The following is a 100,960-nucleotide window of genomic DNA, read 5'->3' on the forward strand; positions in this document are numbered from 1 at the left end:
GCGTGGTGACATCCTGGTCACCGGAGCCAACGGCGGCGTCGGCTCCATCGCGATTGCGCTCCTGTCGGATCTCGGGTATCGCGTCATTGCATCCACCGGACGTCTCGACGAGGGTGACTATCTCCGCAGGCTCGGCGCGGCGGAGATCATTGACCGCCGGACGCTCTCGGAGCCGGGCGCACCGATCGCGGCAGAAAGATGGGCTGGTGCGGTCGACTCCGTAGGCAGTGTCACGCTCGCGAACGTATTGGCGCAGACAAAGTATCGAGGCGTAGTCACGGCTTGCGGCCGGGCTCAAGGCGTTGACCTTCCCGCAACGGTCATGCCTTTTATTTTGCGCAACGTGACCCTGGCCGGCATCGATTCCGTCAATGCGCCGCAGGACGCACGCGTCGAAGCCTGGTCACGCCTGGCGCGTGACCTGGACTTGGACAAGCTTGCTCGCACGACGCAAGTGGTGGGCCTGGCAGATGTGCCTGGTGTCGTTGACCTGATTCTCGAAGGCAAGGTTCAGGGCCGCACCGTCGTCGATGTCAACGCCTGACCGCGTTGCGAGCCCTGCACCGGCCAGTGCAGGGCTGTTCCCTTTATTTGGCTTGTGCCGCTAACTTTGCCATCAAGGCTTTGGCGAAAGCGTCGTCCGAGAAGGGCTGCTGGCCGGTGATCAGTTCCCGGTCGACCACGACGTTGGGCTGCCAATCTGCGCCGTTCTGAATTGTCGCTCCGGCTGCGGCCAAGGCTACGTCTGGATAGAAGAGGACCTCACCGCCGAGCTGCGCGGCACCTTCCACCTGCTTCTCTTCGGATGCCGCGAAAACGCTTACCTTGTAGCCAGCATAAGTCCAGCCCTGAGATAGACTCTTGGTCGAGGCGGCGTCACCTGCGATGAGGGCAGACTGAAACTTGGCGGCCTGTGGTAACGTGGCCAGAAGTGCGATGGGTCCGTGGCAGATGATCGCTGTAGGCTTCGCGGCCGCGTGGAAGTTCTTCAGGATAGTGCCGAGAGACTGGTCCTTCAGCAGGTCTTGCATCGGCGCATGGCCGCCCGGAATGAACACAGCTGCATAGCCGCTGGCGCCTTCGGACGCGACGGATGCCAGCGTCTTCGGCTTCTTCAATGAGTCAAACTTCGCAACGAAGGAGAGAGCGTCTTCGCGCTTCGCATCATTGCCTCCGAAGTAATTCTTGTTGTTTGAGTTCGCATCCATCTGAGGCATGTCGCCTTTTGGATTGGCGAACACCGGTGTGTACCCCGCTTCAACGAGCATCCGCAGCGGAACGGCAAGCTCGTTGAGAAAGTAGCCAGTCCTGTACTGCTTGCCGTCCCGGAGTTCGAGTTCATGGGCGCTCGACATCACTACAAGGATCTTGCCCTTGGAAGCGGTGGAGGCACCAGCCGGCATGATGCTGGCCGTTGCCGCAAGCGCAATGGACATGAGCCCGGCTTTGAGAGTTTTCATGGTGAAAGTATTCATGTTGGTCTTTTGAAGCCGCACGACAGCGGCTTCAGTTCTTGAGGTCGATTGCGTATAGGAGGATGACCGGTGCTTAGCCGGCGAGCGTCGGATAGTCTGTGTAGCCCTTGGCACCGGGCGTGTAGAACGTGTCCGGTGTCGGAGCATTCAAAGGCGCATCCTGGCGCATGCGGTCTACCAGGTCAGGGTTGGCGAGGAACGCCTTGCCCATGGCAACCAGGTCCGCTCGCCCTTCGCGCAACGCTTGTTGTGCGCTTGCCTTATTTAGACCGCCGGCAAGGATGAATGGGCCGTCAAACGCAGCTTTGAGATCGATCTTCAGCTTCGCCGGGACAACCGGGGCGCCCATTGCCGAGTGGTCCAGCACGTGAACGTACATGAGGCCGAGCTTCGAGAGTTCCTTCACCAGCAACACGTACTGTTCGTCCACGCCTTCGAACGCGCCGGCGGCGTTGAACACGCCATGGGGCGACAGGCGGATGCCGACGCGTTCGGCGCCGATCTCCTTCACCGCAGCACGGGCGACCTCGAGTATCAGCCGGTTGCGCCCTTGGGCCGTGCCGCCGTAGCCATCGGAGCGACGGTTGATATTCCCATTCAGGAATTGCTCGAGCAAGTAGCCGTTGGCCGCATGCAGTTCGATGCCATCGAAGCCGGCTTCGATAGCAAGACGCGCGGCCGTTGCGTACTCCCCGATAACGACCTGGATGTCGGCCTCGGCCATGGTGCGCGGCGGTGTGTGCGGCTGGCTGCCTTGCGTATCGGTCCACATCTCGCCAGGGCATGTGTCGGGCGAAGGGCCGAGCACCTCGCCGCCGGCCGGCAGGTTGGCCTGGTGGGAGACGCGGCCGGTATGCATCAGCTGCACGACGATCTTGCCGCCCTTGGCATGCACTGCGTCCGTCACGAGCTTCCAGCCTTGCACATGGGCGTCATTGAACAGCCCTGGGATTCGGGCATAGCCCAAGCCGTTGGGAGACGGAGACGTTCCTTCGGTGATGATGAGGCCGGCGCTCGCACGCTGGCTGTAATAGGTGGCCATGAGGCTGTTGGGCGTGTTGTTGTCAACCGCACGGCTGCGTGTGAGGGGTGACATCACGGCGCGGTTCCTGAGCGGAATAGCGCGCAAGGAGAAGGAGTCGAAAAGCATGGGCTGTCCTTGGGGCGAATGGAGTACGAGGAAACGAAATAGCAGTGGGTCAACTGGCTGACTTAACCGATCGCGTAGCGGGGGGCCGGCGTTCCAGCCTGGGTGTTTGCAAAAAGTTCGGTGCGAGCTACCTCGTACTTTTCCCAAAGACCTGCATCGGCAACTGACGGCCAGGTGATCGTTTCGCCTTGGTCGAAGCCTGCGAGAGCCGCATCGACCATGTTCTCGGTCGTCATCACCGACGCCTTGTTGAGAGCGGACAGCGGCACGCCCGAAGCGTCCCAGATTTCCGTTGCTGTCGATGCCGGAAGGACCAGCTGAACCTTAACCCCGGTTTCGGCGAGTTCTTGCTGCAGACCTCTGGTGTATTGCAAGACGAATGCCTTGGTGCCACTGTAGGTAGCACTGATCGGCAGCGACTGGATGGCCAGGGCGGACGAGATGTTGATGATCAATCCCTGCTTCCTTGCGACGAACGCGGGTACCACGGCTTGCGTCAGGCGCGTCAGCGCTGTGATGTTGAGGGCAATCTGGGAGGCCACGTCGTCTGCAGGCATCTGGGCGGCTGGCGCCAAGCGCGCAAGGCCGGCATTGTTCACCAGGAGGCGCACGTCCTTGTTTGTGGACAGAATGGTTTCGATCCGCGCCAGGTCCTGGTCTTTGGTCAGGTCGGCCACGATCGGTTCGGTTCTGACGCCGTGTGTTTTTGAGATCTGGGCACAAAGGGCTTCCAGGCGATCAGCGCGCCGGGCGACGAGAATGAGGTCGTATCCGCGCGCGGCGAGGCGATCCGCATACACGGCTCCGATGCCGGATGAAGCCCCCGTGACAAGGGCGACTTTCTTGGGGCTGGCGTTTTTCATTGGCAGGCTTTCGATAAAATTGAGTGCTCAACCAAAAGGTTGAGGGCTCAAATGTACGACTGATGGCCGGGGGGTTGTTGAGGGGCGCACTACTCGACCATATGGGGCGTATGGGATTACCGACAATCTTGCCAATGCGGCTCCAGTCTGGTCCGGCCCTATTCGCAGGGCACGTTGTCGACCGGGTCTGCACGAACACAGCAGTGCGCCTCCCGACCCGCAGCTTCCGACGCGTTCTTAGCTGCCTATACGTCGGAGATGGACTACTTGCCTAGAAGTTGACTTTGTTCGCACCCTTCAGGCGCAGCATTTCCCGCGCTTCCTGGGGAGTTGCGATGGCCAGACCCAATTCCTGCAAGATGGCAACGATCTTCGTCACCTGCTCCGCGTTGCTACGGGCCAGTTGCCCCTTGCCGATGTAGATGCTGTCCTCGAGCCCGACACGCACGTTGCCGCCGTTGATTGCTGATAGGGTCACGAGCGGCATCTGCTGTCGCCCGGCCGCCAAGACCGACCATCTGTAGTCGGCTCCGAAAAGCTTGTCAGCGATGCGCTTGGAATGGAGGACGTTTTCGGGGTCCGCGCCAATCCCACCCAGGATTCCGAACACACTCTGAACGAAGAATGGCGGCTTGACGATGCCGCGGTCGGCGAAGTGGGCAAGCGTATAGAGGTGGCCAATGTCGTAACACTCAAACTCGAACTTGGTTCCACCAGCGCCAAGCTGGCTGAGGATGCGTTCGATATCTGCAAAAGTGTTTCGGAAGAATCCCGAGCGGGTTCCCTCCAGAAACTTCGGCTCCCACTCGTGCTTGAATGACTTCGTCTTCTCGATCATGGGGAAGAGCGCGAAGTTTATTGTCCCGAGGTTGAGCGATGCCATCTCGGGTGACAGTTCCAGGGGCGCCTTGAGGCGGTCCTCCACAGTCATGTCCTGGGAACCGCCGGTAGTAATGTTGATAACCGCTTCGCAACGGCCCTTGATTTGTTCGAGGCACTCGAAATACAGCGCCGGATCCGCCGACGGCCGGCCGTCCTTCGGGTCACGCACGTGCAGGTGAAGAATCGCCGCGCCGGCGGCCGCAGCCTCGACAGCACTCGTAGCGATCTGAGTTGGCGTAATGGGCAGGTGCGGAGTCATCGATGGCGTGTGAACGCTGCCGGTGACCGCACATGTGACGATGATCTTGGATTGGGGGGCGGACATGGAGCCTACTTGTCGTTGTTGGAAGCTTCAGGCGTAAGGTGCCTCAGGCATAGGCTTCCCGCCGCGAACAACGAATTTCCCCTGAAACTCCTGCACTGCCACTTCGATCTCGTCTTCGCTCTGTTGTGTTATGTCATGCCAGATATCGCTTATCGCTTTGGATAGCTTTTGGATCGCCCCATCAGAACGCCCGACTCGAATATTGCAGATGATGAGGGTGTCATTGCCGGCCTTGCCTGCCACGTAGCTGCTCTCCGAAGCCAGGTCATCGAAGATGACGCTGATGTGATAGAAATCGGATTTGATTGTCTCGTGGACCTTGTCCGTGATGGCAGCGGCCAGCTTGGCCTTGGTGCCCACGTCGAGTCCGGCGCGGGTGTAGCACATGATGAGAGGCATTCGAACTCCTTTTTGGAAGTCCGTAGCGTAGGTTTGAATGTGCAGGGAGTCTTCCGAAGAAGAGTCAAACGTTCGCGGAAGTGACGGCAGCTGCGGTGGCGTCAGCGCCCGTCAGGCGTGCAGGCTCTGGCGGTACTCCGTAGGAGTCACGCCGGTGATACGCCGGAATGTCGTCGAGAAGTGCTGTGCATGTGTGAAGCCGCTTTCGAGTGCGACTTCTGTGATGGAAATCGACTGCCGGGCGAGCTTTTGCTTCGCCGACTCGATTCGGCGCGAGAGCACGTAGCGATGCGGCGTCGTTCCCAAGCTCTCCGAAAATGCCCGTAGGAAATGACGCTTGCTCAGCCCCGCAAGCTTGGACAACTCGTCCAAACTGATGTCGCTTCCGATGTTTTCCAGGACGTAGTTTTCGACGCGCCGGATGGTCCGTGTGGGCAGACCGCCCTTTGGCGTCCAGGACGCGAGATTGGTGCGGGCGATTCGCGTTACCGCTGCCAGCGCTTGGAGCGCCCAGCCTTCCGCATAGAGTTGAAAGAGATCGTCGCGATGCTCGGCTTCGCGGCAAATCTCGACCAAACTACGGCGAATAGCCTCATTATTGAAGCCGACCTTATTGCCGGGCGGCTCAACGCCATGATTGTTCCTGAGAAGGTCCGCATCAAAAAAAACGGCAACGTAGTCGCAGTGCTCGCTCGAATCGAACTCGGTCCGGATGTCGGCTTCTGGAGCGAAGATCGAGAGTGTCGAGCCGCCTGCAAAATCGCAATCGACGTGGGCACCATCGACACGGCCATGCATGCGCCGAAAGCCTTCACGATGCCAAAAGAGCGTCATTTCCGGCTGGCAAAATTCCCACTGCACGTGATCGTCCGATTGCTTTCGCCTGAAGATCTCGATGCGCGCAATGGACGTCTGGGTGGTCGTCGAAGACACCACCTCACTACTGACCTGACGAATGTAATTGGCTGCTGAGCCTGAGCCCAAGAGAGTCTCCTGTGCAAGGGTCAGCCAGGAAGGCGAACCTTGGCAAAGGGTATGGTGAGACTGACCTGTCGTCATCAACGTTAGTACCTACGCAGATGAGTAAAAGAACGTCAGACCGCAAGGTACATCCGCCTGACCTGCTCATTCGCCTTCAATTCTTCCACTGTGCCGGCGAACTGGACCCGCCCCTGGCTCAGCACGTACGTGTAGTCGGCCAGCCGGGTTGCCAGGGCATAGTTCTGCTCGACGAGGAGAATCGGAATCTGCTCCCGCTTGACTTGATGGAGCACGGCTTCGAGGCGCTCGACAATCACCGGCGCCAATCCTTCACTCGGCTCATCAAGGATTAGCAGGTCAGGACCTGTCACCAGCGCGCGAGCAACGGCGAGCATCTGCTGTTCCCCACCAGACAGCTGCCCTCCGGCGCTGGAGCGCCGTTCCGCCAAGCGCGGGAACAATTCGAACGCATAGTCAACAGGCCGTCGTTTGTTGCGGCCACGTGCTGCTGCATACGCCATATGGAGATGCTCGAGCACGGTAACCGAAGCAAAAATTCCTCGATTCTCCGGAACATAGGCAATGCCGCGCTTGATGATGGCGTGCGTCGGCAGTGCGCCGACATCCTGCCCGTTCAGAACGATTCGCCCTCGGCGGCAGGGGGTGAGCCCAACGATGGACCGCAACGTAGTGGATTTTCCCGCTCCATTTCGCCCCAGAACGGCCACGCATTGCGACTCCTTCACCTGCAGGTCTATGCCCTGCAGGATATGGCTGTCTCCGTAGTAGGTATGAAGCTGTTGCAGCTCAAGCATGACCATGCCCCAGGTAAGCCTCGACCACAAGTGGATCCTTTTTGATTTCATCCGGTGTGCCGGTAGCCAGGACCTTTCCGTAGCTAAGCACGGTCACGATGTCGCACACTGCAAAAACCACGTCCATGTCGTGATCCACCAGAACCATGGTCAGCTCGCGCGGCAGGCTTTGAAGCAGCGAGATCAGCTGCGCCCGCTCGGTCGGCGAGGTCCCGGCTGCCGGTTCATCCATCAACAAGATTCGGGGCTTGCTGCACAGTGCGATCGCGACTTCCAGTTGGCGCTTCTGGCCATAGGAGAGTTCCTTCACCTTGCGGTGGAACACATCGTCCAGCCGCATCATGCGGCCGGCCTCCGCGGCACGCGCCAGCACGTCCTTGTGGCTCGCGGTGCTCGAAAACATCGCCGTCCGGGAGGGGTGAAGCGCCTGGGCAGCAACTCGCAGATTTTCCAGAACGGTGACGTTCTCGAAGAGTGCATTTTTTTGGAATGAACGCGCGACCCCGTGCCGCGCAAGTTCGTCGGGCCGGGCGTGTTTCGGCGCGCCCTCGACCACGATGTCTCCCGAGGTGGGTTTGTCCCATCCAGTGATCAAGTTGAACAGCGTCGTTTTGCCTGCCCCATTGGGACCGATGAGCGCATGGCGGCCACCTCGCTTCACGGTGAGGCTCAGGTCTTTGAGGACCTCGAAGGAGCCGAAGCACTTACGCAAATTCTTGACTTCGAGTGCGTTCATTTCGCCCGCCCCTTCAGAAGGTTCTCAAAGGCTCCGACGACACCGCCGCGGAAAAAGCCAACGACGATCATGAAGAAGATCCCGAAGAAGAGAAGATATTCCTCCGTGATCATGCTCAACGCCTGTTTGACGAGCACAAACACACCGGCACCGACCAGTGGCCCGAGGATCGTCCCTACTCCGCCAATGATCACGAGCAGGACGCCTTCCCCACTCATTTGCCAGGTCATCGAATCCGGGCTGATGAAGTACGTGTATTGCGCCTGGAGAATTCCTGCGACCGAGGCGAGCAAGGCCGACATGATGAACGCACCCACCTTGTACCAGCCGACCGCATAGCCCATGGAGACGGTACGGCGCTCGTTCTCGCGAATGCCTACAAGCACAGTCCCGACTGGTGACGTCACGATCCGCCAGAACAGCAGCAGGCAGAGCCCGAACACGACCATCGTGTAGCAATAGAAGCCCACGGGAGATGCGCTGTCCACGCCGAACCACCCGAGGTCCGGGCGAGGAATGCCGGACATGCCGTCGGAGCGGTTTGTCCACGGCAGTTTGATCGCGGCACCGTACATCATCTGCGAGAACGCCAGCGTGATCAGCAGAAACTGAACACCCTTCGTGCGAGTGCAGATCGCCCCAATGATCGCAGAGACCAATGCCACCGCGACCAAAGTGACGATCACGGAAACCCAGAGCGGCGCTTTCAGCAAGGTGCATCCGATGCCGATTCCATACCCCCCCAAGCCAAAGAACATGGCGTGTCCAAGCGACACCATGCCGGTATAGCCAATCAGCAGGTTGAGCCCCAGCGCAAACACCGCGGCGATGACGATCTCCGTGGCCAGGGTGATGTAATAACCACCAGCAGCGAGTGGCGCCGCTGCCAGGCAGATCCCAAAAGCGGCGAGTCCGTACCAAATCGCTTGGCTCTTCTTGCCCACCGAGGTGTTCCCGCTGCCATTGACTGCAGTGTTCAAAGTAGCTTCTGCCATCATGCGACCCTCAGCTTTCCAGCAAACAGCCCGTTGGGGCGAACGATCATCACGAGGATCAGCAGAACGTAGATGGCGAACAGCTCAGCCTCTGGGAAGTAGGCCTGCGCCAGGGTGTCCGTAGTGCCGACAATCAATGAGGCATAGAAAGATCCCTTGAGATTTCCAAGGCCCCCTACCACCACCACCACGAACGATTGCACGGCGATCGACAGACCCATTTGGGAGTAGATGCTCATGGTGGGTGCTGCGATGATGCCGGCCAGGCCAGCCAGCGCCGAGCCCAATCCGAACACCAGAGCAAACAGCACATTGATGTTGATGCCGAGAGAAACAACCATCTCGCGGTTATCCACACCCGCGCGCAACGTAGCGCCGAGGAGCGTCTTGTCCACCACAAGTATGAGTACTGCGGCGACGAGAAGGCCCGCCCCGATGATGAAGAAGCGGTACACCGGGTAGTCCACTCCAAACATCGAAACTCGCCCCGTCAGCGCCGAGGGGAGCTGGATCGTGAAAAAATTCGAGCCAAAAAAGTACTCGACGGCGCCCGCGGTCGCGAACAGAAATCCGAACGTCAGGAGCGCGAGGTCAAGGTGCGTTGAGCGTCCGCGAGAGGCAAGCGGTTGCAGTACGAAGGCCTGCAGAAGCGCGCCAAGCACAAAGGGGATCAACGGGCCAAACAGCGCGGCCATCCAGAACGAGCCTGTCGCCTTTGCAATTACGTAGCCTGCGTAAGCCCCGAGTGTGAAGAAGGCCCCGTGCGCCAAGTTGAGCGTGTCCATCAGACCGAAGATGAGCGTCAAGCCGACGGCCAGAAGGAATACCAGCATGCTCAACTGCAAGCTGTTGAGAAGTTGCAAAACCAGCATCACAGCACCCCGCTGATCAGAACGACTTCTCGCACTGCGGCAAGTCCGCCTCACCGGCGAAGGTGTCGAGGAGCTTGCGCCGGGGCTGGCCATTGGACTGTTTCACCAGTTCCAGGACATAGACTTTCTCGAGTTGGGCGCTGTTGTGCTTGTTGAACCGAATCTTTCCGCGCGGACTGTCGAAGTCCAACGAGCGCAGGTTGGAGATGAACTGAGCGCCGTCTGCCGGCATCACGCCCGCGGTCTTGCCGAGGGCGAGCATGATGGCCTTGCCGTTGTCATAGCCAAGTGCTGCGTTGATCTCCGGGACCTTGCCGTACTTTTTCTGGTATGCGGCGACGAATTTCTTGTTCTCCGAATTTTCGAGCTCCGGGAAGTAGGACGCGATGAACTTGGCTCCATAGACCAAGTCACCAAGAGCAGGCCACAGGCCCTCGTCATACACCCATTGATCGCCGATCAGGGGCAGCTTTTCGCGAAGCCCGAACTCGGCGTGCTGCTTGACTACCTGTGCCGCTTCATTGCCGGCGTAGATCGAATAGATCATCTGGGCGCCCGACGTGCTCGCCTGGGTCAGCGCCGGGCCCCAGTCCTTGGTCTTCTGGAACGGAGTCCAGGCCTCTTGTACAACTTTGCCACCGGCCGCTTGAAACCCGCGACGAAACGCTCCAAGCCAAGCATGGCCTGCGGCGTAGTCAGGGCCGAGGATGAAGGCCGTCTTGATACCCTTGGATGCCCAGTACTTGCCGGCATTGAATTGGAAGCCGTTGGCGCTGAACGAGGTTCGCGCGACATAGGGGCTGCAGTACTTGCCAGTCACTTCATCGGCGAAGGAACCCGAGAACACAATCGGCTTCTTCGCGCGATCAGCAAGTTCAGACAGCGCGATGGCCACGTTGGATCCAATCACGCCTGCGATAAGGTCCACCTGGTCGGAGCTCACCAACTTGTTGAAGCGCTGCACCGCCACACTCGGCGTGAGTTCGTCGTCCGCACGGATGATTTCGATCGGACGTCCTAGCGCTGGCCCGTACTCGTCGATGGCGAGTTGGAAGCCGCGCTCCATGGGTTCAGAGAGTTGGGCCCATACCCCACGGTAAGGAAGCACGAGGCCGATCTTGATCGGCTTGGGCTGAGCTATGGACGCCGTTGCGGCAGCAAGCAGCGCAGCGACAACGATGGCTCGACGAGAAATGATGCGACGCATGGTTATGTCTCCTGAGAAGAATGTTGTCGGCCAGGGGTGGTCCCGCGCTCCCAAATGTGCTCTCTCCCCATTTAGAAGGCGTGCCGCCAAGCGCCACGAGTTTGGAAAAGCGCCATCACGTGTCTCGGCGGGTGTCGTTTTTCGAGAAGACGTGGCTAACATTCGTCAATCCCCTTGAATCAGAGTGTGTCGTTTAACCCTGAACCATGGCCAGGGACTGTTTCCTTCACCCTGACGCCGGCGAACCAATGACGGAGTTGAAAGGTCACGAATGAACCAACGCGCAATCATCATCGGCGTAGGCGCCGAAGAGGGACTGGGGGCGGCAGTAGGTCGCCGGTTCGCTCGAGCCGGGTTCGAGGTATTTCTCTGTGGACGGACTGAAACGAAGGTGACTCGCGTAGCCGAGGCCATCAGAAAAGACGGTGGGCTCGCGCATGCCGTTTCAATGGACGCGACGATCCCCGCCGATGTAGTCGAAGCATTTCGGAGAGCCACTGAAAACGGCACTATCCCTCTGGATGTCACCGTTTTCAATGCAGGCAACAACGCCAACATCCCGTTTCTGGACGTGACGCCTCAGCAGTTCCGCGAATTCTGGGAGATCGGCTGCTATGCAGGCTTTCTGGTCGGCCAGGAAGCTGTCAGGCGAATGCTGCCCAATAGTCGCGGCACGATAGTTTTTACTGGCGCTTCTGGAAGCATGCGTGGCCGGGCGGGATACGGCCACTTTGCAGCCGCAAAGTCTGGTTTGCGAATGGTGGGGCAAGCGATGGCACGTGAATTCGGCCCTCAAGGCCTACACATAGCACATATCGTCGTGGACGGCGGGATCAACGGGAACAGGCTTCGCACCATCCGTCCCCATGTGGTGGCTGAACGCGGAGAAGACGGCCTCCTCTCGATTGATGGCATCGCTGAGATGTACCTGCAGTTGCATCTGCAGCCGCCGACCGCATGGACGCATGAGCTCGACGTGCGTCCATACAAAGAGCCTTTCTGAAGCTGCAGCAGGCTCACTCAAGGGGGATGCTGAATGACCTGCCGCACGGCGTGAAGCCATGCAGATGAAGTTGACTCCGCCCCGGGTCGCCGCTTGAGCTGTTGGCCACAGGACAAGAGCAAGGCCAAAGCGTTCCGCTCATGAACGACGATGTTGTCTAGTTGGTACGTGCAGCTTGCGGGCCAACGATCCAGCAAAACCTGAAAGGTGAATTCAATGAAGTTGGCAACTTATAGAAGTGAGAGTCGAGATGGCCGCTTGATTGTGGTCTCGCGCAACCTGCAGCGGGCCGTGGACGCATCCGACATCGCGCCGGATCTGCTGTCGGCGCTGGAGCACTGGGAGGTCGCGGCGCCGTTGCTCCAACAACGGTACGAGGCGCTCAATGCGGACCCACCGGGCGCCGGTTTTTCCTTCGAAGTTGATTCGTGTGCTGCGCCCTTGCCGCGGCCAAGCCAATGGATTGACGGTTCGGACTTTCCCAATCATGGGCATTGGGTGTGCAAGGCACTGGGAATTCCTGCCCTCGCGTCCGCGGCTCCGCTGATGTACCAGGGCGGAACGGACGACATGCGAGGCGCCACCCAAGATCTGATTCTTCCGGACGAATCGCTCGATATCGACCTGGAAGGCGAGGTTGTCGCGGTGCTCGGCGATGTTCCGATGGGCGTGTCCGAAGAGGATGCAACGAAGCACATCAAGCTCTTGATGCTCGCCAACGACTGCAGCTTGAGAGCACTCCAGGCGCAAGAGATGCAAAGTGGCTTCGGCATGATCCGGGCGAAGCCATCGACCAGCTTTTCGCCCGTGGCCGTATCGCTGGACGAAGTGAAGCCCTGGTGGATCCAGAATCGCCTGCACCGGAAAATGCAGGTCCATCGCAACGGGGAATGGATCGGAAACCCCGACGCGTCGCTCATGAAGCGAGGCTTCGGTCCCTTGATTGCTCACGCGGCCTATACGCGCAGGCTGCGCGCAGGAACCTTGCTGGGGTCGGGTACCGTGTCGGGCCCGGATGACTTTGCCGGTTCTGCCGCGATCGCGGAAATCAGGGGCATGGAAATCGAAAAACACGGGGAGGCCAGGACGCCATATCTGCGATTCGGCGAACGCGTTCGCATCGAGATGCTCGACGACGAGGGGCAGTCGATCTTCGGCGCCATCGATCAGAGGATTGCGCGGCAATTTCCGGGAGGTGTGGTGTAGGCCGCGACTCCTGCGTCTCAGAAGGCGCCGCCGTCCGTCACGTGCCGTGAAAGGCCGGCACGCTGCTGCCTTCAGGCCGCTCCATCTCGAACATTGTTTCCGGAGTGACCTCCCAATAGTCGCCGCCTCGTCCCGCCCGCAGGATCGGGTGTGCTTGCGCAGTCTGGTAGACGCCATCCTTGATCAGCTCGCGGTCGATGTAGACGGCGACCACTTCGCCCAGAACGAGCCAGCTCGAAACCGGCTGGCCTTTCTGGTCCTTGAACTGGACGACGTCGATGACCTTGCATTCCATCGCGGCGCGTGCTTCGCCGACGCGCGGCACCTTGACCAGGCGGCTCAGCGCCGGCGTGAGGCCCGCGAACCCGTATTCGCTGGCACCCGGGGGCAAAGGCGCCGAGGTCTGGTTCATTTGCGGTCCGAGCTCTCGGGTCACGAGGTTCCAGACAAACTCCCCCGTGTCCGAAGCGTTCCGAACGCTGTCCTTCCATCCGATGGACGAGAAGCCCAGGATCGGCGGGTCATAGTTGAAGGCATTGAAGAAGCTGTAGGGCGCCAGGTTGAGGCGGCCTTCGTGGTCCTGGGTGGATATCCACCCGATGGGGCGAGGCGCGATCAGCGCATTGAAGGGGTTGTGAAGCAACCCGTGTCCATTCGCCGGCTCGTAGTAGTGGAATCGTTCGGAATTCATGGGGTGGACTCTGCTGGCAAGAGGTCGAGGGAGAAGGCCCGGTGGTTTGAAGCCGGACCTCGACCGTCATCGCTCGATCAGGCGTTCGGCCGCTTCATCTGGCACGTGGTGGGCGTGCTGGAGACATAAGGCGCGTAGTGCTTCACGGGGGCCAGTGTGTAGCCGGTGTTTTCCGCGTCGTAGGGGTACTTGGCGCTCTTCTTTTCCCAGCGGGTGACGTACAGGCTCTGTTGCAGCTGGTGGTCGGACTTGCGCATCTCGATTTCGCCGTTGAAGCTCTTCAGCTTCATGCCCTCCAGCGCGGCAGCCACCTTGACGGGGTCCGTCGACTTCGCTTGCGCGAACGCGGCATCGAGCAGGGAAAAGACATGGTGGATCGAGGGCTGATAGAGGTCTTCGTTCAACTTCTTCTTGAACGCCTCCATGCTCTTTTGCATGTCGCCGCCCATGTTGGCGTGCGCATAGGCGACGTTGAAGACCTTGCCTTCCGACGCACTGCCCATGGCCGTGGGGGTCCCGGTGCCGTAAGCGTAGTAAGTCAGGAACTTCACGTTGTTCAGGCCGGCGTCGTTGGCCGCCTTGAGCAGCAGTGACAGATCGGATCCCCAGTTGCCCGTGATGACGGAATCAGCGCCGGATTGCTTGATCTTCGAGATGTATGGGGAGAAGTCACGAACCTGGGCCAAGGGATGCAGATCGTCGCCGACGATTTGAACGTCCGGACGCTTCAGCTTCAGGCCCTCCTTGGCGTACTTGCTCACCTGCACGCCATGCGCGTAGTTCTGACCCAAGATGTAGACCTTCTTGATGTCGGGCTGCTCTTTCATCCATGTGGTGAACGCTTCCATCTTCATCGACGTGTCAGCTTCCACCCTGAAGTGCCAGTAGCTGCACTTGCTGTTGGTCAGGTCGGGATCCACGGCCGCGTAGTTCATAAAAAGCATTTCCTTGCCGGGGTTGCGCGCATTGTTTTTCTCGATGGAATCGATGATCGCCAGCGCCGGCCCGGACCCATTACCCTGCATGACATACCGCGCGCCCTGGTCCTGCGCCGAACGCAGGGCGCTCAAGGTCTCCTGTGGGCTGAGCTTGTTGTCCAGGCCGAGGATTTCGAACTTCACCCCCGACAGGCTCTTCCTGTTGAACTCCTCGGCCAGGAATTGCGTGGTCTTGAACTGGTTGGTTCCCACCGCGGCCATCAGGCCGGACAGCGGATCGATCCAGGCAATCTTGACCGTCTCGCCCCGCTGGGCCATGGACGTGGTGGCGGCCGCAAGCATCGCGCAGATCAATGTGGTTCTGATGGCAAGTTTCATTTTTGTCTTATATGGACGCCTCCCGTGTGGCAAGCGAGTTTTTGAAGTTCTGACTGGGGCGGTAATGACTGCGGTCTTATATCCGGCCTGTTTGTGCAGATCGGACCCAAGCCCGCCCGCTGGCCTTGATGGTCATGCGCGGGGTCGGTGCTCATCTCCGTGGCGGGCTTGGCACGAGGCTTGCCCAGACAAACATTCAGCTTTACCCGACCCGCGGTCCGACCGCTCCACCATCACTTCATCGACTCGACTCACGCACTCTTTGCGGCTTCCACTCCTATAGGTTGTTGTCTCAGGTTGTTGATCTAAGCTGTCTGCGCTTGCGCGCCCCAGCCGCTTGGCGGAGTGCTCTTCCACTCCGATCGGTACGCCCGCCCGTGCGCCACCAGCGCCCAGACCGTGCGAGCCATCTTGTTGGCCAACGCCACCACCGCTACGTTCAGTGGCCGGCGTCGCAGCAATTCTTCGAGCCATGCGGGTTTTACCTTCGCCTGGGCGATGACCGCGCGTGCACCGTGAATGAGCAGGGTGCGCAGGTAGGGGTCACCGCGCTTGCTCAGGTGACCCACGTGCGTCTTGCCGCCTGTTCCGCTGTGCGATGGAACCAGCCCAAGGCTGGCTGCAAACTCCCGTCCCGAGCGCCAGCCGCTCGCGTCACCCAGCGTGGCGGCCAGCGCTGTCGCGCCGAGCACGCCAATGCCCGGCACTTCTCGCAGCGTGCGTGCCGCGGCAAGCTGGCGTTGTTGCTCGGCGATCTCAGCGTCCAGGCGATCGATGCTGAGATCGACCCCCTTGAGCGTCTCGAGCTGCAGGTCGACCAGCCGACGCATCGGCTGCGGCAGTTGGACGTCGATCTCCGCGCGCTTGGCGCTGATCGTCTTCAAACCTGCCTTCTTGCCGCCTGGCAGCACGACTCCGAACTCATACAGCAAGCTGCGCAGCATGTTGATCGTGGCCGTGCGCACGCTCACCCAGTGCGAACGTGCCCGGTGCAGCGACATCACCGCCTGCTGCTCCAGGGTCTTGACCGGTGCACGACGGATGTCCGTGTGCTGCGCCGCCAGCCAGATGGCGCGTGCATCGGCTGCGTCATCTTTGTTGCTGCGCACAAACGCACGCACCTGTCGCGCCGGAAGCAACTCCACCTGGTGGCCCAGGCCGCCCAGCACGCGCGCCCAATGGTGCGCACTGCCGCACGCCTCCATTGCCACGCGCGCCGGTTGCCGCTGCGCGAAGAATTCGCTCAGCTTGGCTCGAGCGAGCTTCTTGCGCTCGATCTCGCCCGTCTCGCCATCAACCCAGTGAAGTTGCATCACGTTCTTTGCAATGTCCAAGCCATACGTCGTACGATTCATTTCGGGGCCTCCGTCTGAGAGTGGTTACTACGTCGAACTTCCACTCTGGCACTTGATGCCGTCGACTGCGAGGCCCCCAAATTCATCACTTGTTTCTCCACCACGCGCAGTCGATCAGCGAGGGGGGAGGCGTCCATACCATCTCCATTATTGTTTTCAGGTCAGCCGGCGAGCGCTGGATAGCTGTGTCTCCCTTGGCACCGGGCGTATAGAACATGTCCGCTGTCGGAGCGTTCAAAGGCGCGTCTTGGCGCGTACGGTCGGGCCGATTCCGGAAGAAGCCCTGATGTCAAGGGCGGCTTTCCTGGAGTTGGGTGTGTCATTGATGGCTTTTCAATAAAATTGAGGGCTCAACAAAAAGTTGAGGGTTTGAATGTAGAAGCGATTCACCGCCGGCCGTGACTGGTGCAGTACTCAACCATTTTGAAAGCATGGGAATAAACATCAAAGTTGTCGACGCGAAGAACCGCCTGGACCAGCCGCCCGCGGATGAGCTGGGGGTCTTGGGCGGGCGTGTCTGCACGAACACGGCACTGCGCCTTGCAGCCCGCCGGCTTGGCCAGCTGTATGACGAAGCGCTGGCGCCGTTGGACCTCAAGGCCACGCAGCTCGCGCTCATCGCGGAAATAGACAAGCTCATGGTTGCCAATCCACAGGGACCCACGCTGCAGGAACTGGCGGCCCGGCTCGCTATCCAGCTGTCGGCTCTCACACATGCGCTCAGGCCCCTGGTGCGCGACGGCTTCGTCGAATTGCACGCGGACGCCAAGGACCGTCGGACCAAGCACGGCGTGCTCACTCGGCTTGGCAGAACTCGGCTTTCAGAAGCGGCGGTGCGATGGGCCGCGGCAAACGACCGTGTGGAGGTTATCCTGAGCCCAGCCTCGGCTGCGACCCTCCGGGCCCTGGCCGATCAGGTGTCTTCCGACGCGTTTCTGAAGGCATACAAATTGGAGGATTGATCGCTCGATCTGCAGATCCACCAGCGTTCTGCCGCGGACGCCGCCCTGAGGACCCGCCTGGCGCGCTCGATCGGCACCGGCGACTGTCTTGTGGACTTGCAGCGGGAGCCCGGCCCGACGTGACGCAGGCCGCTTCGGCTCATCCGATCGGTCAACTGTTGAGCTTGCACAGTCCTGTCGATGAGGCTGTGGTCGGTTCGGTAGTCAGCATTGATCCTTGCCTTGCAGCCTTGCAAAACCCGTTGCCTCGCTCAGATCACTTTCATGACTCGTCTTCGCGCTTATCGCGCCTTCGGGTTCGACTGGGCTGCGGCACTGTAGAGAGTTGCTTCCCGTTGCGGCCATCGTCTGCGTTGGGATGCTTCGTTTTCTTCTCAGCCTCGACTGGGATCTGATCCCCTGAGCTTCCGGTTATGAACCGGCGCCGTTAACGACGAGCGACGCAGGCGGCGACACCCTGGCCACACCGATGGTCTTGATGCGCAGCCGATCCGCATCGCGCACCCGGAACTCGAAAATCCCGATGCAGGAGCACCTCGTCGCGAGGCGGGATACGCCCGAGGCTGTTGAGCAGAAAGCCGGCCGCAGACGTGAAGCTGTCATCGTCGCTGACCAGACCATCCGATTCGAGGGCTTGCTCCAGTTGGTGCAAGTCGGCGTGCCAGCGGCTGACCACTGGTCGTTGCTCAGTTTCTGGATCGCCAGTGTTTCGTCCTCGCCGGGAAACTCTCCCGCAATGCCTTCGAGCACGTCGAGGGGCGTGACCACTCCCTGCATGATTCCCGACAAGCGTACCGCGCAGCTCTGGCGCGTCACTATCGCCATTCCACCGACCCGGACCAGCGTGGACGCCGTACCGGGCGTCGTGCCGGGCGGTGACCTGACCAGCGACTGCGCAGCAGCGGGCGCGGCCAATCCTTGACTCCGGCCATGGCCAGGCTGGCGAACTCGCGATGCGCGAGCCGCTGTTCGTGGGATTCTTCTTGCGGTGACGAACCGATGGGCATCGTTTTCTCCTTGGTGGAAATCTCCGGTCATGAGACCGGGGGATACGCGCTGGGCGGCACATTGCGCGCCGCCCAGCGTCATCGGGTCAGGCCAGCGGGGCGGGTCGGCCAGTTGCCGCTCGCTCAATGCCGAAGATCAATCCGCACGACGAGCCCAGGTGCGCGCGACAGCACAGACGGGCTCACAGCAAGCCTGAGCGACGCGAGGATCTCGCGACGGGCAGCTCCAACGTATCGTGACCTTGCAGGACCTGATCGAGGCACTCACAGGCGAGTTCCGGCCGCGCGATCCGGAAACCTCCTGGGCCGTGCAGCGCGCAATTGGCTACTGGACGGTCATATCCCCGTGCCCGACCTGAAAGACCGTCTGGATCTTGATGAAGTACCCGAAGAGAACCGCGGCCGCTATCACACGCTCAGCGGTCATGATGATGCTGATCACCAGCCGATTGCCGAAAACGGGCGGTACGGTGGAGTGGGGGGCTGGCGCCTGGAACCGTGGACATGGATGGCAAGACCATCGACAACGTGCTTGCGACGCGCCTCGGCAGGCAGGCGCGGGGCGAAAGTCACAAAAAAGTACCGGCCAAGCATGAGTGCTGATCGCGCGATGCATGATGCATGCGCGCGAACCCGTGATCAACAACGCCGGGGCCAAGCTGTCCGGTCCATTCATCGACCAACCGACAGACGACGTCGCTCGCCTGATAACCCCCAACACCACTGCGCTGTCAGGCCGGCCAGTGCCATCGCCCCGCGCCTGGTGCAGGCCAGCAAGGGCGCGATCGCCAACATCGGGCGATGGTAGGGGCCTGGTGCCCGAGTTCTGCATGTCGGTGCGACTAAGGCTTTGTGCTGCTCCTGTCCCAAGGGCTGAGCCTGGAGCTCGCAATTAAGGGCGACTTCGGCGTGCGTTTTTGACGCGACGGCGATTCGCGCTGCCGGCGCGAAGAGGGACTTGAGAGAAGCGGGCAATTGCGCAAGCGGCAGAGTCCCTCGCCCGCACGCAGGTACATCTCTTCAGTGTCGAGATACAGGCCTGCAGGTGCAGTGTCACCTGCCTCGTGAACCTTTGGCACCGTTGAACGAGCTCGCGCTAGCCCGGGCCTCGCGATACTGCGTTGGCGTCAGCCCGTAACGCTGCTTGAACTCCCGAGCGAAGTGGGCTTGCGTGGAGAAGCCGCAGTCCAGTGCGATGTCGCCGATTGACCTGTAGGCGTGAGCGGCGTCGGCGAGCTTGCGTTGCGCCAAGGCAAGGCGCTCCTGCCAGATCCACTGCGTGACGCTGCGCTCGTATTTCTCGAACATCCGGTTCAGATTTCGCAACGACATGGCCACGTGGTTTGCGACCGCTTCGGCGTCGAGTTCGCGATTCCCCAGGTGTTCGGCGATAAAGCGCTCGGCCCTCAAGAGCCGCAGAGCGTTGACGTCATCGCCTCGGGGCGCGTCGTGCGCCGAGGGGCGAAGCAGCATCCGCAACCTCGCGCGAATTTCCTCATGCAAAGCTGGAGCGGTATCGGCAAGCGGGTTGTCTATGAAACCAATGATCCCGTCTCGCAATGGCTGTGTGAGCAGTTGTCCTGCGCGAAGACTGCCATCAATCTTGAGTAGCGAAATTCGCGAGATGTCGTCGCCGGACTCGAACAGTTCGTCTGCCTTGACGTCGATCAGCAACTGGCGCATGGGCCGTGTGAACCCATACAGGTACGGCTTCGCCGTGCTGTAGATGATGAGGTCGCCACTGCGGACCAGGTCACAACGGCCGGACTGGTAGAAAAAGGCCTCGCCTTCCAACAACAGGCAGGCAAAGAGCGAGTTCTTCGGATGGCGGCGAACGATGGGCATCGTGCGCTCCACCACGTGTTCGTTTCCGGCGATCTCGGCGATGCGGAGCGCGCTCAAATCGAAATTCCGCTGCCGCGCGTTGAGGCCTTCTTCTGCATAGGAAGAACAGCGAAGCCCGACCAGTTCGGACGCGGTGTACGACTCCCAGTAACGCAAGCGCTCTCGCGCCGGCGCGAACTCCGTTGCGCCTTCCCTGAAGGGGACGCAACGACCCTTCTCCGTGGCGGTGGATTGCATGATGTGGACGACGGGCCGACTGCAGTACAGGAGCGTACAAAGGTTCTCGAAATCGATCTTATCTGTCGAACGGCTGCAGCACGTGGCTGCCCCATCAGGGGAATCCCTGAGGGCATGCCGATTGTCCAAGGCAGGCAAACAGTTCGTCCTGCCTGGAACAGCGTCCGCGTTCGTTCGAAGACAAAGTCGTGTCTCCCCACACCTGTTTGTACGGAGACGACGATGATTGCCGAAACTGAGTTCTGGCGGGGCATTCCCCCGATCGCCAATGTGTTCAAGCCGGACGCCAAGCCGGAGGTGCACATTCCCGATGCAGCGACGGACGATCTGCGCTACTACGTGCCCTTCAGCGAGACCGTGTCGTCGCGCCCGCTGTGGATCTCGCCGAGCGAGAACAGGTGGGCCGATGTGCTGCGTTCCGACAAGCCGGGCCTCGTGAACCGGCACTACCACCCGCACGAGGTCTTCGCGTACACGATCTCGGGCAAATGGGGCTATCTCGAACACGACTGGATCGCAACGGCCGGTGACTTCGTCTACGAGACGCCGGGTGAGGGACATACGCTGGTCTCGTATGAGCATGCCGATCCGATGCGGGTGTTCTTCATCGTGAAGGGACCCCTGATCTGGCTCGATGAGAACGGCGGGTCCACCGGTCACTTCGATGTCCATGACTACATTCAGATGTGCCGCGAGCACTATGAGAAGGTCGGTATCGGCGCCGCGTACGTCGACACGCTGTTCCGCTGAGCGCCATGAAGGCACTGCGTTGGCACGGGCCACGGGATCTGCGATTGGTGGACCTGGTGGACTCCGCGTTGCAACCCGGCGAGGTGCGCGTCCGCGTTGCCTACTGCGGGATCTGCGGGAGTGATCTGCATGAATACGTCGATGGCCCGCATGCCATTCCCGTCGAATGCGCACATCCCATCTCGGGGCGACGCGCACCGCTGACGCTGGGGCACGAGTTCTGCGGCACGGTGGTCGAATCGGCTGCCCTGGACGTCCGGGTCGGCGCGCGTGTTGCCGTCGAGCCGGAATACCGCTGCGGCACATGCGACTACTGCCGCCAGGGACAGTACAACCGCTGCATCTCCATGGGGTTCGTCGGACTCATGGGCGATGGCGCACTTGCCGAGACGGTCGTGGTACCTGCGTACACCGTCCATGATCTACCGGAGCAAGTGCGCTTCGATCAGGCTGCTGTCCTCGAGCCAGCTGCCGTCGCGCTGCACGCCGTGCGAACCAGCGGGCTGCGGCCGGGTGATGCCTGTGCGGTCTTCGGCATGGGACCTGTGGGCCTCTTGACCGTCGCCATGCTGCGCCAGTGCGGTGCCGGCGAGATCATCGCAGTGGATGTCCATGCCGGACGCCTGGCGCTCGCCGCAGCGATGGGGGCCAGCAGGGCCGTTGATGCTTCGCGCCACGACAGCACCAGCGGAATCCTCGCAGTCACTTCAGGCCGGGGGGCTGCGCTGGCATTCGAAGTTGCGGGCTTGCAGGCCACCATCGACTCGACGCTCGCGTGTCTGCGCAAAGGTGGAGAGGCGGTGCTCGTCGGCCTCATGGGCAAGGCCCAGGTGGACATCTTCGACATCGTCAATCGAGAGCTGCGGCTGACGGCAAGCGTTGGCTACCGGGATGTCTTCCCAACGCTGATTGCGTGGACGGCCAAAGGGCTCATCGACCCGTCCGCGATCGTCACCCGAAAAGTGTCGCTTTCGCAGGCCGTACCCCAGGGATTCGAAGCCCTGATTTCCGACAAGGACCAGGTGAAGGTCCTGGTCGCACCCAATGGAGAGGATCTGAGATGACTTTTGCACCGACACTTTTCGAAGGGCGCAACGCGCTCGTCATCGGCGGGACTTCAGGCATTGGCGCCGGAACTGCGCTGCGCCTTGCAGACCTGGGGGCGACCGTGCTGGCCGCGGGCCTGAAGGCCGATGGCGAGCACGCACCGATGCATGACCGCATCCGGTGCGTCGAGCTCGACGTGACCGACGGGCCTGCACTGCAGGCCATGCTGTCGCAGCAGGGCTCGATCGACATTCTGGTCAACTGCGCCGGCATCAGCCGCGACCGGGCGGAGTATGAGCTGGATGTGTTCGAGCACGTGCTGGACGTCAACCTCACATCGATCATGCGCGCCTGCAATGCGGCCGTGCCAGCGCTGATCCGCTCCCGCGGCTGCGTCGTCAATGTCGCCTCGATGTTCAGCACCTTCGGCAGCGCGGACCGGCCCGCCTACGCGGCAAGCAAAGGCGGCGTGGTCCAACTGACCAAATCTTTGGCCCAGAGCTATGCGCCCGCGAAGGTTCGTGTGAATGCTGTTGCGCCGGGCTGGATCACCACACCGTTGTCCGAAGCGCTGAGCCAAGACGAAGACGCCAGCCGGCGAATTCTGGACCGGACGCCGCTCGGGCATTGGGGCGAGCCCTCCGACGTGGCCGACGCCATCGTCTTTCTCTGCTCACCTGCTGCCCGGTACATCACCGGCGTCACCCTGCCCGTGGACGGCGGATACCTGACCGTCTGAATGAAAAGGCGCATCCGCGCTCCCTCGTAAAAATCCAAGGAGACAACATGACACCCCACGCTCGCAACCGCCGACTCGTTCTGCAGGGCACTGCCGCCGCTGCCTCCGCCGCAGCACTTGGCCTTCCCCGCTTGGCGTTCGGCCAGGAAAAATCCATCAAGCTGGGGTTTGTCAGTCCGCTGACCGGACCCTATGCACTCTTTGGCGAGACCGACCAGTACATGGTCGGCAAGGCGCGCGCCTTGCTGGCGTCCGGCATCACCACCGGAGGCAAGACCTACCCGGTCGAGATACTCGTGCGTGACAGCCAGTCCAACCCGAACAAGGCGGCTGAACTCGCCGGGAATCTGATTCTGAAGGACAAGGTGCAGCTGATGCTGCCCTCGTGCACGTCGGAAACCATCAACCCGGTGGCCGACCAGTGCGAGCTCAACGGCGTTCCCTGCCTGTCGACCGTGCAGCCATGGCAAAGCTACTTCTTCTCGCGCGGCGGCAAGCCGGACAAGCCCTTCGAGTGGACCTACCACTTCTTCTGGGGGCTGGAAGACATCATCGCCGGCTTTGTCGGCATGTGGGGTTCCGTTGCTACGAACAAGAAGATCGGGTTCCTGTTCGAGCGCAGCACGGACGGCGAAGCTTGGGCCAGCAAGGAGTTCGGCTTTCCGCCGGCGGTCACCAAGGCGGGCTACACCTTCGTGACGCCTCCATTCTTCCAGCCGCTCACCGCTGACTTCTCTCCGCAGATCGCCGAGTTCAAGAAGGCCGGCGTGGACATCATTGCCGGCATCACCTTGCCGCAAGACCTGAAGACCTTCATGGCTCAGTGTCGGCAGCAGGGCTTCAAGCCGAAGATCGTCACGGTCGGCAAGGCCTTGCTGTTCCCCTCCGCGGTGGAGGCCATGGGGGACCTCGGTGAAGGGATGAGCAGCGAGGTCTGGTGGACACCCACTTTCCCTTTCAAGTCGTCGCTGACCGGAGAAACCAGCGCCAAGATCGCTGCCGACTACGAAGCGGCCAGCAAGAAGCAATGGACGCAGCCGCTCGGCTACTCGCACGCGCTGTGGGAGGTGGCCATCGACGTGCTCAAGCGCAGCGGCAAACCGCACGACCCGAAGGCCGTGCGCGATGCGATCCGCGCGACCGATCTCACGACGGTGGTCGGGCCGGTCAACTGGAAAAGGGGGCCAGTCGCCAATGTGGGCAAGACCCCGGTGCTGGGCGGCCAATGGGTCAAGGGACAGAAGTTCAAGTACGAGCTGGCGATCGTGGACAACAGCACCGCGAAGATCGTGCCGGCGGCGGCCAAGCTGAAGCCGCTGTGAGCAAGGTGTTGCTGTCGGCCCGGGGCTTGCAGAAGGCCTATGGCGCGAATGTCGTCACGTCGGACGTCGACTTCGATGTCAGCCAGGGCGAGGCCCTGGCGATCCTCGGCCCCAACGGGGCCGGCAAGACAACGCTGTTCAACCTGATCAGCGGCGACGTGGTCGTCGATGGTGGTGAACTGACGTTCGACGGGCGCCGGCTGCGGCGCGAGCGGCCCTTCGAACGATGCCGGCTCGGCATCGGGCGCACGTACCAGATTCCGAAGCCCTACGCCGGAATGACAACCTTCGAGAACCTGCTCGTGGCCGCCATGTTCGGGGCCCGCCTGGACGAAGCCGGTGCCAGCCGGCACTGTGCCGCGGTGCTCGAGCAATGCGAACTCCGGTCCAAGGCGAACATCCCGGCAGGCCAGCTCACGCTGCTGGACCGCAAGCGGCTCGAACTGGCGCGCGCGCTCGCGAGCCGCCCGAAACTTCTGCTGCTCGATGAGATCGCGGGTGGGCTGACCGATGAAGAGGCCGACAAGCTGGTGCAGCTCGTGCTCGACATCAAGCGGCAAGGCGTGACCGTCGTCTGGATCGAGCACGTGCTGCGCGCGGTGATGGCGGTGGCGGACCGCGTGATGGTCCTGGACTCGGGGCGCAAGCTCACGGAGGGCCTTCCTCACGATGTGATGGCGGATCCGGCGGTGCAGCGCATCTACATGGGAATCGAAGCATGAGCCGCAATCCGCTGCTTTCCACGCATGGGCTTACCGCGGGCTACGGCGACTTCCAGGCGCTCTTCGGCATCGACTTCGAGATTCATCGCGGAGAGGTCGTGGCCTTCATCGGCGCCAATGGCGCAGGCAAGTCCACGTTCCTGAAGTGCCTCATGGGATTGGTGTCGACCTCGCCGGGCACGGTGCGGCTGGACGGTGAACCCATCGCTCGCCGATCGCCACACGAATCGGTCCAACTGGGCCTTGCGATGGTTCCCGAGGGGCGGCGACTCTTCGCCGGCATGTCGGTCGAAGACAACTTGCTGGTGGCGCGGGACCATGGGCGCCAACTGCCCGAGAACGGCCGCGCGTGGACGCTGGAACGCGTGCATGCGCTCTTCCCCGTGCTGCGCGACAAGCGGGACGCGCGGGTGGAGTCGCTCTCCGGAGGGCAGCAGCAGATGGTGTCGATCGGCCGGGCGCTCCTGTGCAATCCGCGGCTGCTGTTGTGCGACGAGATCTCGCTCGGTCTCGCGCCGCTGGTCATCCGCGAAATCTATGCGGCGCTGCCCACCATCACGGCCGAGGGCACCGCCGCGTTGATCGTCGAGCAGGATGTCGGTCTGGCGAAATCGGCCTCATCGCGCCTGTACTGCCTGCTCGAGGGCAGGGTCACGCTACACCGCGCGTCGGCCGAGGCCAGCCGGGCGGAAATCACGCAAGCCTACTTCGGAGCTTCTCATCATGCAGTGGCTTGACGCAGCGATACAGGGCGTGCTCCTGGGAGGCCTCTATGCGCAATACGCGCTGGGGATGTCATTGATGTTCGGCGTGATGCGGATCGTGAACACCGCCCACGGCGATCTCTTGATCCTGCTGTCGTTCGCGGCGATCGTCATCGCGACCTACCTGGGCATCGGGCCCTACGCGACGATGTTCGTCCTGGTGCCTCTGGCCGCCGTCGGCGGGTATGCGCTTCAGCGGCTGGTGTTGAACCGCGCGGTCGGAAGCGACCCGCTGCCTTCGCTGATCGCGACGTTCGGCTTGTCGATCACGATCCAGAACGCGCTGCTCGCCGGGTTCACGGCCGATGCGCGATCGTTGCCAGGCAACGGGCTGGAGTCGGCGAGCCTGTCCATCGGACCGCTCTTCGTCGGCCTGCTGCCTGTGCAGATCTTCTGCGCGGCACTGCTGCTGACGGGGGCCATCCACCTGCTGCTGCGCCGCACGCGATTCGGTCGCGCCCTCCGGGCGGCGGCGGCCGATGCCGACGCGGCTTCGATGATCGGCGTGAACCCGCGCCACGTTTACGCGGGCGCCACGGCGCTGGCGGTGGGCGTGCTCGGGGTGGCGGCTGTGTTCCATGCCTTGCGGGTCACCGTCTCGCCCGCCGATGGTCCTGGCCAGCTGATCTACGCTTTCGAGGCGGTCATCATCGGCGGCATGGGGTCGCTCTGGGGCGGGTTCCTGGGCGCGCTGCTGCTCGGCGTCGCGCAAGTAGTCGGCGGACGGATCGATGCCGGCTGGGGCTCGCTGGCCGGCCATCTGGTTTTTCTCGCCGTGTTGGCGGTCCGGCCCCAGGGCCTTTTTGGTGGAGGCAGCCGATGACGAAATCAGTCACCCCGCAGGGCGGACTCGTCTCGCGGCAGACGCGCGGGGGGCGTGCTGCACTCGCCATTGCCGCGGTGGCCCTGCTGCTGATGCTTGGCTTGCCCTGGTGGGCCGATTCGGGAGTCACTCGCTCGGTCGTCGAGTTCAGCTGCTATCTGGCGTTCGCGTCGATGTGGAACCTGCTGGCGGGCTACGGCGGGATGGTCTCCATCGGGCAGCAGGCATTCCTGGGCGTTGCCGCCTACGCGATGTTCGCGCTGGCCAATCACTTCGGAATCGACCCGTTCGCCGCCGCAGCGCTCTGCCTGCTGGCCCCCGCGCTGCTTGCCGTGCCCACGTACGCGCTCCTGCGCCGTCTGGAGGGGCCATATTTCGCGATCGGAACCTGGGTGGTTGCCGAAGTGTGCCGGCTCGCCATATCGAACACAGAGTGGCTGGGAAGCAGTTCGGGCATGACGCTCCGGGCCATGCAGAAGTACACCCTCGAGGAGCGCCAGGTCGGGGTCCTCTGGTTGGCGGCATTGATGCTGGTGTTGACGGTTGGTGGTAGCTATTGGCTGTTGCGGTCGCGGCACGGGCTGGCGCTCACGGCCATGCGCGACAACGCGGTGTCCGCCTTGAGCCAGGGCGTCGACGTCGAGCGATTGCGCTTCCTCGTCTTCCTGGGCGCGGCGGTCGGAACCGGCCTTGTCGGAGCGGTCTACTACCTCAGTGCGCTGCGACTTTCGCCGAACGCCGGCTTCGATCCCAACTGGATCGCCATCGTGATCTTCATGGTCATGGTCGGCGGCATCGGAACGTTGGAGGGGCCGCTGATCGGTGCGGTGCTTTACTTCGCGGCCGATCGCCTGTTCTCGAGCTACGGTGCCGGCTACATGATCATGCTGGGCCTGCTGACGTTGGTCGTCGCGCTTTATGCCCGAGGCGGATTGTGGGGTGCGACTGGCGGCCGCTGGGCATGGCATTGGTTCCCGACGCGGTGGTGGCTTCGGTCTCGCGAAGGCGAATGAAGGACTACTGCCCCGTCCTCGATTTCTGAGGGTCACCATGCACACTACCCATTGGTCAACAAACCGCGTGTTCGCCTGTGAACGCGCCGATGCCTGGAGCAGCATCAACACGCGGTACTTTGGTCGCTTGAGGGTGTCCAGCCTGGATGACGAGCCCCTCGATGCGTCCCTCGACACCTACGATGTTGGTGCCCTGCGCATGTTCAGCATCACCGCGCCGGCGCACCACGTGGCGCGCGACAACACTTGCGGTGAACTTCCGACGGAAGAGTTCTACAAGCTCGTCCTGCAAGTTTCCGGTCGCGGTGTCGTCGAGCAAGAGCACCGACGCGTGGAGCTTCAACCGGGAGAGTGGATCCTCTACGATCCTCGCGCGCCGTACACGATCACCAACCGCGAACGATGCGCACTGCTGGTGACCCAGGTGCCGCGTGCACTCCTTTCAGGACTGAAGCTTTCCGGGCCGCTCGCGGGACAGGCGGGCCACGACAACGTGGCTGGCCTGCATGGTGTTTTCGGCACCTACCTGCGTGCATTGAGCGAGCAATTGCCCAGCCTGCCCGATGGCGTCGGGCAAGCCATCAGCGAATCGGTCATGGGGCTGCTCGGCTCGACTCTGGTCGAGACCTTTCGCCGTGTCGGCGAGCCGTTACCCCTGCCCTCTGTCCTGAAGCTGCGGGCGCAGCAGTACATCCAGGCCCATCTTTGCGAGCCGGACCTGAGTATCCAGGGGGTCGCCGACGCGCTACGCTGTTCCAGACGCTATCTGCATAAGGTCTTCGAGACCGACCCGGTCGGCCTCGAGCGGCAGATCTGGAACGCACGGCTCGAGCGCTGTCATAAGGCACTCATGAACGAAGTCCACGTGGGCCGATCCGCTGGGCAAATCGCCTACGCGTGGGGGTTCAAGAGCACCGCCCACTTCTGCCGCCTCTTCAAGCAGCATTACGGCATGACACCCGGCGAGTGCCAGCGCCTGTCCTTCGATTCACGCCGCACCGCGGTTCTACAGTAAGCGACGCTCTCCGCAGCGTGCCTCGGGTCGGACCATCGGCCGCGGTTTCCGGATGAGCGACCGGCCCGCCCAACGGGCTCTGGTCGCCACGGCGCCGCCGTCAGCTGCAGCTGAGGCGGGCGAGCGCCTTGCCCGCGCCAGCGACCGCAGGCAGCTTCTGCTTCACGCAGGCCGGGTCGTGCGCCGTGTAGGCGTAGGGGATGCCCACCGGGAACACGCCAGTCGTGATCCAGTCGGTCGCGTCGCGCGACGGGGAGGACGAGCTGGCCACCCAGGTGATCCCGTAGGTGCTGAAGTCGGCCGGTGTCTTGATGTTGTTGTTGCGCAGTTCCCAGAAGCCGATCGCCGAGCTGTCGCGCGAGGTCACGGGGTTCTGCGTGTTCTCGAAGTAGTTGCCTTCGATCAGCGAGAAGCCACCCATGCGGATGTTGGCACCCGAGGTGGCCACGCCGCTGTACAGGTTGTTGTAGAGGTGCGTGTAGCCGCCGCGCTGCAGCGGCAGGCGTGAGCCGACGTTCTCGTAGACGTTGTGATGGAAGGTGATGAAGCGGTCGCTGGAATCACTGTCGCTCGAACCGATGAGGCCGACCTTGTGGTGGTCGTGGATGTGGTTGTACGAATAGGTGATGTGGTGCGCGCCCGCCTTGTTGTCGAGCAGTCCGTCGAACTCCAGGTCGCCGGCGCCCGGGCACTCCTTCAGGCTGCTGAACAGCGTGTTGTGGTCGATCCAGATGTGGCCCGGAAAATTGCCTCCCTGGCCCTCGATGCCGATCGCATCGATCGAACCCGGCAGCAGGCCGATCGTCATGTTGCGGATGACGATGTTCGCGGCATTGGCCTTGATGGCCAGCCCGAAGTTGGCCGACGAGTTGTCCGCGCCTTCGATGGTGATGTTGCTTTTGTCCTCGATATTGACAATGGCGCCGGCCGGCAACTTCCACTGCGTGCAGGCATCGGTGATGCTGGCGAAATCGAAGGTTCCGTTGTAGCGGATCACCAGCCCACCGTTCCCGATGTAGGCGTCAATGGCTGCCTGCATCTGCGCAGCGGTAGACACCGTGATGGCCGCGACCTTGCCGCCTCCCGTGACCTCGCCGGCAAATCCGGCGCTGAGGCTGCTCGAAGTGGACGCTGGCGCAGGACCGGAGGAACCATTTCTGCTTCTTCTCGCCAACGCGAGCGCGCTTTGTCAGAAACGGGAAATTTCCACGGACGAGGCAGCTCGGCCGATTCGGGAACGTCACATTTGTCGCTTGTGACAAATCGATCGAACGATTGCCTGTTGTCCTGCGTGGGGGCCGCATTCGGCGCAGCAAGGGCCGGAAAGAACCGTACGTCGCGAGGCTCCGATGTATCAGGACTCCGCCGTAAAGCCGACGAGTTTGATCAAGCGGCGCCATTCCTCGGTATCGGCCTTGATGAGGTCGGCCAGAGCTTGCGGAGTGCTGGGCTTCGCAGTCATGCCGACGTCTCCCAATGCAGCGATCATTTCCCCCTGCGCCAGAACCGGCTGAACATAGGCAGCTGCGCGACGCACGATGTCTTGTGAGGTCCTTCCGGGAAGGAACAAACCAAACGACTCCGTGGCCGTGATTGCATATCCCTGCTCACGGTACGTGGGAACATCGGGAACGAACGCGTTGCGGCCATTCCCGGAAACAGCGATGAGTCGAAGCCTTCCGCTTTTGAGATGCGGCAGGAAGCTTCCCACTGTCGACGAATAGGCGGACACCTGGCCGCCCATCAGGTCCTGCAGTCCGGGCGCGTCTCCGCGATAGCCGACATGGGTCAATTCGGTGTTTGAAAGCTTGGATAGCAGGATGCCAAGCAGGTGAGGCGTGGAGCCTGCGGCGGGCGAGCCAAAGTTGGCGTGGGTCGGATTCGCCTTGCACCAGGCGATGTAGTCCTTGATACCCCGTACGCTCGCAGGTACTGCCGGGCCCACGGCGAACCCGAAGGCGAACGAGCAGATCGAAGACACGGGCGCCACGTCCTCTGCGACGTAGGGGAGCTTGCGGTAGGTAAAGGGGTAGACGGAGAACGGCGCGGTGGGCGACAACAGCAAGGTGTTCCCATCCGGCGCACTGTCCTTCAGCGCCGAAATGGAAATCTGCATGGCCGCACCTGGCTTGTTTTCGACCACGACGGTGTTTGCGTAGCTGCCTCGCAGCTTTTCGGCCAAACGTCGCGCAACCGCGTCCGTGGCGCCTCCTGGCGGAAAGCCGACCAGTATTCTCGCGAGCTGCGTGCCTTGCGAATGCGCATTGCGCATCGGGGTAGTGCCCAGGGCCGCCATGGCGGCGAGCTGGCTTGTAAATTTACGGCGTGTGGGCATCTCTTTGTCTCCTGGCGTTGACCGCCGGCCTTGTTCTTGTAGATAGAGCGGCACGCTAGATGGACATGCAGACGCTCTTTTGTTCCGTATAGGACTCGACTGCAGCGCGGCCCAGGTCGCGACCGAAACCGCTTTGCTTGTAGCCACCGAATGGCAGGTTCGCGTCGAGCAAGTTATGGGTGTTGACCCAGACCGTGCCGGCCTTGATGCGGGGGATGATCCGGTGCACCGCGGACAGATCGTTCGACCACACGCTGGCTGTCAGTCCGAACGGCGTGTCGTTGGCCTGGCGGATGGCGTCCTCCACATCGTCGAACGGCATGGCGACGAGCACGGGTCCGAAAACCTCTTCGCGCACCACCTGCATGCCGGGATTCACGTCGACGAACACGGTGGGCTTGATGAAGCAGCCAGCGTCGCGTGCGCGTTCTCCGCCGGTCAGGGCCGTCGCTCCCTCGCGGAGTGCGCCGTCGATAAACCCCATGACCCGGTCGAAGTGGCGGCGCGAGACAACCGGCCCCAGCTGCGCGGTGGCGTCGAACCCGGAGCCGATACGCATTCCCTCTGCCTGGCGCGCCACTTCATTCACGACCTGGTCGAACAGGCTGCGATGAACATACAACCGCGAACTTGCGGCGCAGACCTGGCCCTGGTTGAAGAAGATGCCCATGGCAGCGCCTGCGGCGGCGGCGACAGGGTTGGCATCCGGCAAGACGATCATGGGAGACTTTCCACCCAATTCCAGCGTGAAACGCGCCATGCGATCGACTGCGGTGTGGCCGATGGCACGTCCGGTTTGCGTGCTGCCGGTAAAGCTGATCTTGTCGACACCGGGGTGTGCGCACAAGGCCGCGCCAGCCGTGCCGCCTCCACACACGACGTTGAGTGCACCGGCGGGAATGCCCGCCTCCAGCGCGAGTGCGGCCAAGCGCAAGGCGGTCAACGGCGTCTCGGGCGATGGCTTGAGCACCACTGTGCATCCCGCTGCCAGTGCAGGTGCGATCTTCCAGAGCGCGATCGCCAGCGGGAAGTTCCAGGGCACCACCGCGCCGACCACGCCCACGGGTTCGCGCTGCGTGTAGGTGTGGTAGCGGGCTCCTGGAGGAAACGGGATCGAGGGCTGCAGCGTGCTGCCTTCCAGCTTGGTGGCCCAGCCAGCCATATAGCGCACGAACTCGGCAGAGAAACCCACGTCGATCATGCGCGCAACACCCTGCAACTTGCCACTCTGCAAGGTTTCCATGGCGCTCAGTTCGTCCGCGTGATCTTCGATCAGTTGAGAAAGGCGGAACAAGGCGCGCTCGCGGTCGGCGGGCCGCATCCTGGACCAGGCGGAGTCCTCCAACGCCCTTCGCGCCGCCGCGACCGCGGCATCCACGTCGCCCGCGTCACTGTCGGGCGTGCTGGCCACGACCAATTCAGACGCCGGATCGACGACATCGATGCGCTTGCCGCTGCGGGATTCCCGGAATACGCCGTCGATGAAATTGTCGAAGCTGCGACGCGAGAGGAAGCCGATGCGTGCCAACTCCTGCTGGGAAAGGTCTTTGGGGTTCATGGTGCGGGATGTGGTGGTTGCTAGAGAGAGAAGAGATCGCACCGCTCAGCGGCCGAGCATGAACTCGGCACCGCGCTCGGCAATCATGATGGTGGGCGCATTGGTGTTGCCGCTGCAGATGGTGGGCATCACCGAGGCATCGCACACGCGCAGGCGCCCCACGCCGCGCACGCGCAGCCTGGAATCGACGACAGCCATCGGGTCACCTCCGATCCGGCAGGTGCCCACCGGGTGATAAACGGTCTTGGCGTACTGGCGCACGAACTGCTCCAGATCGCTGTCAGGCATGTGCTCCTGAGGGCCCGGATAGATCTCCTCGGCGACAACCTTGCGCAGCGAGGGCATCCGCATGATGCGGCGTGCCAGCTTGAGGCCGCGCACGAGCGTATCCACGTCTTCCTGCTCCGAAAGGAAGCCTCCATCGAAATGAACCGGGTCCATGGCATTCGCACTGACGGCCCGCACGCGTCCACGCGACTTCGGGCGCAGGAAACAGGGGTCGATCGAAATGCCGTGCACTTCCGGCATCGGACGATCCACGTCCCCCACCAGAACGGGCAGCACATGGAACTGCACATCGGGACGTCCAGTTCCGGCTGTGTCGACGAAGCCGCCGCTCTCGACCACGTTGGAGGTAAGGAGGCCCGTCTTGAACAGCTCCCATTGCACGCCGTGCTTCAAAGCCGTGAGGCCCTTGTCCTGGCCGAGCAGGCTGATCGGCTCCTTGCAGCGGCCATGCGCAATGATTTCCAGATGGTCCTGGAAGTTCTCGCCTACACCGGGCAGGTCGCAATGAACCGGGATACCCAGTTCCCGCAGCAATTCGCCGGGGCCGATGCCCGACACCTGCAGCAGCTTGGGCGACGCGAGTGCACCCGCGCTCAGCACGACCTCGCGGTTGGCAAGCGCCTTCACCGTTCCACCATCGTCTCGGCGGTACTCGACGCCGGTCGCGTTGCCGCCCTCGATGATCACCCGCAGCACGCGGGCACCGTTGACCATGGTGAGCTTCGGGTCGGCGAGCACTGCGGCAAGGTACGTCGCCGCCGTGCTGCCGCGCGTGCCGTTGATCGTCGTGGTCTGGTAGAAACCTACGCCTTCCTGGGTGCCGCTGTTGAAGTCATCGTTGTACGGAAGGCCCGCCTCCTGCGCAGCCTTCAAGAACGCCAGGCTCAGAGGGTGCCGGTACTTCGTGTCGCTGACTTGCAGAGGGCCATCGGTGCCATGCATCTCACCGGAGAAGCGCATGTTGCTCTCGGCTCGCTTGAATGCAGGCAGGACATCCTTCCAGGCCCAATCGGCGCAGCCGGCGTCAGCCCATGCGTCGTAGTCCGCGGCCGCGCCACGGACATAGATCATTGCGTTCAGAGAACTGCCGCCACCGTTCATGCGCCCCTGCGGGACGTACATCTTGCGGCCATTGGCATGCGGCTGAGGAACGGTTTCGTAGACCCACGAGCGCTCCGTCCCGATGACGCGAACAAATGTCGCAGGCATTTTGACGAACTTGCTCGCATCGGTCGGACCGGCCTCGAGCAGCAACACCGAATGACCTGCCTTGACGAGGCGGTGCGCGATCACGCATCCGGCCGAGCCGGCTCCGACCACGATGTAATCGATAACTTGAGTCTCCAACGTCTGTCTCCGATTTTCTTAGATACTGGAGGCAGATAGTCGAGCGATAACCCGGACGCTCAAAGGCAAACCTGACCGAGTGCGCTCTGAATCAACTCGCAGTACGCGCTCGGGCAGTCCAACCCGAGTGGGAGCTTTTTACCGGCAGCGTCGTGAGCTGACTGGAGGAGCTGTGTTCCTTGCCTGCCTGCGAGCTCCGATGGCTATCAGCGTCCTCAATCTCGCCGCCGAGGCAGGGCCCAGGACGGCCTCCACCCGGCAGTTGCCGCAGTCCAACTCACCACCGCTATCTGACAGCCGACCCACTGCGCGCTGGTGCTCGTATCAACTACGTGTCGACGCCGGGGAGACCAAATCGAAGGGCGGTCGCAATTCTGAGGCTCAAGGATCTGCCGGGACAGCCGTAGACTGGGTCGTTGACCTCACTCAGACGCGTTTCCCGCAACTTTGGGGGCAGCAGATCTGCCATCTCATCTGTAAAGGGGACTGTCGACGGCGCATCGCCATTTGTACCGTAGCACTTCGTTGAGGTGAGGCCTGCCAAGGGTTGCGATGCGACAAATGCTGAGGGTGATAGCTCCGGCTTGGCTAGCTCGGACTAGCGAAGCGCATGGATCGGCGCTGTGCTTGGGGATGGCCTAGCTGAGTGTGGACGACGGTACTTTTGACGGTATCTTTCCATGAGAGAATGAAGAAAGTGAGCGTTCATGGGCCTCTCTGTCGTAAATTCGAGTCAGACAAGCGTCAAGAACGGTACCACCAATGTTGGGTGCTGGACCGAAACAGGCGCCGTGAAGGCACCTTCACGCGCCGACGGCTCGCGCTTCGAGGGTCTTCGCATCGACGGCAAGCCCGCCCAGGCCGCGAGTATCGCGCCTACGGATCGCTGGCCGAGGACGACCGCTACGACAAGGGCGTGCTGTCAGTGGGCGCGCGCATCGACGCCGAGAAGTTCTTGCTGCTGGCCCGACTCAACATCGTCGGGTGCGTTGCCTACATCGGAGCACAGCGGCAGTCCAGATGAGCAGCGCGCGCGGCCGGTCAAGATGGGAAGACTGAAATTCACGATTTGGGTGCTACGGCAGTGGTCGCCCCGACACAGTGCCGATCAGCAAGCCATCATGGCCCTCGCCATAGCCGATGCGGATCATGCGATCGGTTTCGGCCAGGAAAATGGTGGCCTTGTCCAACTGGCCCTTGAGGGATTCATGCGGGCGAATGAGCGTGCCGCACCCACGGTACATGAACAGCTCGAAGTCGTTGCAATCCACGACGATACCGTGGTCCGGGAACATCTCATCCCACAGCTCGCGGATAGCGCGGCGCAGGTCCTCCAATTCGGATGCACTCGGACCCTCCACGGCGAGCAGCAGGTGCACGAGGTAGTCGCCCTTCGGTGCGTGATCGACCTTGCGGATATCGCCCACGATGGCGCTGCCGTAGCGGTGCTTGAGCGCCTTCAGAAGACGCGTGGTGGCATCCACCATGCGCTTGAAATTGTCGCGCTGGTTCAACTGGTAAGGGCCCTGGATGGTCAGTTCCAGGCGCTCTACATGCGCGCTCGGGTGCTGCCTCACTAGATCCGAAAAGTACGAGCGGAGTTCGCGAGCGAGGGCATCGTTGCGGGTCTTGTGCAGTTGCTCCACTCGACCGGCTTGATGTGCGTTCGCGCGCTCACGCACCCGCTTGATGAAAGCGTTGCTCAGGTTGGCAATCACGGGGTCCACATAGCCGAGTCGCCACGCGTCGAGATTGGGGCTGGGCAGCATGTGCGGCAAGATTGCCGTAATCAAGCCCACGGCAGCGAACTCGTCAACTGCGAGTTGCACACCCCAGTCGAAGCGACGATCCTGGTGATGCAACTGGGCCAACTCAAACAGATCGCCCATCACGGCAAGCAAGGCAACCCCCACTTGGGTGACTTTCCAGCAATGCCGCATGGGCGTGAATGCACGCGCGCCCGTGCCGCGCAGCATGCGCACCTGCTTGGCGAAGGCCCTGATTTGCAGGAGAACCTCTCCGCGGCCAACCGAGGCTGGGGTGATGCCGGCCCGGACTACTGGCAGGGAAGCCGCCAGTTCTCCGTAGACGGGCACGATATCGCGCCCCCAAGGCGCGGGCTGACGTTGGATCTCGATGAGGCACAGGCGCTCGTTCAGGGCCGCGCGCGAATCTTGAGCCATCGTGCGCGCAGAGGCGGCGCGATCGCGAGGAGCGGCCGCGCCACCGCCCCCATGCCGGCCCGAGGCCGGGTAGTACACACGTTCAAGGGGGCTTGACCCCGGACGTGCCGGGAGAATCAGCATGGGAAGCATGGCGGCGGTCTTCTTACATGAAGTGCAAATGGTTTTTCTCGTACTGCGTCACCGACATGCGGATGCGCGAACCTGGCGGGCGCTTGCGGGGGCGTCCTGCGAGATCAGTGGGCAAGGGCTTCTTGGGGAAGCGGCCCTTGCCAAAGGTGTCGAACGACTGCGGAACGTCCAGCTTCACGAACAAGCCTGCCAAGGTGAAGTAAGCCGCGATGCGGCGCAGACCTGCTGCGACTTGGGGATCGCGCAGATTGACCAGGCCAACGGCGCGTCGATGGTGACGCCCGCCATCCTTGTTGCTGCTGTGCGCATGGCCTCGGCCGCCCGTCAGTTGTTCCCACTTCCGGATCAACTGCTCGACCACGGCCACGTGATCCTCATTGCCTCGCGCACGCAGCACGACCACAAAGTGCTTGTGAAAGCCGCTCTCGCGGCCATGCTCAAGCGTCCAGGCAAACCCCAGCAGCAACGCCTTGCCGAAGTGGTGGGCCATGAAGCGTTGGAAGCGCGTGCACAAGGGGTGGAATTCGTCGAGCAAGGCGAGGTCCGGCTTCTCCCCGAAATTGACGGGCTGGGAGTCGTGGGGGCGCAGGAACACTTCGAAACGCAACACCACCGCCTCTTCATGGCGTTCGGCCAGCCAGTCGAACCCGTCGCACAACCCGTTGAAATTGGCGATCGCATTGCGACGGAAATTCTGCTGCGCCTGTTTCAATTCAGGGGCACTCAGGCTACGACGCAAGACGCCGATCACGCATTCAATCTTGCGCACCAGCGTTTCCGCATCCTTGAGGGACAAGGACTTATTCAGGGAGCCGCGAAATTTGAGGGGGAAGAGGCGCGCAATTCGCTGCATGAGCATATAGACTGGGGAGAAAGCGTAGGGTTGGTACTCCTCGTGAATGAGTGCGAAATCGGTCTCAAAGGCTCGTGCCAATTGTTCGCCGAGAGGCGTGATCACCACCTTCGCAAGGCCATTTGCTTCTGCAACCAGAACAACTGCCGGGCCCATGCTCGTCGCCAGTGCCTTGGCGGCTTTGTGGACGTAGGCAATGGGTCCCGAACGATCCCGGGTCACGTTCAGCTGGTCGACCCGGCGGTCATTCAGCTTGACACTGTTCCATTCGAGGTGGCGCTGGCTCATAGCCTGCGTGCCGAGCAGATCGAGGTTGTCATCTTCGGGATGCGAGCGAGCAAGGTCTCGCATAACGATGGGTTTGATTTTCATTTTTTAGACAAAAGGAATCCTGATGCTCATGAGAGCATCTCAGAGGGTTCAGGGGGAGGATCTATTGCGCTAGCTACCCTGCACAGCCGCAAGCGATGGGCAAAGGCAAGGCCTGAGGCTTGGTGTTAGAAAATCTCGGTGAAGAGATATTCATTGACTCAGCGTAATGCGTAGGAGGATGTGGCTTTTGCAATAGTTATAGAGGGGGATTTCTTCGAGGCCGAATAGAAGCCGGAGCCGCCTAGGCCAGAAGGTCCGATATCGTGGATGCGCTGGGCATTGCCCGTGCATCCCGCTCATGGCGTTTTGCTTCCATCGGCATACACCTCCTCTGGTGCTAGCGGCTTGAGGGCAGCCAGCTACCGAGGAGGGGGCGTTTTTTAGTTCGCGGCCGAGTGGGAAAAACCTTGTGCGGCGCAAGCGTCAGGTGGGCCAAGACCAGCTGGACATACTCCAGCAGGTGACCTGGCCTGGCGCTCAGATCCGCGGCGTGTAACCGAAGCCCTTGCTCGGAAGAGCACCGAGCGGCATGCCTTGTTGCGCGGCGGTCTTGGAGCGATTGCGAGGACGCTGTTGACCTGCGGTGCGCAGCCACTTGAACAAGGCGTCCTGATCCCAGTAGGGGATACGGCTCTTCGGATAGTAGAAGGGCAGCGGGAAGGATTCGTCGTGGTACGGGCTCTGCTCATCCATGCGCGCATGGAGCATGGTCTTGGACAGACGGGTGATGTGCAGCACTTCGTCCTTGCGCAGACGACCGGGGTACGGTGCCTGCTGATCGTTCAGCGGCGGGTTAGGCGGCATCGTTGGCGAGATGGGCGCGGCCGCCTCGTAGGCGGGGCGCGAAATGGGCGGAGCACCCGGAGAACGGTAGGGGATCATGAGGTCCTTGAGTGAAGGGTTGAGATGCAGTTTGTCGCGCGACAACTGGATTTCACCTTGACCAAGAGCCTTCTCCTATGAGCATGCATGCACACCTTGCTCGATTGCGTGGAGAGCTGTCGGCACCCATGGCGCCTTGTCGACCTGACCTCCGATTTCGAGGTGCTTGCCATCGAGTCCGACCGGCCCTTGTCGGAGTCGGCCGTGCAGGACACCATGGTGTCCTGCACGGCCGGGGCTCTGCTCGTGACGGAGGCCGCAATCCCTGTGCCTTGTGTCCATGGCAACCAGCGATCATGGAGGGCTGGCTTTGAATGACCGTGGCTGCCGAATGATGGGCAGTCCTATTTCTTCTTTTTCGGGGATGGCGCCGTTCGAGCCATTTTAAAAACGTCCATCCGGTCCGGCATTTGTTTGAACCAACCTATGAGCAGGTCTTCAAAATCATCTGAGCGCAGTTCTTTGACGAGTTTGTGTTCCAGTTTTTTGAAGATTGTTTTGGATGCCTCTCGATAGTTTTTCCACGGCTTGAGCTCACGAGCCAGATTGCAGGCTTCTTCCCTAAGCCGCATGGTGGGCTCGTGCCGAATCAAGGCTTTCTTGAGCCCTTGTTTGCTGTTGTTTTCTTTGATGAGAGTGTCTGCCGTGATGGCATCGTGCTTTTCAATGCAATTTTGGAATCCGCACCAATAATACGAATTCAGCAAGAGCTCAACCGAGAGCAGATTTTCCTTTGCATTGTGAGCTTGCAGCGCTTCAACCGAAAGCGCGGTGCAAACATAAATAAGAAAAAGATCCGATGGAATATTTTCTCCTTCGATTGAAAGAAATTCTTTCAATACGTCGAAATCTGGGAAGTTGTCTTTCAGAAGTTTTTGGGGGTTGGCCTGAGAATATCGGAGTAGCGGGCGATATACTCGCTCAAAGTAACCAAGTCCTCCGTGGCGAGGCTCTATTTCGATATACTGATTTTGAACGGCGGCGACGAGCTCGGCCATTAGTCGGCCATACTCCGATTTGCCTTCTTTGGCTTGAAACTCTGAAAATTCGGTGGCCATCATTTCTTCTTTTGGCATTGCTTGAAGTGAGTTTCGAGCTAAGGGGGAGTGAAATTCAGGTTTGAAGTGAATGGGAGTCATAAGCGCTAAGGTCATTGACGCGCATGAACAGATGCTTAATCTACGGGAGGCCGCGGGTTCAAAAATCCGCCCCAGGCATTCATCATTTCGCGGCGGCGTTCCAGTGCGTCGCTTCGCCGGTACGCCTCCTCTGTCTTGTTTTCGATCACGTGGGCAAGGGCCATCTCGGCGAGGTCCCTGGGGTAGGTGGTTCGGTCGCCGACCCAATCTCGAAAGGTGGATCGGAAGCCGTGGGGGACGGCATCCACCTCCATGCGCCGCATGACCGCAGTCAGGCTCATGTCCGAGAGTGCCTTGTTCTTGGTTCCAGGAAAGACCAGGTCTGTCCCTTTGGTTCGGGGCAGGGCTTCCAGCAGACTCACTGCGGCGTTGCTCAGAGGAACACGGTGTTCCCGTCCCGCCTTCATGCGACCGGCAGGAACGTTCCAGATTTTCGCGTCCATGTCGAACTCAGACCACACTGCGCCTCGTACCTCACCCGACCGTGCGGCGGTCAGGATTACAAATTCCAGGGCGCGTGCGGAGGTCCCGGTTCGCTCCCGCAGGTCGGTCATGAAGACGGACATGTCGTCGATCGGGACGGCTCGGTGGTGTTTGACCTTCTGAATCTTGGTAGGGGCAGGGAGCACCTTGTCCAAGTGTCCCTTCCAACGCGCGGGGTTGTCGCCAGAGCGGTACTTCCGGACAGCGGACCAGTCCAGCACCGACTCGATCCGCCCGCGAAGTCGAGAGGCGGTTTCGTTCTTCGTCTTCCAGATCGGCTCCAGGCACAGCAGGACATGCGGCAGGTCGACGTCACGCACAGCCATATCACCGATGTGCGGCGAGACGTAGGTTTTGAGCGTGCTCTCCCACTGCTGGCGGTGTTTGGCGTTCTTCCATTCGTCCGCCTTGGAGTTGATGAATTCAGTCACACACCAATCGAACTTCTTGTTCGCCGCCTCACTGGTTTGCAACGCCTGCTGCTGCATGCGCTTGGGGCTCAGGGGCGATGTGCCCAGGCGTACCTGTCGGTGAATCTCTCGGGCCTTCTCGCGTGCCTCGGCCAAGCCGACCTGAGGAAAGGGGCCCAAACCAATGTCGCGGCGCTGGTTGCCGACGAGAATGCGCAGTACCCAGCCGCGGTGACCGGCGGAAACGCGAAGATGCAGGCCTGGCGCGCCTCCGACTGCGTGTCGGCCTTCGGCCTTGAGTGCTGCGACGGTGCGGGCTGAGAGTTCTGTGGCGATCTTGGGCAAAGGGTCTGTCTGTGGAGTTTATTTGTCCCACATTGTGCCCACAAAAAGCATCGGCTGTTGTCGTCTACGATCGGACGTCTTCGGACTTCACTTGAGTGTTATTTCAATAAAATCAATAACTTAAAATCGTCTTGGCGCATCATGGGTCGATTGTTCGACGGACACACTCTCCGCCAGAATCGGTCCTGGCGTTCCCCTAGCCACCAGATCTGAGTAACTGCTCCAGCTTCGAGCCGCGTTGCATGACCTCCCCGACTCTCTGCATCCGCTGTGCTTCATCCAGTTTTGGGTCACGCATGATCTGCTGGCTCGCCTTGAACATCTCGAGGTTGGCGATGGCGATGAGCTGGCGATTCGAGGATTGGCGCCAACCCGTGAGCTTGTTGATGTTCCACAGGATCCTCTTCTCTTCCGGATCCTTTGTGCCAAATTCGTAGGCGAACGACGCGATCTTCTGCTTCAGCTGCGCCGAAAGGCCATTGCGCCACACCATCGGAGACTCCGGAATGTCCGGCGATTCCCAGATCACGCGAACTTTCGCAGCGTCCGACGGGCGTTGGGAGCGAAAGTTGTCGAGTTCCGATGTGTTGTTGGTAGCGACGTCGACTTCTGCATTGACGACGGCCATCAGGTTGGCCTCATGACTGCCGCGCTTGATCTCCTTGAACAACCTGGAGGCGTCGCTCACTCCCTTCTTGGTGAAAGCGAAGTACATCGGCACGACATGCCCCGACGCGCTTTTCTCGTCTCCGTCGCCGAAGCGAAGCTGTGGACCTGCGTGGACCACATCCTCAAGACTGCGTAGCTTGCTGTCTTGATGCGCGATCAAGACGGAGCGGTAGGACGTCTTGCCTTGGTTGACCATGACGGCAAATACGCTGCCGGCGCCCATCTCGACCACATCCAACGCAGCTGCGTTGCCAAGCCAGGCCAGATCCATGCGCCCAGCGGCAAATTCCTTCACGATCTCATCGACGCTGCCGAAAACACGGCGATCGATTGCCGTGTCCGCCGCAAGCGCCATCCGGTCCAGGAATGGATTCCAGTTCTCGAGCATGACGTCCGGATTCCGCGGGCTCATGAGTCCGAAGGTCAGGCGAGCAGCGTTCCCGGGCGCCGGGCTCCTTGCCTGAGGCGCGCCCTGCGCCCATAAGGATGAGCATCCGGCAAGGCCGGCTCCGATCAACAAATCGCGTCGTTTCACTGTGTCTCCTGCTGCTTCGACCAGCGTGTGTCTTCAAGGTTGGGCGGGCATGGGCATCCGGTGGACCAGGTGCACAGACCCGGTCGAATGATTGGGGCGCTTCGCCGCACGGCCGAGAGAGGAATCACGGTAGCTGCGCGAAAGTCTCTTGAAAGAATCGCGCCTCGGGGGGGGGGCGCTCGACTTTTTCTTTCGACTGCCTTTCACCAGTGCGTGGTGCAAGTCCCAGTTCGTGACGAAGTCGCTGGTGGCAACATTCAGTCATGAAGCTTTTGCTGGTGGAAGACGACTTTGATCTGTCGGGAATACTTTCCCGCAGCCTGTCATCGCGCGGCTTCGAACTTCTTTGTTGCAGCGACGGCATTGAAGCCTTGGCGGCGGCGCGGAAAAAGAGCTTCGACATCATCGTGCTCGACCTGTCGCTTCCCGGGCTTGACGGCCTCGAGCTTCTTCATCGCCTGCGAGGTGACGGCAACACGACCCCGGTGCTCATCCTGACGGCCAGGGGAGCCGTCGGGGACAGGATCGCCGGCCTCAACGCCGGCGCCGATGACTATCTGGCCAAGCCGTTCGACCTCGAGGAGATGATCGCGCGCATTGGCGCGCTGACGCGCCGCCTCGGTCGCAATGGAGAGCTCAGGTGCGGACGCCTTCGATACGAAGCTTCCGCCAATGCCTTCTACAAGGATCAGAGCCCGCTCGAGCTTTCGCAGCGCGAAGCCGATCTTCTGAAAAAACTCATGTCACGCGTCGACCACGTCGTCCCCAGGGAGGTATTGAGGGACGCCGTGTTCGGCGCAGACGCGGCGCAGTCGGACGCCATCGACGTCGTCGTGCATCGACTGAGGAAGAAGCTGGCCGGCGCGAACGTCGAAGTGCTCAACCTGCGGGGAGTCGGATATCTGTTGTGTGACGATGCATCGGCAGCCGCACAGCGTCCATCCGCCTGACATGAAGCTGTCGCCTCTACCGTCGCGGGCCACATCACTTCGGCGCTTCCTGCTGCTGTGGCTGCTTGGCGGGTTGTGGCTCGTGATGGCTTGCATCGTGTTCTTTCATCTGGTGATGGGCCTGATCAACCTGGCGCGCGCGCAGGATGAGCGTCTGGTCGCGAGGCTTGGTCGTCTCGAGTTGGCGGACGTCGGCAATGCCGAGGGGGTTTCGAGCTCGACGAGCCCTGATCCCATGTTCTATCGGTTCGGCGCGATCAACGGGAGCTGGATCGCGGGCGATCGGATGCTCGACGCATTTCCGTGGACGGCGACTCTGCCGGCATCCGGGGAACCCCGCTTCTATGTAGCCCAGCGAGGAAATTCGTCCGTGCGGGCGGCGGCGGCCCTGCGAAAAGACGCGAAAGATCCCGGCCGGAACATGGTTGTCCAGGTCGCCGAACCGATGAGTGCGCGCTTCGCGGTCTGGCGCGAGGTTCCGCCGGCATTGTTCGGCTGGCTCGGCGTGGTCGCCGTCGGGATGTCTTTCGTGGTGATCTCGGGAGTGGTCATGACATCGCGCTGGCTCGAGCGCGCCCGCCGGGCACTCGACGCCCCTCAGCTGGATGTCGAGCTCTACGACGGGCCGTCCGAGCTGCGCCCGGCGATGGCGCGGATGCACGACCTCCACCAGCGGCAGCGCGAGTGGGTGGAGGAGCAGCGGCGCTTCCTTGCCGACGCGTCTCATCAGCTGCGCACGCCCATGTCGGTGCTTCGGACCCAGTTGCAGTCGGCCATTGCGGGCGATGCGCCCGCTTCCGAGATCCTGCCGCAGATGCTGCACACGGTGGATCGCGCGACGGACATGGCCAATCAACTGCTGAGCCTGAGCAAGCTCGAGCAGATCAAGCGGGCGGGGCAGCTGCAGACGGTCGTGCTGCACGCCGTGGCCCTGGAGGCCGTGATGGAACTCGCCCCGCTCATCGCGGCCAAGCGGCTGGACTTTGCCCTGGAAGGCGACGACAAGCTCGGCGCCACCGGCGACCCGCTGATGCTGGGCGAGTTGCTGCGCAATCTGCTTGCAAACGCAATACACCACACCCCCAACGGCGGGCGTCTCGGCATCCTGGTGCGTGCCTACGCCGCAACGGTGGAACTGGTCGTATGGGACTGCGGGCAAGGCGTGGACGAAGCGCTGCGCCCGCGGTTGTTCCAGGCGTTCTCGGCGACCAAGGGTGGTGTCGGACTGGGGCTGTCCATCTGCCGCCAGATCGCGGAAGCCATGGGCGCGTCCATGGATATCTACAACCGCGTCGACGGCGGCCGGGTCATCGGGGTCGATGCCGTCGTTCGCTGGAGCCAAGGCCCCTGATCGTTGACGGCGCGGCACGCCACGCCGGCCGACCGAAGCTTCCATAGCCCATGCCCCTTTCTTTACAGCCCTTGCGTGGCTGGGGGGCAGTGTTTTCGCAAATACCTCTCGATTCAACCCAAAGGAGATAAAGATGAGGAAGAGAAACGTCCTTGCCGTCCTTGCACTGGCAGCCGCCGTCAGCGCGCCTGTCACCCACGCCCAAGGCGCCGGCCAGTTGAACGTCATCTGCTCTGTCCAGGACGAATGGTGCTCGCTCATGAGCACCACCTTCGCCCGCAGTTCAGGCATCAAGGTCAACGTCCTCAAGCGAGGCAGCGGCGAGGCGCTTGCGCAACTCCTGGCGGAGCGAAGCAATCCCAAGACCGATGTCTGGTTCGGTGGCACGGGCGATCCCCATCTCCAGGCCGCGGAGCAGGACCTGACCCTGTCGTACAAGTCGCCATCGTTCGACCAGCTTCATGCCTGGTCCCAGTCGCAGGCCGAGCAATCGCAATGGCGAACCGTCGGCGTGTACTCCGGGCCGCTCGGCTTCGCCTTCAATACCGAGCTGCTGGCGAAGAAGAAGCTGCCCGAGCCCAAGTGCTGGAAGGACCTGCTTTCGCCGGCGCTTCGTGGTGAGATCCAGGTCGCCAACCCGGCGAGTTCGGGAACTGCGTACACCATGATCGCGACCCTCGTCCAGCTGATGGGAGAAGACAAGGCCTTCGACTACATGAAGGGCCTGCACAAGAACGTCAGCCAGTACGCGCGCTCCGGCACCGGTCCCATCAAGGCCGCGGCCCGGGGCGAAACCACGGTCTCCATCAGTTTCGTCCACGACGCCCCCAGCGAGCAGATGCAGGGTTTCCCGATTGCGACCGTGACGCCCTGCGAGGGAACCGGCGCGGAGATCGGGTCGATGTCGATCGTCAAGGGTGCTCGCAATCTCGAGAACGCCAAGAAGTTCTACGAGTGGGCGTTGACTCCCGCGGCGCAACAGCTGGCCGCCGCGGCGCACCAGTACCAGTTGCCCTCCAACAAGTCGGCCAAGCTGGACAGCCATATCCCCGACTTCCGCAAGATCCGCCTCATCAACTATGACTACGCAAAATATGGCCAGTCGGCAGAGCGCAAACGCCTGATCGAACGCTGGGAGCGCGATGTCAATTCCCAGCCGCGCTGAGCGACCCAGCATGAAACTCAACGACAACAATCGCCCGATCGCCATCTGGTCGATCATCGGCCTCGTCGCGTTCTGCGTGCTTCCCTGGTACGCCCTGCCCGAGGGCTTGTCCGGGCTGCAAGGCCTGAGCGAGCTTTTGGCCGGCCATGACAGTTCGTCGGCGCTCGCCCAGGTCCTGCTGCACCGGCGCCAATGGCTCGCCGTCGGCGTCTGGCCGCTGATCGTTGGCCTTGGGGCGCTGCGCGTGGCGCCAGGAGCCGCCCAGGGACGCCTCCTGGCCTGGTGCGGTGCGCTGGGTGTGGCAGGGGTGCTCGCGCAAGGCTTCGCCATCGGACTGCCCGGGGCTGGAGCGATCTCGGGCGTTCTCGACGCAAATATCGGCCAGCCCGGTTTCGGCTGGGGCGCCATGCTGGTCCTGTGCTCGCTGCTGATGCTGACCGCGTTCGGCATGGCGCGTACCGGCGCGTTTCGCGGCGACCTGTTCGTCGCGGCGGCGGTGGTCGGCGCGAGCAGCCTGCTGATCACCTTCGTCGCGTTCCCCGTCTTCAGGTCTTTGGCCGGCGCCTTCCTCGACGAGGCGGGACAGCCGAGTGTCGGAGCCTGGATGGCACGGATCGCGAGTGAACGGATCTGGGGTGTCGGCTGCCTGTACTCCTCGCAGGGCTGCGGCGTCGCGTGGAACACGCTGGCGCTGGCCACGCTGACCGGCATCACGACGACCGTGCTCGGAACGCTGCTCGCGCTCGTCGAAAACCGCAGCGACTCCAGGATTCGCCACGCGCTTCGATTCCTCGCGCCACTTCCAATCATCACGCCGCCCTTCGTGGTGGGGCTGGGACTGATCCTGCTGTTCGGCCGGGCAGGCCTTGTCAACCAGATGGTTGAATGGGCCTTCGGCGTGGAGCCCACGCGCTGGTTCTATGGCTGGTTCGGTGTCTGGCTTGCGCAGCTGTTCGCCTTCACTCCCATCGCCTTCCTGATCGTGCGCGGCGTCGTCGAGGGGATCAGCCCGTCGCTCGAGGAGGCCTCTCAAACACTGCGCGCGGACGGCTGGCGGACCTTCCGGCATGTCACCTTTCCGCTGATGCTGCCGGGCCTGACGAATGCGTTCCTCGTCGGCTTCATCGAGAGCATTGCCGACTTCGGGAATCCGATCATCGTGGGAGGGCAGTTCTCGGTCCTGTCCACGGAGATTTTCTTCGCCATCGTCGGCGCTCAGTTCGACCAAGGCAGGGCGGCCGCGCTCGCGTTGATCCTGAGCGTTTTCGCCCTGGGCATCTTCGCGCTGCAGCGCGGGATCCTTGGCCGCAAGAACTTCACGACCGTCTCGGGCAAGGGCGACGCGGGGCTGTCGATGCGCCTGCCCAGCGGGCTTCGGCGCGCTGCGCTGTGCGTCGTCGTGCCGTGGCTGGTCTTCACCCTGGTGGTCTATGTCTTCGCGTTCTGCGGAGGCTTCGTGCAGACCTGGGGCAGGAACTATTCGCCCACGCTCGCTCACTTCCGGACGGCCTTCGCCGTGGCCTTCGAGGGCGGCGCCGTGCAGTGGATCGGCGTGGCCTGGGACTCGCTCTTCACGACCGTGCGGCTGGCGGGCATCGCTGCACCGCTCACCGCCGGCCTGGGTCTCCTGATCGCCTGGCTGCTGGCACGCGTGCAGTTCCGCGCCCAGAGTGCGTTCGAGTTCTCGGCGCTCATGGCCTTCGCGATCCCGGGCACCGTGCTGGGGGTGAGCTACGTCCTGGCATTCAACGTTCCGCCGCTGGAGATGACCGGCACCGGCCTGATCATCGTGATGTGCTTCATCTTCCGGAATCTTCCGGTGGGCGTGCGGGCCGGGTCGGCTGCATTCAAGCAGCTCGACAAATCCCTCGACGAAGCTTCCTTGATGCTGCGGGCCTCGACGGCGCGCACGCTCTGGTCGATCACGCTCCCGCTGCTCAAGCCTGCACTTGCCGCTTCGCTCATCTACAGCTTCGTTCGTTCCATGACCACCGTGTCCGCAGTGATCTTTCTCGTCACGGCGCAGACGGAGCTGGCCACGACGTTCATCATCGGCCGCGTCGGCCAGGGCGACTACGGCGTGGCATTGGCATACAGCACTGCGCTGATCGTCCTGATGGCGGTTGTCACGGGCTTCGTCCAGTGGGGGGTCGGCGATCGCCGGCTCGGCAGGAGAGCTTCCACGGCAGCGCAACCGGGCAAGGATGTCCTGGATGTGAACCGCACGCCGGCGGCGCCGGCGTCGCTTTAATCTCAATCCTCTACCGAGGGAAACTTCATGTACGGCATCGAATTCAAGAACGTCTCCAAGAGCTACGGCACGGGTGCGCACGCGCCAATGGTCGTGAAGGACATCAGCTTCGGCGTACCCAAGGGGACGCTCACCACCATCCTCGGACCATCGGGCTGCGGGAAGACCACCACGCTGCGCATGATTGCCGGCCTCGAGACACCGACCTCAGGCCGCATCTTCATCAACGGCGCGGACGTCACGACGCTCGGTGCGGCACAGCGCAACGTCAGCCTGGTGTTCCAGAGCTACGCGCTCTTTCCGCACATGAGCGTCATCGAGAACGTGTCCTATGGCCTGCGCATGTCGGGTCTTGCCAAGGCGCAGGCGAAGGAGAAAGCCGGGCTGATGCTCGAGACCGTGGGGCTCAAGGGAATGAACGAGCGCATGCCCAGCGAGCTGTCCGGCGGCCAACAGCAGCGCGTGGCGCTGGCGCGCGCCCTTGCGCTGGAGCCCGCGGTGCTCCTGTTCGACGAGCCGCTGTCCAACCTGGACGCTCGGCTGCGCCGCTCCATGCGCGAGGAGATTCGCGCGCTGCAGCAGCGTCTGTCGCTCACGGTCGCCTATGTCACGCACGATCAGAGCGAGGCATTGGCCGTCAGCGACCACATCATCGTGATGGACCAGGGAGTGATCGCCCAGCGTGGCGCACCCCACGAACTCTACGAGTCGCCCCAGTCCGAGTTCGTCGCGGGTTTCATGGGGGAGGCCATGCTGTTCGACGGGCTTTGCGATGAACAGCGAAAGGTTTCGTTGGGCACCCTGAGCATCACGGCGCCGGCCGGGGTCGGCTCGGGTCCGGTGAAGGTCGCCGTCCGCCCGGAAGCCTGGATCATCAAGCCCGTTGCGAATGACGGTCTTGCGGCGCGTGTGGTGAAGAGAACCTACGTCGGCAGCACCGTGGAGTACACCTTCTCCAGTCAGCTCGGGGAAATCTTCGTCGTGTCGCCGGAGGTCAAGCAATCCCTCGCGCACGGGGCTCCGGTGAGCCTCCACCTGGCCGATCACGGTGTCTCCATCGTCGCCGCAGTCAAATAGACCCGCTATCGGCTGCCTTCTGCGAACGCAGCCATGCGCAAACCACTGCTGCAACTCCCGGAGTTCGAGGCTGGACGAATGACAAGCTTGCACTCGCCAAGGGCGTTGCTCGACATGAACTCTTGCATCTCGTTTTCGGAGCGCGGGGTGCTCTGGCAATCGGGTCGCTGGCGGTATCACCAAGACTTCGAGCTCCACGCAATCATGGCCCCTTTCGATCGCGCTTTCGTGGGCGACGAGGTGCACAGGCTTGCGCCAGGTAGCGTCGTCCTGGTCGGCCCTCGCCTCCCCCACAACTTTCGATTCGTCGACGGATCGGAGAGTCATGCAAGCGCGCCAAGTCCAATGCTGCAGTTCGCCGCCGCCCCGTTGCGCGAGAGCATGGATCTGTTGCCCGACCTTCGTGAGGCTGAGGCATTGCTGGACAGGGCTCACCTGGGAATCGAGTTCTTCGGGTTTCGGGATCTTGCGATGAAGCATCTGCTGCGGGTCAGGGATCTACGGGGACTTGGGCGATTCTCGGCCTTCGCCGCACTCTTGTACGAGCTTGCCCGCTGGCAAGACGCCCGCACGCTGACGTCGCTGAACCACAGGCAGGGCAGTGCAACGGACGACATTCGATCGGGAAAGATATACACGGTGCTGGACTACCTCAGGGCGAACTACATGCAGCAGCTCAGCCTTGCCGGCGTCAGCACGATGGCCGGCATGCCTGAAGCCGCGTTCTGCAGGCAGTTCCGCAAGATAACCGGCAGCACCTTCACCACTTTCGTCACGGAACTGCGCATCGCGAAGGCCTGCCAGTTGCTGCTGCATACACAGCGGCAGATAAGTGGCATCTGCTATGACGTGGGCTTCAACAACATTTCGAACTTCAATCGTCATTTCCTCAAGCGCAAGGGGGTGACGCCGGGCGGATACAGGGCGCTCGCCAAGTGCGGCACGAATGCTCGCGGCTATCGTGAAGACCAGGGGGATTCGGTCGGCCTCTGACCCGGCGATGGTCTCCGTCTCCGGGGTGATTGCCCGGCGGCCGGACGGCGTGGCACTGGCGCGCAGTGGTGGCGCGGCTTCAGGGCGCCAGGCGAATGTTCGCGTCCTTGATGATCTTCGCGTAGATGGCGGCATCCGCGCGCACCACCTTCTGGAAGGCTTCGGGCTTGCCGCCGGCCACCTGCAGGCCCAGCGCCTCGATCTTCGCGCTCACGTCGGGCAGGTGCACGATGCGGTCGATCTCGTCCGACAACTTCTGCACCACCGGCGCGGGCGTGGCAGCGGGCAGGAACACGCCGAACCAGCCGTAGGGGTCGAAGGAGTGATAACCCAGCTCGGCAAAGGTGGGCACGTCGGGCAGGCCGGGCATGCGCTGCGTGCCGGTCACGGCCAGCGGGCGCATCGACTTGAGATGCGGGCGCGCGGTGGCGCTGTCGATGAAGGCCGAGGCGAGCTGGCCGCCCACCAGGTTGGTGACCAGCGGCGCGGCGCCCTGGAAGGGCACGTGCACCAGGTCGATGCCGGCCTGCATGTTCAGCAGCGCGCCCTGGATGTGCGACGAGGTGCCGGCGCCGTAGCTGCCGAAGTTGTACTTGCCGGGGCTCTGCTTCACCATCGCGATGAAGTCCTTCAGGTTCCTGGCCGGCGAGTCCAGCGGCACGGCCAGCATGCTGGGGCTGCGCGCGATCATCGTGACGGGCGCGAAGTCCTTCAGCGGATCGTAGGCGAGCTTCTCCATGAGCGGCGGCTGCTGGATCAGCGCGGTGATCGCAATGAGCACGGTGTGGCCATCGGCCGGGGCCTTGGCGACGAAGCCGTTGCCGATGGTGCCGCCGGCGCCGGGGCGGTTCTCCACCAGCGCCGGCTGCCCCCAGGCCTCCTGCAGCTTCTGCCCGATGGTGCGCGCCAGCGTGTCGGTGGCGCCGCCGGCGGGGTAAGGCACGATCAGCTTGAGGGGCTGGCTCGGATAGGCGTGCTGCGCAGCCGTCTGCGCCAGCGCCGGCGCGGCGAGCAGGACTGCCAGGCCTGCGGCCGCGCAGAGCCTGCGCACCCGCATCGATGTCGTCTTCATGGGCTTGTCTCCTCTTCGGGGGTGGGAAAACTCAACGCAGCGCTTCGGCCGTACCCAGGATCGCGGTGGCCTGGCTCGACAACATGCCGCCGTTGCCATGCGCGAGCGCGGTCCGTGCGTTCTTCACCTGGCGCTCGCCGCATTCGCCGCGCAATTGCCGCACGGCCTCGATCAGCGCGAAGATGCCGTACATGCCGGGGTGCACGCAGGACAGTCCGCCGCCGTTGGTGTTCACGGGCAGCCGGCCGCCCGGTGCGATGGCGCCATCGGCCACGAAGCGGCCGCCTTCGCCCTTGGGGCAGAAGCCCAGGTCTTCGAGGAACAACAGCGTGTTGATCGTGAAGGCGTCGTACAGCTGCACGACGTCCATGTCCCCGGGGCCGAGCCCGGCCATCGCGAAGGCCTCTCGGCCCGACTGGCTGGCCGCCGTGACGGTGAGGTCCGCCATCGAGGAGATCTGCCGGTTCCACACCGCCGTGGCATTGCCCAGCACGTAGACCGGCTTCTTCGGCAGGTCCCTGGCGCGCTCGGCGCTCACCAGCACGCAGGCGCCGCCGCCGTCGGTGACCAGGCAGCAGTCGCGCACGGTCAGCGGGTCCGACACCATGCGGGAGCCCAGCACGTCGTCGCGCGTGAGCGGCTCGCGCATGAAGGCTTCCGGATTGAGCCCGGCCCAGGCGCGCGCGGCCACGGCCACGTCGGCCAGCTGCTCGCGCGTGGTGCCGAACGCGTGCATGTGGCGCGAAGCCGCCAGCGCGTAGGCCGACACCGGCAGCATCGGTTCGTAGGGATGCTCGTAGGGCTGCGGATCGAGAAAGCGGCGCGCCGCCACGATCTCGCGCCGGCCGAAGGCGGCACTGCGCTGTGCGCTGCCGTAGCAGATGAGCACCGCGCTGCATTGGCCGGAACATATGGCCTGCATCGCGGGCAGCAGGTGCGCGATGAAGCTGCTGCCGCCCAGCATGGTGCCGTCGATGTAGCGCGGGTTGAGGCCCAGGTATTCGACCACCGGCAGGGCCCACATCGCGGCCGAGGCGCTCGCGGTGCACAGCCCGTCGATGTCGCGCATCCGCAGGCCCGCATCCGCCACGGCCGCGTGTGCGGCGCGGGCCAGCAGCTCCATGTCGGTGAAGCCCGGCGTCTCGCCGCAGCCGAAGGTGGCGGCGCCGGCAATGGCCGCGCTGCCGCGCAAGGCCTTCAGTTCCGCGTTCATCGCGCGGCTCCTTCGATGGCGTCGAACAGCACCAGGCCGCGGCCGTCCTTCAGCTGCACCCGCGCCTTGACGCGCTGGCCGATGCGCACCGCGGCGGGCGCGAGGTTCTCGATGCGGCTCATGAGCCGCACGCCCTCGTCGAGTTCGACCAGGCTCACGTTGAGGTCGCCGCCTTCGGCCGGCTTGCGCCGCACGGTCGTCACGGCATGCACGGTGCCGAGGCCGCCCGGCGCCTTCCATTCGAGCGCCGTGCCGCCGCAGTGCGGGCAGCTCTCGCGCGGGTAGTAGACGTGGCGGCCGCAGTCGCCGCAGCGCTGAAGCAGGAAGCGGCCGGCGTCCAGTTCGTGTTGATGAAAGGCCTGCACGCCGATGTCCTTGTCTTGCGTGATCGTCGATTCGCTGCTGCTGCTCATTCGGCTTGCTCCTTGTTGGCCGGCCACTGGAATGGCAATGGCTTCTTGTCCAGGAAACGGTTCACTGCCTCGCGGTGCTCGGTACTGCCGAAGGCCAGCGCCTGCACGTTGGCTTCGGTGTCGAGCAGCGCGGCCAGCGCGCCCGCATCGCCGGTGGCGCGCTTCACCAGGCTCACCGCCAGCGGCGAGGCGCCAGCAAAGCCCTGGGCCAGCGCCAGCGCGCGCGGCAGCAATTGTTCGGACGCGTGCAGTTCCATCGCGATGCCGAGCTCGATCGCCTCGGCCGCGCCGACCTCGCGCGCCGACAGCATCAGCTCGCGTGCGCGCTGCGAGCCCACCGCGCGCGGCAGGGTGTAGAAGGCACCGCAGTCCGGCACCAGCCCCAGTTTCAGGAACGACATGCAGAAACGCGCGCGCGGACTCGCGAGCACGAAATCGGCCGCGAGCGCCAGGCTGAAACCCGCGCCATAGGCGGCGCCATCGACTGCCGCGATCACGGGCTTGTCGAGCAGGATCAGCTCGCTGAACCAGCGCTGAGTGGCCTGCATGCGCTCGCGCCAGCCGGCGTTGTCGAGCTTCGCGTCGGCGATGCCGCGCAGGTCGCCGCCCGAGCAGAACTGGCCGTTGGCGCCGGCGAGCACCAGTGCGCGCACGCCGGCATCGCCGCGCACCTGAGCGATGGCCTGCGCCAACTCGTCGCGCAGGGCGGGGGTGAAGGCATTGCGGTTGGCGGGCGAGTCCAGCGTCAGCAGCGCGGTGCTGCCGTGGCGCTCGCAGCGCAGCGCGGTGAAGTCGTTCATGGGTGTGTTTGCTCCTGGACGGCGGCGCGATGTGCTTCCTGCAGCGCGCGCCAAAGAATCTTTCCGGTGCCGGACTTCGGCAGGCTGTCGAGGAACTCGACCACGCGCGGCGCCTTGTAGACGGCCATGCGCTCGCGGCACCATGCGACGATCTCCTCCTCGCCGACGCGGCCGCGCTGCAGCGGCTTCAGCACCACCAGCGCCTTCACCGATTCGCCGCGCCTGCCGTCGGGCACCGCGATCACGCAGGCCTCGTGGATGGCCGGATGCTCGTACATCGCGTTCTCCACTTCGGTGGGCCAGACCTTGTAGCCGGAGGCGTTGATCATTCGCTTGAGCCGGTCGCGCAGGAAGAAATAGCCCTCTTCGTCCATCGACGCGAGGTCGCCGGTGCGGAAGAAGCGCTGGCCGCCGATCTCGACGAAGGCGTCTCGGTCGGCCTCGGGGTTGCGCCAGTAGCCCTTCATGACCTGTGGGCCGCGCGTCACCAGCTCGCCCGTTTCGCCGGGCGGTAGCTCCTCGAAGCTGACCGGGTCGACGATGCGCGAATCGACGCCCTGCGTCGGCATGCCCAGGCACTGGCGCTTGCCGCGCGCGGGCGGGTTGGCGTGCAGGAAGGAGGCGGTCTCGGTCAGGCCGTAGCCTTCGTTGTACGAGAGGCCGTGGCGCTGCGCGAGCATCGCGGCCACGGCCTCGGGCATCGCGGCGCCGCCGCCCGACAGTAGCGCGAGGCTGGAGAGATCGCGCCGCCCGGTTTCGGGATGGGAGAACAGGTCGATCACCATGGCCGGCGGCGCCGACCAGGCGGTGACCGCATGGCGCTCGATCAGGCGCGCGGCCATCGCGGGGTCCCAGCGCGGCATCATCACCGCGGTGGCGCCGAGGAACATCGGCAGGTTCATGCCGTTCTGCAGGCCCAGCATGTGGAACAGCGGCGCGACGGCGAGGGTAACCGTCTCGACGTGCAATTGCTTCCACACCGCCGAGGAAGCCAGCGAGGCCAAAAGCGTCGCATGCGTGTGCATGCAGCCCTTGGGATGGCCGGTCGTGCCCGAGGTGTAGGGCAGCACCGCGAGGTCGTCGGGCGACAGGGGCAGGGCGGCGGGCGCGAGGCCGAGCGAGATCGCCTGTTCGAAGCCGTGCAGGCGCGCGTGGTCGAGCGGAGCGCGCGGCGCGGTGACCCAGTCGGGCAATGCGTCGTCGCTCGTCGCCGCGTCGATGGCGTCGGCGTAGGCATGGACGAGCACGGCACGCAGCTCGCCGTCGCCTTCGCCCAGGGCGAGCGTGGGCAGCAGGTCCTGCGCGACGCAGGCCACGCGCGCGCCGCTGTCGATGGCATGGTGCCGCACCTCCGCAGCCTTGCTCATCGGGTTGACCGGCACCACCACCGCGCCGGCGCGCAGCACGGCGTAGAAGGCGGTCACGAACTGCGGGCAGTTCTGGCTTGCGAGCAGCACGCGGTCGCCGGGCGCGACGCCGAGGCGCTGCTGCAGGTAGCCGGCCAGCGCATCGACGCGCTGGCGCAGCTTCGCATAGGAAGTGGCCGCGCCACAGTAGACGATGGCCGGCTTGTCGGGATAGCGGCGCGCGGCCGTGTCCAGGTAGTCCGGCAGTGTGGCGCGCGGCACGCGCAGCTCGCGCGCCACGCCCTTGGGCCAGAAGCGGAAGTGCGGTGGCCGGGCGCTGCTCATCGCTTCTCCAGCGCCCGCGCGATGATCTCCTTCATCACCTCGTTGGCCCCGCCATAGATGCGGCCCACGCGCACGTCGGCATAGAGCCGCGCGATCGGGTATTCGTTCATGAAGCCGTAGCCGCCGTGCAGCTGCAGGCATTCGTCGACGATGCGGCAGCAGGCGTCGGTGGTCCACCACTTGGCCATGGCGGCGGTGGGCACGTCGAGCTCCCCGCGCATCAGGCGCGCGATGCAGTCGTCCACGAAGGCGCGCGCCACCTGCGCCTGCGTCTCGCATTCGGCGAGCTTGAAGCGGGTGTTCTGCATCTTCAGCAGCGGCTCGCCGAACACCTGGCGCTCGCGCACGTAGTCGAGCGTGTCGCCGATGGCACGCTGCATGGTCGCCACCGCGCCGACGGCGATCAGTAGCCGCTCGCGCGGCAACTGCTGCATGAGCTGCGCGAAGCCACGGCCTTCTTCGCCGCCCAGCAGGTTGTCGGCCGGAACGCGCACGTCGTCGAAGAACAGCTCGGTGGTGTCCAGCGTCTTCTGGCCCATCTTGTCGAGCAGCGGCCCGCGCTTGAAACCCTCCGTGCCTTGGGTCTCCACCATCAGCAGCGAGATGCCCTTGCCGCCGGCTGCCGCATCGGTCCTGGCCGCGACGCAGACCAGGCCGGCGTGCATGCCGTTGGTGATGAAGGTCTTGCTGCCGCTGATGCGCCAGTGGCCGCCGTCGCGCCGCGCCTGCGTCCTGATGCGCTGCAGGTCGGTGCCGGCGCCGGGCTCGGTCATCGCGATGGCCGCCACCAGCTCGCCGCTGGCCATGCGCGGCAGCCAGCGGCGCTTCTGCGCCTCGGTGCCGTAGGCCAGCAGGTAGTGGGCGACGATGCCGCTGTGCACGTTGTTGCTGAAGCTTTGCGCCATGGCGCGCATCTGCTCTTCGCAGATCACCGCCTCGTGCAGGAAGCTGCCGCCACCGCCGCCATATTCCTCCGGAATGCTGGCGCACAGCAGGCCGGCCTGGCCGGCCTGGGTCCAGATGTCGCGGTCGGCGTGATGCTGCGCGCGCCAGCGTGGCTCGTGGGGCACGCACTCGCGCTCGAAGAAGCGGCGCGCGCTGGCACGCAGCATCTCGAGTTCTTCGTTCATCCACGGCCGCGTGGCAACGGCCCCGCTGGTCATGGCCGGCCGCCCCCGCAGACCAGCACCTGCCCGCTCACGTAGTTCGACTCCGGAATGCAGAACAGGTAGACCGCGCCGGCCGCTTCCTGAGGTGTACCGCCGCGGCCGAGCGGAATCAGCGCCTCGGCGTTCCTGAGGATCTGCGGGTTGACGCCGACCCTGATCTGCCGGCCCTCGATGTCGATGCTGGCACCCGCGCTGGCATCGGCTTCGGTCAACCGGGTCTTGATCAGGCCGAAGGCGACGCTGTTGACCGTGACCTTGTAGCGGCCCCATTCCTTGGCCATGGCCTTGGTCAGGCCGTTGATGCCGGCCTTGGCGGCCGCGTAGTTGGCCTGGCCCGCGTTGCCGTACACGCCGGAGGTGGACGAGATGTTGACCACCTTGCGGAACACTTCGCGGCCTTCGTCGGCCTCGCGCCGGGCTGCCTCGCGGATGAACTCGGAGGCGGCACGCAGGATGCGGAACGGCGCGGTCAGATGCACGGCCAGCATGGCTTCCCACTGCTCGTCGCTCATCTTCTGCACCACGTTGTCCCAGGTGTAGCCGGCGTTGTTGACGACGATGTCCAGGCCGCCGTAGCTGTCGACAGCGGTGCGCACGAAGCGGTCGGCAAAGCCGCTGTCCGTCACGCTGCCGGGGCAGGCGACGGCGCTGCCGCCCGCGGCCACGATGTCGTTGACGGTCTGCGCGGCCGGTTCGGCGTCCAGGTCGTTGATGACGACGCGCGCGCCGTCGCCCGCGAGCTTGAGCGCGATCTCGCGCCCGATGCCGCGGCCGGAGCCGGAGACGATGGCAACCTTGCCTTCGAGTTTTCTGTTGCTGCTGTTCATGGGTTGTCTCCTCGGGGATGTGTCAGGGCCAGGCGACGAGTGCCTCGGCGCTCAGCTTGGCGACGCCTTCGCGGTTGGCCGTCACGAGCTTCAGCCGCACGCTGCGCCGGCCCTCGTGCTCGAACTTCTCGGCGACCGTGCCGGTGCAGGCGATGCGCTCGCCCACGTGGGTGAGGGCGGCAAAGCGCACGTCGAGCGAGCGGATCGCCGATTGCGGCACCCAGTTCGTCAGCAGGCGCGCGAGCCAGGCCGCCGACAGCATGCCGTGCGCGAACACGTCGGGCATGCCGGCGGATTTCGCGAAGTCGATGTCGACGTGGATCGGGTTGTGGTCGCCCGAGGCGCCGCAGTACAGCGCCAGGTCGAGGCGGCTGATCGGCGGCAGTTCCAGCGCGGGCAGGGCGTCGCCGGGACGCAGCGCGTTCCAGCCGGGAAGATTGGCGGTCGTCATCGTCGGGCTTCCGGTCATGGGTTGCGCACCACCGTCACGCAGCGCAGCTCGGCCACGAGTTCACCCCGCTGGTTGCGCACGTGGGTCTTGCGCACGACGAATTCGAGCGCGCCGTTCTTCTTGTCGTAGATGTCTTCGATGCGCTGCTCAAAGCTCAGCGTGTCGCCGGCATAGGCCATCGCGTGGTAGCTGAAGCCCTGCTCGCCGTGCAGCAGGCTGCGGTAGTCCATGCCCAGCAGCTCGCGGATGGCGGCGGGGTTCGGCGCGTCCATCTCCAGGCAGAAGAAGAAGGTGGGCGGCACCGGCAGGCCCGGGTGCCCCGCATCGCGCGCGGCGGCCTCGTCGACGTAGACCGGGTCGGTCTGGCCCGTGGCCTTGGCGAAGAAGCGCAGGCGGCCTTTCTCCACCGGCACCTGGAACGGCGGCAGCGTGTGGCCGATGTGGCGACGGTCGATCATGACCAGCCACCGCCGGGCCGCCCCAAGGCGGCTGGAGCCCCCTTGGGGGGCAGTGCAGTACACGAAGTGACAAGCGTGGGGGCTGGCATGTCAAACGGCCTGGTAGAGCGTGACCACGCAGGCGCCGCCCAGGCCCAGGTTGTGCTGCAGCGCGAGGCGCGCGCCTTCCACCTGGCGCTGCTCGGCCCGTCCGCGCAGCTGCCACACCAGCTCCGCGCATTGCGCCAGGCCGGTGGCGCCGAGCGGATGGCCTTTCGACAGCAGGCCGCCCGAGGGGTTGGTCACCACGCGTCCGCCGTACGTGTTGTCGCCCTCGACGATGAAGCGCTCGGCCGTGCCCTCGGGCGTGAGTCCGAGCGCCTCGTAGGTGATGAGTTCGTTGGCGGTGAAGCAGTCGTGCAGCTCCACCACGTCGAGTTCCTCGGGGCCGATGCCGGCGTCTTCGTACACCTGGCGGGCCGCGGCGGCGGTCATGTCGTAGCCCACCAGCTGGCGCATGTCCCGGCTCTCGAAGGTGGAGGGCGTATCGGTGGTCATTGCCTGTGCGGCGATCGCCACGCGCATGTCGAGGCCGTGCTTGCGCGCGAACCCGGCCGAGCAGACGACGGCCGCGGCCGCGCCGCAGGTGGGCGGGCAGCACTGGAAGCGCGTGAGCGGATCGAACACCAGCGGCGAGGCCATCACCTCGTCCAGGGTCAGCGTCTGGCGGAACACCGCGAGCGGGTTGCGCGCGGCGTGCTGGCGCGCCTTCACCGAGATGCGGCCGAAGGTGTCGCGGCGGATGCCGTGCTGCGCCATGTAGTCGCGGCCGGCGCCGCCGAAGAACTGCGCGGCGCGCGGCGCCTCGGGAACGAAACCCTGCTTCTCGGCCATCACCTCGGCGAAGCGCGCCATCGGCGAGGGGCGGTCGTCGTAGGCGCCCTTGAGGGCGCCGGGCTGCATCTGCTCGAAGCCGAGCGCGATGGCACATTCGACCATGCCGCTCTCTACCGCCTGGCGCGCGAGGAACAGCGCGCTGGAGCCGGTGGAGCAGTTGTTGTTGAGGTTGAACACCGGAATGCCGCTCAAGCCCACGCCGTAGATGGCGGCCTGCCCGGCGGTGGAGTCGCCGTAGACATAGCCGACGTAGGCCTGCTGCACCTGTGCGTAGTCGACGCCGGCATCCTCGAGCGCGAGCTTCGCGGCGCGCGCACCCATCACGGTGTACGGGTCGCTGGCGCCGGGCTTGGTGAAGGGGATCATGCCCACGCCGACCACATGGACGGGGCGCTGCATACGTGTCATGGAAACTCCTGTGGGGCGCTGTGCCGATAGGATGAAGTCTCGGCCGGCGCGCCGGCTTCAACAATCGCGGATCGGCCCAAAACGATTGGCCGAAACGTTCACCGGCGCACCCTTGGCGCTGCGCTCACGCCGGGTCGCGGTAGCGGAAGGTGCCCATCGCGCGCGCCGCCACGTCGCCGTTGGCGTCGGTGACGGTGGCTTCGCAAAAGCACACCGAGCGGCCGCCGCCGGTGGCGCGCCCCTGCGCCTGCAGCAGCCCGCCCGCGGGCCGCATGAAGGCGATGTGCATGTCGACCGTGACGACCTCCCGCGCGTAGGCCACGCGCGAGAGCGCGGCATGCGCCATGGCGCTGTCGAGCAGGGTCATCAGCACGCCGCCGTGGCCGCTGGCGTGGTTGTTCAGCAGTTCGGGCCGCAGCGCCACCGACACCAGCGATTCGCCGTCTTCGGCACGCTCGAGGCGCAGGCACAGGTGCTCGGAAAAGGGCACGTGGCGCTGCGGCCCGCTGCGCGGCCGGTCGTCGCCTTCTGGCGGTGCGCTCGCGAGGTGCAGGCTCATGGCGCGGCTCCCCGCTTCGATGCGGCGGCGGCCGCCGTGAAGTCGCGCGGCCCCGTCAGCGCGAGGCCGCCATCGACGGGGATGATCGCGCCCGTGATGTACGAACCCCAGTCGCTCGCGAGCAGCATCGCCATGCGGCTGATGTCCTCGATGCGGCCCAGGCGCTTGAGCGGCACGCGCTCGGCCATCGCGGCCATCGTGCCGTCGGTGGGCGCGAGCCGCTTCAGGCCCTCGGTGTCGGCAATCGGCCCGGGCACGATGGAGTTGATGCGGATGCCTTGCGGACCCCACTCCAGCGCCAGCACCTGCGTCAGCATGTCGACCCCCGCCTTGGCCGCGCACACGTGGGCCTGGAAGGGCGTCGGCGTGAAGGCCTGTCCGGCGGAGATCTGGATCACGCAGGCACCGGGTTGGCGCAGGTGCGCATGCGCCAGCCGGGCGACGTTGAAGCTGCCCAACAGGTCGATGTCGACCACCGTCTTGAAAGCGTTGGGCGACATGTCGAGCGCGCTCGCGAGAAAGTTGCCCGCGGCGCCCGAGACCAGCACGTCGATCGGGCCGAAGCGCTCGGCGCCCTGCGCGAAGGCACTCTCCAGCGCCTCGGGCTGGCGCACATCGGCCGGAATGCCCAGCGCCTGCGTACCGAGCGCTTCGAGCTGCTGCGCGGCCGCGGCCACCTTGTCGGCCGAGCGGCTGAGCACCGTGAGGCGCGCACCGGCGCGCGCGAAGGCCTGCGCGATGCCGAAGTTGATGCCGCTGGAGCCACCGGCCACGGCCACGTGGCGGCCCGTGAAATCGAATGCGGAAAAATCAATGGGGTTCATCGCTGTGATCACTCCGGCTTGAAGCCGATCTCGGCCAGCATCCTGCGTTCGCGCTCGAACTGCGCACGGGCGTAGTCGGCATAGCTCTCGCCGGTCATCAGCTTGGGCTGCATGTCGAACAGCTCCAGCTGCTGGAGGTAGGCGGGGTCCGCCGCAGCCTTGCCGAAGGCCGCGTGCAGCCTGGCGGCGATCTTCGGATCGAGGTTCTTCGGCGCCACCAGGCCCACCGGCGACTCGATCACCATGTCATGGCCCAGTTCCTTCACGGTCGGCGTGTCGTAGCGCTTCAGGCGCTCGGCGGTGAAGGTGGCGAGCAGCCGCACCTTGCCGCCCTGCACCTGGGGCCCGAAGCCGGGATCGCCGTAGACGTCGAGGTGGCGGCCGATCACCGCCTGGAAGGCTTCGCTGCCGCCCTTGTAGGGCACCAGGTTGAAGGAGGTGCCCGCCTGCCTGGCGAGGCGCTCGGCGTAGATGCGGTTAATGCTGATCGCGCCCACGTTGCCCCAGCTGACGGCGCCGGGACGTTTCCTGGCATCGGCCAGCAGCTCGGGCAGCGACTTCCAGGGCGCGTCGGCGGCCACCACGATGCCGGTGGCGAGGCCGGCCAGCCCGATCAGGTAGCTGAAGTCCTTGAGCGGGTCCCAGCTCACCTTCTGCACCAGCGGTGCGCGGATCACCGAGTTGTGCATGACCGCGATCGTGTAGCCGTCGGCTTCGTGCATGGTCGCCAGCGATGCGGTGCCGGTGACGCCGCCTGCGCCCGGCTTGTGCATCAGCACGATGGGCTGGCCCAGGTCCCTGGAGGCGGCCTCGGCCAGCGTGCGGAAGATCGGGTCGAAGGAACCGCCCGGCGGAAATGGCAGCACGAGCAGGATCGGCTTGCTCGGGTAAGGGTCGGCGGCGAAGGCCGGGGCGGCTGTGCTGGCGGCGAGGGCGATCAGTGCGCCAAGCGCGCCGCGCCGGCCGAGCGAGCGGAAAGTGCGGTTCATGGTGTTGTGTCTCCTGTCGTTGGAATTCGCGGTTCAGGCGGCCTGCGGCAGCGGCAGGTAGCGAAAGGAACCCTGCGCACACGCGACCACGCGGCCGCCGTCGTCGGTGACCGAGGCGCGGCACCACGCGATGCCGGCGTCGTGCTGCACCACTTCGCCGTCGGCCGTGAGGCGGCCGCGGCCCGGTGCGTGGAAGCTGGTGTGGAGGTCGAGCGTGACGGCGGTGCGCGCAAAGTCGAACAGCGACACGGCGGCGCTCGCCATGGCCACGTCGAGCAGCGTGGCCAGCACGCCGCCATGCACCGCGCCGATGACGTTGCCGAGTTCGGGCCGCGCGTCGATCACGAGGCGTGCGCGGCCGCCTTCGGAGTATTCGCGGCGCGCCTCCAGCAGCCGCATGAATGGCACCTGGCCGAACAGGTTGCGGCGATCCGCGCCCGTGACGGGTGTCATGCCCGCACCCGTTCGCGCAGCACGTTCTTCAGCACCTTGCCGGCAGCCGACAGCGGCAGCTCGCGCAGGAAGCTGATGCCGCGCGGGCACTTGTAGCCGGCCAGGCGCTCGCGGCACCAGGCGCGCAGTTCGTCGGCATCGGCACGGGCATCGTCGGCCAGCACGACCGCCGCATGCACCGCCTCGCCCCAGCGCGCGTCGGGCACGCCGATGACCGCCGCCTGCTTCACCTGCGGATGGCTGCGCAGCGCGGCCTCCACTTCGGCGCAGTAGACGTTCTCGCCGCCGCTGATGATCATGTCCTTCAGGCGGTCGACGATGAACAGGTGCCCGTCGGCCAGCATGCGGCCGGCATCTCCGGTGTGCAGCCAGCCGTCCTTCAGCGCCGCGACCGTGGCCTCGGGGTTGCGCCAGTAGCCCTGCATCACCATCGGCCCGCGCGCCAGCACCTCGCCGACTTCGCCGCGCGGCAGTTCGCGGCCGCGCTCGTCAGCGACGATGATCTCGGCGCCCAGGCCGGCGCGGCCCACCGAGTTCAGCCGGCCGAGCACGCGCGCCTCGGGCCGGTGATTCGAAGGCAGGTTGATGCACACGGCGCCCGCGGTTTCGGTGAGGCCGTAGGCCTGGAAGAACTCGGCATGCGGCCATGCCGCCAGCGCGCGGTCGAGCAGGTCGGGCGGCATCGGCGCGGCACCGAAGGCGATGCGCGTGAGGCTGCGCACGCGCTCAGGCGTGAACGAGGGATCGTCGAGCAGCGACTGCAGCATGCTGGGCACCACGACGATGTCGCCGATGCGGTGCGCCGCGATGGCCTCGATGACGGCGGCAGGCCGGAACTGCGCCATCGTCACGCAGCTGCCGCCGACGATCAGCTGGCCCACCAGGCGGCCGAGGCCGGCGACATGGAACAGCGGCGCCACCAGCAGCGACACCGAGTCCGGTGCGTTGTTGAGCTCGGCGCCGCGGGTCATCGACGCGGTCCAGAAGTTCGCGTGGCTCAGCATCACGCCCTTGGAGCGGCCGGTGGTGCCGCCGGTGTAGAGGATGGCGGCAAGCGCGTCGCCGCCGGTGCGCGTGTCGGGCAATGGCTCCAGCGCCGCGCCTTCGTCTTCGAGCGTGCCCAGCCGCGCGAGCGCGGGCGCGTCGGGCGGTGCCAGCGCCTGCAGGGTTTCGTCGACGAGCAGCAGCGAGGCTTCGCTGTCCTGCAACGCATGCGCGAGCTCGGGCGTGCTCCAGCGGATGTTCAGGGGACAGGCGACGGCGCCCAGCCACCAGCACGCGAGGATGGCGCGCACCAGCTGGTCGCTGTTGGGCGCGAGCAGCGCCACGCGGTCGCCGCGCGCAATGCCGCGCCTGGCCAGCGCGGCCGCCTGGCGCGCGACGCCGTCCGCCATCTGCGCATGCGTCTGGCGGCGCACGCCGGTCTCGCTCAGGTGGGTGAGCGCCGTCATGTCGGGATGGCGCTGGAGCGCGCGATGCAGGCCTTGGGTCAGGTACACGATGAATGAAGCCGCCGGCTGGTTGCGAAGATGAGGCACAGCTTAGGCGGCACCGCGTCTCGCACCCATGGCGGGAAGCGCCAAAGGGCTTGGCGAAACCGCTCAGCGTTCCGGGCCGTGCGTCAGCCGGTATTCGCCGGGCGCCACGCCGGTCCACTGCTTGAAGGCGCGGTGGAAGGTGCTGGCTTCCGAGAAGCCCACGCGGTTGGCGATGTCGAGCAGCGGCAGCGGCGTGTGCAGCAGGTAGTCGATGGCGGCGTCGCGCCGCAGCTCGTCCTTGATCTGCTGGAAGCCGCGGCCTTCGTCGCGCAGGCGCCGGCGCAGCGTCTGTGGCGTTACCGCGAGCGCCTCGCCCACTTCCTCCAGCGACGGCAGCTCGCTGCCCAGCCCCTTGCGCAAGAGCCGGCGGATGCGCTCGGTCAGGCTGCTGGTGTCGCGGTACTTCACGATCAGGTTGGCAGGCGATCCGGCGAGGAATTCGCGCAGGCTCTGCGGCGACTGCACCACCGGCAGGTCGAGCCAGCGCGCCTCGAACGACATGCCGACGTGGGCCTGCCCGTAGCGGATCGGCACCTGGTAGACGCGCGAGGTCTCGGTGTTGGTCTGTTCGGCCGTGTAGCCGACTTCGAGCAGCGGGATGCGGCGCGCCACCAGCCACGACGAGGCATTGAAGGCGAACAGCATGAAGGCCTTCACCGCGTAGTCGAGCCGTGCATCGGAAGCGCGCCGCAGCACGAACTGCACATGCGCGCTGCCGCCTTTCACCGTGAGGCGCGGCACGAAGTCGCGCAGCAGCAGGTGGTAGGAAGCGAAGCCTTCACGCAGCGCCTCGCCGAGCGTGGCGCAGCGCACCAGCCGGCGCATGCATTGGCCGAAGCTGCCCGGAGGCAGCGGGCAGCTCAGGAGGCCCCAGATCTCGTCGCGCAGTTCGCGCCGCAGCGCGCGGATCAGCAGCGCGTACTGGCGCTGCGAGATGCGCGCCAGCGGCGACTCCAGCAGCGAGGGAGCGATGCCCGCCCAGGCCAGCACGCGCGCCGCATCGACGCCGCGATGGCGCGCGCCCATCAGGATGCTGTGCACCTGCTGGATGGCAACGGTGTGGTGGGTGGGCGTCATCGATGGCGGCCGCTGCGACCCGGCCGGTGGGATTGTAGGCAGCGACCCTGCGCCGGGTGCTTCAGCCGATGGCGCCGGCCGCCCGCAGCGCGGCCACGGCCGAGGCGTCGAGTCCGGCCTGCCGCAGGATCTCGTCGGTGTGCTCGCCGGCGCGCGGGGCGGGGCGTGCGGCGCACGGTTCGAAGCCGGTCATCTTGATGGGACAGCCGAGCTGCGGCGCCGCCGCGGCATCGGGCGCCATGCGCATGCCGCGCGCGCGGAAATGCGGATGCGCCAGCGCCTCGTCGATGCGCAGCACCGGCGTCACGCAGCCGGCGCCGTCGTGGAACAGGCCGCGCCAGTGCGCGAGCGGCCGCGCGCCGAAGATGGCGGCGAGCTCCGCGCGCAGGCGTTCCTCGGTCGTGGCATCGCCGCTGCGGTGCAGGGGCGCGAGGTCGGGGCGCTCGAGCAGGCGGCACAGCTCGTTCCAGAACTTCGGCTCCAGCGCGCCGACGGCAAGCTGCCTGTCGTCGGCGGTGCGGTAGAAGCCATAGCAGGCGAGCGCGCCCGTCAGCGCGCTGTGGCCGATGCGCGGCACCTCGCCATGCTGGTGCAGGCCGGCCAGCGGCAGCACCGCATGGGCCAGCACGCCATCGGCCATCGCGATGTCGACATGTCGCCCGCGCCCGCTGCGCGCGGCATCGAACAGCGCGGCCAGGATGCCGGCCACCGCGGTCATGGTGCCGCCCAGCAGGTCGGCCACGGGCAGGTTCGACAGCGCCGGACCCGCGGCATTGCCGATCTGGTCGGCCACGCCCGCGAGCGCCGCGTAGTTGAGGTCGTGCCCCGGCGTCTCGCACAGCGGCCCGGTTTGGCCGAAGCCGCTGATGCTGCAGTAGACGATGCGCGGGTTCACGGCCGCCACCGCTTCGTAGCCCACGCCGAGCCGCTGCATCACGCCGGGCCGGAACCCCTCCACCAGCACGTCGGCCTCGCGGCAAAGGCGCAGCAGCGTGGCCACGCCCTGCGCCTGCTTCAGGTCGATGCGGATCGCGCGCTTGTTGCGGTTGACGAGCGCGCGCACGGCGGGGCTCGCGTAGTCGCCGGCGCTGATGTCCTCGATCTTGACGACATCGGCGCCGAGGTCGGCCAGGTGCATGGCGCCGAGCGGTCCGGGCAAGAGGCGGGTCAGGTCGAGCACGCGCACGCCGGCGAGCGGCGCACCCTTGGCCGCGCTCGCCGGGGATTCGGGGGAAGAGGTCATATGGCCTGCAATCTAGGCGGCGCGGTGCATCGCGGCAATGGCGGCACTGCTCCTGGCGATTGGCGAAAAGCGTCAGGCGGAGTTTGCGTTCGCCGGAGCGCGCATGCTGCGCGATCTGCTTCGAGCAGAAGGTGTCGCCGGGTGCGGAGTGCTACAAGCACAGTACGTGGGACACAACGAAATACAAGCAAGGTCCAAGTCGCCTTCATAGTGCTTCCCGCAGTCTCCGGCGCCTTGCACAGTCGCCCCGACCGCCAACTCAGACCGCTCTTCGGTCACTCCCCGAAGGGCAATGGGAGCACAGTTGTGTCATTCCTGGAAACGAATACCGCCTTTGTCGATCCGCTTGCTGGCCACAACCGCCGCGAGAGGCTGTGGAAGGCAGACATTTTTTGGTTAATGCCCTGTAACGCTATTGAAGTCGATGGCTCGCATCGCGATGCGTGTCGCCTTCCTGGATTGCTGGCTGCAAAACGAAAACGTTCATTGATCAAGCGGTGCACGCACCGAGGGGCGCCAGCTCCCGCGTGCAACCGCACATGAATGCATCCACGCATGCATTCGATCGAACATGGCTGGATGACAGCCGACCGCTACTAGAGGAAATGATTTAACTGAGCAGACTTGTCGAAGAACAACTTCGCCACCGCGTGCACCTCAGCGCGACGGGCCAATATTTTGGTCGAGCTTGCCCCCTCCGAATGACGTTTCCGGCGACGTCAGAAGGGCATGTCATGTTCACACGCTACGCCATCCGCACGCTGCTTTGCGTTGCTGCCGTCCCCGCCATCTCCGATGACTCGGCGCCCACCCATGATCGCGTGTTTCTGAGCAAGACCGAGATCGAGAGCACCTTGATCGGCAAACCCATCGTTTCAAACAATCTCGCGACCGGCATGGTCTCGAGCTGGCAGTTCTACTCCGATGGTCGCGTGGACTTCGCCAACCGAAGCGGCCCCGGCCGCGCGTCGGGCAAATGGTTTCTCAACCCCGATGGTGCAATGTGCGTGACGATGATTTCGCGAACCGGGTGCCGCTACTGGTTCAGGATCGAAAAGGACGGCGCCCTCGCGAATGCCAATACCAGGGAACCGAACGCGCCTACGGTGGCCGAGATACGGTTTGAGTAAGGGTGCGAAGCTAATCGCCCCGGCCCACCTTTGTGCAGCCCCCATGGACCTATCAAAGGAACCGCCCCGGCGCAAACGGCAGCGGATCGATCTCGCACTGCTCGCCGAGCATCAGCGACCCTAGCAGGCGGGCAGTTCCCGGGCCGGTGCTGAAGCCGATGTGCTGGTGGCCGAACGCCAGCCACAGGCCGGGATGCCGCGGGCATTCTCCGACGATCGGCCGGCTGTCCGGCAGGGTGGGCCGGCTTCCCAGCCAGGCCTCCGGGTCAAGGCGGCTTTCCAGCGGAAACGCTTCGCGCGCCGATCGTTCCGCAAGGTCGAGCTGCGCGAGGTTTCTCGGCGCATCGCGCTGCGTGAGCTGCACGCCAGTGGACAGGCGCAGCCCCTGTTCCATGGGCGACAGCACATAGGCGCCGCCGGTGTCGTAGACAGGCCGTCCGAGCGTGGCGTTGCGGGCAGCGCTGTAGTGCATGTGATAGCCGCGCTCGAACGCCATCGGCACAGAGATGCCGAGCGCCTTCTGGGCGAACTCGCGGGTCCACGGTCCCAGCGCGAGCACGACCTTCGACGCCTCGTGCACCGCACCGTTCTCCTCGTGGAGCTGCCAGGCACCCGTTGCACCGGATCGGCCGAGCCCGCCGATCGATGCCTGCCTGAGCTGCCCTCCGCGGGAAACGAAAAGCCCGACATACGCCTCCACGACGCGGCCGGGGCTGTCCACCGAAGCGGTGTCCTGGATCCACAGTGCGCGCGGAAACAGAGGCTTCAGATGAGGCTCCAGGTCCGAGAGCGCCTTCGCATTCAACACCTGCGTGGCAAGGCCGAACCGGTCGAAGGTCTCGCGCGACAGCCGGCTGCCGGCAAAGGCCTGCTCGCTGCGGTAGAGGAACAGCCATCCATTGGTGCGCAGGCGATGTGCCGCCCCTGCCTCGACGAGCAGGCGCTGGTGCTCCGCCGTCGAGAGGCGAATCAGCGCGTCCAGCGCGGCAGTCGTTTCCCGGAACACGCTGCTACGCGCATTGGCGAGAAAGCGCACGGCCCAATGAAGGTTCTTCGCGAGGAACACGGGGTCGTAGCGAAAGCTCGCCGAGGTGTTCTTGAGCAGCTTCGGAAGCGCCGACCACAGCCCGGGATTGTTGAACGGCATCAGCGAGCTGCGTGCGATCACCCCGGCGTTGCCGTACGACGTTTCGCGGCCCGGTTCCGAGCGGTCGAAGAGCGTGACCTCGAACCCTCGCCGTTGAAGCTCAAGGGCGCACGACACACCGACGATGCCGGCGCCCAGGATGGCAACAGTGTTCTTCTTCATCAATCCGATTCTCGCCCGCGCCGACTACCTACGCCGACGGCACGCGGTCGGCCAGAGAGCCGGTCAGGCGTGCGCGGGCTCGCCCTTGGGCCTGGGCGCAGGGGCGGACGACGCCACGCCGAGCCCTTGGTAGTAGTGGCCGACCTTGGTGGCGAGGAACTGCCCGAGCGGCGCCTGCTCCTGGCCGACGAAGCCGCGCGCGGGGAGCTTGCCTTGCCGCAGCAGCTCGAACACGCCGACGACGCCGGCGGCCGTGGTCAGCTCGATGGCGGTGCGGTCCTTGCCGCGCAGCGGCGCTCCGAACACCCGCCCGACGCGCGTCTCCTGCTCGAAGCGGCCGTCGCGCCGGCCGGAGGCCGAGGCGAACAGGATCACCACGTCTTCGCGGCTGTGCGGAACGGCATGCTCGAGCACTTGGCGCAGCAGGTCGCGCCGCTCAATCAGGCGCAGGTCGTGCAGCAGGAAGTTCATCGCGTCGCAATGGCCGGGGTAGCGGATGGTCTTGTAGTCGAGGTTGCGCACCTTGCCCGCGAGCGTCTCGCACAGCGTGCCCAGGCCGCCGGAGGTGTTGAAGGCTTCGAAGGCCTCGGCATCGAGCGTGAAGGTCTCGTGCCCTTCCATCGGCTGCACCGACACCAGCTGGCCGTTCACGATGGCGTCGCACGGATTGCAGTATTCGTTGATGACGCCGTCGATGCTCCAGGTGAAGTTGTAGCGCAGGCTGTTGGTGGCATTGCGCGTGAGGGCGCCCACGCGCAGGCGCAGGTCGTAGAGCTCGTCGAAGCGGCTGGCGAGGTAGCCGCCGAGCATGCCGATCACGCCGGGCGCCAGGCCGCTCTGGGGCATGAGGACCGAGGTGGCCGTCTTCGAGATCTCGCGGATGGCTTTCGTCGCCGCCACGTCCTCGGTGAGGTCGAAGTAGTGGACACCGCATGCCGCCGCTTCGGTGGCCACGCGCTGCGCGAGGAAGAACGGCAGGCAGTTGATCACCACCGAGTGCGCGCGCAGCGTCGTGCGCAGGTCTTCGGTGTTTTCGACGTCGAGCGCAATGCGCTGCACCAGCGGATCGTTTTCATCGCCGCCGCCCGGCCTCACGTCGGCCAGCGTCACGGGCAGGCGGTGGTACTCCGCGATCATGTCGGCCACTGTGCTGCCGACCTTGCCGGCACCCAGGACGAGCACTTTTTCGATCTTCACTTTCGTCATTTCTTTTCTCCTGCGGGGCAACGTTGCCCTGTGAAAAGAACTGTAGAAGCGAGTCCTGGCGGATGGTAGAGAGCAGATCGGCGAAAGGGCGGCGCGCTTCGTCGTTCCGACGACGCGGTTCGTCAAATGTGCCCCGACGCCCCGCCAGGACCCGGTAAAACGGTGGCGCGGGCTGCATTTCGCCGAAGACGCTGACGGTTTGACGAGAGAATTCCGTCATCCTGACGATGTGCCGCGTTGAATGTGACAGTCCGGACTTCTAGACTTGGACCCGGGCCGGAAAGCGATACTTTCCTTTTCTTTTATGGCGAGCTTCTTGCTTGGAGTGATTGTGCTGACCAAACGAATCCTTTTCCGTGCCCTCGTGGCTGTGACAACCGTCTGCGCGCTGGGCTCTGCCTTTGCCCAGGAACCCGAGAGCTCGCTGGCCCGGGTGCAGCGCACCAAGGTGTTGCGCGTCGGCGCCGTCGCAGGTGCCATTCCGTATTTCGCCAAGGACATCAGCAACGGCAAGTGGGAGGGCTTCGGACCCGACTTCGCGGAAAGCCTGGCGCAGAAGCTCGGCGCGAAGGTCGAATACGTCGAAACCACCTGGGGCAACGCGGTGCTCGACCTGCAGTCCAACAAGATCGACGCCATGTTCGGCATGGCCCCCACGCCGGCCCGCAAGGAAGTGGTGGGCTTCTCGGACACGCTTTTCGACAACACCTACACCGTGGTGTGCAAGAAAGGCATCCCGCAGAAGACCTGGGAGCAGCTGAACGCGCCCGACATGAAGATCGTCGTGGACGTCGGCTCCAGCCATGACCAGCTCGCCACGCGCGTGCTGCCCAAGGCGGACGTCTCTCGCCTCGAAAACTCGGGCGCCGCCACGATGTCGCTGCAGGCCGGCCGCTCCGATTGCCAGGTGCTTGTGATCCTGCTCGCCCAACCGCTGCTCGCCAAGCGCGCATCCATCGGCACCATGTACATCCCGCAGCCGGTCTACACCGCCCCGGTGAGCATCGGCCTGCGCAAGGAGGCCGACACCGGCATGCAGAAGGCCGTCAACGCCTGGCTGGCCGAAGTTCGCGCGAAGGGCGAAGTCCGCGGCGTGATCCTGAAGAACATGGAAAAACTCGCGGGCGTGCCCGCCAGCGCATTCCCGCCCGAAATCAAGTTCTGAGGACGCTTCGATGGACAGCGTGGAATCTTCGAGCGAGCCGAAGAGCCGCTCCCAGCTCGGCACGGCGCTGCTGGTCGTCCTGGCCCTCGCGGGCGCCTGGGCCGCCGTGAAGCACTTCTCGGGCGGAGCCCTGGGGGCCGGTGCAGCCGGCTACGACTGGGACTTCGGCGTGCTCTGGAAATTCCGGGGCCTGCTGGTGTCGGGCCTGCTCTACACCTTGCTCTTCACGGTGATCTGCGTGGTGCTGGGGCTGCTCGTCGGCCTGGTCACGGGGCTGGGCCGGCTCTCGAGCAACCCGCTCATCACCGCGCCGCTGCGTGCCTACATCGAGGTCTTCCGCTGCACGCCGGTGCTGGTCCAGCTCGTCTGGTTCTACTACGCGCTGCCGGTGCTGACCGGGCTCGAGATGTCGGCCGTGGTGGCCGCCACGCTGTGCCTGTCGCTCTACGGCGGGGCCTTCTATTCGGAGATCGTGCGCGGCGGGATCATTTCGATCGACCCCGGCCAGACCGAGGCCGCCAAGGCAATCGGCATGACGCGGCTGCAGCTGCTGCGGCGCGTGATCCTTCCGCAGGCCTTCAAGAAAATGGTGCCGCCGCTGATGAACCAGTCGATCATGCAGCTGAAGAACACCTCGCTGCTGTCGGTGCTGGCGGTGCCCGACCTGCTCTACCAGGGCCAGGTCATCGCCCACGACACCTACCGGCCGCTGGAGCTCTATACCTTCATCGCGATCGCCTACTTCGCGGTCCTGCTGCCCATCACGATCTGGGCCAAGCGCATGGAATACGGCGCCGGCCCGAAGGAGGTTTGACATGGCCCAGCCCTTGATCGAAATCTCCAGCCTGAAGAAAGCCTTCGGGCAGAACGTCGTCCTGAAGGACATCTCGCTGCAGATCGAGCGCGGCCAGGTGGTTGCGATGATCGGGCCCTCCGGGTCCGGCAAGTCGACGCTGCTGCGGTGCATCAACCTGCTGTCGATCCCGAACGGCGGCCGCATCACGGTCGGCGAGCAGACCATCGAGTTCGACGGTGCGCGCACCGCGCTGCCCAACGAGCGCAGCCTCGCGCGCTTCCGGGCATCGACGGGCATGGTGTTCCAGCACTTCAATCTCTTCCCCCACATGACGGCCCTGCGCAACGTCATGGAAGGACCCGTCACCGTGCTGAAGACACCCAAGGCGCAGGCCGAGGCCGAGGCGCGCGCGCTGCTGGCGAAGGTGGGCCTGCTCGACCGGGCCGACTACTACCCCGACAAACTCTCGGGCGGACAGAAGCAGCGCGTGGCGATCGCACGTGCGCTGGCCATGAAGCCCACGGTCATGCTGTTCGATGAAGCAACCTCCGCGCTCGACCCGGAACTGGTCGGCGAAGTGCTCAACGTCATCAAGGGCCTGGCCCGCGAAGGCATGACGATGATCCTCGTGACGCACGAGATCGGCTTTGCGCGCGAAGTGGCCGACCAGGTGATCTTCATGCGCGACGGCGTGGTCGCGGAATGCGGCCCGCCGAGCGTGGTGATCGACAACCCGCGGCAGGAATCGACGCGTGCCTTCCTCGGGCGCTTCAAGGCGTCGTCGGAGGCCGCGGGCGTCGCAGCAGCAGCAGCGGCGTGAGCATTCCCTGGCGGTTCAACGTCCGGCGGCTGCAGCCGGGGTGCGTGATTTCGGCGAGGCGCCCGACGGCCGCGACGCGGCGGCCTCGGCCACCAGCCAGTCGCGAAACGCCAGCACCAGGCGGTTCTCGGCGGCGACTTCCGGCACCACCACGTAGTAGGCCCGCTGCGTTAGCAGCGCCTCGCGGAACAGCACCACCAGCCGGTCGGAGGCCAACTCTTCTTCGATGAGGAACTTCGGCACCAGCGCAACGCCCAGGCCATTCGCCGCCGCTTGCGCGAGCATGGCGAAGTGCTCGAAGCGCGGGCCGCGCATCGCATGCGCGGCGCTCACCTTGACCTGCTCGAACCACTCCGACCACTGCATGGGGCGCGATGACTGATGAAGAAGGCACTGGCCCGCAAGGTCCTCGCGCGTGTGGATGCCGCTGCGGCGCTTGAACTCGGGGCTGCACACCGGGACCACGCTCTCCCCGAGCAGATAGTCGCAGGAAGCGCCCGGCCAGAAATCGGCCCCGAAGTGAATTGCCGCGTCGAAGGGCTCGCGCGCGAAATCGAAGGGCTCGGTCCGCGCTGCGAAGTTGACCGTCACGCCCGGATGCAGCGCGGCAAAACGCTTCATGCGCGGGATCAGCCATCGCGTTGCGAATGTCGGGAGCACCGCGAGGTTGAGCACCTCTCCCATCCCGCCCATGGTCACCACGCGCTGGGTGGCGTTGGACACGCTGTCCAGGCCGCCGCGAAGCTCGGCCGCATACACGCGGCCGGCTTCGGTGAGCACCACGCGCTGCCGCACGCGATGAAAAAGCGCGGTGCCCAGTTGCTCTTCCAGCAGCTTGATCTGCCGCGAAATGGCGCTCTGCGTCAGGTGGAGCTCCTGCGCGGCTCGCGAGATGCTGGCGTGACGCGCCGCGCTTTCGAAGGCCAGCAGCTGGGCCATGGGGGGAAGAAATTCGCGTCTGAACATGATGATCAAAACGTAAGATCGCTGACGGCGTTCTTGAATGAAAGGTGGCGCCTGATGGCCCGCATTGATTCCAGTTTGACATGAAATCGTTCCGGCTTTTCGCTGTCCATCGATCGCTGCGTTGGCGATGGTGATGCTCCCGACACCGGCGCCCGGGCATTCGCTTCGCCCGGGTCACAATCCATTCATTTCCGCTGCAGGGGCCGCCATGGACCTACGACTCGACGACCTGGACCGCCATCTGTTGACGCTGCTGCAAGCCAACGCCCGCGAGCCTGCCGCCAATCTCGCGCGCAAGCTCAAGATCGCAAGGACCACCGTGGTCGCACGCATCGCTCGGCTGGAACGCGAGGGCATCGTCTCGGGATACGGCGTGCGCCTTGGCCAGCGGCTCGAACAGGCCGCGGTGCGGGCCTTCTGCGGCCTCAGCGTCAATGCGAAAGGCGCCCCCGCGACCATCAAGGCGCTCGAGCGGCTGCCCGAGGTGGAGGAAGTCTGGGCCGTGAGCGGCCAGTTCGACTACATGGTCCTGCTGCGGTGCGGCACCCCCGAACAGCTCGACAAGCTCCTCGACCAGATGGGCCAGATCGACGGCATCAACCAGACGCAGACCTCCATCGTGCTGAGCCGCAAGATCGACCGCCGCAGCACGGTGGAGTGAATGGCCAGCTCCATGGACATGACCCGCAATGCCGGCGCCTTCCTCGGCGTGCTGATGCTCGACACGCGCTTCCCGCGGCCGCCGGGCGACATCGGCAATCCCGAGACCTTTTTCCGCCATGGCATTCCGGTCCGGTTCCACGTGGTCACTGGCGCGTCGCCCGAGCGCATCGTGAAGCAGGCCGACCCTGCGCTGCTGCAGCCTTTCGTCGATGCCGCTCGGGCGATGGCCGGGCAGGGCGCGGCGATGATCACGACCAGCTGCGGCTTCCTGGCCGCCTACCAGGACACGCTGGCCGACGCCGTGCCCGTTCCCATCGTCACCTCGAGCCTGCTGCAATGCCGGGACTTCTCGCGGCCGGGCATCCTGACCTTCGACGCGGCTTCATTGGGCCCCGGCATCCTGGCCATGGCCGGCGTGCCGCGGGGGACGCCCGTGCAGGGCATGGAGCCCGGGTGCGAGTTCCACCGGCGCATCCTTCGCAACGAAACCCAACTCGATCTCGCGGAGGCAGCCCGGAACGTGGTCGATGCCGCATGCCGCCTGGTGGATCTGTCGCCGTCGGTCGAGGACATCGTGCTCGAGTGCACCAACATGCCCCCCTATCGCGAGGCGATCGCACGCGCCACGGGGCGCCGCGTGCACGACATCGAAACGCTGCTGGCTGCACGATGGGCGAGTCGCGCTGAAAAATGAGCTGCGCCAAGAGTCAATTTTTCCTGCGTTCATAGGCAAGGCCGTCGCGAAAGAATCGATTTTGTGATTATTCTCTCGCCCAAAAACCGAATGAAGGGAGGGCGGGACGAAAGAGGAAGCATCGGACACATCTTGCGATGGCAGTGAGTCCGATGCCGGATCGAACAGATCGCGGACCTCGATCGCTCTGCCGCGCGATGATTTTCAACCAATGGTCGACGCTGCACATCGAGCCGAAGCGCCGAACGGAGTTCTGGCGCGAGGCGAGCCAGAAGGCGAAGACGCCGGTGACCCCGAACGTGCCGTGGCCCGACGACTTCGAAGCCACGCTCACCATGCGTGGCTTCGAGGAACTGGCGCTCAACCATGTGCAGGTCTGCTCCCCGCACGACGTCGTGTGCACGCCCTCGGACCTGGCGCGCCTCGAACGGCCGTTTCTCTTCGTTGAACTCTATGCGTCGGGGAAATGCGATGTCCTGCAACTGGAGCGAGGCATGCAGGCGGCGCCGGGGCAGCCGTTCCTGATCGACGGCAGGCGTGAATACCGGCTCAACCATCGGCAATCGGTCAGCATGCTCGCATTGGCCGTGCCCTTTGCGGCGCTGGGCCCTCACGCGGGTGTCGTTGAAAGCCTGGTTGCTCGCCCTCAGCCGCAAAACGCCGCGCTCCACCTTCTGGCCGGCCAGATGCGCATGCTCAGCGCGTGGCCGCACGCGTTCGAAAAGGCCGAATCCGAGAGGTTGTCCGATCTGCTCGTCGGAGCCGTGCACGCCGTTCTTCTTGGTGCAAGGGAAGGAGAACTGACGACGGTTCGCAGGGAGCGCACCTTCTTCAGGCGCAAGGTGCGGCAGGTGGTCGAGCAGATGTATGCCGATCCCACCCTGAATCCCCAGGTCGTCGCCGAGAAGCTGGGCATCTCGGTGCGCAGCCTGCATGCGCGGATGGCCCAGGATGGAACGGCTTTTGGCGCGGAGCTGATGGCGCACAGGCTGGAGCGGGCCCATGGCCTGCTGCGAGGGGCTCGGCGCAGCAGCGCCACGATCGGCGAGATCTGCGCCCGCTGCGGCTTCGTATCGGCTGCGCATTTCTCGCGGCGTTTTAGAACTCGTTTCGGCATGGCGCCGAGCGCGGTCATGGCCGATGGCGAGCGTGAATGCGCGATCTCACAGGAGTTCTTGCGATGAAATTCGAGGAAATCTACGCCCAGGTTCCCGTCCGAAGAGGGGCGCGGGTGGAGTTCCAGGGGAAGCCGGGAACGATCACCAAGGTGTATGGCCTCGCCGTTCGCGTTCGGCTGGACGGAATGGTTCTTTCCAGGCCTTATCTCCTGAGTGAATTGCAATGGCTGGATCAGGAGACTCAGGAGCCCCAGGCAGGCGGCGAACCGAGCCAGGCCTGAACGGGCGCCGCCAGCGGCGAGCTGGCCTATCGCAGCACCAGCACCGGAACGTGCGAGTGCGTCAGCACATGCAGCGTTTCGCTGCCCATCAGCAGGCGCGCCAGGCTGCGCCGCCCGTGCGAGGCCATCACGATCAGGTCGCACTGCTGGTTCTTCGCGGTCGCGATGATGGCTTCGGCGACCTGGTTCGACTTCATGACGATGGCCTGCGCATTGCGAACGCCCTTGCCTAGCGCGAGGGCCGCGACCTTGTCGACCAGGTGCTGCGCGGCCTGGTCCGTCTGCGCCTGCGAGGCCTGGATGTCCCGCTGGCTCAGCATCATCGAGCCTTCGAAGTAGCCGACGGGCTCGATGTGCGCGACGGTGACGCCCACCAGTTCCGCATTGGTCAACAAGGCCAGCTCGATGGCGGTGTTGACCGCTTGCTCCGACAGCGCGGAGCCATCGGTCGGGACAAGAACACGCTTGTACATGGCACGCTCCTTGGCCCCCGGCACCGCGGGTGCCCTCATGGTTCAGTCTAGTTCGCGATTGCGCCCATGCAAGGGCGCCGTCAGCCCCCGCGCTCCGGCCACCGGTGCCGCGTTCCCCCCGAACGGCGGTCCGCCTTCTCCGCGACCACCCCCTGTGCAAGCAACTGCACCCCACGCTGTTCCAGATGCCGCAGGCACTGCAGGAAGATGTCGAGGTGCGCGGGCTCGATGCCTTCCAGCAGTTCCGTGTTCAGCCCCGCGATCCGCGGAAACAGCCGGCCGAACAGCTGCCGGCCCGAAGCGCTCAGCTGCACATGCACCTCGCGCCGGTCCTGCGAGTCCTGCCGCCGCTCCACCAGCTTCTTCTCGACCAGGCTGCGCAGTCCGCGCGAGGTGCGCACCCGGTCCAGGTGCAGGTGCGTGGCCAGCGTGGACGAAGTCATCTCGCCCTCCTGCGCCAGCGTGGCGACCATGCCCCACTCGCGGCGCGTGATGCCGAAGCCCCCCTCGACCAGGCGTGTCGCCATGCCGCTGCCCGCGCGCACGGCACGGGACAGCCGGTACAGCAGCAGATCGTCCAGGGAGCGGGGCGAGCGCAACGCTGCTGCATCGGGGAAAGCTTGTTGCATGGGGATGACGGAAGGGATGAGGGGCAGGAAGTGTGGTCCGCCTGCCTCGGCGGACGGATGGTGGATTAGATCAACAGTTTATGCATACGTATAAACCAGTAACAAATTTGAACGACTGGAAACAGTTCGGGCGCGCGATTTTCGCCGTGAAAGCCGCGCGTGCCCCATTCACGACAACTGTCCGCAGGAGAACCGATGTCCGTATTTCTTTCCAGGCGCAAGCTCATCATGGCGTGGGGCGTCGCCCTGACCGCTTGCGCTCCCATGGTCCATGCCCAGGCGCCCGCCGCGCTGGACGGCGGACCGCTCACGCTCGTGGTCGGCTACGCCGCGGGCGGTAGCACCGACCGCATCGCGCGCCTGATCGCCGAGCGGCTGACGCCCAAGCTCGGCATCCAGGTGAGCGTGGAAAACCGTCCGGGCGAGGGCGGCCGGCTCGCGGCCAAGGAAGTGAAGCGCGCCCCCGCGGGGCAGAACGTGCTGATGCTCGGCAATCCCGCCGTGATGGTGGTCGCGCCGCTGGTGTTCAAGGACGCGGGCTACGACCCCGACAAGGACTTCGTGCCCGTCTCGCAAGTCAGCAGCTACGACTTCGCGCTGGCGGTCGGCAACAAGCTCCAGCTCGATCGCGCGATGTTCCTCGTCGGCCGGCTCTGGGCGCACCCTGAAGAGGCGGTCTTCGGCGTGCCCGCCACCGGCAGCCTGCCCCACTTCTTCGGCCTGATGGTGGGCGATGCGCTGAGCGTGCAGCCGGAGATCAAGGGCTATGGCGGCTCGGCGCCCTTGTCGGCCGACCTGAGCGGCGGCAGCCTGCCGATCGCGATCGACACGCTCGACTCGCTCTATCCGCAGCACGTGGCCGGCAAGATCCGCATTCTGGCCACTTCAGGCAAGAAGCGCGCGAGCTTCGCGCCCAGCATCCCCACCTTCCGCGAAGCCGGCATGAAGATCGATGCCGACGGCTGGAACACCTTCTTCGCGCCCAGCACGATGGCGCCCGCCAAGGTGCAACTGTTGTCCAATGCGATCCGCGACGTCATGAAAGACCCGGGGCTGCAGAAGGCGGCCGAGGCGCTCTACATCACGTCCGTGGTCAGCAACGCGGCCGAGACCGCGCAGATGCTCAAGAACTATCGCCAGCAATGGGAGCCGGTCGTGCGCCGCTCCGGCTTTCATCCGTAGCTCGCCCCCAGGCTTCGCGCACTTCGTGTCGCTACTCCTTCCCCCTACCGGGGGCGACGCCTGCGGCCCGGCGAAGCCGGTTCCGTGGCGTCTCGCGAACAGGTGGTGACAGGCCTCAAATGGCGAGGGCCCGCATCTCGGTGATCAGGTCGGCCTTGCCTTCGAAGCCGATGCCCGGCAGCGGTGGCAGCGTGACGTAGCCGTTCTGCACCTTCACGTCGTCGGGGAAGCCGCCGTAGGGCTGGAACAGGTCGGGGTAGCTCTCGTTGCCGCCGAGCCCGAGGCCTGCCGCGATGGCCAGCGACATCTGGTGGCCGCCGTGCGGAATGCAGCGCGAGGGCGACCAGCCGTGCGCCTTGAGCATGTCGAGCGTGCGCAGGTACTCCACCAGCCCGTAGCTCAGCGCGCAGTCGAACTGCAGCCAGTCGCGGTCGGGCCGCATGCCGCCGTGGCGGATGAGGTTGCGCGCGTCCTGCATCGAGAATAGGTTCTCGCCCGTGGCCATGGGGCCGGCGTACACCTCGCCGAGCTTTGCCTGCAGTTCGTAGTCGAGCGGATCGCCGGCTTCCTCGTACCAGAACAGCGGGTACTGCGAGAGCGCGCGGCCGTAGTCGACGGCCGTCTGCAAATCGAAGCGGCCGTTGGCGTCCACCGCCAGCTGCTGGCCTGGGCCGAGGATCTTCAGCACCGACTCGATGCGCTCGCAGTCGTCGGCCAGCGTGGCGCCGCCGATCTTCATCTTCACCACCGAGTAGCCGCGCTCCAGGTAGCTGGTCATCTCGCGCTGCAGGCCTTCCACGCCCTTGCCCGGGTAGTAATAGCCGCCTGCCGCGTACACGAACACGCGCGGGTCCGGCGTGCCGGTGCCGTAGCGCTCCGCGAGCAATTGGTGCAGCGGCTTGCCGGCGATCTTGGCGGTGGCGTCCCACACGGCCATGTCGATGGTGCCCACGGCCACCGAACGCTCGCCGTGGCCGCCGGGCTTCTCGTTGATCATCATGCGGGCCCAGATCCTGTGCGGATCGAGGTTGTCGCCGGTCTCGTCGAGCAGCGATGCCGGCTCGGCCTCCAGCAGGCGCGGCAGGAAGCGCTCGCGGATCAGCCCGCCCTGGCCATAGCGCCCGTTGGAGTTGAAGCCGTAGCCGATGACGGGCTTGCCGTCGCGGATCACGTCGGTGACCACGGCCACGAGGCTCAGGGTCATCTTCGAGAAGTCGATGTAGGCGTTGCGGATGTCCGACTTGATGGGACGCGTGGACTCGAGGATGTTGACGATTTTCATGGTCGGTGGTTCTGGAGAAGAAAGAGGAGACAGTTCAGCGGTGCAGCGACGAGCCGCCGCAGATGGCGATGTCCTGCCCTGTGATGGCCGCCGCGTGCGGCGACAGCAGGAAGGCCGCGAGCGCGGCGATTTCCTCGGGCTGGATCAGCCGGCCGATGGGCGGCAGGCGCGGCGCGCTGCCCGCGCGGGCCGGGTCCTGCAGCATCGAGGTCTGCGTGGCGCCGGGCGACACCACGTTGACGGTCACGCCCTGCGCCGCGACCTCCGCGGCCCAGCTGCGCGCGAGTGCGATCAGCGCTGCCTTGGTGGCTGCGTACTGGCCGCGGCCGGGCAGGCCCTGCGCGACGCGGCTGCCGATGAACACGACGCGGCCGCGGCAGCGCGCGGCCATCGCGGGCACGAGCGCGTCGGCCAGTCGCGTGGCCGCGTCGACATGCAGGCGCCACATCAGCTCGCCGCCCGCGTGGTCGAGCGCGCCCAGCGGGCCGACGCGCAGCACGCCGGCCGCGTGCACGAGCGCTTGTGCGTCTTGCAAGTCGCCCGTCGCACGGGCGATGGCGCCGGCATCGCACAGGTCCACTGCCACATGCGCGAAGCTCGCGTGGTCCAGCGTGGGCGCGGCCAGGTCGAGCCCGCTCACGCGCCAACCCTCTTCGAGCAACCGCGACGCGATGGCGCGGCCGATGCCACCGCTGCTGCCAGTCACTACGGCGTGCGGAGGCGAGGGCGGGGCGGCGTCATTCGACATGGATGTGGCCCTCCACGATGATCTTCTTCGAGCGTTCCATGTCGGCCTGCTGGAACTTGACGAAGTCGTCCACGCTGCCCGGCGTCAGCAGCAGGCCCTGCGCATTCAGCGTCTCGCGCATGTCGGTGCCCAGCGCCTTGTTGACCTCGGCATTCAGCCGCTGTGTGATGGCCGCCGGCAGCTTCGCCGGGCCCCACAGGCCGTACCAGCTGTAGAACTCGTAGCCCGGAATGCTCTCGCCCACCGTGGGCACGTTCGGCAGGCTCGCGGCGCGCGCGGCCGAGGTGACGGCGATCACCTTCAGCATGCCGCTCTTGTGGTACTGCAGCGAGCCCAGGATGGGGTCGATGAAGCCGTCGATCTGCCCGCCGATCAGGTCCTGGAACGCGGGCGCCGTGCCCTTGTATGGAACGATCAGGTAGTCGAGCCCGCCGCCGGCGCGCTTGAGCAGTTCGGTCGACAGGTGGCCTGCCGATCCGATCGAACCCACCGCGAAGGTCATCTTGCCGGGGTGCGCCTTGGCATACGCGATGAGCGACTTCACGTCGCTCACCGGCAGGTTCTTGTTCACGGCCACCGACAGCGGCGCCTTGGCCACCAGCGCCACGGGCGTGAAGTCCTTCACCACGTCGTAAGGCACGGACTTCATGGTCATCGGCGCGGTGGTGAAGGTCGAGGCGTTGAACAGCAGCGTGTAGCCGTCGGCCGGCGCCTTCGACACCACGTCGGCGCCGATGACGCCGTTGCCGCCCGCGCGGTTCTCCACGATGAAAGTCTGGCCCGTCTGCTCGCCGAGCTTCTGCGCCAGCAGGCGGCCGACGGTGTCGAGCGTGCCGCCCGGCGGAAACGGAATCACCATGCGCACCGGGCGGCTGGGCCAGGTTTGTGCGAAGCCGGTGGAGGCCGCGGCCAGCGCGAGGGCGGCCAGCGCGGTGCGCAGGAAATGGTTGCGTTGCATGTCTCTTGTCTCCTTGTGTTTTTCATCGGGGCATCGCGGCCCCGTGGGCTCAGCGCTTCGAGAGGCCTGCTTGCTCGACGGCGGCGCGCAGCGCATCCATCTCGCGTGCGTTGGGCGCCTCGGTCGGTGGACGCACGGTGGCGTTGTCGAGCACGCCGGCCAGGAACATGCCGCCCTTCATGCGCGCATGCGCCTCGCCGGTCGGCTCGCCGCCGCCGTACACCGCGTCCTTCAGCGGCGTGATGAGCGCCTGCACCGCCATCGCCTTCTTCAGGTCGCCGGCCTTCACGGCGTTCCACAGGTCGATGATCAGCTGCGGGATGAATGTCGCGAAGCCGACCAGTGCGCCGTCCACGCCCTGCACCATCGAGGCCAGCAGGTATTCGTCGTGGCAGGTCAGGATGGCCTTGGACGCATCGGCCTCGCGGATCGCCTGGATGTCGCGGGCGTACTTGTTCATGTCGCGCTGCCCGACCTTGAAGGCTTGCAGGTAAGGCAGGCGCGCCAGCTCGGCCAGCAGCTGCGACGAGTAGGAGGCGCGGGTCCAGGCCGGGTACACGTGGCACACGAGGTCGAGCTCCGGCGCGGCGCGGTGGATGGCCTCGAAGTACTGCAGCGCATGGCCGGGCGTGAAACCGAAGCGCAGCCAGTGGTGCGGCGGCATCACGTCGAGCGCCACCGCGCCGGCGGCCTGCGCGGCGCGGGCGTGCTCGGCGGCCTCGGCCAGGCCTTCGCAGACGATCGACGAAATCACCGGCATGCGGCCGCGCAGTTCGTCGGCCACGATGCGCGTCACCTCGGCGCGTTCGGACGGCGTCAGTGAGAACACCTCGCCGGTGTGGCCGTTGGTCATGATCGCCACAACGCCGTCATGCCCCGCGAGCCACGAGGCCAGCTTGCGCAGGGCTGGCTCGTCGATGCGGTGGTCGGCCGTGAAGGGGCAGGAAATGGCGGGAATGATCCCGCGATAATTCGCGATGGAAGGCATGCTGTGTCTCCGTGGTGGTTCAAGGTGCAGGAATGGGTGCATCTTTTGCCGGCGGGGCGCGAACCGTCCAATACTCGAATCGCATACAACTATTCAACTGACCGCGCTGCGCATGGGCCCTGGCAACCGACCGCTCGACCTCGAATGGCTGGAAGATTTCCTTGCCCTGGCCGAGTCCGGCAATTTCTCGCGCGCGGCACAGGCGCGCTCCATCGCGCAGCCCGCCTTCAGCCGCCACATCCGCTCGCTGGAGGAATGGGTCGGCGTCGACCTGTTCGACCGCAGCGCGCACCCGACCGCGCTCACGGCGGCGGGCAAGCGCTTCCAGCCCCTGCTGCAGGAAGTGCTGGCCGGCCTGCAGGCCGCGCGCATCAAGGCCCGCGCCGCGCACGACCTCGACGCAGCCAGCCTGAGCTTCGCAGCCACGCACGTGCTGTCGCTGACCTTCTTCCCGCGCTGGCTGGGCACTGTCGAATCGCGCCTGCACACGGGCCCGATCCAGACCGTCTCCGACAGTTCGTACGCCTGCGAAGACCTGATGCTGCAGCGCCGCGTGCAGTTCGTGCTGTGCCATGGCCACGCGGGTGCGCCGGGGCGGCTCGACGAGGCGCAGTACCCGGTGCAGCGGTTGAGCGAAGACGTGCTGGTGCCGGTGTCAGCGGCGGACGCGAAGGGCGCCCCGCTGCACGTGCTCGGCGCCGGCCGGTCGCCTGCGGTGCTGGCCTACAGCGAGGCCTCGGGCCTGGGGCGGATCATGCGGGCGATCCAGGACAGCGAGTTCGGCAAGGACTTTGCCGCATCGCTGTCGATCGTCTTCACGGCCCACCACGCCGCGCTGCTTCGCACCATGGCACTCGAAGGCCGTGGCCTCGCTTGGCTGCCGATGAGCCTGGTGGCTGAAGACCTGCGCAGCGGCGCGCTGGCCGATGCCGGTGCGGGCGGCTGGCGCGTGCCGGTGGACATTCGCCTGTACCGCCAGCAGGCGCAGATGGCGCCGGTGGCCGAGGCGTTGTGGACGCTGGTCAGCGAGACCCGCTGATCAGTCCGTTTCAGTTCGCGCAGCGCGCCTCGAGCGCGTCGAGGAACGAACGGTCCCAGCGGCCTTCCTTCATCGCCTGGATCGTGCGCGCTTCCGTCTCGAGGTGCGCCCGGGCCTTCTCGATCAGCAGTTCGGCCTCGTCCGGCGCGAACGCCATCAGCCCGTCCTGGTCGCCCACCACGATGTCGCCCGGGTTCACGATCATGCCGCCGACCGACACCGGCACGTTGATCTCGCCGGGGCCGTCCTTGTACGGTCCGCGGTGGTTCACGCCGCGCGCATACACCGGGTAGTCGCGCTCGCGGATCTCGGCCACGTCGCGCACGGCGCCGTCGAGCACCAGGCCCACGGTGCCGATGGTCGCGGCATAGAACGACAGGATGCCGCCGATCACTGCGTTCGTGACGTCGCCGCCCGCGTCGATCACCAGCACGTCGCCGGGCCGGCAGAACTCGAAGGCGCGCATCGGCGTGAAGTTGTCGCCGCCGCGCGTCTTCACCGTCACGGCCGTGCCCGCCATGGTCTTGTGCCCGGGGCGGTGATAAGGCTGCAGGCCCACGCTGCCGATGTTGCGGTGCATGTTGTCGCTGAGCGCGGCCACCGGGATGTCGTGCAGCGCGGCGATGATGTGCGGCGCCACCTGCGGGGCCGACGGGTTCTTGCGGATGGCTTTGTAGGGCATGGGTCGTCCTTGTGAATTCAGTTCAGTGCGGTCACGGCGCGCGCGATGCGCTTGCAGCCTTCTTCGAGCGTCTCGATCGACGTGGCGATGGAAAGGCGGAAGTAGGGCGACAGGCCGTACGCGGTGCCCGCGACCACGGCCACGCCTTCGTTTTCGAGCAGGTACATCACCACGTCGCCGTCTTCCGCCAGGCGCTTGCCTTCGGGCGTGGTCTTGCCGATGAGGCCGCCGCAGTTGATGTACAGATAGAACGCGCCGGGCGGCGTGGCGCAGCTCAGGCCGGGAATGGCGTTGATGAGCGCCAGCGTGCGGTCGCGCCGCTGCCTGTAGACGGCCACGCTCTCGGCCACGAAGCTCTGGTCGCCGTTCAGCGCGGCCGCCGCGGCCGCCTGGCTCACCGAGCAGCAGTTGCCGGTGGACTGCGACAGCAGCGTGTCCAGCGCCTTGATCAGGTCCACCGGCCCGGCCGCATAGCCGATGCGCCAGCCCGTCATTGCATAGGTCTTGGAGACGCCGTTCACGATCAGCGTGCGGTCGCGCAGCGCGGGTGCCTCCACGAGGATGTGCGGCGTCGCCTCGCCGTCGAAGCGGATGTGCTCGTAGATCTCGTCGGTCATCACCATCACGTGCGGATGGCGCATCAGCACCTCCGAAAGCGCGCGGTATTCGGCGGCGGTGTAGCTGGCGCCGGTCGGGTTGCTCGGCGAGTTGATCAGCAGCCAGCGCGTGCGCGGCGTGACGGCCGCCTCGAGCTGCGTGGGCGTCAGCTTGAAACCGTTCGCCTCGGGGCAGGCCACGGTGACGGGCGTGCCTTCGCAGGCCAGCACCATGTCGGGGTACGACACCCAGTACGGTGCGGGAATGATCACTTCGTCGCCCGGCTCCAGCGTGATCGCGAAGGCGTTGTAGATCGCGCTCTTCGCGCCGCTGGTGGCAATGATCTCGTTCATCGCGTAGCGCAGGCTGTTCTCGCGCTCGAGCTTGGCGGCGATGGCTTCGCGCAGCTCCACCGTACCGGCCATCAGCGTGTAGCGCGTGGCGCCGCGCTCGATGGCGGCCGCCGCGGCCTGGCGGATGTGGGGCGGCGTGTCGAAGTCGGGCTCGCCCACCACGAGGTTCACGATCGACTTGCCCTGCCTGCGCAGTTCGTTGGCGCGGTCGGCGGCCGAGGTGCTGGGCGAGGGCTTGATGCGCCGCACGCGGGCGGCAATGCGGGAGGCAGCGTGGGAGGTGGTGGCTTGCATGGACCGAACGGTACGCAGATCGAACCGCTGAGGCCAAGACGACTTTTCACTGGTCGTATAGGCGCAGCTTATGGTGAGTCCCCCTACCGGCCGCGCAGGGGCGGTGCTAGGCTTGGCTTTTGCTTCGGGGACAAGGCGTGAACCTGCGACGCCTCAAATATTTCGTGAAGATCGTGGACATCGGCAGCCTCACGCAGGCGGCCGAAGTCCTTTTCATTGCCCAGCCCGCGCTCAGCCAGCAATTGGCCACGCTCGAGGGCGAGGTGCGCCAGCAACTGCTCGTGCGCACCAAGCGCGGCGTGACGCCCACCGAGGCCGGCAAGGTGCTGTATCGCCACGCGCAGATCATCCTGCGCCAGTGCGAGCAGGCCCGCGTCGACATGGAGGCGGCCGGCGAAGGGTTGTCGGGCCAGGTGTCGGTGGGGCTTGCGCCCGGCACGGCCGCATCCGCACTGTCGCTGCCGCTGCTGCGCACCGTGCGCGCGCGTCATCCGGGCATCCTGCTCTACCTGAACGAGAACTACGGCACCACGCTGAGCGAACTCATCATGAACGGCCGCATGGACCTGGCCGTGCTCTATGGCGACAAGGCCATCCATGGCCTCACCTTCGTGCCGCTGCTCAAGGAACCGCTGTTCCTGGTCGGGCCGGCCGCGATGCCGGCGCCCTCGCAGCCGGTGAAGCTGGCCGACCTGCGCGACATCGAGCTCTTTCTTCCGCGCCCGTACAACGTGGTGCGCAAGCTGGTGGACGAGGCCTTCGTGCGCGCGGGCATGGTGCCGCGCGTGGTGGCCGAGATCGAATCGGCTTTCACGCTCACGGCCGCCATCGCCGACGGGCTGGGCGCCACCATCCTGCCCGCGTCGATGGCGCGCGAGGTGGTGGCGAGCTGCGGGGCCTGGCAATTCCCCATCGTCGACCCGGTCATCGAGGCGCCGCTGGCGCTGTGCCAGTCCGACCACCTGCCGCTGTCGGAACCCGCGCAGGCCGTGAAGGACATCCTGCTCGAACTCGTGGTCGACCTGGCCGGCAAGGTTGCGTCGACGCCCGAACCCGAGCTCGCCGCGCTGTCATAAGCCGGCCTTATCCCGGCACAGCCATTCCGTCTTGGGCTTTGTGCCCATGGCCCGTTACCTTTCATGCATGCCGTCACGCGTTCGCGGAACGCGTCGGCCACCACAGCCCCGGCATGAAGCAGGAACAGATCAAGACGCTCATCGACGCTTTGGCCGCATCGGACCTGGCGGAACTGGAGTTCAGCGAGAACGGCAGCACGCTGCGGCTGGTGAAGCTGTCGGCGCTTGGGGCTGCGCCCGCCGCGCGAAGGCCCTTCGTCAAGGCACCGCCGCGAGCCATCGAAGAAGCAGCTGCACCGCCCGCTGCCAGTGCCGAGTGCCTCGCGCCGTTGCACGGCGTGGTGCACCTGCAGCCCGCGCCCGGCGAGCCGCCCTTCGTGCAGCCGGGGCAGGCCGTGGAAGCGGGCCAGCTGCTGTGCGTGATCGAGGCGATGAAGATGTTCAACGAGGTCCGCGCCGAGCGCGATGGCATCGTGCGGAACGTACTCGCACGCTCCGGCGACGAAGTGGAAGCGGGGCAGCCCCTGTTCCGCTTCGCATGAGGAGGCACGCGCGATGTTCGACACCGTGCTCATTGCCAACCGCGGCGAGATCGCCCTGCGCATCCAGCGCGCCTGCCGGGGGCTCGGCCTGCGCACGGTGGTCGTGCACTCCGAGGCCGACCGCGATGCGATGTATGTCGCGCAAGCCGACCAGGCGCTGTGCATCGGGCCGGCAGCGCCGGGCCTTAGCTACCTGAACCAGTCCGCCATCCTGTTCGCGGCCGAGGTGAGCGGCGCGCAGGCGATCCACCCCGGCTACGGTTTTCTCTCGGAAAACGCGGGCTTTGCCGCGCGCGTCGAGGAAGCGGGCCTCGTGTTCGTCGGGCCCAGTGCCGCCTGCATCCGCACGATGGGCGACAAGGTCTCGGCCAAGCGCGCGATGCGCAAGGCCGGCGTGCCCTGCGTGCCCGGTCCCGACGAGCCGCTGCCCGACGACCCGGCCACCGTGCTGGCCCTGGCGCGCGGCATCGGCTATCCGGTGATCGTGAAAGCCGCGGGCGGCGGCGGCGGGCGCGGCATGCGCGTGGTGCACGAAGAGGCTGCGCTGCTGCACGCCATGGCGCTTACGCGCGAGGAAGCGCGCCAGGCCTTCGGCAACCCCGAGGTCTACATCGAGAAGTTCTTGCTGCATCCGCGGCACGTCGAGATCCAGGTGCTGGCCGACAGCCATGGCAACGCCGTGTGGCTGGGCAGCCGCGACTGCTCGCTGCAGCGCCGCCACCAGAAGGTGATCGAGGAGGCGCCCGCGCCCGGCATCGACGACGCGCTGATGGCCGAGGTGGGCGAGCGCTGCGCGGCCGCGTGCCGGCAGATCGGCTACTGCGGCGTGGGCACTTTCGAGTTTCTCTACGAGAAGGGCGCCTTCTATTTCATCGAGATGAACACGCGCCTGCAGGTCGAGCACCCGGTGACCGAGATGACCACCGGCATCGACATCGTGCAGCAGCAGCTGCGCATGGCGCGCGGCGAACGCCTGTCGCTCGCGCAGGCCGACGTGCGCTGCCAGGGCCACGCCGTCGAGTGCCGCATCAATGCCGAGAACCCCGACACCTTCGCGCCAGCGCCGGGCCGCATCACCGGCTGGCAGGTGCCCGGCGGCTTCGGCGTGCGCGTCGATTCGCATGCGGGCGCCGGCTACCGCGTGCCGCCGTACTACGACTCGATGATCGCCAAGCTCATCGTGCACGGCGAGACCCGCGCCGATGCGCTCGACCGCATGCGCCTGGCGCTGGCCGAGACGCGCATCGAGGGCATTGCCACCAACGTGCCGCTGCACCGCGCGCTGCTGCGCGACGAAGGCTTTGCCGCGGGTGGCGTCGACATCCACCACCTCGAACGCTGGCTGCAGCAAAGGAGCGCGGCGTGAGCGCACAGACATCCTCGACCTCACCGTCCACCAGCCTGCTGGGCACCACCGCGCTGCTGTTCGAAGCGCCCGGCGACATGAACCTGCCTTCCCAGCAGCGCATCTGGGCGCTGGCCCACGAGGCCGAGACCTGGCCCGAAGTGCGCGAGGCCGTGCCCGGCATGAACAACCTGATGCTCACCTTCACGCGCGCGCCACGCCACCTCGACGCGCTGCGCACGCGCCTGTGCGACGCCTGGGACGCCACCACCGCCGTGCCGCGCGAAGGCCGCGTGGTCGAGCTCCCGGTGGTCTACGGCGGCGAGGGCGGCCCGCACATGGCCGACGTGATGGCGCACACGGGCCTGGGCATCGACGCCATCGTCGAGCTGCACAGCGCGCCGCTCTACCCGGTGTATGCACTCGGCAGCCACCCCGGCTACTGCTACCTGGGCGGCATGGACTCGCGCATCGCGACGCCGCGCCGCAAGGTGCCGGTGCTGAGCATCCCCGGTGGCGCGGTGTCGATCGGCGGCGCGCAGACCGGCGTGTCGGCCTCGGCCGGCCCCAGCGGCTGGAACACCATCGGCAGCACCTCGATGGTGTTCTTCGATCCAGCACAAGACCCGCCCGCGATGCTGCAGCCGGGCGACATGATCCGCTTCCGCGTGGAGGGCATCGTCCGATGATCGAAATCCTCTCATCCGCAGCGCTCGCCACCGTGCAGGACCTGGGCCGCACCGGCAGCCTGCGCTGGGGCGTCGGCACCTCCGGCGCCATGGACAACCTCGCGCTGGCCGCGGGCAACCTGTTGCTGGGCAACGAACTGGGCGCCGCCGCCGTCGAGGTGCCGGTGTTCCCCTTCAAGGTCCGTTTCGCCGAAAACTGCGCCTTCGCACTAACGGGCGCCGATTGCGCGGCCCGGCTCGACGACCAGCCGCTGCTGCCATGGTGGGTGCACCAGGCGCGCGCCGGCCAGGTGCTCACGCTGGGCCTGCCGCAAGGCGGCGCGCAGCGCGGCAGCCGCGCCGTGCTGTGCGTGGCCGGCGGCATCGACGTGCCCGAGGTACTGGGCTCGCGCAGCACGCAACTGCGCGGTGCCTTCGGTGGGCACGAGGGACGCGCGCTGCGCCGGGGCCATGTGCTGCGCGCAGCGGCCACGGGCAGCACTTGCCGCACCGGCTTCGGCCTCGTGCCGCCCGCGCTCGCACTGCCGCTGCAGCGCGACGGCGTCGCGGCCGTGCGCGTGTTGCCTGCGGCCGAGTACATGGCCTTCGAGCCCGCTTCGCGCGACGCCTTCTGGGCCGGCGAATGGAAGATCACCCCGCAGAGCGACCGCTACGGCTACCGCCTGGAAGGCGAGCCGCTGCGCCCCATCGCGCCGATGGAACTGCGCTCGCACGGCATCGTCCCCGGCGTCATCCAGGTGCCGCACAACGGGCAGCCGATCATCCAGATGCGCGACGCCCAGCCGTCAGGCGGCTACCCCAAGTTCGGCACAGTGATCGAGGCCGACATGTGGCGCCTCGGGCAAGCGCCCATCGGCAGCCGTGTTCGTTTTGTCGAAGCCACCTGGGACGAGGCGCTGGACGCACTCGACGAAGTGCGCGCCTGGCTCGACAAGGTGGCGCGCATGGTGGCGCTGCATCGTGGCGCGCCTGTGGCTGCGGCGAGGGCGTAGATGAAAAACCGCTCTTCGATTCGTCGCGTTGTGTGTGAGGCGCGTTGTTCAGGGCGCGCTCACGCCGACGGGGTACCTTGCTCCGCGAATGTCCCCCGCTTCGCTCCTCCTTTATTTCGCTGCGCAAGGCACCCCGCCGTCGTCGTGCACGGGGCGTCGGGTGCTCCCCGCAGCGAAATAAAGGAGGAGCGAAGCGGGGGACATTCGCGGAGGGGAGTACCCGGCGGCCTGTGCACGCACCCCGGAAAGAACTGACATGCAGGACACCGCACTCCGCACCCCGCAGCTGGCCGCCTGGCTCTCCGGCACCGACATCGGCCTGCTCGAACTGCGTACGCCCGAGGGCACGCTGCGCCTCGGCCGGCTGGGCGACGGCATCGTTGAACTGCCGGTGGAAGAAGCAGAGGAGCCCGAACTCCTGCCGATCGACGCCCCCTCGGTCGGCGTGTTCCTGCACAGCCACCCGCTGACCACCGCACCGTTGGTCCGCACAGGCCAGCGCGTGGAAGCCGGCCAAACCGTGGGCCTGCTGAAGATCGGCCCGCTGCTGCTGCCCGTCACAACGCCGCAGCCCGGCGTCGTCGAAAACATCCGTGTGGACGATGCCGCCACCGTCGGCTACGGCACGCCGCTGGTCGACCTGCACCCCCTCTGAAAAGACGTGAAGGACACCCCCATGGACATCGACCTGAACGCAGACCTTGGCGAAGGCTTCGGCCCCTGGCGCATGGGCGAGGACGAAGCCTTGCTGGACATCGTCTCCTCCGCCAACGTGGCCTGCGGGTTCCATGCGGGCGACCCGGTCATCATGGACCGCACCGTTCGCATGGCGCTCCAGCGTGGCGTCGATGTGGGCGCGCACGTCGGCTTTCCCGACCTGATGGGTTTCGGCCGCCGGCAGATGCAGATCGAGACGAAGGAGCTGGTGGCCTACGTGCTCTACCAGCTCAGCGCGCTCGATGGCATGGCCCGCACCGCCGGCCACCGCATGACGCACATGAGCTTCCACGGCGCGCTCGGCAACATGGCCGCCGCCGACGCCGCGCTGGCCGAGCCGCTGGTGCGCGCCGTGGCCGACTTCGACCCCACGCTCACCGTCAGCACCTCGGCCAGCCGCGCCATCGAAGGGGCCGCCGAACGCTGCGGCCTGCGCGTGCGCACCACCTTCCTGGCCGACCGCGCCTGCGGCGACGACGGCCTGCTGGTGCCGCGCAAGTTGCCCGACGCCGTCATCCACGACCGCGACGCGGTGCTGGCGCGCGTGCGCCAGTTGCTCGAAGACGGCACCGTCGCCAGCTACACCGGCAAGAAGATCCCGATGCGCGTTCATTCGATCCTGCTGCACGGCGACACCCCCGGCGCGGTGGAACTGGCGCGCGCCGTGCGCGGCGTGGTCGAACAGGCAGGGCGCGTGGTGCCCATTTCCAGGCAGTCGATCTGACGACGCGCAAGGGCACGAACATGGTGCTTACCCTTGGTCATATGCACGGATGCCGGGCGACATAAGGGCGGCTTATCTCTCCACAGCCATTCCGTCTTGGCGCCGCGCACGGGCGCTGGCTACAGTGAATTCCAGGCAGACGTCTGCCGTCTCAATGAAAGAACACAACATGCCGTTTTCCGACTACAAGACCGCGCTGGTGACGGGAGCCTCGTCGGGCATCGGCGCCGCCGTGGTCGAGCGCCTGAGCAAGGAAGGCCTGAAGGTGCATGCGCTCGCGCGCAGCGCCGACAAACTGGCCGACCTGGCCGCGCGCACCGGCTGCGTGCCGCACGCCGTCGACGTGGCCGACCTCGAGGCGGTCACGCGACTGACCAGGGAAATCGAATTCGACGTGCTGGTCAACAACGCCGGCGTGGACCGCCCCGGCTCCATCCTCAAGGCCGACGCCGAAGGCATCGACCTGCTGGTGGACGTGAATCTGCGCGCCGTGCTGCACCTGTGCCGGCTCGTGGTGCCCGGCATGGCGGCGCGCGACCGCGGGCACGTGGTCAACATCAGCTCCATTGCCGCGGCCTACAACTTCGGCGGCAACAGCACCTACCACGCGACCAAGGCGGCCGTGAGCATGCTGTCGCGCCAGCTGCGCATCGACTGCTTCGGCAAGCGCGTGCGGGTCACCGAGATCTGTCCGGGGCGCGTGGCCACCGACATCTTCGCGCACGTGCACGGCGACTCCGAGGACACCTACAAGCGCTTCGTCGAAGGCTTCGAGCTGCCGCAGGCCGAGGACATCGCCAATGCCATCGCCTTCGCCATTGCGGCGCCCATCGCGGTGAACGTGGGCCACATGGAAATCACGCCCACGCTGCAGGTGCCCGGCGGCCTGTCGACCACGCGGCCGGAAGCGCCGCAGGCCTGAGCGGCGCAATCGCGGCAAGCCACGCAAAGGAACCGAGCGCATGAAAGACTTCGACCTGCTGGCGATCCTGCTGAAACCGGAGTTCGGTGCCATGCTGCTGCACGGCCTGCAGGAGACGCTGAAGATCGCCGCGGGCTCGTGGCTGCTCGCCATGACCATGGCCATCGTGCTGCTGATGGTGCGGCTCACGCCCAACCGCATCGCCGAACGCGTGGTGGCCGGCTATGTCTCCTACCACCGCAACGTGCCTACGCTGGTGCAGCTCATGTTCTGGTACTTCGGCATCTTCAGCCTGCTGCCCGACGCGCTGCAGGGCTGGCTGTCGGTGCACAACGCCGAGCGGCTGCTGTCGATCGTCGCGCTCGGCCTGTGCCAGGCGGCCTACTTCAGCGAAGACATGCGCTCCGGCCTTCGCGCAATTCCCGCCGGGCAGGCCGAGGCGGCGCGCGCACTGGGCCACGGCTACATCGGCTCGATGCGCCACGTGATGCTGCCGCAGGCCATCCGCAACGCGGTGCCGGCGCTGGTCAACCACAGCGTGTCGCTCTTCAAGAACAGCAGCCTGGCCATGGCCATCGGCGTGGCCGAACTGACGCACGCGGTGAAGGAAATCGAGAGCCAGAGCTTTCGCACCTTCGAGGCCTACAGCGTGGCGACGGTGCTGTACCTGCTGTGCTCGCTGCTCATCATGGCGGTGGGCGGATGGCTGGCGCGGCGCTACCGCATCGCCGGCGCAAGGTAAGCGAGGCACCCGATGTACAGCGTCTACGAAATCCTTCGCGACAACTGGCTGCTGCTGCTGGTCGGCCAGTACCCGAGCGGCCCGCTCGGCGGCATCGTCGCCACCCTGATCCTCTCGGTGCTGGGCATCGTGCTGGCCTTTCCGCTGTCGGTGCTGCTCGCGCTGGCGCGGCTGTCGCCCTGGCGGTTGCTGAACTGGCCCGCTGCCGTGCTCGTGTATGTCGTGCGCGGCGTGCCGCTGCTGATGGTGATCCTGTGGGTCTACTTTCTCGTGCCGATCCTTATCGGGCGGGACGTGTCGGGCTTCACCACCATGCTGTGCACGCTGGTGATCTACGAAGGCGCCTACCTCTCTGAGGTGGTGCGCGCCGGCATCCAGTCGCTGCCCAAGGGCCAGGGCGAGGCGGCGCGCGCGCTCGGCCACAGCCACCTGAGCACCATGTGGTTCGTGATCCTGCCGCAGGCGCTCTACAACATGCTGCCGAGCATGCTGAGCCAGTTCATCTCCACCATCAAGGAGACCACGCTGGGCTACGTGATCAACGTGCAGGAACTCACCTTCGCGGCCAACCAGATCAACAACCAGCTGCTGACCAAGCCGTTCCAGGTGTTCTTCATCCTGGCGATGACCTACTACGTGGTGTGCTTCAGCCTCACGCAGCTGGCGCAATGGCTGGAGCGGCGCATCGCGTACAAGCGGCTCGGCGCCGCGGCGGTGAAGTCCGCCGAAGACGGCGCGCCGCTCCCGACCCCAGTGGTGACGCAGCCATGACGACCGTTCCACACCCCGCAGGGCAGGCACAACAGCCCGCCAAGGACGACACCATGATCCTGTTTTCGAACATCAACAAGTGGTACGGCGACTACCAGGCGCTGGCCGACATCAACGCCGAGGTGAAGAAGGGCGAGGTCGTGGTGGTCTGCGGACCCTCGGGCTCCGGCAAGTCGACGCTGATCCGCACCGTGAACCGGCTGGAGGAAGTGAAGTCGGGGAAGCTGCTGTTCGACGGCCATGACATCCACGCGCCCATGAGCGGCAAGGCGCTCAACAAGCTGCGCAGCCGCATCGGCTTCGTGTTCCAGAGCTTCAACCTGTTTCCGCACCTGTCGGTGCTGGAGAACATCATGCTGTCGCCGATGCGCGTACTTGGCGTGAAGCGCGCCGACGCGAAGGCCAAGGCCGGGCAGCTGCTCGAACGCGTCGGCCTGTCGAACAAGGCGGGCGCGTACCCGGCGCAGCTGTCGGGTGGCCAGCAGCAGCGCGTGGCGATCGCCCGCGCGCTGGCGATGGAGCCGCCGGCCATGCTGTTCGACGAGCCCACCAGTGCGCTCGACCCCGAGATGGTCGGCGAGGTGCTGTCGGTGATGCGCGGGCTGGCGCACGACGGCATGACGATGATGTGCGTCACGCACGAGATGAACTTCGCCCGCGAGGTGGCCGACCGCGTCTGGTTCATGGACGCGGGGCGCATCCTCGAAACGGCCGACCCCGCCACCTTCTTCGGCAGTCCGCAGCATCCGCGCGCGCAGCGCTTCCTGTCGGACCTGCGCGCGCACTGAATTCCCACCCGCGTTTCCCTTCGCAATCTCCCAGGAGTCCACCATGTCGAACAAGACCGTCTTCCGCCTCGCCGCCATCGGCGCCTGCCTTGCTGCGTCGTCCCTGCTGGCGCATGCCGACCAGTGGAGCGACATTGCCCAGCGCAAGGAACTCAAGTGCGGCACCTTCGCCGACGTACCCCCGTTCGCCGCACCCGACCCGAAGACGCGCGAGATGGTGGGCCACGACGTCGACCTGTGCCATGCCGTGGCCAAGGAACTCGGCCTCACCGCCAAGGTCACGCCGCTGTCGGTGGAAGCGCGCGTGCCCGAGGTGAAGCTCGGCCGCGTCGACGTGACCATCGCCAACCTGGCCTACACCAAGAGCCGCGGCGAGCAGATCCAGTTCAGCGACCCGTACTACGTGGCCAAGGAGATGCTGGCCGTGAAGGCCTCCGACCCCGGCACGGCCAAGGCCGACTTCAAGGGCAAGCGCCTGAGCTCCACCAAGGGCTCGACCTCCGAGCTGTCGATCAAGATGAACGGCTCGGAGCCGGTCACTTTCCAGGACACGGGCTCGGCCTTCATGGCGGTGCAGCAGAACAAGTCGATCGGTATGGTCGCCAACACCATGACCATCACCAAGCTGGTCAATCAGTCGAAGACCGAAGGCGTGGCGCTGAAGATGATCAAGGAACCCATGGTGCTGCAGCCCATCGGCATCGGCATGAAGAAGGACGAGCCCGCGCTGCTGGCCAAGGTGAACGGCGCGCTCTATGCGCTGGAGAAGTCGGGCGAGCTCGACCGCATCTGGGCCAAGTGGCTGGGCCCGAACACCGAATACAAGATGGTGCGCGAAGAGAAGGTCATGCCGCTGGCCGACCTGAAGTTCGAACTGCTGCCTTGATTGAGGCTGTGCGGGGACTTTCGGGGCGCGCTCACGCCGACGCGGTGACCTTTTTCGCGAATGTCCCCCGCTTCGCTCCTCCTTTATTTCGCGAAAAAGGCCCCCGCATCGGCGTGATCGTTCAGAGGGTGCTCCCCGCAGCGAAATAAAGGAGGAGCGAAGCGGGGGACATTCGCGGAGGGGAGTACCCGGCGGCCTGTGCACGCGCCCTGAACAAGAGCACAAGAGCACAAGAGACCTCAGTCGTAGTTGGTGAACCGGCTGGGTTCCTGCGTCTGCGTATTCAGCGGCTGGTAGCCCTGGATGTTCTGCAGCAGCGTGCTCGTCGGGTTCGAGCCGACGTTGCCGAAGCCGTTGAACTGGATCTGGAACATCAGCCGCGTGTCCGGCGTCGTGCGGCCCGACACCAGCCGCTCGAGCACGATGCGCCCGACCCAGCAGCAGGCGTTGTATTCCGCGCCGATCAGGCTGTCCGACATCGCGCGGTCGTGCAGGCTGTAGCTCAGCCGTCCCACCGCATACCAGCGTCCCGGGTCGCCGGGTTTTCTTTCGCCGAAGAGCCCCCGCGTCAGCTCGCTCAGCGGCCATTGCCAGTTCAAGTCGATCGTCTTCGTGCCGTCGTCCGCGGTCGAGCTGCTGTCCGCCTGGTAGCGGTAGGCCGCGGTCAGCGTGTGATACGGCGCGGGCGTATAGCGCAGGGTGAGCGCGTCGCGCGAGCTCTTGCCGGTGTCCATGTTGTATTGCGCGACGCCGTCGATGCTCCACTTCGGGCTCCAGTGCACCAGCCCGCCGACGATGAAGTCGCCCGTTCGGTCGGTCACGGCGGTGCCGCTCGGCAGCGTGACGTTCTGGTCGCTGAAGCGAAAGCGCTGCGCGATGCCGAAGCGTGCCGACTCGGCGCCAGTGGCCGGGTCGATCAGGCGCGTGCTCACGCCCGTGGTCAGCGTGTTCGTGTCGGAGATGCGGTCGTTGCCCGAGAACGCGTTCTCGGTGTAGAGCGTGGCAAAGCTGATGTCGTTGGTGGCGGTGTCGTACACCGGCAGCTGGCTCTGGTCGCGGTAGGGTGTGTGCACATAGAAGGCGCGCGGCTCCAGCGTCTGCCGCCAGGCGCGGCCGAACAGGCTGGCATCGCGCTCGAACACCAGGCCGCTGTCCAGGCTCACGGTCGGCACTACGCTGCTGATGGAGGTCGCGCCGCTGGCCAGTGGCGAATCGAGCTGGTAGGCGGCCGTGTGCAGCAGCAGCTTCGGAATGATGTAGCCGCCCGGCGTGACCCACGGGCGGCTGATCTGCAGGTTGCCGACCACGCGCTCTCCGTTGGGCTGCTTGATGCCGTTGAGCGTGGGCGAGTAGGCCGAATCGACCTCGAAGCGCGTGTAGTCCAGCGTGCCCGACACGTCGAGGCCGTGCCAGTCGTACTTGTTGTAGTTGGCCGTGATCTGCGGAACGCGGTTGTACGAGGGCGTGATCGGCGAGGCCGCGTACTGCAGCGTCTGGTAGGAGAGGGTGCGCGCCTGGCCGCTCCAGTCGCCCTTGCTCCAGTTGAGGTCGGCCTCGTTCGTGAGCGTGCGCGAGGTCAGCGTGGGCGTGTGGGAGAAGTCGCGCCAGTAGTCGTCGTCGCTCACGCGGTTGATGTTGAACGAGGTGCTCAGCGAGTCGAGCCCGAAGGGCTTGGGGTCGAACTGCTGGTTGTGCTTGGCCCACAGGCCCCAGCGGTTGATGCCGCGCAGGCTGTCGCTCGGCATCTCGTCCACGCGGATCTGACCGCTGTAGGTCTTTTCCAGGTAGCGGAACTCGGTGCCGAGGTTCACGCCCCGGCTGGTCATGATCTCGGGGTACAGCGTGAGGTCGCGGTTCGCCGCGATGTTCCAGTACCAGGGCTGCAGGTACTCGAAGCCGTTGGTGGTGTCGTAGCCGATCACCGGCGGCAGCAGGCCGCTCTGGCGCGCGTTGTTGAGCGGGAAGCTCACCGACGGCAGCGAGGGCGTGGTCACGCCCAGGAAGCTGATCTGCGCATCGGTCGCCGTCGCGAGGTTGGTTTCGCTGTCGGTGGTCAGCGTGACGGCGGTGAGCATCCACGCGGGCATCCAGCCCGTGTAGTTCTCGCGCAGGCAGGTGGTGTAGGTGGCATGCCGGGCCACCGACACCTTGGGGTCGACGAAGTCGATGCGCTCGGCCTCGCCGTGCGCGCCATTGGCCAGCAGCGTGTAGCGCACGTGGTCGAAGAAGCCCTCGAAGCTCTCGACCTTCAGGTGCAGCTCGGGGCCCTCGTACACGTTGCCGGCCTGGTTCAGGTGCACGTTGCCGCTGGCCGTGGCCAGGTCGCCCGGCGGCTGGTATTCGAGCCGGTCGGCGGTGATGCGCGTGTCGCCGCGCCGCAGCGAGGCATTGCCTTCGACCACCACTTCGAGGTCCGGGCGCTCACTGAGCCTGTCGCCGTCGACCAGGCTCGGGCGCATGCCGCGCTCGGCCGGTGCGATGGTCTCCGCGAGCTGCGGCGTGCGGCGCAGCGTCATCGGCGCCTCGGTCCATGTGTCCTGTGCCGAGGCCGCCTGCGGGCGCAGCAGGAGCAGCGACAGCAACACCATCGGCGGCAGCGGAAAACCGCGCCAGCGTAGTTTCATGAGAGAAGATTTCTTGGAAGCCGGCGTCGGGTCAGGCGCCTTGCCTGGCCTGCGATTCCCATGCAAAGCCGACGCCATAGACCGAGCGGATCCAGTCGTGCGCGGTCGAGACGGTGGCCAGCTTCTTCCTGAGGTTCTTGATGTGGGTGTCGACCACGCGTTCGTTGACGTCGAGCGCCTCCGGGAAGGCGGCTTCCAGCAGCTTCGACCGCGTCAGCACCCGCCCGGGCTCCTGCGAAAGCGCGCGCAGCAGCAGCGACTCGCGGCGCGTCAGCGGCAGGTAGTGCCCGTCGAGAATCGCGCAGCCGCGCACCGCCCCGAAGGTGATCGGCACTGAAGGGTGCACGACGCTGCGGCGCTGCGCATAGCGCCGCAGCACCACGTGGATGCGCACCACGACTTCCTTCGGAGAAAAGGGCTTGCACACGTAGTCGTCCGCGCCCAGTTCGAAGCCGCGCAGCCGGTCGGCTTCGTCGCTGCGCGCCGTCAGCATGATGATCGGATGGTCGCTGCGCGCGCGGATCTTCTCCAGAATCTGCAGGCCGCTGACGTGCGGCAGTTCGACGTCGAGCAGGGTGAGCGCCGGCGGCGAGGTCAGGATGCGATGCAGCGCGACCGCGCCGTCGTCGATGTGGTCGACCTCGTGCCCGGCGCGATGCATCTCGTCCAGCAGCACCGACGCGGCCTCGCGCCCTTCCTCCACCAGCAGGATGCGGCTCATCGCGTCACTGAAGTTTCAGGACGCCCGGATGCGCCGCCCTGACCGGGGCCTGCGTGCTCCTGTCGCGGCAGTTCCTCATGTGGTCGTCGACCGTCAGGTCGCCCTGCAGGTCGGTCAGCAGCCGCAGCGTGCGGCCGATGGCGTCGTCGTCGAGCAGCGGGTAGCCTTGCTCGGTGCGCCCGTTGTTGCGCGCCACGCGCGCGATGTAGGGCAGGTCCTGCGGCGTGATGACGACGGACGGCATCACGCCTTCGAGCTCGACGCCCTCGAACGGCAGCAGCACGAAGTACTGCACGCGCAGGTCGGGCGGCATCAGGCTGCGCAGGTGCGTGGTCTTGCGGCCGCACTGCCAGGCCGGGTCTTTCACTTCGCGTGCCAGCGGATGCCCGTGCTGGCGCAGGAACCAGCGCGGCAGCGCCTGGGCCGAGGTCTTGCGGTACACCACCGCGTTGCGCCAGCCCTTCACCTCGAACAGGTACACGCCGGCCTCGCACACCAGTGCCACGTCGAAGCGGGCCGTGGGCACGGCGCTGCCTTCGTACATGGGAATGACGAGGTCCCGCAGCACATGCAGCCGCCCGAATGCGGGCTGGAATGCGCTGGTGAGCTGCTGCATGCCCAGCGTGGTTGCCGTGCTGCTCGCCGGCTCGCCGTCCGCAGGGCATGCGCGCCGCGCAAGCGCGGAAGTGTCCGGCTTCGGGTGTCCGTGGCCGGCCAGCGTGAGCACGGGGCGGGCGGGGACTTTATGCAAGGCAGTGGTCATGTAAGGCTCCTTCGAACTTCAAGGATTGCGCAACTTTCGGGAGACTTTGTGCAGAAACGGCAATTGCTCGGCCTGCGCCGATCGCGCACCCGCAACCGCATCGATCGATGCGCCGTTTCCGATGCTTCCCATGAGGACGACCCATGCGAGCGCCAACTCGCCATTGGCCGCGGCCAGCACGTGCAGGTCGAGCAACAGGCCCTGGAAGTCCTCCATCAGCTGCACTTCGGAGATGTCGCCGCGGTCGCGATGCTGCTTCGATGCCTCGAAGCCGGCCCTTGCGTTCATGACGCGCGCGTACGCGGTGTTCGCGATGTCGCTCTGCATCTGCAGGCGGTGCAGCGCCCCGGCGACCTGCTCGCGTGCCTGCACGACCGCGTGCGCGTAGGGAGGCTCGCCGGGCACTTCGATGTCCTGCGCTTCATCCGTTGCGTCGATGACGCCGGCGGGCATCGCGGCCGGGTCCGCACCGTAAAGAGCAGCGGCCAGGTTGATGTCGTTCCTGTTGGCCAGCACGGACATCGGAAGTTCGCGTGGCACCTCGGCCGCGAAGCGGGGCAGCGCCTTGTCTTGCAGCGCGTCGGCGAGCATTTCATTCATTGAGGCTTCCGACATGTGGCATTGCGCGGCCAGGTACGTGATGTAGTTGGCGCGCTGCGCCTTCAGCTTGCCGATGGTGGTCTCTGCGCTGGCCTGCCGTGCTGCGAGCTGCTTCGCAAAGTCGTCGTGCGGCAGCGTGCTGCCCTGGATGAGCGCAGACTGCCGCTCGACCGCGGCGTGCGTGTTCTCCAGATAGAGCAACTCGAGCGTCTTCACCTTGAGTGCGATGTAGGCCGCGGCCACGCCGGATTCGGCCGGGCCCTGCGATGCGGCCATGAGCCGGTTCATTGCGGCGTCTCCGAAGCCGGCCCACCAGGGCTGCGCGCTCGCCTGCGTTTGTGTCTGCGCGCGCGCCTTGTGGTCGACGAACATGCCCGCCGCGAGCACCGAGGTGGAGTGAACCATCGCGATGCTCGTGCTGGCGCATGCGATGGCCAATGCACCGCACATCGCCGCCATCAGGATTCGTGAACGCTTCACCTGTGAGTCTCCAGCTTCGTCATGCGTGGATCTTTTCAGGCGAATTGGGAGAAATTTGAAGGACCTCCGGATCGGCCTGCAGCGCGATGCGCGCACGGTGTGATGTGCGCGCACAACACTCGATGCGGCAGAGAACCGATCCACCAAATTCCTCCCGATTTGGACGAAACCATGCGTACAGCCGGTCGATACCGAACGGCCGCATCAGACCTGAAACTGGAGAACCCTGAATGAAGAAAACCCTCACGGCATTCGCTGCCCTGGCCGTCTGCGGGCTGGCCTCTGCCCAATCGTCCGTCACGTTGTTCG

General features: G+C 65.2%; 102 protein-coding genes and 1 pseudogene (1 of these 103 running past the window's edge). 44 read left to right on the top strand and 59 right to left on the bottom strand.

The genetic code is table 11. From position 1 onward, the window contains the following. Window positions 1-544, top strand: the 3' portion of a protein-coding gene (locus ASC92_RS08915) for an MDR family oxidoreductase (RefSeq protein WP_056513773.1). 443 nt of this gene lie to the left of the window's left edge; 544 of the gene's 987 nt are visible here — the last part of the coding sequence; its start codon lies off the left edge, out of view; it ends in the stop codon at window positions 542-544. A gap of 43 nt (window positions 545-587) precedes the next feature. Here ASC92_RS08915 and ASC92_RS08920 read toward each other — a convergent pair whose 3' ends face one another. From ASC92_RS08920 to ASC92_RS08970, 11 genes are all read right to left on the bottom strand, one after another. After that, window positions 588-1,475: a type 1 glutamine amidotransferase domain-containing protein gene (locus ASC92_RS08920; RefSeq protein ID WP_235505753.1), complete on the bottom strand. Its 888-nt coding sequence runs from the start codon at window positions 1,473-1,475 to the stop codon at window positions 588-590. Window positions 1,476-1,548: 73 nt separating this feature from the next. Then, window positions 1,549-2,625, bottom strand: a complete 1,077-nt coding sequence (locus ASC92_RS08925) for an alkene reductase (protein ID WP_056513481.1) — start codon at window positions 2,623-2,625, stop codon at window positions 1,549-1,551. 62 nt (window positions 2,626-2,687) lie between these two features. Further along, window positions 2,688-3,488 (bottom strand): SDR family NAD(P)-dependent oxidoreductase, encoded by an 801-nt coding sequence (locus ASC92_RS08930; RefSeq protein WP_056513484.1) that lies wholly within the window; start codon window positions 3,486-3,488, stop codon window positions 2,688-2,690. Window positions 3,489-3,759: 271 nt separating this feature from the next. Beyond that, complete coding sequence (locus ASC92_RS08935) at window positions 3,760-4,695, bottom strand: 3-keto-5-aminohexanoate cleavage protein (protein ID WP_056513487.1); 936 nt, start codon at window positions 4,693-4,695, stop codon at window positions 3,760-3,762. Between the two features lie 27 nt (window positions 4,696-4,722). Next, window positions 4,723-5,094, bottom strand: a complete 372-nt coding sequence (locus ASC92_RS08940) for a tautomerase family protein (protein WP_056513490.1) — start codon at window positions 5,092-5,094, stop codon at window positions 4,723-4,725. A gap of 111 nt (window positions 5,095-5,205) precedes the next feature. Beyond that, window positions 5,206-6,078: a helix-turn-helix domain-containing protein gene (locus tag ASC92_RS08945; protein ID WP_056513493.1), complete on the bottom strand. Its 873-nt coding sequence runs from the start codon at window positions 6,076-6,078 to the stop codon at window positions 5,206-5,208. A gap of 110 nt (window positions 6,079-6,188) precedes the next feature. Next, window positions 6,189-6,890, bottom strand: coding sequence for an ABC transporter ATP-binding protein (locus ASC92_RS08950; RefSeq protein ID WP_082519547.1), 702 nt, complete (start codon window positions 6,888-6,890; stop codon window positions 6,189-6,191). Beyond that, complete coding sequence (locus ASC92_RS08955) at window positions 6,883-7,626, bottom strand: ABC transporter ATP-binding protein (protein ID WP_056513499.1); 744 nt, start codon at window positions 7,624-7,626, stop codon at window positions 6,883-6,885. Before ASC92_RS08955 ends, ASC92_RS08950 begins: the two co-directional genes overlap by 8 nt. Next, window positions 7,623-8,624 (bottom strand): branched-chain amino acid ABC transporter permease, encoded by a 1,002-nt coding sequence (locus ASC92_RS08960; protein ID WP_056513502.1) that lies wholly within the window; start codon window positions 8,622-8,624, stop codon window positions 7,623-7,625. Before ASC92_RS08960 ends, ASC92_RS08955 begins: the two co-directional genes overlap by 4 nt. After that, window positions 8,621-9,493, bottom strand: a complete 873-nt coding sequence (locus ASC92_RS08965; RefSeq protein ID WP_056513506.1) for a branched-chain amino acid ABC transporter permease — start codon at window positions 9,491-9,493, stop codon at window positions 8,621-8,623. Before ASC92_RS08965 ends, ASC92_RS08960 begins: the two co-directional genes overlap by 4 nt. 16 nt (window positions 9,494-9,509) lie before the next feature. Continuing rightward, window positions 9,510-10,700: an ABC transporter substrate-binding protein gene (locus ASC92_RS08970; RefSeq protein WP_056513509.1), complete on the bottom strand. Its 1,191-nt coding sequence runs from the start codon at window positions 10,698-10,700 to the stop codon at window positions 9,510-9,512. Window positions 10,701-10,971: 271 nt separating this feature from the next. Here ASC92_RS08970 and ASC92_RS08975 point away from each other — a divergent pair, with 271 nt between their 5' ends. Next, window positions 10,972-11,703, top strand: a complete 732-nt coding sequence (locus tag ASC92_RS08975) for an SDR family NAD(P)-dependent oxidoreductase (RefSeq protein ID WP_056513512.1) — start codon at window positions 10,972-10,974, stop codon at window positions 11,701-11,703. 216 nt (window positions 11,704-11,919) lie between these two features. Then, on the top strand, window positions 11,920-12,909 hold the full coding sequence (locus ASC92_RS08980; RefSeq protein ID WP_056513519.1) for a fumarylacetoacetate hydrolase family protein: 990 nt from the start codon (window positions 11,920-11,922) through the stop codon (window positions 12,907-12,909). 37 nt (window positions 12,910-12,946) lie between these two features. On the opposite strand, the gene ASC92_RS08985 is transcribed toward ASC92_RS08980, so the two are convergent. The 3 genes from ASC92_RS08985 to ASC92_RS08995 all read right to left on the bottom strand — a co-directional run bounded on the left by ASC92_RS08985 (window position 12,947) and on the right by ASC92_RS08995 (window position 16,271). Continuing rightward, window positions 12,947-13,600: a flavin reductase family protein gene (locus ASC92_RS08985; RefSeq protein ID WP_056513521.1), complete on the bottom strand. Its 654-nt coding sequence runs from the start codon at window positions 13,598-13,600 to the stop codon at window positions 12,947-12,949. A 77-nt stretch (window positions 13,601-13,677) separates the two neighbouring features. Then, window positions 13,678-14,880 (bottom strand): branched-chain amino acid ABC transporter substrate-binding protein, encoded by a 1,203-nt coding sequence (locus ASC92_RS08990; RefSeq protein ID WP_414820402.1) that lies wholly within the window; start codon window positions 14,878-14,880, stop codon window positions 13,678-13,680. Window positions 14,881-15,221: 341 nt separating this feature from the next. After that, complete coding sequence (locus tag ASC92_RS08995; RefSeq protein ID WP_056513529.1) at window positions 15,222-16,271, bottom strand: IS110 family transposase; 1,050 nt, start codon at window positions 16,269-16,271, stop codon at window positions 15,222-15,224. 431 nt (window positions 16,272-16,702) lie between these two features. Between ASC92_RS08995 and ASC92_RS09000 the strand changes: the two genes are divergently transcribed. Next, the gene (locus tag ASC92_RS09000; RefSeq protein ID WP_056513532.1) at window positions 16,703-17,233 is read left to right on the top strand and encodes a MarR family winged helix-turn-helix transcriptional regulator; all 531 of its coding nucleotides are present in this window, start codon (window positions 16,703-16,705) and stop codon (window positions 17,231-17,233) included. Between the two features lie 411 nt (window positions 17,234-17,644). Here the strand turns inward: ASC92_RS09000 and ASC92_RS28530 are convergent, their stop codons facing one another. Continuing rightward, entirely contained in the window at window positions 17,645-18,001 is a 357-nt protein-coding gene (locus ASC92_RS28530) for a hypothetical protein (protein ID WP_157609010.1), read from the bottom strand. On the opposite strand from ASC92_RS28530, the gene ASC92_RS28535 reads away from it, so the two are divergent. Together ASC92_RS28535 and ASC92_RS27975 are read left to right on the top strand one after the other, a co-directional pair. Continuing rightward, window positions 17,994-18,155 carry a hypothetical protein gene (locus tag ASC92_RS28535; protein ID WP_157609011.1) on the top strand — a complete coding sequence of 54 codons (162 nt, stop codon included), beginning with the start codon at window positions 17,994-17,996 and terminating at the stop codon, window positions 18,153-18,155. The genes ASC92_RS28530 and ASC92_RS28535 overlap by 8 nt on opposite strands. 303 nt (window positions 18,156-18,458) lie before the next feature. Continuing rightward, a pseudogene (locus tag ASC92_RS27975) lies at window positions 18,459-18,843 on the top strand (transporter associated domain-containing protein); the annotation flags it as partial. Window positions 18,844-19,293: 450 nt separating this feature from the next. Here the strand turns inward: ASC92_RS27975 and ASC92_RS09010 are convergent. Continuing rightward, window positions 19,294-20,322 carry a helix-turn-helix domain-containing protein gene (locus ASC92_RS09010; RefSeq protein WP_157609012.1) on the bottom strand — a complete coding sequence of 343 codons (1,029 nt, stop codon included), beginning with the start codon at window positions 20,320-20,322 and terminating at the stop codon, window positions 19,294-19,296. A gap of 222 nt (window positions 20,323-20,544) precedes the next feature. On the opposite strand from ASC92_RS09010, the gene ASC92_RS09015 reads away from it, so the two are divergent. From ASC92_RS09015 to ASC92_RS09055, 9 genes are read left to right on the top strand one after another with little or no spacing between them, the layout of a single operon-like run. Then, complete coding sequence (locus ASC92_RS09015) at window positions 20,545-21,072, top strand: 2,4'-dihydroxyacetophenone dioxygenase family protein (RefSeq protein WP_056513540.1); 528 nt, start codon at window positions 20,545-20,547, stop codon at window positions 21,070-21,072. Between the two features lie 5 nt (window positions 21,073-21,077). Then, on the top strand, window positions 21,078-22,136 hold the full coding sequence (locus ASC92_RS09020) for a 2,3-butanediol dehydrogenase (RefSeq protein ID WP_056513543.1): 1,059 nt from the start codon (window positions 21,078-21,080) through the stop codon (window positions 22,134-22,136). Continuing rightward, a complete protein-coding gene (locus tag ASC92_RS09025) occupies window positions 22,133-22,858 on the top strand; it encodes an SDR family NAD(P)-dependent oxidoreductase (protein WP_056513547.1) in 726 nt (241 codons plus the stop codon). Before ASC92_RS09020 ends, ASC92_RS09025 begins: the two co-directional genes overlap by 4 nt. Window positions 22,859-22,905: 47 nt before the next feature. After that, the gene (locus tag ASC92_RS09030) at window positions 22,906-24,180 is read left to right on the top strand and encodes an ABC transporter substrate-binding protein (protein ID WP_056513550.1); all 1,275 of its coding nucleotides are present in this window, start codon (window positions 22,906-22,908) and stop codon (window positions 24,178-24,180) included. Window positions 24,181-24,185: 5 nt separating this feature from the next. Beyond that, window positions 24,186-24,902: an ABC transporter ATP-binding protein gene (locus tag ASC92_RS09035; protein WP_235505754.1), complete on the top strand. Its 717-nt coding sequence runs from the start codon at window positions 24,186-24,188 to the stop codon at window positions 24,900-24,902. After that, on the top strand, window positions 24,899-25,639 hold the full coding sequence (locus ASC92_RS09040; RefSeq protein ID WP_056513556.1) for an ABC transporter ATP-binding protein: 741 nt from the start codon (window positions 24,899-24,901) through the stop codon (window positions 25,637-25,639). The genes ASC92_RS09035 and ASC92_RS09040 overlap by 4 nt, the downstream gene beginning before the upstream one ends. Further along, window positions 25,626-26,489, top strand: a complete 864-nt coding sequence (locus ASC92_RS09045) for a branched-chain amino acid ABC transporter permease (protein WP_056513559.1) — start codon at window positions 25,626-25,628, stop codon at window positions 26,487-26,489. Before ASC92_RS09040 ends, ASC92_RS09045 begins: the two co-directional genes overlap by 14 nt. Next, the gene (locus ASC92_RS09050) at window positions 26,486-27,502 is read left to right on the top strand and encodes a branched-chain amino acid ABC transporter permease (RefSeq protein ID WP_056513562.1); all 1,017 of its coding nucleotides are present in this window, start codon (window positions 26,486-26,488) and stop codon (window positions 27,500-27,502) included. Before ASC92_RS09045 ends, ASC92_RS09050 begins: the two co-directional genes overlap by 4 nt. Window positions 27,503-27,539: 37 nt before the next feature. Beyond that, the gene (locus ASC92_RS09055) at window positions 27,540-28,517 is read left to right on the top strand and encodes a helix-turn-helix domain-containing protein (protein ID WP_162245712.1); all 978 of its coding nucleotides are present in this window, start codon (window positions 27,540-27,542) and stop codon (window positions 28,515-28,517) included. A gap of 100 nt (window positions 28,518-28,617) precedes the next feature. On the opposite strand, the gene ASC92_RS09060 is transcribed toward ASC92_RS09055, so the two are convergent. From ASC92_RS09060 to ASC92_RS09075, 4 genes are all read right to left on the bottom strand, one after another. Then, entirely contained in the window at window positions 28,618-29,556 is a 939-nt protein-coding gene (locus tag ASC92_RS09060; protein WP_157609013.1) for a polysaccharide lyase family 1 protein, read from the bottom strand. Window positions 29,557-29,871: 315 nt separating this feature from the next. Next, window positions 29,872-30,852 (bottom strand): Bug family tripartite tricarboxylate transporter substrate binding protein, encoded by a 981-nt coding sequence (locus ASC92_RS09065; protein WP_056513571.1) that lies wholly within the window; start codon window positions 30,850-30,852, stop codon window positions 29,872-29,874. 55 nt (window positions 30,853-30,907) lie between these two features. Continuing rightward, on the bottom strand, window positions 30,908-32,410 hold the full coding sequence (locus tag ASC92_RS09070) for an aldehyde dehydrogenase family protein (protein WP_056513574.1): 1,503 nt from the start codon (window positions 32,408-32,410) through the stop codon (window positions 30,908-30,910). A 45-nt stretch (window positions 32,411-32,455) separates the two neighbouring features. Next, entirely contained in the window at window positions 32,456-34,045 is a 1,590-nt protein-coding gene (locus ASC92_RS09075; RefSeq protein ID WP_082519539.1) for a GMC family oxidoreductase, read from the bottom strand. Between the two features lie 688 nt (window positions 34,046-34,733). Between ASC92_RS09075 and ASC92_RS09080 the strand changes: the two genes are divergently transcribed. Continuing rightward, a complete protein-coding gene (locus ASC92_RS09080; RefSeq protein WP_157609014.1) occupies window positions 34,734-35,069 on the top strand; it encodes a hypothetical protein in 336 nt (111 codons plus the stop codon). A 52-nt stretch (window positions 35,070-35,121) separates the two neighbouring features. Here the strand turns inward: ASC92_RS09080 and ASC92_RS09085 are convergent, their stop codons facing one another. From ASC92_RS09085 to phnD, 6 genes are all read right to left on the bottom strand, one after another. Next, window positions 35,122-36,360: a hypothetical protein gene (locus ASC92_RS09085; protein WP_162245713.1), complete on the bottom strand. Its 1,239-nt coding sequence runs from the start codon at window positions 36,358-36,360 to the stop codon at window positions 35,122-35,124. A gap of 13 nt (window positions 36,361-36,373) precedes the next feature. Continuing rightward, window positions 36,374-37,585 carry a hypothetical protein gene (locus ASC92_RS09090; protein ID WP_157609015.1) on the bottom strand — a complete coding sequence of 404 codons (1,212 nt, stop codon included), beginning with the start codon at window positions 37,583-37,585 and terminating at the stop codon, window positions 36,374-36,376. 477 nt (window positions 37,586-38,062) lie between these two features. Continuing rightward, window positions 38,063-38,512, bottom strand: coding sequence for a hypothetical protein (locus tag ASC92_RS09095; RefSeq protein ID WP_056513586.1), 450 nt, complete (start codon window positions 38,510-38,512; stop codon window positions 38,063-38,065). Between the two features lie 299 nt (window positions 38,513-38,811). Then, on the bottom strand, window positions 38,812-39,606 hold the full coding sequence (locus ASC92_RS28540) for a hypothetical protein (RefSeq protein ID WP_162245714.1): 795 nt from the start codon (window positions 39,604-39,606) through the stop codon (window positions 38,812-38,814). A 35-nt stretch (window positions 39,607-39,641) separates the two neighbouring features. Then, the gene (locus tag ASC92_RS09105; protein ID WP_056513592.1) at window positions 39,642-40,844 is read right to left on the bottom strand and encodes a tyrosine-type recombinase/integrase; all 1,203 of its coding nucleotides are present in this window, start codon (window positions 40,842-40,844) and stop codon (window positions 39,642-39,644) included. A 196-nt stretch (window positions 40,845-41,040) separates the two neighbouring features. Next, the gene (phnD, locus tag ASC92_RS09110; protein ID WP_162245715.1) at window positions 41,041-42,048 is read right to left on the bottom strand and encodes a phosphate/phosphite/phosphonate ABC transporter substrate-binding protein; all 1,008 of its coding nucleotides are present in this window, start codon (window positions 42,046-42,048) and stop codon (window positions 41,041-41,043) included. A 263-nt stretch (window positions 42,049-42,311) separates the two neighbouring features. On the opposite strand from phnD, the gene ASC92_RS09115 reads away from it, so the two are divergent. The 6 genes from ASC92_RS09115 to ASC92_RS09140 all read left to right on the top strand — a co-directional run bounded on the left by ASC92_RS09115 (window position 42,312) and on the right by ASC92_RS09140 (window position 49,835). Then, complete coding sequence (locus ASC92_RS09115) at window positions 42,312-42,998, top strand: response regulator transcription factor (RefSeq protein WP_056513598.1); 687 nt, start codon at window positions 42,312-42,314, stop codon at window positions 42,996-42,998. A gap of 1 nt (window position 42,999) precedes the next feature. Next, window positions 43,000-44,349, top strand: a complete 1,350-nt coding sequence (locus tag ASC92_RS09120) for an ATP-binding protein (protein ID WP_056513602.1) — start codon at window positions 43,000-43,002, stop codon at window positions 44,347-44,349. A 133-nt stretch (window positions 44,350-44,482) separates the two neighbouring features. Beyond that, complete coding sequence (locus tag ASC92_RS09125; RefSeq protein ID WP_200935962.1) at window positions 44,483-45,514, top strand: ABC transporter substrate-binding protein; 1,032 nt, start codon at window positions 44,483-44,485, stop codon at window positions 45,512-45,514. Window positions 45,515-45,524: 10 nt separating this feature from the next. After that, window positions 45,525-47,765: an ABC transporter permease gene (locus tag ASC92_RS09130; RefSeq protein WP_056513605.1), complete on the top strand. Its 2,241-nt coding sequence runs from the start codon at window positions 45,525-45,527 to the stop codon at window positions 47,763-47,765. 27 nt (window positions 47,766-47,792) lie between these two features. After that, window positions 47,793-48,842 carry an ABC transporter ATP-binding protein gene (locus ASC92_RS09135; RefSeq protein WP_056513608.1) on the top strand — a complete coding sequence of 350 codons (1,050 nt, stop codon included), beginning with the start codon at window positions 47,793-47,795 and terminating at the stop codon, window positions 48,840-48,842. A gap of 33 nt (window positions 48,843-48,875) precedes the next feature. Beyond that, complete coding sequence (locus ASC92_RS09140) at window positions 48,876-49,835, top strand: helix-turn-helix domain-containing protein (RefSeq protein WP_056513611.1); 960 nt, start codon at window positions 48,876-48,878, stop codon at window positions 49,833-49,835. A gap of 79 nt (window positions 49,836-49,914) precedes the next feature. Here ASC92_RS09140 and ASC92_RS09145 read toward each other — a convergent pair whose 3' ends face one another. The 17 genes from ASC92_RS09145 to ASC92_RS09225 all read right to left on the bottom strand — a co-directional run bounded on the left by ASC92_RS09145 (window position 49,915) and on the right by ASC92_RS09225 (window position 65,896). After that, window positions 49,915-50,907, bottom strand: a complete 993-nt coding sequence (locus ASC92_RS09145; RefSeq protein ID WP_056513613.1) for a Bug family tripartite tricarboxylate transporter substrate binding protein — start codon at window positions 50,905-50,907, stop codon at window positions 49,915-49,917. Between the two features lie 31 nt (window positions 50,908-50,938). Beyond that, window positions 50,939-52,120: a thiolase gene (locus ASC92_RS09150; RefSeq protein ID WP_056513616.1), complete on the bottom strand. Its 1,182-nt coding sequence runs from the start codon at window positions 52,118-52,120 to the stop codon at window positions 50,939-50,941. Beyond that, window positions 52,117-52,533 carry a Zn-ribbon domain-containing OB-fold protein gene (locus tag ASC92_RS09155; RefSeq protein ID WP_056513619.1) on the bottom strand — a complete coding sequence of 139 codons (417 nt, stop codon included), beginning with the start codon at window positions 52,531-52,533 and terminating at the stop codon, window positions 52,117-52,119. The genes ASC92_RS09150 and ASC92_RS09155 overlap by 4 nt, the downstream gene beginning before the upstream one ends. Continuing rightward, the gene (locus ASC92_RS09160; RefSeq protein ID WP_056513623.1) at window positions 52,530-53,333 is read right to left on the bottom strand and encodes an enoyl-CoA hydratase/isomerase family protein; all 804 of its coding nucleotides are present in this window, start codon (window positions 53,331-53,333) and stop codon (window positions 52,530-52,532) included. The genes ASC92_RS09155 and ASC92_RS09160 overlap by 4 nt, the downstream gene beginning before the upstream one ends. Continuing rightward, the gene (locus ASC92_RS09165) at window positions 53,330-55,024 is read right to left on the bottom strand and encodes a long-chain-fatty-acid--CoA ligase (protein WP_056513626.1); all 1,695 of its coding nucleotides are present in this window, start codon (window positions 55,022-55,024) and stop codon (window positions 53,330-53,332) included. Before ASC92_RS09165 ends, ASC92_RS09160 begins: the two co-directional genes overlap by 4 nt. Continuing rightward, window positions 55,021-56,187 carry an acyl-CoA dehydrogenase family protein gene (locus tag ASC92_RS09170; protein WP_056513628.1) on the bottom strand — a complete coding sequence of 389 codons (1,167 nt, stop codon included), beginning with the start codon at window positions 56,185-56,187 and terminating at the stop codon, window positions 55,021-55,023. Before ASC92_RS09170 ends, ASC92_RS09165 begins: the two co-directional genes overlap by 4 nt. Beyond that, window positions 56,184-57,020 carry an SDR family NAD(P)-dependent oxidoreductase gene (locus ASC92_RS09175; RefSeq protein ID WP_056513631.1) on the bottom strand — a complete coding sequence of 279 codons (837 nt, stop codon included), beginning with the start codon at window positions 57,018-57,020 and terminating at the stop codon, window positions 56,184-56,186. Before ASC92_RS09175 ends, ASC92_RS09170 begins: the two co-directional genes overlap by 4 nt. A 22-nt stretch (window positions 57,021-57,042) precedes the next feature. Beyond that, window positions 57,043-57,471: a MaoC family dehydratase gene (locus tag ASC92_RS09180; RefSeq protein ID WP_056513634.1), complete on the bottom strand. Its 429-nt coding sequence runs from the start codon at window positions 57,469-57,471 to the stop codon at window positions 57,043-57,045. A gap of 14 nt (window positions 57,472-57,485) precedes the next feature. Beyond that, window positions 57,486-57,929, bottom strand: a complete 444-nt coding sequence (locus ASC92_RS09185) for a MaoC family dehydratase N-terminal domain-containing protein (RefSeq protein ID WP_056513637.1) — start codon at window positions 57,927-57,929, stop codon at window positions 57,486-57,488. A 90-nt stretch (window positions 57,930-58,019) separates the two neighbouring features. Then, complete coding sequence (locus tag ASC92_RS09190; protein ID WP_200935963.1) at window positions 58,020-59,204, bottom strand: lipid-transfer protein; 1,185 nt, start codon at window positions 59,202-59,204, stop codon at window positions 58,020-58,022. 133 nt (window positions 59,205-59,337) lie between these two features. After that, window positions 59,338-59,772, bottom strand: a complete 435-nt coding sequence (locus tag ASC92_RS09195; RefSeq protein WP_056513642.1) for a PaaI family thioesterase — start codon at window positions 59,770-59,772, stop codon at window positions 59,338-59,340. Continuing rightward, window positions 59,769-60,596, bottom strand: coding sequence for an SDR family oxidoreductase (locus tag ASC92_RS09200; protein ID WP_056513646.1), 828 nt, complete (start codon window positions 60,594-60,596; stop codon window positions 59,769-59,771). Before ASC92_RS09200 ends, ASC92_RS09195 begins: the two co-directional genes overlap by 4 nt. Before the next feature lie 8 nt (window positions 60,597-60,604). After that, window positions 60,605-61,585 carry a tripartite tricarboxylate transporter substrate binding protein gene (locus ASC92_RS09205; protein ID WP_056513650.1) on the bottom strand — a complete coding sequence of 327 codons (981 nt, stop codon included), beginning with the start codon at window positions 61,583-61,585 and terminating at the stop codon, window positions 60,605-60,607. 33 nt (window positions 61,586-61,618) lie between these two features. Beyond that, a complete protein-coding gene (locus ASC92_RS09210; protein ID WP_056513652.1) occupies window positions 61,619-62,038 on the bottom strand; it encodes a PaaI family thioesterase in 420 nt (139 codons plus the stop codon). Beyond that, the gene (locus tag ASC92_RS09215; RefSeq protein ID WP_056513655.1) at window positions 62,035-63,537 is read right to left on the bottom strand and encodes a class I adenylate-forming enzyme family protein; all 1,503 of its coding nucleotides are present in this window, start codon (window positions 63,535-63,537) and stop codon (window positions 62,035-62,037) included. Before ASC92_RS09215 ends, ASC92_RS09210 begins: the two co-directional genes overlap by 4 nt. Before the next feature lie 102 nt (window positions 63,538-63,639). Beyond that, window positions 63,640-64,653: an AraC family transcriptional regulator gene (locus tag ASC92_RS09220; protein ID WP_056513658.1), complete on the bottom strand. Its 1,014-nt coding sequence runs from the start codon at window positions 64,651-64,653 to the stop codon at window positions 63,640-63,642. 61 nt (window positions 64,654-64,714) lie between these two features. Beyond that, a complete protein-coding gene (locus ASC92_RS09225; RefSeq protein WP_056513661.1) occupies window positions 64,715-65,896 on the bottom strand; it encodes a CaiB/BaiF CoA transferase family protein in 1,182 nt (393 codons plus the stop codon). Window positions 65,897-66,630: 734 nt separating this feature from the next. Between ASC92_RS09225 and ASC92_RS09230 the strand changes: the two genes are divergently transcribed. Continuing rightward, window positions 66,631-67,026, top strand: coding sequence for a hypothetical protein (locus tag ASC92_RS09230; protein WP_056513664.1), 396 nt, complete (start codon window positions 66,631-66,633; stop codon window positions 67,024-67,026). 52 nt (window positions 67,027-67,078) lie between these two features. Here the strand turns inward: ASC92_RS09230 and ASC92_RS09235 are convergent, their stop codons facing one another. Beyond that, window positions 67,079-68,335: an NAD(P)/FAD-dependent oxidoreductase gene (locus tag ASC92_RS09235; RefSeq protein WP_056513667.1), complete on the bottom strand. Its 1,257-nt coding sequence runs from the start codon at window positions 68,333-68,335 to the stop codon at window positions 67,079-67,081. 63 nt (window positions 68,336-68,398) lie between these two features. Continuing rightward, window positions 68,399-69,541, bottom strand: a complete 1,143-nt coding sequence (locus ASC92_RS09240) for a saccharopine dehydrogenase family protein (protein ID WP_056513670.1) — start codon at window positions 69,539-69,541, stop codon at window positions 68,399-68,401. A gap of 364 nt (window positions 69,542-69,905) precedes the next feature. Between ASC92_RS09240 and ASC92_RS09245 the strand changes: the two genes are divergently transcribed. From ASC92_RS09245 to ASC92_RS09255, 3 genes are read left to right on the top strand one after another with little or no spacing between them, the layout of a single operon-like run. Next, on the top strand, window positions 69,906-70,706 hold the full coding sequence (locus ASC92_RS09245; RefSeq protein WP_235505755.1) for a transporter substrate-binding domain-containing protein: 801 nt from the start codon (window positions 69,906-69,908) through the stop codon (window positions 70,704-70,706). Window positions 70,707-70,716: 10 nt separating this feature from the next. Next, complete coding sequence (locus ASC92_RS09250; protein ID WP_082519541.1) at window positions 70,717-71,520, top strand: amino acid ABC transporter permease; 804 nt, start codon at window positions 70,717-70,719, stop codon at window positions 71,518-71,520. Between the two features lies 1 nt (window position 71,521). Then, entirely contained in the window at window positions 71,522-72,322 is an 801-nt protein-coding gene (locus ASC92_RS09255) for an amino acid ABC transporter ATP-binding protein (RefSeq protein ID WP_056513673.1), read from the top strand. Between the two features lie 15 nt (window positions 72,323-72,337). On the opposite strand, the gene gcvA is transcribed toward ASC92_RS09255, so the two are convergent. Continuing rightward, on the bottom strand, window positions 72,338-73,288 hold the full coding sequence (gene gcvA, locus ASC92_RS09260) for a transcriptional regulator GcvA (protein ID WP_056513787.1): 951 nt from the start codon (window positions 73,286-73,288) through the stop codon (window positions 72,338-72,340). Window positions 73,289-73,496: 208 nt separating this feature from the next. On the opposite strand from gcvA, the gene ASC92_RS09265 reads away from it, so the two are divergent. The 4 genes from ASC92_RS09265 to ASC92_RS09280 all read left to right on the top strand — a co-directional run bounded on the left by ASC92_RS09265 (window position 73,497) and on the right by ASC92_RS09280 (window position 76,044). After that, window positions 73,497-73,949: an Lrp/AsnC family transcriptional regulator gene (locus ASC92_RS09265; protein WP_056513676.1), complete on the top strand. Its 453-nt coding sequence runs from the start codon at window positions 73,497-73,499 to the stop codon at window positions 73,947-73,949. Continuing rightward, a complete protein-coding gene (locus tag ASC92_RS09270) occupies window positions 73,950-74,645 on the top strand; it encodes an aspartate/glutamate racemase family protein (RefSeq protein WP_235505757.1) in 696 nt (231 codons plus the stop codon). It abuts the gene before it with no gap. A 197-nt stretch (window positions 74,646-74,842) separates the two neighbouring features. Next, window positions 74,843-75,829, top strand: a complete 987-nt coding sequence (locus ASC92_RS09275; RefSeq protein WP_056513679.1) for a helix-turn-helix transcriptional regulator — start codon at window positions 74,843-74,845, stop codon at window positions 75,827-75,829. After that, on the top strand, window positions 75,826-76,044 hold the full coding sequence (locus ASC92_RS09280; protein WP_056513684.1) for a hypothetical protein: 219 nt from the start codon (window positions 75,826-75,828) through the stop codon (window positions 76,042-76,044). Before ASC92_RS09275 ends, ASC92_RS09280 begins: the two co-directional genes overlap by 4 nt. Window positions 76,045-76,070: 26 nt before the next feature. On the opposite strand, the gene ASC92_RS09285 is transcribed toward ASC92_RS09280, so the two are convergent. Together ASC92_RS09285 and ASC92_RS09290 are read right to left on the bottom strand one after the other, a co-directional pair. Continuing rightward, the gene (locus ASC92_RS09285; protein WP_056513687.1) at window positions 76,071-76,517 is read right to left on the bottom strand and encodes a universal stress protein; all 447 of its coding nucleotides are present in this window, start codon (window positions 76,515-76,517) and stop codon (window positions 76,071-76,073) included. Window positions 76,518-76,597: 80 nt separating this feature from the next. Further along, the gene (locus ASC92_RS09290; RefSeq protein WP_056513690.1) at window positions 76,598-77,146 is read right to left on the bottom strand and encodes a MarR family winged helix-turn-helix transcriptional regulator; all 549 of its coding nucleotides are present in this window, start codon (window positions 77,144-77,146) and stop codon (window positions 76,598-76,600) included. 195 nt (window positions 77,147-77,341) lie between these two features. Here ASC92_RS09290 and ASC92_RS09295 point away from each other — a divergent pair, with 195 nt between their 5' ends. Then, window positions 77,342-78,328 (top strand): tripartite tricarboxylate transporter substrate-binding protein, encoded by a 987-nt coding sequence (locus ASC92_RS09295; RefSeq protein ID WP_056513692.1) that lies wholly within the window; start codon window positions 77,342-77,344, stop codon window positions 78,326-78,328. Window positions 78,329-78,443: 115 nt separating this feature from the next. On the opposite strand, the gene ASC92_RS09300 is transcribed toward ASC92_RS09295, so the two are convergent. Genes ASC92_RS09300 through ASC92_RS09315 form a run of 4 tightly spaced genes read right to left on the bottom strand, consistent with a single transcriptional unit; the run spans window position 78,444 to window position 82,304 of the window. Further along, complete coding sequence (locus ASC92_RS09300; protein ID WP_056513695.1) at window positions 78,444-79,610, bottom strand: mandelate racemase/muconate lactonizing enzyme family protein; 1,167 nt, start codon at window positions 79,608-79,610, stop codon at window positions 78,444-78,446. A gap of 34 nt (window positions 79,611-79,644) precedes the next feature. Next, window positions 79,645-80,358 carry an SDR family NAD(P)-dependent oxidoreductase gene (locus tag ASC92_RS09305; protein WP_056513698.1) on the bottom strand — a complete coding sequence of 238 codons (714 nt, stop codon included), beginning with the start codon at window positions 80,356-80,358 and terminating at the stop codon, window positions 79,645-79,647. Continuing rightward, on the bottom strand, window positions 80,348-81,316 hold the full coding sequence (locus ASC92_RS09310) for a Bug family tripartite tricarboxylate transporter substrate binding protein (protein ID WP_056513701.1): 969 nt from the start codon (window positions 81,314-81,316) through the stop codon (window positions 80,348-80,350). Before ASC92_RS09310 ends, ASC92_RS09305 begins: the two co-directional genes overlap by 11 nt. A gap of 49 nt (window positions 81,317-81,365) precedes the next feature. Continuing rightward, on the bottom strand, window positions 81,366-82,304 hold the full coding sequence (locus tag ASC92_RS09315; protein WP_007829002.1) for a dihydrodipicolinate synthase family protein: 939 nt from the start codon (window positions 82,302-82,304) through the stop codon (window positions 81,366-81,368). 112 nt (window positions 82,305-82,416) lie between these two features. Between ASC92_RS09315 and ASC92_RS09320 the strand changes: the two genes are divergently transcribed. Then, a complete protein-coding gene (locus tag ASC92_RS09320; protein WP_056513707.1) occupies window positions 82,417-83,343 on the top strand; it encodes a LysR family transcriptional regulator in 927 nt (308 codons plus the stop codon). Window positions 83,344-83,353: 10 nt separating this feature from the next. On the opposite strand, the gene ASC92_RS09325 is transcribed toward ASC92_RS09320, so the two are convergent. Together ASC92_RS09325 and ASC92_RS09330 are read right to left on the bottom strand one after the other, a co-directional pair. Further along, window positions 83,354-84,025, bottom strand: a complete 672-nt coding sequence (locus ASC92_RS09325) for an RraA family protein (protein ID WP_056513711.1) — start codon at window positions 84,023-84,025, stop codon at window positions 83,354-83,356. A 17-nt stretch (window positions 84,026-84,042) separates the two neighbouring features. Next, window positions 84,043-85,269: an aspartate transaminase gene (locus ASC92_RS09330; RefSeq protein WP_056513712.1), complete on the bottom strand. Its 1,227-nt coding sequence runs from the start codon at window positions 85,267-85,269 to the stop codon at window positions 84,043-84,045. 137 nt (window positions 85,270-85,406) lie between these two features. On the opposite strand from ASC92_RS09330, the gene nac reads away from it, so the two are divergent. From nac to ASC92_RS09390, 12 genes are all read left to right on the top strand, one after another. After that, window positions 85,407-86,345: a nitrogen assimilation transcriptional regulator NAC gene (gene nac, locus ASC92_RS09335; RefSeq protein ID WP_056513716.1), complete on the top strand. Its 939-nt coding sequence runs from the start codon at window positions 85,407-85,409 to the stop codon at window positions 86,343-86,345. A gap of 113 nt (window positions 86,346-86,458) precedes the next feature. Continuing rightward, window positions 86,459-86,887 (top strand): acetyl-CoA carboxylase biotin carboxyl carrier protein, encoded by a 429-nt coding sequence (locus tag ASC92_RS09340; RefSeq protein WP_056513719.1) that lies wholly within the window; start codon window positions 86,459-86,461, stop codon window positions 86,885-86,887. A 13-nt stretch (window positions 86,888-86,900) separates the two neighbouring features. After that, on the top strand, window positions 86,901-88,253 hold the full coding sequence (gene accC / locus ASC92_RS09345) for an acetyl-CoA carboxylase biotin carboxylase subunit (protein ID WP_056513722.1): 1,353 nt from the start codon (window positions 86,901-86,903) through the stop codon (window positions 88,251-88,253). Beyond that, window positions 88,250-88,921, top strand: a complete 672-nt coding sequence (gene pxpB / locus ASC92_RS09350) for a 5-oxoprolinase subunit PxpB (protein WP_056513725.1) — start codon at window positions 88,250-88,252, stop codon at window positions 88,919-88,921. Before accC ends, pxpB begins: the two co-directional genes overlap by 4 nt. After that, window positions 88,918-89,913: a biotin-dependent carboxyltransferase family protein gene (locus tag ASC92_RS09355; RefSeq protein ID WP_056513728.1), complete on the top strand. Its 996-nt coding sequence runs from the start codon at window positions 88,918-88,920 to the stop codon at window positions 89,911-89,913. Before pxpB ends, ASC92_RS09355 begins: the two co-directional genes overlap by 4 nt. A gap of 256 nt (window positions 89,914-90,169) precedes the next feature. Further along, window positions 90,170-90,568 (top strand): acetyl-CoA carboxylase biotin carboxyl carrier protein, encoded by a 399-nt coding sequence (locus tag ASC92_RS09360; protein WP_056513731.1) that lies wholly within the window; start codon window positions 90,170-90,172, stop codon window positions 90,566-90,568. A 21-nt stretch (window positions 90,569-90,589) separates the two neighbouring features. Then, entirely contained in the window at window positions 90,590-91,354 is a 765-nt protein-coding gene (locus tag ASC92_RS09365) for a LamB/YcsF family protein (RefSeq protein WP_056513734.1), read from the top strand. Between the two features lie 169 nt (window positions 91,355-91,523). Then, the gene (locus tag ASC92_RS09370) at window positions 91,524-92,276 is read left to right on the top strand and encodes an SDR family oxidoreductase (protein ID WP_056513793.1); all 753 of its coding nucleotides are present in this window, start codon (window positions 91,524-91,526) and stop codon (window positions 92,274-92,276) included. Between the two features lie 40 nt (window positions 92,277-92,316). Further along, complete coding sequence (locus ASC92_RS09375) at window positions 92,317-93,018, top strand: amino acid ABC transporter permease (RefSeq protein ID WP_056513737.1); 702 nt, start codon at window positions 92,317-92,319, stop codon at window positions 93,016-93,018. A 12-nt stretch (window positions 93,019-93,030) separates the two neighbouring features. Beyond that, window positions 93,031-93,789, top strand: coding sequence for an amino acid ABC transporter permease (locus ASC92_RS09380; protein ID WP_056513741.1), 759 nt, complete (start codon window positions 93,031-93,033; stop codon window positions 93,787-93,789). 53 nt (window positions 93,790-93,842) lie between these two features. After that, window positions 93,843-94,577 carry an amino acid ABC transporter ATP-binding protein gene (locus tag ASC92_RS09385; RefSeq protein WP_056513744.1) on the top strand — a complete coding sequence of 245 codons (735 nt, stop codon included), beginning with the start codon at window positions 93,843-93,845 and terminating at the stop codon, window positions 94,575-94,577. A 43-nt stretch (window positions 94,578-94,620) separates the two neighbouring features. Beyond that, the gene (locus ASC92_RS09390) at window positions 94,621-95,463 is read left to right on the top strand and encodes an ABC transporter substrate-binding protein (RefSeq protein ID WP_056513747.1); all 843 of its coding nucleotides are present in this window, start codon (window positions 94,621-94,623) and stop codon (window positions 95,461-95,463) included. Between the two features lie 239 nt (window positions 95,464-95,702). On the opposite strand, the gene ASC92_RS09395 is transcribed toward ASC92_RS09390, so the two are convergent. The 5 genes from ASC92_RS09395 to ASC92_RS28895 form a co-directional block, all read right to left on the bottom strand. After that, the gene (locus ASC92_RS09395; RefSeq protein WP_056513750.1) at window positions 95,703-98,087 is read right to left on the bottom strand and encodes an LPS-assembly protein LptD; all 2,385 of its coding nucleotides are present in this window, start codon (window positions 98,085-98,087) and stop codon (window positions 95,703-95,705) included. 31 nt (window positions 98,088-98,118) lie between these two features. Continuing rightward, the gene (locus tag ASC92_RS09400) at window positions 98,119-98,808 is read right to left on the bottom strand and encodes a response regulator (protein WP_056513753.1); all 690 of its coding nucleotides are present in this window, start codon (window positions 98,806-98,808) and stop codon (window positions 98,119-98,121) included. A 4-nt stretch (window positions 98,809-98,812) separates the two neighbouring features. Further along, window positions 98,813-99,571, bottom strand: coding sequence for a nuclease-related domain-containing protein (locus ASC92_RS09405; protein WP_056513755.1), 759 nt, complete (start codon window positions 99,569-99,571; stop codon window positions 98,813-98,815). A gap of 18 nt (window positions 99,572-99,589) precedes the next feature. Next, on the bottom strand, window positions 99,590-100,651 hold the full coding sequence (locus ASC92_RS09410; protein ID WP_157609017.1) for a hypothetical protein: 1,062 nt from the start codon (window positions 100,649-100,651) through the stop codon (window positions 99,590-99,592). 19 nt (window positions 100,652-100,670) lie between these two features. Next, window positions 100,671-100,960 (bottom strand): hypothetical protein (locus ASC92_RS28895; RefSeq protein ID WP_162245716.1); only part of this gene is annotated, 290 nt, incomplete at its 5' end.

It is taken from the genome of Variovorax sp. Root411 (assembly GCF_001425205.1).
Taxonomy (GTDB): domain Bacteria; phylum Pseudomonadota; class Gammaproteobacteria; order Burkholderiales; family Burkholderiaceae_C; genus Variovorax.

Coding starts and splice junctions, on each gene's coding strand:
- ASC92_RS08920 (WP_235505753.1), bottom strand. CDS start 1,475: ATGAATACTTTCACCATGAAAACTCTCAAAGCCGGGCTCATGTCCATT.
- ASC92_RS08925 (WP_056513481.1), bottom strand. CDS start 2,625: ATGCTTTTCGACTCCTTCTCCTTGCGCGCTATTCCGCTCAGGAACCGC.
- ASC92_RS08930 (WP_056513484.1), bottom strand. CDS start 3,488: ATGAAAAACGCCAGCCCCAAGAAAGTCGCCCTTGTCACGGGGGCTTCA.
- ASC92_RS08935 (WP_056513487.1), bottom strand. CDS start 4,695: ATGTCCGCCCCCCAATCCAAGATCATCGTCACATGTGCGGTCACCGGC.
- ASC92_RS08940 (WP_056513490.1), bottom strand. CDS start 5,094: ATGCCTCTCATCATGTGCTACACCCGCGCCGGACTCGACGTGGGCACC.
- ASC92_RS08950 (WP_082519547.1), bottom strand. CDS start 6,890: ATGCTTGAGCTGCAACAGCTTCATACCTACTACGGAGACAGCCATATC.
- ASC92_RS08955 (WP_056513499.1), bottom strand. CDS start 7,626: ATGAACGCACTCGAAGTCAAGAATTTGCGTAAGTGCTTCGGCTCCTTC.
- ASC92_RS08960 (WP_056513502.1), bottom strand. CDS start 8,624: ATGATGGCAGAAGCTACTTTGAACACTGCAGTCAATGGCAGCGGGAAC.
- ASC92_RS08965 (WP_056513506.1), bottom strand. CDS start 9,493: ATGCTGGTTTTGCAACTTCTCAACAGCTTGCAGTTGAGCATGCTGGTA.
- ASC92_RS08970 (WP_056513509.1), bottom strand. CDS start 10,700: ATGCGTCGCATCATTTCTCGTCGAGCCATCGTTGTCGCTGCGCTGCTT.
- ASC92_RS08975 (WP_056513512.1), top strand. CDS start 10,972: ATGAACCAACGCGCAATCATCATCGGCGTAGGCGCCGAAGAGGGACTG.
- ASC92_RS08980 (WP_056513519.1), top strand. CDS start 11,920: ATGAAGTTGGCAACTTATAGAAGTGAGAGTCGAGATGGCCGCTTGATT.
- ASC92_RS08985 (WP_056513521.1), bottom strand. CDS start 13,600: ATGAATTCCGAACGATTCCACTACTACGAGCCGGCGAATGGACACGGG.
- ASC92_RS08990 (WP_414820402.1), bottom strand. CDS start 14,880: ATGCTTGCGGCCGCCACCACGTCCATGGCCCAGCGGGGCGAGACGGTC.
- ASC92_RS08995 (WP_056513529.1), bottom strand. CDS start 16,271: ATGAATCGTACGACGTATGGCTTGGACATTGCAAAGAACGTGATGCAA.
- ASC92_RS09000 (WP_056513532.1), top strand. CDS start 16,703: ATGGGAATAAACATCAAAGTTGTCGACGCGAAGAACCGCCTGGACCAG.
- ASC92_RS09010 (WP_157609012.1), bottom strand. CDS start 20,322: ATGCAATCCACCGCCACGGAGAAGGGTCGTTGCGTCCCCTTCAGGGAA.
- ASC92_RS09015 (WP_056513540.1), top strand. CDS start 20,545: ATGATTGCCGAAACTGAGTTCTGGCGGGGCATTCCCCCGATCGCCAAT.
- ASC92_RS09020 (WP_056513543.1), top strand. CDS start 21,078: ATGAAGGCACTGCGTTGGCACGGGCCACGGGATCTGCGATTGGTGGAC.
- ASC92_RS09025 (WP_056513547.1), top strand. CDS start 22,133: ATGACTTTTGCACCGACACTTTTCGAAGGGCGCAACGCGCTCGTCATC.
- ASC92_RS09030 (WP_056513550.1), top strand. CDS start 22,906: ATGACACCCCACGCTCGCAACCGCCGACTCGTTCTGCAGGGCACTGCC.
- ASC92_RS09040 (WP_056513556.1), top strand. CDS start 24,899: ATGAGCCGCAATCCGCTGCTTTCCACGCATGGGCTTACCGCGGGCTAC.
- ASC92_RS09045 (WP_056513559.1), top strand. CDS start 25,626: ATGCAGTGGCTTGACGCAGCGATACAGGGCGTGCTCCTGGGAGGCCTC.
- ASC92_RS09050 (WP_056513562.1), top strand. CDS start 26,486: ATGACGAAATCAGTCACCCCGCAGGGCGGACTCGTCTCGCGGCAGACG.
- ASC92_RS09055 (WP_162245712.1), top strand. CDS start 27,540: ATGCACACTACCCATTGGTCAACAAACCGCGTGTTCGCCTGTGAACGC.
- ASC92_RS09060 (WP_157609013.1), bottom strand. CDS start 29,556: ATGCAGGCAGCCATTGACGCCTACATCGGGAACGGTGGGCTGGTGATC.
- ASC92_RS09065 (WP_056513571.1), bottom strand. CDS start 30,852: ATGCCCACACGCCGTAAATTTACAAGCCAGCTCGCCGCCATGGCGGCC.
- ASC92_RS09070 (WP_056513574.1), bottom strand. CDS start 32,410: ATGAACCCCAAAGACCTTTCCCAGCAGGAGTTGGCACGCATCGGCTTC.
- ASC92_RS09080 (WP_157609014.1), top strand. CDS start 34,734: ATGAAGAAAGTGAGCGTTCATGGGCCTCTCTGTCGTAAATTCGAGTCA.
- ASC92_RS09085 (WP_162245713.1), bottom strand. CDS start 36,360: ATGCTTCCCATGCTGATTCTCCCGGCACGTCCGGGGTCAAGCCCCCTT.
- ASC92_RS09090 (WP_157609015.1), bottom strand. CDS start 37,585: ATGAAAATCAAACCCATCGTTATGCGAGACCTTGCTCGCTCGCATCCC.
- ASC92_RS28540 (WP_162245714.1), bottom strand. CDS start 39,606: ATGACTCCCATTCACTTCAAACCTGAATTTCACTCCCCCTTAGCTCGA.
- ASC92_RS09115 (WP_056513598.1), top strand. CDS start 42,312: ATGAAGCTTTTGCTGGTGGAAGACGACTTTGATCTGTCGGGAATACTT.
- ASC92_RS09120 (WP_056513602.1), top strand. CDS start 43,000: ATGAAGCTGTCGCCTCTACCGTCGCGGGCCACATCACTTCGGCGCTTC.
- ASC92_RS09125 (WP_200935962.1), top strand. CDS start 44,483: ATGAGGAAGAGAAACGTCCTTGCCGTCCTTGCACTGGCAGCCGCCGTC.
- ASC92_RS09130 (WP_056513605.1), top strand. CDS start 45,525: ATGAAACTCAACGACAACAATCGCCCGATCGCCATCTGGTCGATCATC.
- ASC92_RS09135 (WP_056513608.1), top strand. CDS start 47,793: ATGTACGGCATCGAATTCAAGAACGTCTCCAAGAGCTACGGCACGGGT.
- ASC92_RS09140 (WP_056513611.1), top strand. CDS start 48,876: ATGCGCAAACCACTGCTGCAACTCCCGGAGTTCGAGGCTGGACGAATG.
- ASC92_RS09145 (WP_056513613.1), bottom strand. CDS start 50,907: ATGAAGACGACATCGATGCGGGTGCGCAGGCTCTGCGCGGCCGCAGGC.
- ASC92_RS09150 (WP_056513616.1), bottom strand. CDS start 52,120: ATGAACGCGGAACTGAAGGCCTTGCGCGGCAGCGCGGCCATTGCCGGC.
- ASC92_RS09155 (WP_056513619.1), bottom strand. CDS start 52,533: ATGAGCAGCAGCAGCGAATCGACGATCACGCAAGACAAGGACATCGGC.
- ASC92_RS09160 (WP_056513623.1), bottom strand. CDS start 53,333: ATGAACGACTTCACCGCGCTGCGCTGCGAGCGCCACGGCAGCACCGCG.
- ASC92_RS09165 (WP_056513626.1), bottom strand. CDS start 55,024: ATGAGCAGCGCCCGGCCACCGCACTTCCGCTTCTGGCCCAAGGGCGTG.
- ASC92_RS09170 (WP_056513628.1), bottom strand. CDS start 56,187: ATGACCAGCGGGGCCGTTGCCACGCGGCCGTGGATGAACGAAGAACTC.
- ASC92_RS09175 (WP_056513631.1), bottom strand. CDS start 57,020: ATGAACAGCAGCAACAGAAAACTCGAAGGCAAGGTTGCCATCGTCTCC.
- ASC92_RS09180 (WP_056513634.1), bottom strand. CDS start 57,471: ATGACGACCGCCAATCTTCCCGGCTGGAACGCGCTGCGTCCCGGCGAC.
- ASC92_RS09185 (WP_056513637.1), bottom strand. CDS start 57,929: ATGATCGACCGTCGCCACATCGGCCACACGCTGCCGCCGTTCCAGGTG.
- ASC92_RS09190 (WP_200935963.1), bottom strand. CDS start 59,204: ATGCAGCGCCCCGTCCATGTGGTCGGCGTGGGCATGATCCCCTTCACC.
- ASC92_RS09195 (WP_056513642.1), bottom strand. CDS start 59,772: ATGAGCCTGCACCTCGCGAGCGCACCGCCAGAAGGCGACGACCGGCCG.
- ASC92_RS09200 (WP_056513646.1), bottom strand. CDS start 60,596: ATGAACCCCATTGATTTTTCCGCATTCGATTTCACGGGCCGCCACGTG.
- ASC92_RS09205 (WP_056513650.1), bottom strand. CDS start 61,585: ATGAACCGCACTTTCCGCTCGCTCGGCCGGCGCGGCGCGCTTGGCGCA.
- ASC92_RS09210 (WP_056513652.1), bottom strand. CDS start 62,038: ATGACACCCGTCACGGGCGCGGATCGCCGCAACCTGTTCGGCCAGGTG.
- ASC92_RS09220 (WP_056513658.1), bottom strand. CDS start 64,653: ATGACGCCCACCCACCACACCGTTGCCATCCAGCAGGTGCACAGCATC.
- ASC92_RS09225 (WP_056513661.1), bottom strand. CDS start 65,896: ATGACCTCTTCCCCCGAATCCCCGGCGAGCGCGGCCAAGGGTGCGCCG.
- ASC92_RS09230 (WP_056513664.1), top strand. CDS start 66,631: ATGTTCACACGCTACGCCATCCGCACGCTGCTTTGCGTTGCTGCCGTC.
- ASC92_RS09235 (WP_056513667.1), bottom strand. CDS start 68,335: ATGAAGAAGAACACTGTTGCCATCCTGGGCGCCGGCATCGTCGGTGTG.
- ASC92_RS09240 (WP_056513670.1), bottom strand. CDS start 69,541: ATGACGAAAGTGAAGATCGAAAAAGTGCTCGTCCTGGGTGCCGGCAAG.
- ASC92_RS09250 (WP_082519541.1), top strand. CDS start 70,717: ATGGACAGCGTGGAATCTTCGAGCGAGCCGAAGAGCCGCTCCCAGCTC.
- ASC92_RS09255 (WP_056513673.1), top strand. CDS start 71,522: ATGGCCCAGCCCTTGATCGAAATCTCCAGCCTGAAGAAAGCCTTCGGG.
- gcvA (WP_056513787.1), bottom strand. CDS start 73,288: ATGTTCAGACGCGAATTTCTTCCCCCCATGGCCCAGCTGCTGGCCTTC.
- ASC92_RS09265 (WP_056513676.1), top strand. CDS start 73,497: ATGGACCTACGACTCGACGACCTGGACCGCCATCTGTTGACGCTGCTG.
- ASC92_RS09270 (WP_235505757.1), top strand. CDS start 73,950: ATGGCCAGCTCCATGGACATGACCCGCAATGCCGGCGCCTTCCTCGGC.
- ASC92_RS09275 (WP_056513679.1), top strand. CDS start 74,843: ATGATTTTCAACCAATGGTCGACGCTGCACATCGAGCCGAAGCGCCGA.
- ASC92_RS09280 (WP_056513684.1), top strand. CDS start 75,826: ATGAAATTCGAGGAAATCTACGCCCAGGTTCCCGTCCGAAGAGGGGCG.
- ASC92_RS09285 (WP_056513687.1), bottom strand. CDS start 76,517: ATGTACAAGCGTGTTCTTGTCCCGACCGATGGCTCCGCGCTGTCGGAG.
- ASC92_RS09290 (WP_056513690.1), bottom strand. CDS start 77,146: ATGCAACAAGCTTTCCCCGATGCAGCAGCGTTGCGCTCGCCCCGCTCC.
- ASC92_RS09295 (WP_056513692.1), top strand. CDS start 77,342: ATGTCCGTATTTCTTTCCAGGCGCAAGCTCATCATGGCGTGGGGCGTC.
- ASC92_RS09300 (WP_056513695.1), bottom strand. CDS start 79,610: ATGAAAATCGTCAACATCCTCGAGTCCACGCGTCCCATCAAGTCGGAC.
- ASC92_RS09305 (WP_056513698.1), bottom strand. CDS start 80,358: ATGTCGAATGACGCCGCCCCGCCCTCGCCTCCGCACGCCGTAGTGACT.
- ASC92_RS09310 (WP_056513701.1), bottom strand. CDS start 81,316: ATGCAACGCAACCATTTCCTGCGCACCGCGCTGGCCGCCCTCGCGCTG.
- ASC92_RS09315 (WP_007829002.1), bottom strand. CDS start 82,304: ATGCCTTCCATCGCGAATTATCGCGGGATCATTCCCGCCATTTCCTGC.
- ASC92_RS09320 (WP_056513707.1), top strand. CDS start 82,417: ATGGGCCCTGGCAACCGACCGCTCGACCTCGAATGGCTGGAAGATTTC.
- ASC92_RS09325 (WP_056513711.1), bottom strand. CDS start 84,025: ATGCCCTACAAAGCCATCCGCAAGAACCCGTCGGCCCCGCAGGTGGCG.
- ASC92_RS09330 (WP_056513712.1), bottom strand. CDS start 85,269: ATGCAAGCCACCACCTCCCACGCTGCCTCCCGCATTGCCGCCCGCGTG.
- ASC92_RS09340 (WP_056513719.1), top strand. CDS start 86,459: ATGAAGCAGGAACAGATCAAGACGCTCATCGACGCTTTGGCCGCATCG.
- accC (WP_056513722.1), top strand. CDS start 86,901: ATGTTCGACACCGTGCTCATTGCCAACCGCGGCGAGATCGCCCTGCGC.
- ASC92_RS09355 (WP_056513728.1), top strand. CDS start 88,918: ATGATCGAAATCCTCTCATCCGCAGCGCTCGCCACCGTGCAGGACCTG.
- ASC92_RS09360 (WP_056513731.1), top strand. CDS start 90,170: ATGCAGGACACCGCACTCCGCACCCCGCAGCTGGCCGCCTGGCTCTCC.
- ASC92_RS09365 (WP_056513734.1), top strand. CDS start 90,590: ATGGACATCGACCTGAACGCAGACCTTGGCGAAGGCTTCGGCCCCTGG.
- ASC92_RS09370 (WP_056513793.1), top strand. CDS start 91,524: ATGCCGTTTTCCGACTACAAGACCGCGCTGGTGACGGGAGCCTCGTCG.
- ASC92_RS09375 (WP_056513737.1), top strand. CDS start 92,317: ATGAAAGACTTCGACCTGCTGGCGATCCTGCTGAAACCGGAGTTCGGT.
- ASC92_RS09380 (WP_056513741.1), top strand. CDS start 93,031: ATGTACAGCGTCTACGAAATCCTTCGCGACAACTGGCTGCTGCTGCTG.
- ASC92_RS09385 (WP_056513744.1), top strand. CDS start 93,843: ATGATCCTGTTTTCGAACATCAACAAGTGGTACGGCGACTACCAGGCG.
- ASC92_RS09390 (WP_056513747.1), top strand. CDS start 94,621: ATGTCGAACAAGACCGTCTTCCGCCTCGCCGCCATCGGCGCCTGCCTT.
- ASC92_RS09395 (WP_056513750.1), bottom strand. CDS start 98,087: ATGAAACTACGCTGGCGCGGTTTTCCGCTGCCGCCGATGGTGTTGCTG.
- ASC92_RS09400 (WP_056513753.1), bottom strand. CDS start 98,808: ATGAGCCGCATCCTGCTGGTGGAGGAAGGGCGCGAGGCCGCGTCGGTG.
- ASC92_RS09405 (WP_056513755.1), bottom strand. CDS start 99,571: ATGACCACTGCCTTGCATAAAGTCCCCGCCCGCCCCGTGCTCACGCTG.